At 72.7% G+C, this 113,782-nt stretch carries 97 protein-coding genes, 1 tRNA gene and 6 pseudogenes (1 of these 104 cut by a window edge); 37 read left to right on the forward strand and 67 right to left on the reverse strand.

Annotated features, from left to right (window positions below; translation table 11 throughout):
* The first annotated feature begins 93 nt into the window (after positions 1-93).
* From mhpA to QSK45_RS34040, 4 genes are all read left to right on the forward strand, one after another.
* Entirely contained in the window at positions 94-1,800 is a 1,707-nt protein-coding gene (mhpA, locus tag QSK45_RS34025) for a bifunctional 3-(3-hydroxy-phenyl)propionate/3-hydroxycinnamic acid hydroxylase MhpA (RefSeq protein ID WP_285562776.1), read from the forward strand.
* Complete coding sequence (locus tag QSK45_RS34030; protein ID WP_285562777.1) at positions 1,797-2,741, forward strand: 3-carboxyethylcatechol 2,3-dioxygenase; 945 nt, start codon at positions 1,797-1,799, stop codon at positions 2,739-2,741. The genes mhpA and QSK45_RS34030 overlap by 4 nt, the downstream gene beginning before the upstream one ends.
* 482 nt (positions 2,742-3,223) lie before the next feature.
* The gene (locus QSK45_RS34035; protein ID WP_285562778.1) at positions 3,224-3,883 is read left to right on the forward strand and encodes an MSMEG_1061 family FMN-dependent PPOX-type flavoprotein; all 660 of its coding nucleotides are present in this window, start codon (positions 3,224-3,226) and stop codon (positions 3,881-3,883) included.
* Positions 3,880-4,194 (forward strand): hypothetical protein, encoded by a 315-nt coding sequence (locus QSK45_RS34040; RefSeq protein WP_285562779.1) that lies wholly within the window; start codon positions 3,880-3,882, stop codon positions 4,192-4,194. The genes QSK45_RS34035 and QSK45_RS34040 overlap by 4 nt, the downstream gene beginning before the upstream one ends.
* Before the next feature lie 189 nt (positions 4,195-4,383).
* Here QSK45_RS34040 and QSK45_RS34045 read toward each other — a convergent pair whose 3' ends face one another.
* Positions 4,384-4,818, reverse strand: coding sequence for a winged helix-turn-helix transcriptional regulator (locus QSK45_RS34045; RefSeq protein ID WP_285562780.1), 435 nt, complete (start codon positions 4,816-4,818; stop codon positions 4,384-4,386).
* Between the two features lie 600 nt (positions 4,819-5,418).
* On the opposite strand from QSK45_RS34045, the gene QSK45_RS34050 reads away from it, so the two are divergent.
* Both QSK45_RS34050 and QSK45_RS34055 read left to right on the forward strand, forming a co-directional pair.
* Positions 5,419-6,030, forward strand: coding sequence for a cation efflux transmembrane domain-containing protein (locus QSK45_RS34050; protein WP_285562781.1), 612 nt, complete (start codon positions 5,419-5,421; stop codon positions 6,028-6,030).
* Between the two features lie 312 nt (positions 6,031-6,342).
* The gene (locus tag QSK45_RS34055) at positions 6,343-7,230 is read left to right on the forward strand and encodes a GNAT family N-acetyltransferase (RefSeq protein WP_285562782.1); all 888 of its coding nucleotides are present in this window, start codon (positions 6,343-6,345) and stop codon (positions 7,228-7,230) included.
* A 544-nt stretch (positions 7,231-7,774) separates the two neighbouring features.
* Here the strand turns inward: QSK45_RS34055 and QSK45_RS34060 are convergent.
* The 18 genes from QSK45_RS34060 to QSK45_RS34145 all read right to left on the reverse strand — a co-directional run bounded on the left by QSK45_RS34060 (position 7,775) and on the right by QSK45_RS34145 (position 29,459).
* The gene (locus tag QSK45_RS34060; protein WP_285562783.1) at positions 7,775-9,163 is read right to left on the reverse strand and encodes a dihydroorotase; all 1,389 of its coding nucleotides are present in this window, start codon (positions 9,161-9,163) and stop codon (positions 7,775-7,777) included.
* The gene (locus QSK45_RS34065) at positions 9,154-10,290 is read right to left on the reverse strand and encodes an acyl-CoA dehydrogenase family protein (RefSeq protein WP_285562784.1); all 1,137 of its coding nucleotides are present in this window, start codon (positions 10,288-10,290) and stop codon (positions 9,154-9,156) included. The genes QSK45_RS34060 and QSK45_RS34065 overlap by 10 nt, the downstream gene beginning before the upstream one ends.
* Positions 10,269-11,318: a PrpF domain-containing protein gene (locus QSK45_RS34070; protein ID WP_285562785.1), complete on the reverse strand. Its 1,050-nt coding sequence runs from the start codon at positions 11,316-11,318 to the stop codon at positions 10,269-10,271. Before QSK45_RS34070 ends, QSK45_RS34065 begins: the two co-directional genes overlap by 22 nt.
* Positions 11,315-13,201, reverse strand: coding sequence for an asparagine synthase (glutamine-hydrolyzing) (asnB, locus tag QSK45_RS34075; RefSeq protein WP_285562786.1), 1,887 nt, complete (start codon positions 13,199-13,201; stop codon positions 11,315-11,317). Before asnB ends, QSK45_RS34070 begins: the two co-directional genes overlap by 4 nt.
* Positions 13,202-13,208: 7 nt before the next feature.
* A complete protein-coding gene (locus tag QSK45_RS34080; protein ID WP_285562787.1) occupies positions 13,209-14,024 on the reverse strand; it encodes a cupin domain-containing protein in 816 nt (271 codons plus the stop codon).
* The gene (locus tag QSK45_RS34085) at positions 14,017-14,202 is read right to left on the reverse strand and encodes a tautomerase family protein (protein WP_285562788.1); all 186 of its coding nucleotides are present in this window, start codon (positions 14,200-14,202) and stop codon (positions 14,017-14,019) included. The genes QSK45_RS34080 and QSK45_RS34085 overlap by 8 nt, the downstream gene beginning before the upstream one ends.
* An 87-nt stretch (positions 14,203-14,289) precedes the next feature.
* A complete protein-coding gene (locus tag QSK45_RS34090; RefSeq protein ID WP_285562789.1) occupies positions 14,290-15,087 on the reverse strand; it encodes a cupin domain-containing protein in 798 nt (265 codons plus the stop codon).
* A gap of 91 nt (positions 15,088-15,178) precedes the next feature.
* Positions 15,179-16,378, reverse strand: a complete 1,200-nt coding sequence (locus QSK45_RS34095) for a hypothetical protein (protein WP_285562790.1) — start codon at positions 16,376-16,378, stop codon at positions 15,179-15,181.
* Positions 16,379-16,434: 56 nt separating this feature from the next.
* Positions 16,435-17,685 (reverse strand): MFS transporter, encoded by a 1,251-nt coding sequence (locus tag QSK45_RS34100; RefSeq protein ID WP_285562791.1) that lies wholly within the window; start codon positions 17,683-17,685, stop codon positions 16,435-16,437.
* Positions 17,682-18,980 (reverse strand): ATP-grasp domain-containing protein, encoded by a 1,299-nt coding sequence (locus QSK45_RS34105; RefSeq protein WP_285562792.1) that lies wholly within the window; start codon positions 18,978-18,980, stop codon positions 17,682-17,684. Before QSK45_RS34105 ends, QSK45_RS34100 begins: the two co-directional genes overlap by 4 nt.
* Complete coding sequence (locus QSK45_RS34110; protein ID WP_285562793.1) at positions 18,980-19,198, reverse strand: hypothetical protein; 219 nt, start codon at positions 19,196-19,198, stop codon at positions 18,980-18,982. The genes QSK45_RS34105 and QSK45_RS34110 overlap by 1 nt, the downstream gene beginning before the upstream one ends.
* A 13-nt stretch (positions 19,199-19,211) precedes the next feature.
* Complete coding sequence (locus QSK45_RS34115) at positions 19,212-20,456, reverse strand: MFS transporter (protein ID WP_285562794.1); 1,245 nt, start codon at positions 20,454-20,456, stop codon at positions 19,212-19,214.
* Positions 20,456-21,364 carry a phytanoyl-CoA dioxygenase family protein gene (locus QSK45_RS34120; protein WP_285562795.1) on the reverse strand — a complete coding sequence of 303 codons (909 nt, stop codon included), beginning with the start codon at positions 21,362-21,364 and terminating at the stop codon, positions 20,456-20,458. Before QSK45_RS34120 ends, QSK45_RS34115 begins: the two co-directional genes overlap by 1 nt.
* A 1,100-nt stretch (positions 21,365-22,464) precedes the next feature.
* On the reverse strand, positions 22,465-23,178 hold the full coding sequence (locus tag QSK45_RS34125; protein ID WP_285562796.1) for a dienelactone hydrolase family protein: 714 nt from the start codon (positions 23,176-23,178) through the stop codon (positions 22,465-22,467).
* Between the two features lie 91 nt (positions 23,179-23,269).
* On the reverse strand, positions 23,270-24,703 hold the full coding sequence (locus tag QSK45_RS34130) for an MmgE/PrpD family protein (RefSeq protein ID WP_490993659.1): 1,434 nt from the start codon (positions 24,701-24,703) through the stop codon (positions 23,270-23,272).
* A 1,093-nt stretch (positions 24,704-25,796) separates the two neighbouring features.
* A complete protein-coding gene (locus QSK45_RS34135; RefSeq protein ID WP_285562797.1) occupies positions 25,797-27,080 on the reverse strand; it encodes a citrate/2-methylcitrate synthase in 1,284 nt (427 codons plus the stop codon).
* A 44-nt stretch (positions 27,081-27,124) separates the two neighbouring features.
* Positions 27,125-27,838 (reverse strand): L-threonylcarbamoyladenylate synthase, encoded by a 714-nt coding sequence (locus tag QSK45_RS34140; protein WP_285562798.1) that lies wholly within the window; start codon positions 27,836-27,838, stop codon positions 27,125-27,127.
* Positions 27,839-28,220: 382 nt separating this feature from the next.
* Entirely contained in the window at positions 28,221-29,459 is a 1,239-nt protein-coding gene (locus QSK45_RS34145; protein WP_285562799.1) for a citrate/2-methylcitrate synthase, read from the reverse strand.
* Between the two features lie 677 nt (positions 29,460-30,136).
* Here QSK45_RS34145 and QSK45_RS34150 point away from each other — a divergent pair.
* The 3 genes from QSK45_RS34150 (at position 30,137) to QSK45_RS34160 (ending at position 35,361) form a co-directional block, all read left to right on the forward strand.
* Positions 30,137-31,018, forward strand: coding sequence for an RNA polymerase sigma factor (locus QSK45_RS34150; protein WP_285562800.1), 882 nt, complete (start codon positions 30,137-30,139; stop codon positions 31,016-31,018).
* Positions 31,019-31,254: 236 nt separating this feature from the next.
* Positions 31,255-33,693, forward strand: a complete 2,439-nt coding sequence (locus QSK45_RS34155; protein ID WP_285562801.1) for a SpoIIE family protein phosphatase — start codon at positions 31,255-31,257, stop codon at positions 33,691-33,693.
* Positions 33,694-33,891: 198 nt separating this feature from the next.
* A complete protein-coding gene (locus tag QSK45_RS34160; RefSeq protein ID WP_490993660.1) occupies positions 33,892-35,361 on the forward strand; it encodes a M1 family metallopeptidase in 1,470 nt (489 codons plus the stop codon).
* A 58-nt stretch (positions 35,362-35,419) separates the two neighbouring features.
* Here QSK45_RS34160 and QSK45_RS34165 read toward each other — a convergent pair whose 3' ends face one another.
* The gene (locus QSK45_RS34165) at positions 35,420-35,830 is read right to left on the reverse strand and encodes a (R)-mandelonitrile lyase (RefSeq protein ID WP_285562802.1); all 411 of its coding nucleotides are present in this window, start codon (positions 35,828-35,830) and stop codon (positions 35,420-35,422) included.
* Between the two features lie 81 nt (positions 35,831-35,911).
* Positions 35,912-36,928, reverse strand: a complete 1,017-nt coding sequence (locus tag QSK45_RS34170) for a zinc-dependent alcohol dehydrogenase family protein (RefSeq protein ID WP_285562803.1) — start codon at positions 36,926-36,928, stop codon at positions 35,912-35,914.
* 186 nt (positions 36,929-37,114) lie between these two features.
* Between QSK45_RS34170 and QSK45_RS34175 the strand changes: the two genes are divergently transcribed.
* Positions 37,115-38,008: a helix-turn-helix transcriptional regulator gene (locus tag QSK45_RS34175; protein WP_285562804.1), complete on the forward strand. Its 894-nt coding sequence runs from the start codon at positions 37,115-37,117 to the stop codon at positions 38,006-38,008.
* 105 nt (positions 38,009-38,113) lie between these two features.
* Here QSK45_RS34175 and QSK45_RS34180 read toward each other — a convergent pair whose 3' ends face one another.
* Positions 38,114-38,380 (reverse strand): hypothetical protein, encoded by a 267-nt coding sequence (locus QSK45_RS34180; protein ID WP_285562805.1) that lies wholly within the window; start codon positions 38,378-38,380, stop codon positions 38,114-38,116.
* An 820-nt stretch (positions 38,381-39,200) separates the two neighbouring features.
* On the opposite strand from QSK45_RS34180, the gene QSK45_RS34185 reads away from it, so the two are divergent.
* From QSK45_RS34185 to QSK45_RS34215, 6 genes and pseudogenes are all read left to right on the forward strand, one after another.
* A complete protein-coding gene (locus QSK45_RS34185) occupies positions 39,201-40,226 on the forward strand; it encodes an alpha/beta hydrolase (RefSeq protein WP_285562806.1) in 1,026 nt (341 codons plus the stop codon).
* Positions 40,227-40,649: 423 nt separating this feature from the next.
* Positions 40,650-41,147 (forward strand): hypothetical protein, encoded by a 498-nt coding sequence (locus QSK45_RS34190; protein ID WP_285562807.1) that lies wholly within the window; start codon positions 40,650-40,652, stop codon positions 41,145-41,147.
* A gap of 95 nt (positions 41,148-41,242) precedes the next feature.
* Positions 41,243-43,471: an FxSxx-COOH system tetratricopeptide repeat protein gene (gene fxsT / locus QSK45_RS34195; protein ID WP_285562808.1), complete on the forward strand. Its 2,229-nt coding sequence runs from the start codon at positions 41,243-41,245 to the stop codon at positions 43,469-43,471.
* Positions 43,472-43,568: 97 nt separating this feature from the next.
* Positions 43,569-43,686 (forward strand): annotated as a pseudogene (locus QSK45_RS34200) (TerD family protein); the annotation flags it as partial.
* Positions 43,687-44,638: 952 nt separating this feature from the next.
* Complete coding sequence (locus QSK45_RS34210) at positions 44,639-46,501, forward strand: ABC transporter ATP-binding protein (RefSeq protein WP_285562875.1); 1,863 nt, start codon at positions 44,639-44,641, stop codon at positions 46,499-46,501.
* A gap of 100 nt (positions 46,502-46,601) precedes the next feature.
* Positions 46,602-47,003 (forward strand): NUDIX domain-containing protein, encoded by a 402-nt coding sequence (locus QSK45_RS34215; protein WP_285562810.1) that lies wholly within the window; start codon positions 46,602-46,604, stop codon positions 47,001-47,003.
* A gap of 74 nt (positions 47,004-47,077) precedes the next feature.
* Here the strand turns inward: QSK45_RS34215 and QSK45_RS34220 are convergent, their stop codons facing one another.
* From QSK45_RS34220 to QSK45_RS34235, 4 genes are all read right to left on the reverse strand, one after another.
* Entirely contained in the window at positions 47,078-48,067 is a 990-nt protein-coding gene (locus QSK45_RS34220) for a hypothetical protein (protein ID WP_285562811.1), read from the reverse strand.
* Between the two features lie 127 nt (positions 48,068-48,194).
* A complete protein-coding gene (locus QSK45_RS34225; protein ID WP_285562812.1) occupies positions 48,195-49,259 on the reverse strand; it encodes a hypothetical protein in 1,065 nt (354 codons plus the stop codon).
* A 1,235-nt stretch (positions 49,260-50,494) separates the two neighbouring features.
* A complete protein-coding gene (locus QSK45_RS34230; protein ID WP_103544243.1) occupies positions 50,495-50,821 on the reverse strand; it encodes a helix-turn-helix domain-containing protein in 327 nt (108 codons plus the stop codon).
* Positions 50,818-51,846, reverse strand: coding sequence for a tyrosine-type recombinase/integrase (locus QSK45_RS34235; protein WP_285562876.1), 1,029 nt, complete (start codon positions 51,844-51,846; stop codon positions 50,818-50,820). The genes QSK45_RS34230 and QSK45_RS34235 overlap by 4 nt, the downstream gene beginning before the upstream one ends.
* 231 nt (positions 51,847-52,077) lie before the next feature.
* On the opposite strand from QSK45_RS34235, the gene QSK45_RS34240 reads away from it, so the two are divergent.
* Positions 52,078-53,226 carry an NUDIX hydrolase gene (locus QSK45_RS34240; RefSeq protein WP_285562813.1) on the forward strand — a complete coding sequence of 383 codons (1,149 nt, stop codon included), beginning with the start codon at positions 52,078-52,080 and terminating at the stop codon, positions 53,224-53,226.
* 156 nt (positions 53,227-53,382) lie between these two features.
* Here QSK45_RS34240 and QSK45_RS34245 read toward each other — a convergent pair whose 3' ends face one another.
* The gene (locus tag QSK45_RS34245) at positions 53,383-54,105 is read right to left on the reverse strand and encodes a DUF1990 family protein (RefSeq protein WP_285562814.1); all 723 of its coding nucleotides are present in this window, start codon (positions 54,103-54,105) and stop codon (positions 53,383-53,385) included.
* Positions 54,106-54,111: 6 nt separating this feature from the next.
* A complete protein-coding gene (locus QSK45_RS34250) occupies positions 54,112-54,324 on the reverse strand; it encodes a hypothetical protein (protein WP_285562815.1) in 213 nt (70 codons plus the stop codon).
* 112 nt (positions 54,325-54,436) lie between these two features.
* Here QSK45_RS34250 and QSK45_RS34255 point away from each other — a divergent pair, with 112 nt between their 5' ends.
* From QSK45_RS34255 to QSK45_RS34275, 4 genes and pseudogenes are all read left to right on the forward strand, one after another.
* Positions 54,437-55,159: a DUF1990 family protein gene (locus QSK45_RS34255; RefSeq protein WP_285562816.1), complete on the forward strand. Its 723-nt coding sequence runs from the start codon at positions 54,437-54,439 to the stop codon at positions 55,157-55,159.
* 10 nt (positions 55,160-55,169) lie between these two features.
* Positions 55,170-55,800: pseudogene (locus QSK45_RS34260) on the forward strand (SDR family NAD(P)-dependent oxidoreductase); the annotation flags it as partial.
* A 934-nt stretch (positions 55,801-56,734) separates the two neighbouring features.
* Entirely contained in the window at positions 56,735-56,899 is a 165-nt protein-coding gene (locus QSK45_RS34270; RefSeq protein ID WP_285562817.1) for a hypothetical protein, read from the forward strand.
* Positions 56,900-57,005: 106 nt separating this feature from the next.
* Positions 57,006-57,845 (forward strand): PhzF family phenazine biosynthesis protein, encoded by an 840-nt coding sequence (locus QSK45_RS34275; protein WP_285562818.1) that lies wholly within the window; start codon positions 57,006-57,008, stop codon positions 57,843-57,845.
* Positions 57,846-57,874: 29 nt separating this feature from the next.
* On the opposite strand, the pseudogene QSK45_RS34280 reads toward QSK45_RS34275, so the two are convergent.
* Positions 57,875-58,334 (reverse strand): annotated as a pseudogene (locus tag QSK45_RS34280) (RidA family protein); the annotation flags it as partial.
* Between QSK45_RS34280 and QSK45_RS34285 the strand changes: the two are divergent.
* The 3 genes from QSK45_RS34285 to QSK45_RS34295 all read left to right on the forward strand — a co-directional run bounded on the left by QSK45_RS34285 (position 58,321) and on the right by QSK45_RS34295 (position 61,670).
* Positions 58,321-58,569 carry a hypothetical protein gene (locus QSK45_RS34285; RefSeq protein WP_285562881.1) on the forward strand — a complete coding sequence of 83 codons (249 nt, stop codon included), beginning with the start codon at positions 58,321-58,323 and terminating at the stop codon, positions 58,567-58,569. The pseudogene QSK45_RS34280 and the gene QSK45_RS34285 overlap by 14 nt on opposite strands.
* A gap of 159 nt (positions 58,570-58,728) precedes the next feature.
* The gene (locus QSK45_RS34290) at positions 58,729-59,139 is read left to right on the forward strand and encodes a hypothetical protein (RefSeq protein ID WP_285562819.1); all 411 of its coding nucleotides are present in this window, start codon (positions 58,729-58,731) and stop codon (positions 59,137-59,139) included.
* Positions 59,140-60,122: 983 nt separating this feature from the next.
* Positions 60,123-61,670: an MFS transporter gene (locus QSK45_RS34295; RefSeq protein ID WP_285562820.1), complete on the forward strand. Its 1,548-nt coding sequence runs from the start codon at positions 60,123-60,125 to the stop codon at positions 61,668-61,670.
* A gap of 52 nt (positions 61,671-61,722) precedes the next feature.
* Here QSK45_RS34295 and QSK45_RS34300 read toward each other — a convergent pair whose 3' ends face one another.
* Both QSK45_RS34300 and QSK45_RS34305 read right to left on the reverse strand, forming a co-directional pair.
* Entirely contained in the window at positions 61,723-62,505 is a 783-nt protein-coding gene (locus QSK45_RS34300) for a SpoIIAA family protein (RefSeq protein WP_285562821.1), read from the reverse strand.
* Between the two features lie 88 nt (positions 62,506-62,593).
* Positions 62,594-63,004 carry a universal stress protein gene (locus tag QSK45_RS34305; RefSeq protein WP_285562822.1) on the reverse strand — a complete coding sequence of 137 codons (411 nt, stop codon included), beginning with the start codon at positions 63,002-63,004 and terminating at the stop codon, positions 62,594-62,596.
* A 266-nt stretch (positions 63,005-63,270) separates the two neighbouring features.
* Between QSK45_RS34305 and QSK45_RS34310 the strand changes: the two genes are divergently transcribed.
* From QSK45_RS34310 to QSK45_RS34320, 3 genes and pseudogenes are all read left to right on the forward strand, one after another.
* On the forward strand, positions 63,271-63,948 hold the full coding sequence (locus QSK45_RS34310) for a CBS domain-containing protein (protein ID WP_285562823.1): 678 nt from the start codon (positions 63,271-63,273) through the stop codon (positions 63,946-63,948).
* Positions 63,949-64,233: 285 nt separating this feature from the next.
* A pseudogene (locus QSK45_RS34315) lies at positions 64,234-65,589 on the forward strand (nicotinate phosphoribosyltransferase); the annotation flags it as partial.
* A 147-nt stretch (positions 65,590-65,736) separates the two neighbouring features.
* Positions 65,737-65,952 (forward strand): DUF1918 domain-containing protein, encoded by a 216-nt coding sequence (locus tag QSK45_RS34320; RefSeq protein ID WP_285562877.1) that lies wholly within the window; start codon positions 65,737-65,739, stop codon positions 65,950-65,952.
* Between the two features lie 160 nt (positions 65,953-66,112).
* On the opposite strand, the gene QSK45_RS34325 is transcribed toward QSK45_RS34320, so the two are convergent.
* From QSK45_RS34325 to QSK45_RS34355, 7 genes are all read right to left on the reverse strand, one after another.
* Positions 66,113-66,592, reverse strand: coding sequence for a hydrogenase maturation protease (locus QSK45_RS34325; protein ID WP_285562824.1), 480 nt, complete (start codon positions 66,590-66,592; stop codon positions 66,113-66,115).
* Positions 66,589-67,935, reverse strand: a complete 1,347-nt coding sequence (locus tag QSK45_RS34330) for a Ni/Fe hydrogenase subunit alpha (protein ID WP_285562825.1) — start codon at positions 67,933-67,935, stop codon at positions 66,589-66,591. The genes QSK45_RS34325 and QSK45_RS34330 overlap by 4 nt, the downstream gene beginning before the upstream one ends.
* Before the next feature lie 25 nt (positions 67,936-67,960).
* A complete protein-coding gene (locus tag QSK45_RS34335) occupies positions 67,961-68,818 on the reverse strand; it encodes an NADH-quinone oxidoreductase subunit B family protein (RefSeq protein WP_285562826.1) in 858 nt (285 codons plus the stop codon).
* 1 nt (position 68,819) lies between these two features.
* Positions 68,820-69,638 (reverse strand): FAD/NAD(P)-binding protein, encoded by an 819-nt coding sequence (locus tag QSK45_RS34340; protein ID WP_285562827.1) that lies wholly within the window; start codon positions 69,636-69,638, stop codon positions 68,820-68,822.
* On the reverse strand, positions 69,635-70,813 hold the full coding sequence (locus QSK45_RS34345; protein ID WP_285562828.1) for a 4Fe-4S dicluster domain-containing protein: 1,179 nt from the start codon (positions 70,811-70,813) through the stop codon (positions 69,635-69,637). Before QSK45_RS34345 ends, QSK45_RS34340 begins: the two co-directional genes overlap by 4 nt.
* Positions 70,814-70,932: 119 nt before the next feature.
* Positions 70,933-71,562: an MBL fold metallo-hydrolase gene (locus QSK45_RS34350; protein WP_285562829.1), complete on the reverse strand. Its 630-nt coding sequence runs from the start codon at positions 71,560-71,562 to the stop codon at positions 70,933-70,935.
* A 133-nt stretch (positions 71,563-71,695) separates the two neighbouring features.
* Positions 71,696-73,171 carry a bifunctional aminoglycoside phosphotransferase/ATP-binding protein gene (locus QSK45_RS34355; protein WP_285562830.1) on the reverse strand — a complete coding sequence of 492 codons (1,476 nt, stop codon included), beginning with the start codon at positions 73,169-73,171 and terminating at the stop codon, positions 71,696-71,698.
* A 628-nt stretch (positions 73,172-73,799) separates the two neighbouring features.
* Between QSK45_RS34355 and QSK45_RS34360 the strand changes: the two genes are divergently transcribed.
* The gene (locus tag QSK45_RS34360; protein ID WP_490993661.1) at positions 73,800-74,906 is read left to right on the forward strand and encodes a lysylphosphatidylglycerol synthase transmembrane domain-containing protein; all 1,107 of its coding nucleotides are present in this window, start codon (positions 73,800-73,802) and stop codon (positions 74,904-74,906) included.
* Positions 74,907-74,940: 34 nt separating this feature from the next.
* On the opposite strand, the pseudogene ftsH reads toward QSK45_RS34360, so the two are convergent.
* The 11 genes and pseudogenes from ftsH to QSK45_RS34420 all read right to left on the reverse strand — a co-directional run.
* A pseudogene (gene ftsH / locus QSK45_RS34365) lies at positions 74,941-76,740 on the reverse strand (ATP-dependent zinc metalloprotease FtsH); the annotation flags it as partial.
* Between the two features lie 192 nt (positions 76,741-76,932).
* Entirely contained in the window at positions 76,933-77,409 is a 477-nt protein-coding gene (locus QSK45_RS34370; protein ID WP_285562878.1) for a cyclic nucleotide-binding domain-containing protein, read from the reverse strand.
* 505 nt (positions 77,410-77,914) lie between these two features.
* Positions 77,915-78,208, reverse strand: coding sequence for a hypothetical protein (locus tag QSK45_RS34380; protein WP_285562833.1), 294 nt, complete (start codon positions 78,206-78,208; stop codon positions 77,915-77,917).
* A gap of 229 nt (positions 78,209-78,437) precedes the next feature.
* Positions 78,438-78,893, reverse strand: coding sequence for a hypothetical protein (locus QSK45_RS34385; protein WP_285562834.1), 456 nt, complete (start codon positions 78,891-78,893; stop codon positions 78,438-78,440).
* Between the two features lies 1 nt (position 78,894).
* Entirely contained in the window at positions 78,895-80,478 is a 1,584-nt protein-coding gene (locus QSK45_RS34390) for an acyl-CoA synthetase (RefSeq protein WP_285562835.1), read from the reverse strand.
* Between the two features lie 19 nt (positions 80,479-80,497).
* Positions 80,498-81,334 carry a 3-(cis-5,6-dihydroxycyclohexa-1,3-dien-1-yl)propanoate dehydrogenase gene (hcaB, locus tag QSK45_RS34395; RefSeq protein ID WP_285562836.1) on the reverse strand — a complete coding sequence of 279 codons (837 nt, stop codon included), beginning with the start codon at positions 81,332-81,334 and terminating at the stop codon, positions 80,498-80,500.
* Complete coding sequence (locus QSK45_RS34400; RefSeq protein WP_285562837.1) at positions 81,334-82,191, reverse strand: alpha/beta fold hydrolase; 858 nt, start codon at positions 82,189-82,191, stop codon at positions 81,334-81,336. Before QSK45_RS34400 ends, hcaB begins: the two co-directional genes overlap by 1 nt.
* Positions 82,192-82,236: 45 nt before the next feature.
* The gene (locus QSK45_RS34405; protein WP_285562838.1) at positions 82,237-82,809 is read right to left on the reverse strand and encodes a 3-phenylpropionate/cinnamic acid dioxygenase subunit beta; all 573 of its coding nucleotides are present in this window, start codon (positions 82,807-82,809) and stop codon (positions 82,237-82,239) included.
* A gap of 61 nt (positions 82,810-82,870) precedes the next feature.
* Positions 82,871-84,091: an NAD(P)/FAD-dependent oxidoreductase gene (locus QSK45_RS34410; protein ID WP_285562839.1), complete on the reverse strand. Its 1,221-nt coding sequence runs from the start codon at positions 84,089-84,091 to the stop codon at positions 82,871-82,873.
* A complete protein-coding gene (locus tag QSK45_RS34415) occupies positions 84,088-84,423 on the reverse strand; it encodes a non-heme iron oxygenase ferredoxin subunit (RefSeq protein WP_285562840.1) in 336 nt (111 codons plus the stop codon). The genes QSK45_RS34410 and QSK45_RS34415 overlap by 4 nt, the downstream gene beginning before the upstream one ends.
* Entirely contained in the window at positions 84,416-85,780 is a 1,365-nt protein-coding gene (locus tag QSK45_RS34420; protein WP_285562841.1) for an aromatic ring-hydroxylating dioxygenase subunit alpha, read from the reverse strand. The genes QSK45_RS34415 and QSK45_RS34420 overlap by 8 nt, the downstream gene beginning before the upstream one ends.
* A gap of 101 nt (positions 85,781-85,881) precedes the next feature.
* Between QSK45_RS34420 and QSK45_RS34425 the strand changes: the two genes are divergently transcribed.
* Together QSK45_RS34425 and QSK45_RS34430 are read left to right on the forward strand one after the other, a co-directional pair.
* A complete protein-coding gene (locus QSK45_RS34425) occupies positions 85,882-86,880 on the forward strand; it encodes a zinc-binding dehydrogenase (RefSeq protein ID WP_285562842.1) in 999 nt (332 codons plus the stop codon).
* Positions 86,877-87,824, forward strand: a complete 948-nt coding sequence (locus tag QSK45_RS34430) for a 3-carboxyethylcatechol 2,3-dioxygenase (protein ID WP_285562843.1) — start codon at positions 86,877-86,879, stop codon at positions 87,822-87,824. The genes QSK45_RS34425 and QSK45_RS34430 overlap by 4 nt, the downstream gene beginning before the upstream one ends.
* A gap of 341 nt (positions 87,825-88,165) precedes the next feature.
* Here QSK45_RS34430 and QSK45_RS34435 read toward each other — a convergent pair whose 3' ends face one another.
* Complete coding sequence (locus QSK45_RS34435; RefSeq protein WP_285562844.1) at positions 88,166-88,969, reverse strand: IclR family transcriptional regulator; 804 nt, start codon at positions 88,967-88,969, stop codon at positions 88,166-88,168.
* A gap of 99 nt (positions 88,970-89,068) precedes the next feature.
* Here QSK45_RS34435 and QSK45_RS34440 point away from each other — a divergent pair, with 99 nt between their 5' ends.
* Complete coding sequence (locus tag QSK45_RS34440) at positions 89,069-89,725, forward strand: helix-turn-helix domain-containing protein (RefSeq protein WP_285562845.1); 657 nt, start codon at positions 89,069-89,071, stop codon at positions 89,723-89,725.
* A 147-nt stretch (positions 89,726-89,872) separates the two neighbouring features.
* On the opposite strand, the gene QSK45_RS34445 is transcribed toward QSK45_RS34440, so the two are convergent.
* The 3 genes from QSK45_RS34445 to QSK45_RS34455 form a co-directional block, all read right to left on the reverse strand.
* Positions 89,873-90,604, reverse strand: a complete 732-nt coding sequence (locus QSK45_RS34445; RefSeq protein ID WP_285562846.1) for a Type 1 glutamine amidotransferase-like domain-containing protein — start codon at positions 90,602-90,604, stop codon at positions 89,873-89,875.
* 492 nt (positions 90,605-91,096) lie between these two features.
* Positions 91,097-92,395, reverse strand: coding sequence for a type III PLP-dependent enzyme domain-containing protein (locus tag QSK45_RS34450; protein ID WP_285562847.1), 1,299 nt, complete (start codon positions 92,393-92,395; stop codon positions 91,097-91,099).
* Positions 92,396-92,643: 248 nt separating this feature from the next.
* A complete protein-coding gene (locus QSK45_RS34455) occupies positions 92,644-94,290 on the reverse strand; it encodes a PucR family transcriptional regulator (RefSeq protein WP_285562848.1) in 1,647 nt (548 codons plus the stop codon).
* 329 nt (positions 94,291-94,619) lie between these two features.
* On the opposite strand from QSK45_RS34455, the gene QSK45_RS34460 reads away from it, so the two are divergent.
* Positions 94,620-95,507 carry an NAD-dependent protein deacetylase gene (locus QSK45_RS34460; protein WP_285562849.1) on the forward strand — a complete coding sequence of 296 codons (888 nt, stop codon included), beginning with the start codon at positions 94,620-94,622 and terminating at the stop codon, positions 95,505-95,507.
* Between the two features lie 458 nt (positions 95,508-95,965).
* On the opposite strand, the gene QSK45_RS34465 is transcribed toward QSK45_RS34460, so the two are convergent.
* Both QSK45_RS34465 and QSK45_RS34470 read right to left on the reverse strand, forming a co-directional pair.
* Positions 95,966-96,490 (reverse strand): GNAT family N-acetyltransferase, encoded by a 525-nt coding sequence (locus QSK45_RS34465; protein ID WP_285562850.1) that lies wholly within the window; start codon positions 96,488-96,490, stop codon positions 95,966-95,968.
* Positions 96,491-96,581: 91 nt separating this feature from the next.
* Positions 96,582-97,856: an APC family permease gene (locus QSK45_RS34470; protein ID WP_285562851.1), complete on the reverse strand. Its 1,275-nt coding sequence runs from the start codon at positions 97,854-97,856 to the stop codon at positions 96,582-96,584.
* Between the two features lie 388 nt (positions 97,857-98,244).
* On the opposite strand from QSK45_RS34470, the gene QSK45_RS34475 reads away from it, so the two are divergent.
* From QSK45_RS34475 to QSK45_RS34485, 3 genes and pseudogenes are all read left to right on the forward strand, one after another.
* A tRNA-OTHER gene (locus QSK45_RS34475) sits at positions 98,245-98,342 on the forward strand.
* Positions 98,343-98,525: 183 nt separating this feature from the next.
* Positions 98,526-99,242, forward strand: a complete 717-nt coding sequence (locus QSK45_RS34480) for a hypothetical protein (protein WP_285562852.1) — start codon at positions 98,526-98,528, stop codon at positions 99,240-99,242.
* An 89-nt stretch (positions 99,243-99,331) separates the two neighbouring features.
* Positions 99,332-100,152 (forward strand): annotated as a pseudogene (locus QSK45_RS34485) (sigma factor-like helix-turn-helix DNA-binding protein); the annotation flags it as partial.
* Positions 100,153-100,155: 3 nt separating this feature from the next.
* Here the strand turns inward: QSK45_RS34485 and QSK45_RS34490 are convergent.
* The 5 genes from QSK45_RS34490 to QSK45_RS34510 all read right to left on the reverse strand — a co-directional run bounded on the left by QSK45_RS34490 (position 100,156) and on the right by QSK45_RS34510 (position 103,885).
* Positions 100,156-100,776, reverse strand: a complete 621-nt coding sequence (locus QSK45_RS34490; protein ID WP_285562853.1) for a DinB family protein — start codon at positions 100,774-100,776, stop codon at positions 100,156-100,158.
* A gap of 169 nt (positions 100,777-100,945) precedes the next feature.
* Positions 100,946-101,074 (reverse strand): hypothetical protein, encoded by a 129-nt coding sequence (locus QSK45_RS34495; protein ID WP_285562854.1) that lies wholly within the window; start codon positions 101,072-101,074, stop codon positions 100,946-100,948.
* The gene (locus QSK45_RS34500; protein ID WP_285562855.1) at positions 101,071-101,361 is read right to left on the reverse strand and encodes a hypothetical protein; all 291 of its coding nucleotides are present in this window, start codon (positions 101,359-101,361) and stop codon (positions 101,071-101,073) included. The genes QSK45_RS34495 and QSK45_RS34500 overlap by 4 nt, the downstream gene beginning before the upstream one ends.
* Positions 101,362-101,697: 336 nt before the next feature.
* On the reverse strand, positions 101,698-103,068 hold the full coding sequence (locus QSK45_RS34505; RefSeq protein WP_285562856.1) for a Fic family protein: 1,371 nt from the start codon (positions 103,066-103,068) through the stop codon (positions 101,698-101,700).
* A 259-nt stretch (positions 103,069-103,327) separates the two neighbouring features.
* On the reverse strand, positions 103,328-103,885 hold the full coding sequence (locus tag QSK45_RS34510; RefSeq protein ID WP_285562857.1) for a DUF3291 domain-containing protein: 558 nt from the start codon (positions 103,883-103,885) through the stop codon (positions 103,328-103,330).
* A 648-nt stretch (positions 103,886-104,533) separates the two neighbouring features.
* Between QSK45_RS34510 and QSK45_RS34515 the strand changes: the two genes are divergently transcribed.
* Together QSK45_RS34515 and QSK45_RS34520 are read left to right on the forward strand one after the other, a co-directional pair.
* Positions 104,534-104,989 carry a hypothetical protein gene (locus tag QSK45_RS34515; protein WP_285562858.1) on the forward strand — a complete coding sequence of 152 codons (456 nt, stop codon included), beginning with the start codon at positions 104,534-104,536 and terminating at the stop codon, positions 104,987-104,989.
* 643 nt (positions 104,990-105,632) lie between these two features.
* Positions 105,633-106,775, forward strand: a complete 1,143-nt coding sequence (locus tag QSK45_RS34520) for a sensor histidine kinase (RefSeq protein ID WP_285562859.1) — start codon at positions 105,633-105,635, stop codon at positions 106,773-106,775.
* 71 nt (positions 106,776-106,846) lie between these two features.
* On the opposite strand, the gene QSK45_RS34525 is transcribed toward QSK45_RS34520, so the two are convergent.
* The 7 genes from QSK45_RS34525 to rfbH all read right to left on the reverse strand — a co-directional run.
* Complete coding sequence (locus QSK45_RS34525; RefSeq protein WP_285562860.1) at positions 106,847-107,038, reverse strand: hypothetical protein; 192 nt, start codon at positions 107,036-107,038, stop codon at positions 106,847-106,849.
* Complete coding sequence (locus QSK45_RS34530) at positions 107,035-108,099, reverse strand: alpha/beta hydrolase (protein ID WP_285562861.1); 1,065 nt, start codon at positions 108,097-108,099, stop codon at positions 107,035-107,037. The genes QSK45_RS34525 and QSK45_RS34530 overlap by 4 nt, the downstream gene beginning before the upstream one ends.
* Positions 108,100-108,273: 174 nt before the next feature.
* Positions 108,274-109,455 carry a macrolide family glycosyltransferase gene (locus tag QSK45_RS34535; protein ID WP_285562862.1) on the reverse strand — a complete coding sequence of 394 codons (1,182 nt, stop codon included), beginning with the start codon at positions 109,453-109,455 and terminating at the stop codon, positions 108,274-108,276.
* A gap of 16 nt (positions 109,456-109,471) precedes the next feature.
* The gene (locus QSK45_RS34540) at positions 109,472-110,458 is read right to left on the reverse strand and encodes a Gfo/Idh/MocA family protein (protein ID WP_285562863.1); all 987 of its coding nucleotides are present in this window, start codon (positions 110,456-110,458) and stop codon (positions 109,472-109,474) included.
* A complete protein-coding gene (locus QSK45_RS34545) occupies positions 110,455-111,855 on the reverse strand; it encodes an NDP-hexose 2,3-dehydratase family protein (RefSeq protein WP_285562864.1) in 1,401 nt (466 codons plus the stop codon). Before QSK45_RS34545 ends, QSK45_RS34540 begins: the two co-directional genes overlap by 4 nt.
* A 43-nt stretch (positions 111,856-111,898) precedes the next feature.
* Complete coding sequence (locus QSK45_RS34550) at positions 111,899-112,642, reverse strand: NAD-dependent epimerase/dehydratase family protein (protein ID WP_285562865.1); 744 nt, start codon at positions 112,640-112,642, stop codon at positions 111,899-111,901.
* A gap of 112 nt (positions 112,643-112,754) precedes the next feature.
* Positions 112,755-113,782, reverse strand: partial view of a lipopolysaccharide biosynthesis protein RfbH gene (gene rfbH / locus QSK45_RS34555; protein WP_285562866.1) — the 3' portion only. Its footprint extends 286 nt past the window's final position; 1,028 of the gene's 1,314 nt are visible here — the last part of the coding sequence; its start codon lies off the right edge, out of view; it ends in the stop codon at positions 112,755-112,757.

Genomic DNA, 113,782 nt, shown 5'->3' on the forward strand with positions numbered 1-113,782 from the left:
CGGCCACTGGGCGATGATCGAGCACGCCGCCGAGTTCAACCGCCTCGTCACCGGCTTCCTGTCGCACAACTGAACCGATCGGACCGTACTTCCATGACCACCTACGACACCGACGTCGTTGTCGTCGGGGCCGGCCCGGTCGGCCTCACCCTCGCCAACCTCATCGGCGTGCGCGGCCACCGCGTCACCGTACTCGAGGCCCGCCACGAGCTCATCGACTACCCGAGGGGCGTCGGACTCGACGACGAGTCCGTGCGCACCCTGTGCACCGCGGGCCTGTGGCAGCAGATCCAGCCCTACACCGTCCCCCACCACGTGGTCCGGCTGGTCAACGGCGAGGGCCGGGTGCTGGCCACCAACGACCCGGGGACGCAGGAGTTCGGCCACCCGCGCAAGCACGGCTTCATCCAGCCGCTCGTCGACCGGGAACTGGCCGCCGGACTCGGCCGGTTCCCCGGCGCCGCCCTGCGCTTCGGCCACCGCGTGGTGGGCCTGCACGACCACGGCGACCACGTCACGGTCACCGCCGAGCGGCTCGACGCCGCGGGGGAGCCCGCCGGGACGGTCACCGTCACCGCCCGCTACGCCGTCGGCTGCGAGGGCGGCAGCTCCTTCACCCGCAAGTGGATGGGTGTCGGCTTCGAGGGCCGCTCGCCCTCCACCCGCTGGGTGGTCATCGACGTCGAGAACGACCCCGTCGGCACCCCCTCGGTCTACCTCGGCGCCGACCCGCGCCGCCCGTACGTGTCCATCGGCCTGCCCCAGGGCGTGCGCCGCTGGGAGTTCATGCTCCACGACGACGAGCCCACCGAACGCGTCGACGACCCCGCGTTCGTGCACGCCCTGCTCGCCCGGCACGTCCCCGACCCGGCCGCGCTCACGGTCATCAACCAGCGCACCTTCACCCACCACGGCCGCGTGGCCGCCGACTTCCGCAAGGGCCGTGTCTTCCTCGCCGGCGACGCCGCCCACCTGATGCCGGTCTGGCTCGGCCAGGGCTGGAATTCCGGCATCCGCGACGCCACCAACCTCGCCTGGAAACTCACCGCCGTCCTCGCCGGCGACGCCGGCGACGCGCTCCTGGACACCTACACCCCGGAACGCCGCAAGCACGCCTGCGACATGATCGACGTGAACATGGCCGCCGGCACGGTCATGAAGATGGGCCGCTTCGCGGGCAGGCTGCGCGACGCGTCCGCCGCGGCACTCAACCTCGTGCCGAAGTGGAAGTCGTACTTCACCGAACTGCGCTTCAAGCCCATGCCCCGCTACGACAGCGGCGTCGTCGCCGACCAGGCCACCCTCACCCCCGGCAGGGCGCGCCCCGGGTTCAAGCACGGCCGCCTGGCACCGTTCACGGACTCGGCGGGCCGGCTGTCCCCCGTCGGGCTGCAGTTCATCCAGCCGCGCGTCAACACCGCCACCGCCACCGGCGTCCTGCTCGACGAGGTCACCGGCGCCTGGTGGACCCTCGCCACCTGGGGCACCGACCCGACCGCGTTCCTCTCCCCCGCCGACCTCGCGCTCGTGCGCCGCCACCGCGTCCGCCTGGTCTCCTTCATGCCCGAGACCCAGCGCGCCTGGGCCGAGGAGCGCTACGCCGCCTCCCCCGCGCCGGTCACCGTCGTCGGCGATCCGGACGGGGTCCTGAAGAACTGGTTCGACGTCCGCGCCTGCGGCCTGGTCATCCTGCGCCCCGACCGTTTCGTGGCCGCCGCCTCCCTCACCCAGCAGGCCTCGCGGGCCCTGGCCGCCGTCGTCCGGGCGGCGTCGCTCACCACCGAAGGAGACGGGAGATGAGCCTCGCCCTCGTCACCATGTCGCACAGCCCCCTGCTGGACTACGCGAACCCGCCCGCCGAGGTCACCGAGGCCGTCCAGGGCGCCTTCACCGCCGCCCGCGCCTTCACCGCGGACTACGACCCCACCCTGGTCGTCTCCTTCGCCCCCGACCACTACAACGGCTTCTTCCACGACCTGATGCCGCCGTTCTGCATCGGCTACCAGGCTCTCGGAGTCGGCGACTACGGCACCGCGCAGGGTCCGCTGGACGTGCCCGCGGCGCGCGCCGAGGAACTGGCCCAGTGGGTCGCCGGACACGACGTCGACGTGGCGATCTCCCGCCGCATGGAGGTCGACCACGGCGCGGTCCAGCCGCTGGAGATCCTCTTCGGCGCCATCGACGCCGTGCCCACCGTCCCCGTCTTCGTCAACGGCGTGGCCCGCCCGTTCGTGAGCATGCGCCGCATCCGCCGCCTCGGCGAGGCGATCGGCTCCTACCTCGCCGCGCTCGAGGACGAACGGGTCCTCGTCATCGGCTCCGGCGGCCTCTCCCACGACCCGCCGGTCCCGCAGTGGGCCACCGCCGACGACCGGACCCGGGCCATGCTCCTGAACGGCCGGCACCCCACGGCCGCGGCCCGCGACGCCCGGCAGCAGCGGGTCATCGACACGGCGGCCGCCTTCGCCGCGGGCACGGCCGCCATCCGGGACCTCAACCCCGCCTGGGACCGGGCCCTGATGGCGACACTCGCCTCCGGCGACCTCACCCCCGTCGACGCGATGACCCCCGAGCGGATGGCCGAGGACGCCGGCAACTCCTCCCACGAGGTCCGCACCTGGATCGCCGCGTTCGCCGCCCTCGGCGCCGCGGGACCCTACGACGTCACCTACCAGTTCTACCGGCCCGTCCGGGAGTACATCGCCGGCTTCGGCGTCATGACAGCCCGCACCAGGCCCTGAAACCGCTGCGAGGCACGGCACCGCGCGGCCGCGAAGCCCGAGGCGCTGCCTCGCCCCGGGCTTCGCGGACACCGTGTTCCCAAGCTCGTCGCCGGCCGGGGGTTCCCACGCCGTCCCGGCCGGGCGGGAGGACGCGGCGAACGACCCGAGGCGGGCGGGAGGACGCGGCAAACGCCCGAGGCGGGCGGGAGGGCATGGCGAACGGTCTGGGGCGTGCGGGAGGACGCGGCGGACGGCCTGGCTGGGCCACGGCGCCGGCCACCGTCTCGGCCACGGCGGACAGCGCGCCGGCGCCCCGGCCGGCGGCGGGCCACCGACCGCCGGGCGGATCTTCGCGGCGCACTCCCCCGCGTGCCGGTGCGGGCAGCCCGCACACGGCACGCGGGGGCGGCCGCGCGCGCCCGTCCGGGCTTCCCGTGCCGGCGTGTCCCCGCAGGCACCGGCCAGGACCGGCCGCGGACCGGCCCCGTTAGGGTCGGGGCATGACGTCACTCCTTGCCGGCAGCGCATTCGACTCGCTCCGCCTCGACGCCGTACGCGACCCGCGGGAGCTGCGCGAGGCCTACGCGCTCCCCGGCGCCGCGGCCGTGCGCAAGCAGACGAGCGAACTCACCGAGCAGACCCGGCGGTTGATCGGCTGCTCGTCACTGGTCCTCATCGCCAGCGCGGACACCGAGGGCAACTGCGACGTGTCCCCGCGCGGCGGTCCCGCCGGGTTCGTCTCCGTCCTGGACGCACGGACGGTGGCGATACCCGACGCGACCGGCAACAAGCGCCTGGACACCCTGCACAACGTCATCGCCACCGGACGGGCCGGACTGCTGTTCGTCATCCCGGGACGCGCCACGACACTGAGGGTGAACGGCCGGGCCTGTGTCTCCACCCGCCCGGGACTGCTGTCGCAGCTGACCGCCGTGGGCAGACCACCGGCCAGCGCACTGGTCCTGGGGATCGAGGAGGTCTACCCGCACTGCCCCAAATCGCTCCTGCGCAGCGGAGCCTGGGAACCGGAACGATGGCTGCCGGCGAGCGCCCAGCCCACCTCGGCCGAGGTGACACTGGCCCAGCTGCGGATGCCGGAACTGACGATCGCCGACATCGAGCAGGCGGAAGCGGACTCGCTGAGGTACCGCTACGAGTGACGGACGGCGCGCCCCGCGCGGACGACGACCGGGGCCGCCTCCTCCTGGTCCTCGCCGTGCCCCTGGCCCTCCTCACCCTCGTCGCCGCGTACTTCCGCCGGACGGCCCTGCGCATCCGCCCCTGCGGGCCATGGGACGACGACGCGTACGCGGGCATCGTCCTGTCGTGCGTCCTGGCCATCGCAGCCGCCGCCGCGGCGGCGGCCGTGTGGGCACTGCCGCCGGTGCGCCGGGTCATGCCCTGGTGGTGGACGGGACCGGCCCTGCTGCTCGCAGCGGTCGCCGCGGTGCGCTGGGCGACGGGCACGTGAACCGGCCGGCGCACGCCCGCAGGGTGCAGGGGCACGGCCGTCGGCGAGCCGGCCACAGGCGCGCGTCCCGCTCGCGTGCGGCCGGGGCGTGAGCGGCGGGTCCGGCGCGGCCGGTCTCCCGCTGCCGCGCGCCGGCCGCGCGGCGATGTCCCGGCCTCGCGGGGAGCCGCCGCTGTGCACGCCCGTTCCTCAGCCGGCGACGACGCCCCGGCCGGAGGGCGAGTGGAGCTGTTCGCGGGCCGGTTCACCGCAGTGGGCGCAGACGACGGCGGCCTGGAAGCGGTGGCCGCAGGCGTGCTGCAGGCGCATCGGCGGGTCCTCGGCGTTCAGGTGCCGGTCGCCCCAGGCCATGAGGGTGAGCAGGACGTCGTTGAGTTCCGCGCCCGCGTCGGTGAGGTGGTACTCGTAGCGCGGGGGATGCTCGCTGTAGCGCTCGCGGCGGACGATGCCCGTGGCCTCCAGCTTGCGCAGCCGGGCGGTGAGGATGTCACGCGGTGCCCCGGTGTTGCGGGCGATCCCCTCGAACCGCCGTACGCCGTGGCTGAGTTCGCGTACGACGAGGAGGCTCCAGCGCTCCCCCACGAGGTTCAGGGTGTCGGTGATGGAGCATTCCCGGGGCGGCATGGCGTCTTCTCCCCACCTTGTCCCTCGGCGCGGCCGGTGTGTTCGGCTGAGAGGATATCCGGGGGCGCTCTTCTGGGGCGGGGCGGGTGGTGCTGCCCGCGGGAAGACACGGTTCACCGCGGCACACGGGGGCCCGGCGGCGGCCCGTGTCGGCCGCTTCCCTCGACGGGCGTCCGGCTGCGGCGAGTCGTGTACTTCCGCGGGTGCGGTGACGTGACGGTCGCGGCCGCGCGGGCACGGGTGGGCAGGAGCCGGCCGGGCCCGCGCGGTCGCGGTGGTGCGCGCGTGCCGCGGCATGGGCTCGCCGGGTGCCATGCAGTCCCGCGGCCAGGCCAGGTCCTGGTCCACCGGCGGCGGCGCCATCGGGCGGATCGCCCCGGGCGGCGGGCCTCCCGTGGCACCGGCGCCGGGCCTGAAGCACCCCGCGGGTCCCTTCGCCGGGCCCGGCCGCGCCCTGTGGTTCGCCACCGCGCCTGCCCGCGGGCCGGATCACCGCGGCCGGCACGCTCGCGCTCCGGCCGGTTCCCGCTGCCCGTGCACGGCGCGCCACCGGTGTCCCGGGGCCGCATGCCGGGCGGGAGCCGCGGGGAGACTCGTCCGGTGAGCGACGTGAACGAGAACGGCCGCGCGTTCTTGCTGCGCCGGGGCCTCGTGCTGGAGTACGTGACCCTGGGCTGGAACGTGGCCGGCATCGTCGTGCTGGCCGTGGCGGCGGTCGCGGCGCGATCGGTGGCGCTGGCCGGGTTCGGGCTGGACTCCCTGATCGAGATCGGCGCGTCGATGGTGGTGGTCTGGGAGCTGTCCGGCACCGGCGGGGAGCGGCGGCGCCGTGCCCTGCGGCTGATCGGTGCCGGCTTCGCCCTGCTGGCGGTGTATCTGCTGGTGCAGTCGACGTGGGTCCTGGCCGGCGGGTGGCGTCCGCGTCCCTCGCCGCTGGGGATCGGGTGGACGGCGGTGACCGCGGTGGTGATGTTCGCCCTGGCCTTCGGCAAGGACCGCACCGGTGCCGCCCTGGACGATCCGGTGCTGACGGCGGAGGGCCGGGTCACCCTGGTCGACGGGCTGCTGGCCGCCGCGGTGCTCCTCGGTCTGGTTCTCAACGCCCTGGCCGGCCTGTGGTGGGCGGACCCGGCCGCCGGCTATGTGCTGGTGTACTACGCGGTCCGCGAGGTCAGGGAGATATACGGGGAGGGTTGTGGGGCACCCCGCTGACGGACAAGGGCGCGGGCCGGGGGCCGGGGCCGGGCAGGCGGTTTCCGTGCGCTGACGGCGTCCCGGCGCCGCCGGATGGGCCGGTGGCAGTCGTGGTCGCCCCGGCCAGTGCTCGGCCGCACGCAGGCGACACGCCGCGGCGAAGGCCCCCGCTCGGCACGGCGGCCGGGGCCCGCTGCTCTCCGGGGCGGCGGCCGCCCGCTCCCGCTCTCGCCGGCGCCTGTCCTCGCCGGGCTTCGGCGCAGCGGTGGCGGGCCGTACGGTGCGGAAAACCGCCTTCCCGCGGGGCGCAGTGGCCGGAGAGGGTGAGGCATGCGCCCGGACGAATGGCACCTCACCGAAGACGCCGACGGCTTCCTCGCCCGCACCGGCGCGTTCCTGCGCTCGCGGCCCGTGCGGCACATCGTGACGCTGGGCGTGTTCGAGGGGCTCGGGGCGTGGCGCGCGGCCCCGGACGGCCCGCGGGCCTCCCCGGTGTTCGGGTGGCTGGAGCGGGCGGGTGAGGTCGGTGCGACCTTCTACCATCTGCCCTCCCGGGGCATCGGGCTCACTCCCCTCACCCCCGCACAGGCCGACGGCCTCGCCGCCCGGCTGGCCGGCCTCGGGTACGTGTTCCCCTACGTCAGCGCGGACCAGGACACCGCGGCCGCGTTCGCGGCGGCGTGGCGGCGCCACGCGGGGGTGACGGCGGAGGCCGGTGTGCGGCTGTGCCTGTACCGGCTCGGGGAGCTCACGCCGCCGCGGCCTGCCCCGGCGGGGCGGGGGCGGGCGGTGGGCGAGGGCGACCGGGAGCGGCTGATGGAATGGTGCCGCCGGTTCGCGGCGGATGTCGGGGAGGACGTGACCATCGACGCCGGCACATGGGCGGGGACGCGGTTCGCCGGGAAGCGGTACACGTTCTGGGAGTTGCCGGACGGCACGCCGGTCTCCATGGCGGGGAGGAAACCGCTGGTCGCCGGGGTGGCCCAGGTGGATCCCGTCTACACCCCGGACCGCTTGCGCGGGCGCGGCTTCGCGGGGGCGGTGACGGCCGAGGTGAGCCGGGCGGCGCTGGCCGCGGGCGCGAGGGAGGTGGTGCTGTTCACGAACGCGGCCAATCCGACGAGCAACGCCCTCTACCAGCGCCTGGGGTTCGTGCGGGTGAGCGGCTGGGCGGTGTGGGACTTCGCGCAGGAGGCGGGGGGTCGGTCGCGTCCGTAGCCGGACGGGGGCCCGCCGGCGCGGTGCCGGGGACGGGGCGGCCTCGCTCGCCGTGGGGGGCGGCACCCGTCCGGGTGGTGTCGCGGCGGGCCTGCCCGGCGAAGACCGGTCCCCGGCAGGCCGGGGCCGTGGCAGCGCGCGCAGCCAGTGATCCGCGGGAGCGGACCGGAGGCGCTGGGCACGGGCGTCGGCCCGGGAACGACACGGCCTCGCTCGCCGTAGGCGGCGGCCGTCCGGGTGGTGTCGCGGCCGGCCTGCCCGGCGAAGACCGGTCCCCGGCCGTGGCGGCGCGCGCAGCCAATGGTCTGCGGGAGCAGGCCGGTGGCGCTGGGCGCGGACGTCGGCCCGGGGACGGGGCGGTTCGCGTTCCGGGCTGGGGCCGGCGCGGGCGTCGGGGTGTCGCGCGGCGCGCGGGCGGGCCGTGCGGGGCCGGGGTCCGGCCGGCCGCGGGTGCCCGTGCCGGGGGCTGCCCGGGGGTCGTGTCGCCGGCGGGTGGTTCGCTGTGGCGGCCGCGTCCCGGGAGTGTGCCGGGACGGGGGGCCGGTCAGGGGGTGGTGGGGTCGAGCCATTCGCCGGTGGCGGAGCCGAAGCGGCCGGCCGCGTGGTCGAAGATGATCTCGCCGCGGCGGACGGTGATCTCGGGGCGGCCGGTGAGGGTCCAGCCTTCGTAGGCGGACCAGCCGCATTTGGAGCGGATGGTGTCGGGGGTCGGGCACCAGGTGGCGTCGGTGTCGAGGACGACGAGGTCGGCGTCGTGGCCGGGTGCGATGCGGCCTTTGCGGGCGGCGAGGCCGAAGAGTTCGGCGGGGCGGGCGGCACAGGCGGTGGCGACGAGGGTGAGGAGGTCGTCCAAGGGGTGGTCGGGCAGGCGGCGGCGCAGGCCGGTGAGGAGGACGGGCAGCAGTTCCTGGACGCCGGGCAGGCCGGGGGGTGCGTCGGCCGGCGGGCGGGTCTTCTCCTCGATGGTGTGGGGGGCGTGGTCGGAGCCGATGGTGGCCAGTTCGCCGGTGGTCAGGGCGTGCCAGAGGCGGTCCTGGTCGGCCTGGGTGCGGATGGCGGGGCTGATGCGGGTGCGGGCGCCGGTGCGCCGGGTGTCGTGGTGGGTGAAGGAGAGATGGTGGGGGGTGGTTTCGAAGGTGACGGGCAGGCCGGCGTGGTGGGCGGCGGCGAGCAGGTCGCATTCCTCGGCGGAGGAGACGTGCAGGATGTGGGCGCGGGTGCCGTGGGCGCGTACGAGGTCGAGGACGCGGGCGACGGCGATGAGGGCGCCGCTGCGGGGGCGGTGCGTCTCGTAGTCGCGGTAGGTGCGGGGGGTGCCGAGGTAGTCGTCGAGGAGGCGGAAGACGGTGTTGTCCTCGGCGTGCAGGACGACGCGCAGGTCGCGGTCGGCGGCGACGGCGAAGATCCGGTCGAGGGTGGCGGGGTCGTGGATGACGTCGGGGGCGGTGTGGTGGCCGGCCATGAAGACCTTGACGGAGGTGGCGATGCGCGGGTCGAGGTCGGCGAGTTCGCCGAGGGTGTGGGGGGCGACGCCCATGTGGAAACGGTAGTCGACGAGGGAGGTGCCCTTGATGAGGTCGGCCTTGGCGTGGGCGGCCTGGGTGCTGTGCAGGGGTGGGCGGGTGTTGGGCATGTCGATGACGGTGGTCACGCCGCCGGCCGCGGCGGCTCTGCTGCCGTGGGCCCAGTCCTCCTTGTGGGTCAGGCCGGGCGTGCGGAAGTGGACGTGGGAGTCGATGAGTCCGGGCAGGACGTGGCGGCCGGCGGCCTGGATGCGGGTGGCGGCCCGGGTGGGGGTGTGGGGTGGGAGGAGGGCGGCGATGCGGCCGGCGTGGACGGCGACGGTCGCGGCGCGTACGCCGTCGGGGGTGACGAGGCGGCCGCCTTCGATGACGAGGTCGTAGGGCCGCGGGTGCGCGGTGGTCAGTTCCATGGGGTGGTCACCAGCTCTCGGCACAGGTCGTTGGTGGGGCCCATCAGGGCGACGGCGCGGGCGTCGCGGCTGATCCGGTTCACGGGGTGGCCGCGCAGGAAGGCGGCGCTGCCGATGAGGCGCTGGGCCTCCAGGCAGGCTTCTTCGGCGAGGGCGGAGGCGGCGAGTTTGCTGTGCAGGGTGAGTGTTCCGGGGTCGGGGCTGTCGCGGCGGCCGGCGCTGTCGACGATGGCGCGGGCCTGGGCGACGCGGGCGGCGAGGTCGGCGAGGCGGTGGCGTACGGCCTGGGGGGTGGGTCCGCCGTGTTTGCGGGTGTGGGCGCAGGCGAGCCGGTAGGCGGATTCGGCGATGCCGACGGCGACCGCGCCGAGGCTCGCGCCGGTCTCGCGGACGCCGCGGATGATGTCGGCGGCCTTGCCCTCGGGGCCGAGGACGGCGTCGTCGGGGACGGTGCAGGCGCGTAGTTCGACGGTGCCGGTGGCGGAGGCGCGCATGCCGACGAGGTCCATGCTCGCGTGGGCGGTGAGGCCGGGGCGGTCGGCCTCGACGAGGAAGAAGGTCTGTCCGTCGCTGCCGTAGGCGGTGTCGGTGCGGGAGGGGGGTGCGCTCTGGGCGAGGACGAGGTAGAGGTCGGCCAGTCCGGCGCCGGTGGTGAACGCCTTGGTGCCGTCCAGGCGCCAGCCGCCGGGGACGCGGACGGCCGTGGTGCGGATGGTGCGTTTGTCGGCGCCGGCGCCTTGTTCGCTCCAGGCGGAGGCGGCGAGCCAGCGGCCGTCGGCGAGGCGGGGCAGGCAGCGTTCGCGTTGTCCGGCTGTCGCCCATTCGGTGATGCGGGTGCTGACGGCCCAGTGCTGGAACAGGATGATCGCCACCGACGGGTCGGCCTCGGCGATCAGTTCGGTCAGGCGGTTGACCAGCGGGGCGCCGCCGTCGTGGCCGCCGTGTTCGCAGGGGATCGCGGTGGCCAGGATGCCGCTGGTGCGCAGGGCGTCCAGGACGGGGGCGGGCAGGCGCGCGTGGTGGTCGGCTTCGGCGGCGTGGGTTTGCAGGGTGGTGAGCAGGTCGGCGTAGCGGGCGGCGAGGCGAGGGCGTGGGGCGAGGGCGTTCAAGTCCGTGGCGGCAGGCACAGGTCGGCCTCCTTGGGTGTCTCGTGGAGGGCGGTGGGGATGGGGAGCGGGCCGGTGAGGATGCGGGCGCGTTTGCCGTGCACGCTGGTGCGGGTGAGGGCGGGGCCGGCGGGGGTGTCGGTGGTGGTCACGGTGACGGTCCGGGGGCCTCCGGGGGATTGCAGTTCGATACGGCGTGCGTGCCGGCCGGCGGGCTCGTGGTGGGGGGCGAGCCGGGCGGGGAGGGTGCCGGGGAGGGTGACGGCGACGCCCAGGCAGACGGCGCCGGTCAGGGCGAGGGTGGGGTGCCAGGCGGGTACCGACAGGGCCCGGACGGCGAGGGGGCCGGGTCCGTAGGCGCCGATGGCGGCGATCTTGGGGAAGGCGCCGGTGGGGGGATGGCCGAGGAGTTCGGCCGCCGCGGCGCGCAGGGCGCGCAGTTCTCCGAGGGCGCTCTCGCCGGCGGTGAAGAGGGCGGGGCGGTCGGGCAGGTCCAGGTCCCGGGCGTCGACGAAGACGTAGGGGTTGCCCGCGGTGACGAGGGAGGCGCGCAGCGTGCGGGGGCCGGCGGTGAGTTCGTCCACCGGGTTGCCGGTCGGCAGGAGGCTGTCGAGGAGCGGGGCGGGGGTGTGGACGAAGTGGAGGCTCATCTCGGTCTCGTGGTGCGGGCCGCGGTCGGTCTCGCAGACGACGTGGGCGTCGTTGTTGGTGACGTGCACCCGGACCGGTTCGCCCGGTGTGAGGGAGGTGAGGCCCTGGTTCCCGGCGACGAGGGTGGCGCAGGCGAGGGAGTGGCCGCAGTTGCCCTCGGTGTCGAAGCCGTCGCCGGGCAGGCACTGGACGAAGCGGAACTCCAGGTCGGCCAGCGGGTGGCGGGAGGGGGCCACGAAGGCGATCTTCATGATGTGGGTGCGGCCGGTGCGGATGAGCCAGTCCCGTGCGGCCGTGAGTGCGGCGCGCAGGGCCGGTCCGTCGTCGAGGGGGGTGCTGGTGGGCAGGACGAGGGTGGGGCAGGGGGCGCCTTCGGCTTGTGCGAGGTATCCGATCACCCGGTGGTCTCCTGGTCGGCCGGCCTGCCCGCGCCCGCCACCGCCGCCACGCCCGCGCCCGCGCCCGCGCCTGTGGTGGTGTCCGTTCCGGTGGTGGTGTCCGTGCCGGGGGTGGTGAGGAAGCGGTCGAGCCACAGCTGGTGGACCAGCAGCGCCCAGATCGCCAGTGCCGTCCGGTTGGAGGGCCGTTCGGCCTGCTCGGTGAACAGCCGCTGGACGCGGGCGGGTTCGAGTCGGCCGTCCTGGCGCAGGCGGGTGGTGGACAGGGTGTCGCGGGCGTGGGTGAACAGGGGTGTGCCGGGGCGGAGCATGGCGGTCACGGGCAGGGTGAAGGGCTGTTTGGGGCGGTCGAGGACCGCGCGGGGCAGCAGGTTGCCGGCAGCGGTGTGCAGGACGTGTTTGCCGCGCCGCGCGGTGACTTTCAGGGCGGCGGGCAGGGCGCGGGCGTACTGCTGGACGGTGGGCTGGCAGTAGGGCAGGCGTACTTCGACGGCGGCGGCCATGGACATGTGGTCGACGCGCCGCAGGTGGTAGGCGGGCATGCGGGTGCCCGTCTCGAATTCCGTGAGGGTGTGCAGGCGTTCGCCGTCGCCGGCGCGGAGGCGGCGGGCCAGGCGCTGGGTGGCGGGGCCGCGGTCGTGGACGAAGGCCCGGTAGTCGGCGCGGTACAGCTCTTCGCGCAGTGCCTGGGGGACGGCGGCCAGGGCGTCGGCGTAGCCGTCGGCCCAGGGGTGGTGCGCGGGTGCGCGCAGGGCGTGGGTGACGCGGTCGTAGCCGGCGAAGAGTTCGTCGGCGGCGTCGCCGGTGAGGGCGACGGTGAAGCCGGCGTCGCGGATCTGGCGGAAGAGGGCGAGGGAGGAGAGGGTGATCGGGTCGGCGTTGGGCTGTCCGAGGTGGCGTACGACGTCGGGCAGCAGGTCGGGGAAGGCGGCGGGGTCGATCTCGACCTCGTGGTGGTGGGCGCCGATGCGGTGGGCGACCTGGCGGGCGAAGTGCCGTTCGTCGCCGGGCCAGGGGCCGCCCTTGTAGCCGATGGTGAAGGTGTGCAGGGCGGGGTGGGCTTCGGCGGCGAGGGCGGCGATCAGGCTGGAGTCCAGGCCGCCGCTGACGACGGCGGCGACGGGGACGTCGGCGCGCAGCAGGCGGTGTACCTGGTGGCGCAGCCGGGTCAGCAGGTCGGCGGCGGCGTCGGGCAGGGGGATGTCGAGGGGGTCGGGGGTGGTGGTGCGGCGGATGAGGCGGGGGCGGGTGGTGGGGGTGGCGACGAGGGTGCTCGCCGGGGGCATGACGTGGATGTCCTCGAACATGGTCTGCTCGCCGAAGGGGGTCTTGGTGGCGAGGTACTCCTCCAGGCCCGGTTCCCACACCCGCGCGGTGACCTGGTCGAAGGCGAGCAGGGCGGGCAGTTCGGAGGCGAAGGTGACGCGTCCGGTGCGGGGGTCGTGCTGGTAGTAGAGGGGTTTCATGCCCATGTCGTCGACGGCGAGGACGAGGGTGGGCTCGTGGCGGGTGTCGACGACGGCGATGGCGTACATGCCGTCGAGGTGGTCGGTGAAGGCGGTTCCGTACTCGGCGTAGAGGGCGGGCAGGACGGAGCCGTCGCAGTGGTCGGGGATGTGGTGGCCGCGGGCGCGCAGGCGGGTGCGCAGGTCGGTGTGGTTGTAGATCTCGCCGTTGAAGACGACGGTGATGTGGGGGCCGAGCCGGTAGGGCTGGGCGCCGCCGTGGGGGTCCATGACGGCGAGGCGGTTGCTGCCGAGCGCCCAGGCGGGCCCCGTCGCGTTCGTCTGGGCGTCGGGGCCGCCGTGGTGCTGGGCCGCGGAGGCGGCGGTCAGCTCGTGCGGGTGGGTGGGGGTGTTGAACTGTCCGTGGATGCGGCACATGGGCCGGTCACCGGACTTCGCCGGACACGCGGGCCCGGTCGTAGAGGACGGGGTCGAAGGGGGTGGGTCCGCCGCAGGTGACGAACCGGTCGGCGGGGTGGGTGTCGGGCAGTCGGGTGCCGTGCGGGACGCCGGGCCGGGCGAAGAGGATGTCGCCGGCGGCCGCGTCGATCCAGCGGTCGTGGAGGTAGAGCTGGCCGCTGCCCTCGAAGGCGATGAACGCTTCTTCGCTGTCGGGGTGGACGTGGACGTTGAAGTACTCGCCGGGGCGCATCATGCCGCAGTGCAGGCACAGCTGGGGTGTGCCGGTGCCCGGCCAGAACACGAAGTTCATGGTGGCGGTGCGTTCGCTGGCCGCGCTGTGGCCGGTGCCGGAGAATCCGGTCAGCTGTGTCTCGTCGTTGTCGAGGCTGCTGAATCTGCGGGGTGCGGTGCCGTGGCGGCGGCCGGGCAGCAGGTGTGAGCGCCAGAGGTAGGCGACGAGTTCCCCGTCGTCGGACGCGGTCAGCGCGCAAGGGTCGCCGGTGGGGGCGTAGAGGGCGCCGCCCCGGGCGAGGGGGGCGTGCCGGGGGCCGGAGCGGCCGTGGCCGTGGCCGGCGAAGACGACGGCCACGTTCTCCTCCTGCGCCGTGTGGGGTGGCTGCCAGGTGGCGCCCGCGGGGATGCGGACGACGTCGAGGCGGATCGTTTCGGCGCCGAGGTGCGGTCCGACGGCCTCGGCGACCTGGCAGGGCCCGGCGGGGCGGAAGAGCAGGTCCTGGGCTTTGAGGACGGCTCCGTGGACGGGGTGCCCGGCGGTCGGCCGGGTGGCGGGGCTAGTCATGGTCGGCGAGACGGCCGCCGGTGGCCCAGTGGGAGCGTTCGACGTCACGGACGATGACGGTGACGGCCTGCACGGGGCAGTTCGCGATCCGTGCGACCGTCTGCGACACCTCCTCGACCAGTTCCTTGCGGGCGTCGTCTTGCTGGCCGGCCCACCAGTCGACGGTGACCACGGGCATGAGGGCTCTCCTTGTCGTGAACGGTCGTGAAAGGTCGCGAGCGGTCGTGAGGGGTTGTTCGTGCGGTGGGGGTTGGTGGTGCGGGGGTCAGACGACGTCGGCGGGCAGGCCGGCCGAGCGGTAGAGGGCGGGGTCGTAGGGCACGGGCCCGCCGACCGAGATGAACCGGGCGTGCTCGTCTGGGCCCTCGGGGTGGCGGGTGCCGTGCAGGACTCCGGCGCGGGCGAAGACGCCGTCGCCGGGGCTCATGTCGAACCACTGGTCGCCGAGGAAGAACTGGCCCTGGCCGTGCAGGGCGAACAGGGCGTCCTCCGCGCCGGGGTGGCCGTGGATGTTGAACGTGTGGCCGGGGGCGGCGACGCCGGTGTTCACGCACAGGTAGGCGCAGCCGTTGCCGGGCCAGTGCGGGAAGTTCATGTAGGCGCGCTGTTCGCTGCCGACGGGGGCGATCTCCCCGGTCCCGGCGAAGTCCCTGATCCCGGCGGTGGTGTCGTGCACCGTGTTGAACAGGGTGGGTGCGGTGCCGCGGGGGGCGTCGTCGGGGAGGTCGCCGCGCCAGAAGTAGACGGTCAGTTCGTCGTCGTCGGCGGTGAAGGAGAGGGGGTGCCCGGTGGGTGCGTAGGCGGTGGAGCCCTTCTCCACGGCGTGGGTGCGGGTGCCGATGCGGGCGGTGCCCTTTCCGGTGAAGACGACCGCGGTCACTTCCTGGCCGGTGTAGGCGGCGGGTTCCCAGCGGGCGCCGGCGGGGATGCGGACGACGTCGACGCGGACGAAGGCGGCGCCGGTGTGGGGGCCGACGGGGCGGCTCACCAGGACCCCGTCCACTTTGTCGAACTCCAGTTCGCTGCCGCGGATGAGGATGCCGTAGTCCTTGTAGGCGCTCATGTGCTTCTCCTTCGCAGGGGCTGGTCCGGTTGGCGGGGGATGGTCCGGTTCGTGGGGGCGGGGCGTCGGGGGCGGATGCGCCGGGGCGGGTTCAGGGGGCGACGGGTTCGGCGAGGCGGCGGGTGAGGACGTCGGCGTGGGCGTGGGGGGCGGCGGTCAGCATGCGGTCGAGGGCGGGCAGCAGTCCTTCGCCGTGGGTGGCGAGGTAGAGGGGGAAGGAGGGACGGGCGCCCGCTTCCCGCAGCTCGGCGAGGAGGGGGGCGGGTAGGGGGGCGACGGTGTCGAGGCTGACCGCGGACATCCCGAGGAACTGCGGGAAGGGCTCCTTCTCGCCGATGCGGTCGAGGAAGGGGGCGAGGACGTCGGCCATGGCGGCCTCGTAGCCGGCCATCCGTTCGGTGCCGATGGTGGCGCTGAGTCCGAGCCGGTAGGAGTGCCACAGGTTGAGGTAGTTGGGGCAGATCAGGGTGGTGCGTACGTCGTGCGGGTCGGGGGCGGGCAGCCGGGCGGCCTCGGCGCGGTCCGCTTCGCGCAGTTCCAGGTCGTCGCCGATCACGCGGAGGGTGAGCTGGTGGTCGTACATCGCCTCCCGCCACAGCGGCAGTGAGGCCGCGGTCAGGGAGTGGACGTTCATCAGGTCGAGGGGGATCTCCACGGTGGCGTCGGGGAGGTGGAGGCCGGCGCGGCGTTCCAGGGCGAGGCGGTAGAGCATGGCGAAGTAGGCGTAGTTGGTGGCGTGCTTCGCCAGGTTCAGGGCCTCGCTGTCGGCGGCGGTCATGCCGTCTTCGCGGGGGTCGATGGGGGGGACGGGCTGGGCGAGGAGGATCTGGTGTTTGAAGCGGGGCTGTTTGCTGAAGAGGGGAACGCGGACCAGGCGGCCGCGGTCGTCGCAGCGCCACCACACGTGGGGTTTCCAGCGGTTGTCGCTGAGGTTGTTGTGGGTCAGCAGGGTGCGCAGGTGGCTGGCTCCGGCGGCGTCGGTGCCGGTGCGTCCCCGGGTCATCAGGCGCAGGCAGAACCAGGGGAAGGTGAGCATCGGCGCGAACGCGTTCATCGCGACGTGGGTGGAGCTGTGCACCACCATGGGCGAGGTGACGAACCGGTGGAGGGAGGCGTCGTCCCAGCCCAGCAGCCGTCTCATCCGCTCGCGTTCGGCCGGGGGGGCGTGGTGGACGCGGTCCTCGCAGGAGCGGACGAAGTCCGCCAGGTGCTGGCGGCGCCGGCGTACCTCGCTGCCGGGCGCGCCCGCCGGGCGGAAGGCGGCCAGGGTGTCGCGGAGGGTGGGAGGCATGCGGGAACCCTTCGGGTGTGGTGGTACCGGAGCGTTCACGGGCGGGCGGGACGGTGTCAGCGGGGGGCGGGCCGGCGGGTGAAGGGGCGGGTGCGCTGGGCGTGGGCGGCCACGGCGGGAGCGGCGGCGCCGGCGGCGGCCAGGGCCAGTCCGAGGAGCAGCCAGCCGGCGCGGCCGTAGCCGAGGATGACGAAGGTCGTCACGGCGGGGGTGAGTGCCGTGCCCAGCTGGGAGGTCAGGCCGAACATGCCCTGGTACTGGCCGTGGGCGTGTTCGGGCGCGAGTTCGTAGGACAGGGCCCAGGAGCCGGCGCTGTAGAGGAGTTCGCCCGCGGTCTGGGCGGCGACTCCGGCGGTGAGCAGGGCGGCCGCGAGCCACAGGGGGCCGGTGGCGGCGGCGGCGAAGGCCGCGCAGCAGGCGGCGAGCCACAGGCCGCAGCGGCGCAGGGCCCGCGCGCCGGTGGGTACGTCGTTGACGCCGCGGCTGGCGGGGATCTGGCAGCACACCACGAGGGCGGTGTTGATGAGGAGGAACGCGGAGAAGGCGGCGGAGGGTACGTGGGTGTGGGCGGTCATCCAGATGGGCAGGGCGACGTTGAGGATGCCGGCGTTCATGATCAGTACGGCGTTGAGCAGGCCGACGCTCATGTAGCCGTGGTCGCGCAGGACGAGCCATCGCGGCGCGCCCTCGGGTGCGGGCCGCGGCGGGGTCTCGGTCAGGGGGAGCAGGAGCAGGCCGGAGGCGAGGAAGAGGGCGCCGCCTGCGGGGAGGGCCGCGGTGGCGGCGGCGGGGGTGTGGGAGGCGATGGCGAAGCCGCCGGCCAGTGCGCCCGCGGAGAACCCGGCGTTGGTGACGGCCCGCAGGTAGGCGCGGGTGCGGATGCGCTGGTCGGGGGGGACGGCGTGAGCGACGAGGGCGCCGCGGGCGGCGGTGGAGGCGGAGTCCGTGACCGCGACCGCGGCCGCCACGAGGAGGAACCCGGTCCAGGTGTGGACGGTGGCGTAGGCGGCGATGGCCAGGCCCTGCAGCAGGAGGGCGGCGACGGCGACGCGGCGGGTGCCGAGGGTGTCGGCGAGGCGTCCGGCGGGGACGCTGGCGGCCATGGCGGCCAGCGCGGCGAGGGTCAGGGCGAGTCCGACCCTTCCCGCGGGCAGGTGCTGGCGGCGGGTGAAGTACAGGACGACGACGGTGACGACCAGGCCGTTGCCGATGCTGCGGGTCAGGGTGCTCGCGGCCAGCGTGCGCGCGGCGCCGGGGGCGGGCAGCAGGGTGCGGGGGCGGCGGGCGGCCGTGGGGGGTGCGTTCACGGGGCGGCCTTCGGCGCGGGACCGGCCGGCGGGTGCGGCGCGCACACGGTGTGGGTGTGGAACCACCGGGCCAGGTCCTTCACCCGGGTCTCGGTCTGGGTTTCGGTGGTGCCGCGGACGACGGCGAGGCCGGCGCGCAGGTGGGAGGCGGCGGTGATGTCCGGCATGAGGTCGCCGGGGGCCACCTCGATGGCGGCGTGGACGACTCCCGGCCGGGCCAGCGTCTGCTCGTGGGAGGGGATGCGGTGGACGGTGCCGGGGGGTGCGGGCAGGTTCATCCCGGCGAAGACGGTGCCGGGGGCGTGGGCGGGTTCCTCGGTGAGGGCGGAGGGGCGGCCGAGGACGGTGCGGGCCCATTCCTCGCGCAGGTCGACGCCGAAGGCGAGGCGGACGACGTCGTCGGTGCGGCCGCCGCCGACCCGGGCGGCGCACTCGCCGAAGACCAGGCGCTCGCCGTCCTGGAACATCTCCAGGTGGAAGGGCCCGTCGGAGTATGCGAGGGCTTCGAGCGCGGCGGAGGTCAGGGCGCGGGCCGCCGTGTAGAGGGCGGTGTGGCGGGCGGGGGGCAGCACGATGTGGGCGACCACTCCCCCGTCGTGGATCTCGATGAGGTTCTGCACGTAGCGGGAGACGGACAGCACGAGGAGCCGTCCGTCGCGGACGATGCCGTCGACCTGGAACTCGGTGCCGGGGATGTACTCCTCCAGCAGCCAGGGTCCGGGTCCGTCCGCGCGCAGGGCGGTGACGGCGGCGTGGAGGCTTTCCGGGCCGGTGATCAGGAAGGTGTTCCTGGCTCCGCCGCCGTCGAGGGGTTTGAGGACCGTGCGCGGCGCGGCGGGGGGTACCTCGATGGTCTCGGGGTGCTCGGTGACAGTGCAGTCGGCGACGGGCAGGCCGGCCCTGCGTACGAGGGTCTTCTGCAGGGCCTTGTCGCGCATCGCGAGGATCCGCGGCGCGCGCGGTTCCCCGCCCGTGCCACCGCGGTAGGCGGGGATGCGGGGGGTGGCCCGGCGCAGGTCGTCGAGGATCTGGGCCGGGACGATGCAGTACTCCAGGACGCTGCAGACGGCGGTGAAGGCCCGCAGTGGCAGGCCGTCGCGGGCCAGGGCGGCCAGCACGTGCTGCGCGCTGGTCGGGTCGGGCACCACGACGGTTCGTGAGACGGTGTCGCTGCCGCGGGCGGCGGCGGCGTCGCGGGGCGCCACCGCGCAGGTGACGTCGGCGCCCGCGCGGGCCAGGGCGGCGACGGCTCTGGGCATCCAGCCGACGTGGAGGACCGGTGGGCGGCCGGTCATCAGTCGATGCCCCGCACGATGTGCGCGTCGTCCGGGTCGTCGGGGTATCCGGCGAGGTGGAGGGGGCGGGGAGCGATCCACAGTCCGCGTGCGCGTACCTCGCCGAGTCCGGAGGGCGCCGCCGTGGTGGTGGTGTCCGGATGGTGGGGGGCGGGGTGTGGCCGGCCGCCGGGCGGCTCGGTGCCGGGGGCCGGTGCGGTCTCGTCCAGGGTGGTCATCGCTCGTTCCTCCTCAGTTGAGTGCCTGTGCCTGTGCCGGGCTGGGGGTGCGGGTGGTGGGCCGGGCGGCGAGGATCACGGCGCCGGCGACGGCGACGACGGCGGCCGAGCCCCACATGACGGCGGGTGCGTGGCCCGCGCCCAGGCCGAGACCGCCCAGGACGAGGACCAGGGTGTTGGCGCTTCCGGTGAGTTGCTCCATGCGGACGGTGACCCGGCCCCGGGTGGGGCCGTCCAGGGCGGACAGGCCGTCCTGGGTGAGCGGGCGGGCGGCTCCCGCGCCCAGGCCCAGCAGGGCGATGGCGAGGATGACGGGCACCAGCCGGGACGTCGTGGCGAGCAGGACGAGGGAGGCGGCGACGCAGGCGAGGGTGGCGGCCAGCAGGAGTGCGGCCGAGGTGGTGCGCAGCAGGCGGGCCGTCCAGCGGGCGACGAGCAGGGCCGCGACGTTGAACACGGCGAGCAGGACGCCGAACAGGGCGAGGGAGACCTTGGTGCGTACGAACAGCAGGTAGGGGATGAAGCCGACGAAGGCGGCCAGGGCGACGCCGCGCAGGCACACGTAGTAGGCGATCCACAGTCCCGCTCCGCCGGTCCAGCTGCCCTTCGGCGCGGCGGCGCCGGTGGCGGGTTTGGATGCGGTCGCGAGGCGGACGGGGCCGATGCCGGTGGCGGCGGTGGCGGCGGCCGCGCAGGCGAGCGCGGACAGGAGGAACACGGTGAGCCGGGTGTGCTGGAAGATCACGGCGCCGGCGATGCCGGAGACCATGACCACGGCGAAGATCCAGCTCTGGGTGCGGGCCTGGATCTTCGAGGCGCGTTCGCGGTCCGGTTCCAGGACGCCGACCAGGGGGGACTCGACGCTCGCGGTCAGTGCGTAGCCGAAGCCGCTGAGGATCTGTCCGGCGACCAGGCCCGGGGTGCCGCCGGCGACGGTGCCGATCAGCAGCAGGCCCGCGGCTTTGGCGATCTCTCCGGCGACCAGGAGGGTGCGGGGGCCGAAGGCGGCGGAGAAGCGGCCGACGAACGCTCCGGAGACCATCACGGTGAACCCGTACAGCGCGAGCAGGGTCTGGGCGAGGGCGATGCCGAGGTGGTGCAGGTAGAGGAAGGCGAACAGGACGGGCAGGTGGAAGTAGGCGCGGGAGATCAGCCGGTAGACGAACAGGGCGCGCAGGGCGCCGGGCCGGGACGTGTCGCCGGCCCCGCCCGGGGCGTGGTCGGCCCCGGGCGGGGTGGCGGGGGTGGGGGTGCTCATCACTCCATGGCCCCGGAGGAGGCGAAGTAGTTCTTGTCGGCGCCGCTTTGGGTGGTGAACACCGAGGAGGAGTCCTTCGCGCCGGGCAGCGGCAGGTGGACCGGGACGGGGGCGAGGCGGACCTGGCGGTCCTGACCGCGGACGAGGAGGTCCTGGTAGGCCTCCCAGTCGCCGCCCGCGCACAGGTGGCGGTCGCCGGGGGCGCCGCAGCCCACCAGCGGCCAGGCGTCGGCGGCCGCGTAGTTCTGGAAGATGATGCGGCGTGAGCCGGTGGACCGGTTGGGGCCGCTGGCGTGGACGGCGCGGACGTGGTGCAGGGTGATCGACCCGGCCGGCGCCGTCAGCTGGACGGCGTTGTCGAGCATGTCCTTGATCTGGGTGTGGTCCAGGGCGCCGGCGAAACGACCGCCCTGGTTGTGGGAGTAGACCTCGCCCAGGTGGGATCCGGGGACGACGAGCAGCGGGCCGTTCTCCTCGGTCATGTCGTCCAGGAGGACGCCGACGGCGACGAGGGAGTCGTTGGTGTGCGGGTAGAAGCCCCAGTCCTGGTGCCACTGGATGGCGTCCCCGGTGCCGGAGGGCAGCTTCAGGTTGATCTTGCTGCCGTACAGGCGCAGGTCGTCGCCGAGGAGGTCGGCGACGATGTCGAGGATGCGGGGGTGGCGGACGGTGGCGTCGTAGACCGGGTGGTGGCGGTGGGGCGACTTGACGCGCCGCACGTAGGGGCTGCCGTTGTGTTCGCCGATGTCGAGGATGCGGCGGTCGGCGTCCGCGTCGCCGGCCTGGGCGGCGAAGCTGTCGGTGACGTCGCGCAGTTCCTGGAGTTCGGAGGCGCTGAGGACGTTCTCCACCACGAGGTAGCCCTTGGCGGCGTAGTGGTCGAGCTGGCTTGCGTCGAGCGTGTGCATGTCTCACCTCTGTGTCAGGAAAAGAGATGCGGGCCGGGAGCGGGTGCTCCGGCCGTGCGGGTGGGCCGGGCCCTTGGGCGGGCCCGGTCCGTGAACGTGATCGGGGCGGTGCGGGTCTGTGCGGGACGTGCGGTGCGGGTCCGGTGCGGGCCGGGCCGTCGGATGCGGGCAGGGCGGGGCGGTGCTGGTGGGGGCCGCGGCCCGCCGCCAAGGGGTTGGGGCGGGGCGGCCCGGGGTGACCCGCCGCCACTGGGGGCGGGCCGGGACGGGGACCGGGAACGGGCCCGCCCACCGGGGTGGATCAGGCCCGGCCGGGGTCCCCGGCCACCGGGACGGGGCCGGGCCGGACCGAGGTCCCGCCCGCCGGACGGGGCGAGGGCGGCTCCAGGCCGGCCTGCCCGCCCGCCGGGGGGTGGGCCGGGGCCGGGTCTGCCTGCCCGCCCGGGGTCGGCTTGTCACCCGGAAACGGTCCGTCCCCGTGGCGGTCGGGCTGGGCCGGACCGGGCCCCTCCGCTGAGGGCGGGTCAGAACCGGGCCGGGGCGCTCCCGTTACCGGGCCGTGGCCGGCCGGTTCGGGACCGGCCCCCGAGAGTGGGTCGGAACCGGACCGGGACCAGCCCACCCGGAGGAGGGTTGGACCGATTCGGGACCAGCCCACCCGAGGGAGGACCGGATCAGCCCGGGGACCAGCCCACCCGGAGGAGGGTTGGGCCGGTTCGGATCAGCCCGCCAAGGTGGTGGGCCGGTCCGGGGCCGGTCTGCTGCCCGGGGGTGGATCGGGCGGGCCGTTCTGGGAACGGCCTGTCCGGGGGCGGGTTGCTGTCCCGGGGCTGTCCCTCTCCCCCGGTCCGGGAGGGTTCCGGGCCGCTGTCGAAGGCCGCCCCGCCCGCCCGGGGTGGCCGGGCCGGCGCGGGACCGTCCCGTCCCGCCCTCTTGGGGGTGACCGGGCTGGTCCGGGCCGGACCCGTCCATCGGGTCGGGCCGGAACCGGTCCGAGACCGTTCCCTCACCCGGGCGGGCCGGGCCGGCGCGGTCCGTGCTCGGGCCGGCCGGTCCGCCGGGTGCGGGTGGGTGGGTCCCGGGTGCGGGCCCTGGCGGGGTCAGGCGGTCGCGGGGACGGTCAGCTGTTCGGTGAGGAAGGTCAGGGTGCGCTTCCAGGCGAGCTGGGCCTGGGTCTCGTCGTAGGTGCCGAGGAGGTTCTCGTCGTTGTGGAAGGCGTGGCCGGCCGGGTAGAACTGCAGCTCGACGGGGGCGCCGGACTGGCCGCGGATCTGCCGGGCGAGGTCCTGGGCGCGCTCCGGCGGGGCGTAGGTGTCCTTCTCCCCGAAGTGGCCGAGGACGGCGGCCTTCATGCCGGAGAAGTCGGGGTCCTCGCCGGCGAAGACGCCGTAGAAGGGGACCGCCGCGGCGATCTTCTCCCCGGCGGCCGCGGCGAGCGCGAGGACGAAACCGCCGCCCATGCAGAACCCGACGGTGCCCAGGGCGTCGCCCTTGACGGCCTCGTGTTCGAGGAGCCAGTCCACGGCGCCGACGAGGTCCTCGACGCCCTGTTCGAGGGGGAGGTCGCTCATCATCTTCCCGGCCTCGTCGGAGTCGTGGGTGGTACGGCCGCCGAACAGGTCGGGCGCCAGGGCGACGAAGCCCGCCTTGGCCAGCCGGTCGGCCACATCGGCGATGTGGTCGGTCAGCCCCCACCACTCCTGGATGAGGATCACGCCAGGTCCACGGCCGGACTCGGGGAGCGCGAGGTAGGCGTGGATCTCTTTGCCGTTGCGGACGAAGTGCGTGTTCTGCCGTGCCTGGGGGGCGCTCATCTTCTGTGGTTCTCCTTGGGGGCGGTTTCGGTGGCCTGGGCGGCTTTCGGGGCGTGTGGGACAGGGGGGTCCCCGCCGGGGCGGGGACGGGTCAGCGGCTGGGCTCGAGGGCGCGCTGCACGAGCAGCGCGGTCAGCCGTCGTACGGAGTCGAGGGCGGGCAGGTCGCGGACCATCTCGTGGACGAGGCCGGCCTGTTCGCCGTCCAGGGCGCCGGAGGTGATACGGGAGAACTTGTTCCAGACCTCGTCACCGGTCATGGGGTTCTGCGGGGTTCCGGTGGCGTAGCGCACGCGGCGCTGCCAGGTGTCGCCGGTGGTGGTGGTGATGGTGACGGTGCCGCCCCAGTTCTCCGGGTACTCGGCCTCGGCGACGGGGTCGGTCACGACCCTGACGCGGTCGGCGAAGGCGTGGAAGCGGGGGTCGGCGAGCTGTTCGTCGCTGTAGCTGTCCAGGCCGGGCAGTTCGCCGTAGGCGGCCATGCCGAGGGTGAACTGGACGCTGAACTGGCCGCCGAGGGGGTCGACCGGGTGCACGATGGTGCCGACGTGGACGGCGCCGTGCGCGGAGAGCCCCACGGTGACCTCCGCGATGTCCTCGGGTGCGAGGCCCTTTTGCCGCATGAGGAACTGGAAGGCCTCGAGCGGGGCGTGGATGAAGTAGCAGCAGTTGTAGGCCTTCAGGCCCACCTTCTCGATGATGTACCGCGTCCCGAGGCCGTCGGTGAGGCGTTCCACGCTGCCCTTGTCGGCGAACACGTTCACGAATCCCTTCGCGCCGTCCAGGACGGTCAGGGGTCCGGTCATGCCGCGCCGGGCCAGGGCGACCGCGCGGATCCCGGCGGTGGTGGGGATCGCGGTGTGGATGCGCTTGACCGATCCGCCGGACTGCGTGTACTCGATCAGCCCGCCGGAGAAACTGCCCGCGATCGCCAGCGACTGCGCCAGTTCCTCGGGGGACTGGCCGTGCAGCAGGCCCGCGGCGATCGCGGCGCCGAACGGGCCCGCGGCCGGCGGGGTGTGATGGCCACGGCGCAGGCAGTCCGGCGAGACGGCGTGCGCGGCGCGCAGCATGACCTCCAGGCCCGCCGCGGTGGCCCGCAGCAGCTGCTCGCCGGTGGCGTTGACCTCCTCGGCCACCGCCAGGGCGACCGGGATGATGACAGCGCCCGCGTGGGTCTGCACCATCTGGCAGGTGTCGTCGAAATCCTGCCCGTGCCCGAACGTCGCGTTGGCGAACGCCGCGTGCTCGGGATGCGTACGCAGGCCGTGGAACAGTACCGTCGACGATCCCGTGGCGCGGAACTCGCGCACGTAATCGTAGGAGGCCTGGCTCCACGGAAGACGCGCGCACGCCAGCTGAAGACCCAGCTGATCGATGATCAGCTTCGTGACGTACTCCTGGACGGATGCCGGAATACCGTCATGGTAGATGCGGTGCGCGAACTCTGCGAGCGTTTCCGCCGCAGCGGCGCGGGATACATTCCCTGAGGGTTCTTTCCGCTGCTCCGGAATGAACACTGTCACCCTTTTTCCCTCCCCCTGGGGGATCGACTACACCCTGATCCCGTAAAGCCCGCAAGCTCATGAGATCTCGAAGGCGCTCGACTGAGATATTCGCCGCAGAGAAAGAATCGGGTCAAGGTTGATCACCGAATCACTGTCAGAGGAAGTTGATGCATACACGGATGCACGTGTGTGCCGTGCCGGAACGAGGACCGTGCGGTGGAAACATCATGGAACGCCACGGAAAAAGACTTGAAACAAAGCCGGGAGACGAGAGGAGGACACGGGTACGGGGGTACGGGCGGGAAACACGGGGGGAAACGGAGGCGGAAGGGAAACGGAATGCTGCGAACCGGAATGAACAGGCCGGGCCGGGACGGAAACAGCGCGGGCCGGGAGCGGCCGGCGCCGGACGGCACGGGAACGGGACACAGCGGACGAGGAATAAGGCGGTACCGCACAGGCCGGCCGACGTGAACCAGGACCGGACACGCCGGGGATGCCCACGCCGGGGATGGGCGGCGCGGGCGCGAGCAGAGATGCGGTCGGCGGGACCTGGAGTGCCCAGGCGGCCCGGTTGCTCGGCAGCCCGGGTTGCTCCGGCTGGCTCGCTTGGGTGCTTGGGTGCTTGGGTGGCTCGGGTGGCTGGGGGCGGGCCGTGTCGGGGCCGGGCCGCGGCGGGAGAGCGGCATGACCCGGAACGGCGCGCAGAGGACGGGAGATGAGGCCGTACCGCACGGGCCGCGGCGGCCCGGCCGGGCGAGGCGGGCCGGGTGGCACGGCCCGGGACCCGGCGCGGGCCGGGACGGGCTGGTGCGGGCCGGGGTACGGACTCGGCCCGGGTGGTGCGGGCCCGGGACCCGGCGTGAGGCGGGACGGGGCGGCGCGGGCCGGGGTGGTACGGGCTCGGCTCGTGCACCTGGCGCGGTCCTGCGGTGCCGGCCGGGACGAGGCGGCCCCGGCCGGGGGTACCTCCGCGCAGGGGCCGGGCGGCGAGGCCCGGGGCCGGGTGGCGGGGCGGGTGGGAGAGCGGGGCTGCGCGCGCTTCTGTGAGGGAGAGGCACGCGCAGCCGTACAGGGGCCCCTCCGGGTCGGCCGGAGGAGCGGGATGGGGTCAGAACTGCAGGTCGCGGGTCTCGGGCCCGGTGTACAGCTGGGCGGGCCGGCCGATGCGGCGTTCGGGCGCGGTGACCGCTTCCGTCCAGTGGGCGATCCAGCCGGGGACGCGGCCGACGGCGAACAGCGCGGTGAACATCTCGACGGGGAAGCCCATGGCCCGGTAGATGAGCCCTGAGTAGAAGTCGACGTTCGGGTAGAGCTTGCGTTCGAGGAAGAACTCGTCGCGCCGGGCGATCTCCTCGAGTTCCAGGGCCATGTCGAGCAGCGGGTCGTGGGCGGCCTTCCCGCACACCTCGCGGGCCACCTCGCGGATCACACGGGCACGGGCGTCGAAGGTGCGGTACACGCGGTGACCGAAGCCCATGAGGCGGAAGGGATCGTTGCGGTCCTTGGCCCGGGCGATGTACTTGCCCAGGTCACCGCCGTCGTCCCGGATGGCCTGGAGCATCTCGATCACGGCCTGGTTCGCCCCGCCGTGCAGGGGCCCCCACAGCGCGGACAGGGCCGCGCTGACGGAGGAGAAGAACCCGGCGTTGCTGGAGGAGACCAGGCGCAGGGTGGCGGTGGAGCAGTTCTGCTCGTGGTCGGCGTGCAGGACCAGCAGCGTTTCCAGGGCGCGCACCATGGCCGGATCGGTGGCGACCGGGCTGTCACCGAAGCACATGTGGAGGAAGTTCTCCACATACCCCGCCGACGGGTCGTAGGCGCGGCGGGGCCGGTCCTCGAAACGGGCGAAGGCGTGGGCGGCCAGGACCGGCATCGTCGCCAGCAGGTCGAAACCGGCCTGCCGCGCCGAGGACGCGCCGTCGCCGGCGAGGGCGGTCATCACCGAGGTCGCCGCGGCGAGCATCGCCATCGGGTGCGTACCCGCGGGCATCGCGTCGAACAGCGGGCCCCAGGCCGGGCTGCGGGGCAGCCGGCTCGCGGCGATCTCACCGGTCCACTGCTCCTCCTGGGCGCCGGTGGGCAGCTCGCCCGTGGCCAGGAGATGGGCCGTCTGCAGGAACGTGCACTTCTCGGCGACCTGCTGGGCGGGATAACCGCGGTAGAGGAGGATACCCGCGTCACCGTCGATGTAGGTGATCGCGGAACGGCATATCGCGGTATCGGCCAGGCCCGGGTCGTAGACCAGGTGACCGCCGCGCGCCAGGTCCGCCGCCGCGACGGCAGGCCGGCCCATCACCGGCGTCGTCACCGGCAGTTCGGCTTGTACGACGCTCGGGCCTGCGGCCATCCGCGGCTCGGGTACCACGGGCGTCTCGTGCGCTGTCCTGCTCATCCAGGTCGTCCCCTACTAGTTCGTGTGTCCGTCGGCTGTCCCGCTCACAGAGCCACGCTCAAACGTTTCGCCAGCGCAGCCTTGTACGCATCGGTGTCGAGCACCAGGTCCGGGATGACGGGCAGCAGCAGCGACGGCGGATAGGCGCCGTCCCGCACCAGATAAGGCCGCTCGAACGTGAAGTCCACGATGGTGTTCGAGGGATTGACACCCTCGGCCTCGACGTCGACGCACTCGTCGTCGCGGTCGTTCACCAGGACCGCGTCGACCGCGCCCCCGACATCATCGATCGCTTTCTGCCGCGTGACGACGAAGTTGCCCTGCCCCGACAGGTTCGCCGAGGTCAAAGCGACCGGCCGACCGAACACCTCCAACAACCGGTTCAACGCACACGAACGCTGGTACATCACCGCGACCGTGTTCGCGCCCATCGTCATCCGCGGCGAGAACGGGTAGGTGAGATCGAAGATGAACGAGATCTCCGCCGGCCAGATCCGCTGCAGCTCGGCCATCGCGAATCCCTCGGGGAAACTCACGTACTTTTCCGTGTCCTCGATCCTCGGGACCGCGAGGGTGAGGGGACCGAACTTCGTGCGTTTCTTCGCCTCGAAGACACGCGCGATGGCCTTCTCGTTCTCCGCGTCACAGATCAGTACGTAATTCGTCCGGCTCGGAACGACGACGACACCACCATCGCCCAGAATCCCCGCCACCTCGGCCAGAGAAGACTCGGATTCCTCAAGGATCAGGCCCGCCATGACACCTCCCATCAAAAAACCATCCATCACCACCACGAACCACCGGGAAACAAACCCCCTGGCCCGTGTCGACCACAAACCAGTCTCCGCACCACCCCACCCCCGGTCAATCGTGATTAGCAAATCAATCCACACCCGCACAAACCCCGAAACCCCCACGGCCACGGCCACGGCCCCGACCACGAAGCAAAGACACCCACACCAAGCAAAGAACACGGACGGGAAGCAAACACACGGCAAGCGAAAGAAAACCACCCACCGAAAACTCCATCACACCACCACACCAGCAGGGACGCAGAAAGGGCGGGCCGATGGAGCCGTTCGGTGGATAGCGGGGTGGCCGGGGGCGCCGCCGGCGGGTGGCGGCGCCCCGGTGAGCACCTCAGCCGTTGTTACCGCGCAGCACCGGCCCGGTGTACACGAACTGCATACGGAAGTTGGTGTTCTGGGTCAGCTGCTCCAGCAGATGAGCCACCCACCCCGATATACGCGCTATGGAGAACAACGCCTCCCCCGCCCCCGGGCTCATCCCCGCGACGAAGCACAGCGCACTCACCGCGAAATCGAGGTTCACCGGGACCAGCCCGGCCTCACGGATGTCCGCGAGCGCCTCGCGCAGCGCGGCCATCCGCAGCGCACCGTCCGAGGGGAGATCGGCGTCGGGGGGCCACTCCGCCGACATCCGCTCCAGCAGGATCGCCGCCCGCGGATCCCGCTGACGGAACGCCAGGTGCCCGATCCCCGGCACCGGCCGGTCCGAAGCCACCAGCTTCGCCACCCGCGCACAGCCCGGATTGTCGTAATAGCAGCGCAGCAACTCCTCCACCTGGTACGCCGCCGCCCCCGGCGCCGTACCCCGCATCGCGCACAGCCCGGCCAGCACGGCGGCCTTCATGTCCCCGCCCACCGACGCCACGATCCGGCTGCACACCGTCGGCGCCGCCAGCCCGTTCTCCGCCGCCAGGTTCAACGCCACGTCCACCAGGGAAACCAGAGCGGGCGGCATCACCGTCCGCTTCCCCGCCGGCAGCAGACCACGCGCCAACGCGCCCGCCACGCCCCCCGAATCCACCGGAAGCAGACCCGTCGCGCAGTAGACCGCGAAGGCGATGATCCGCTGCGCCTCCCCCGTGCACTCCTCCTCGATCACACTGCGGTGCCCCGTCCCCGACAACGCCGCGAGCCCGCACACGATCCGGTCCAGCGGCAGCACGGAACGCCCCCGCCCCGCATCCGCGACCTCCCGCCACGCCTCGGGGAACACCCACGGACGCGGCACCGCACGCAGCGCCTCCACGCTCGCCCCCCACAACAGGTGCGACACGTTCTCGAACCCCATCCCCCCGCACAAGAGCAGCACGTCGTACCCCCGGTAGAACAACCGGTCGTTGCGGATCAACGCGATACCCGACTCCAGAACCGTCCGCGTCCCCTCCCGCTCCCGTGTCTTACGCCCCCGCGCCGCAAGACGCTCGATGTCATCCCGCCGGAACCTGCTCCCCCGCGCCCCGTCACTCGCCCTGCGCAACAACCCCCTGCTCGTGTACGCGTAGATCGTCTCCCGCTTCACCCCCAACCGCCTCGCCGCCTGCTCCGTCGTCAGCCACATCCCGTCGTCCATCGCCGACTCCCCGACACTCACGACGCAGTCCCCCTCAGAACCAAAGTGAATGAGCCCTCACGTCCAAGTCGCACAACCCACCCGGAACGTTGACACGAAGGTGTAAGTTTTCGGCCGGATCCATCACCCACGCAACACCCCACCACCACACACCCGCGCCACGACGGCAGCCACCCGCATACCGGCCACAGACCACACCCACAGGTGGGCCCCACAGCCCACCACACAACACAACATCAAGAACACCCCCCGTCGGCAAAAACCAACAACCGGGGCCGCCGACCAGGCACAACGATCGCCCGCCGCGCGCCACCCACACAATCCGGAAACCAAACCACCACACACCGACCCGAACACATCCGGCCTCGGCCCACCGCCACCCTCCCACCACCCAACACCACATCAAGAACACACCGACCGAACCTCCGGAACGAGGGAATCCAGACACTCGCACCAACCTGACCGCGCAACGGATTGACAGCAAGAGGCCGACGACGTCGCACCAACCACCCACCACACCCCAACGCCCCACCCACACACCCCACACCGAAAGACAGGAACCCGGTAGGCCCGGGGCTCAACGACCACGGAGCCGGAAACGGGGAGAGAGAGGAACGGAGTTGGGGATCAGACCGGGGGTATGACGCGGCCATGCAACAGGGGGATGTCAACACCGCATGACCAGCACCGAACACACAGCGCCCGCAGGCACCGCGCACGAACCACCGGCACCCGCGGACTACGGGGACCACGCGGACTACGGGGACCACGCGGGCAACGGGACCAGCAACGTCGGCACGCACGAGCGACGGCCGTACACAGCACCCGCCGCCCCGATGGCACGACACCAGGACGAACCGGCAGCGGCGCACCCGGACCACAGCAGCACCGGCAGCGCCGGCAGCACCGAGAGCACCGGGGTGCGCCCCCACCACACGCCCACAATCCCGTCGGCGCAGCAGGAAAAGGGACCGCTCTCACGCGCGGGCGACACGGACGCCGACGGCGCCGGTGAACGAAAGCCGGACACGACCGAACGCGACCGGGACCAGGACGAGGCGGACCGGGAGAGAACACTCACCCGGCTCTTCAAAACCCACTACGACCCCCTCCTCCGCCTCGCCTCCCACCTGGGCGCCGACGACCCCGAAAACATCGTCGCCGAGGCCTACTACCAGCTCTACGAGCGCTGGCAACACCTCCGCCACAAGCAGGCCGCCCCCGCCTACCTCCGCACCACCATCCACAACCTCACCCGCACGCACCACCGCCACCGTCACCGTTACGCGACGCAGCACCCCACACAGGTCACCGCCATGCCGACCGAAACCGTCTTATCCGCCGAAACCACCGCTCTCCAGCGCCACGACCACCACATCCTCCACCAGGCCCTCCGGCAACTCCCCGCCCGCCAGAAGCAGGCCCTCATCCTCCGCCACTGGCACGGCCTCAAACAGACCGAGATAGCCGCACTCCTCGACGTCACCGTCGGCACCGTCAAAACCCACACCCACCGCGCCCTCGCCACCCTCACGCACACCCTCGCAGCCCATCGATGACCAACGGAACCACCGACAGGACGGCATCCCTCGACCACTCCGAGACGCTCGCGATGAACGTGGGGACCTCGTCGTCACGCTCCGGAGCGGTAACCGCACCAAGGGTGCCCGCCACCGCGGTCCGCCGCCGGCCGCGCTTCGGGATGGTCAGCCGCGCGGGCGGCTCGACCATCTGCCACCCTGAAGGTGAGTGACGAGCGGGCGTCGCCGACCTCCTACGGGACGGGAGGGTTGCCATGACGACTGCGGGCACGGGGCCGGGCGGTGACGTACCGGTGACACCGCGGGCCCGGGTACTCGTGGACGCCGACGAGACGATCACCGAGTGGAGCCCGGAGGCCGAGAGGCTCCTCGGCCACCGGCCCGAGGAGATGGTGGGCCGCCCGCTGTCGTCGCTCCTCCTGCGGCCCGGACCGTCCGAGGGGGCGGCCCTCCCGCACGCTCCGCCAGTCTGTGGCGGCTGCCGGGTACGCCTGCGCGACCGGTCCGGGCTGCCCGTGGAGGCCGAATGGTGGATGTGCCCCGTCCTCGCCGCCGAAGGCCCGGTGACATGGGCCGTCTTCCTCGCCCGCACAGACGGCGCGGACCCCTGCGACTTCGACCGGGCGGTCCTCGGCGCGCTGCTGACCGAGTCACCGATCGGACTGCACGTCCTCGACACCGACCTCCGCATGGTGCGGTTCAACACCGCCTCGCCCGGCATGCGCGGCGTTCCCACCGAGGGCGTCGTCGGGAAACCGGCCCGCGAGGTCGCGCCGACCGTGGCGACCGACGCCGCCGAGCACCTGATGCGGACCGTCCTGAGCACAGGCGAGCCGGTCATCGACTTCATCCAGCCGGGGCACCCGCCCGCCGACCCGCACGGCGAACACATGTACTCCCTGTCGGCCTTCCGACTGTGCAACCCCGCGGGAGAACCCATCGGGGTGGCCACCCTGGCCCTGGACATCACCGAGCGCTACCGATACCGGGCCCGTCTCGAACTCCTCAACGACGCCAGCATGCGCATCGGCACGACCCTCGACCTCGCACGTACCGCGGAGGAACTGGCCGAGACCGCGGTGGGCCGCGTGGCCGACGCCATCAGCGTGGACGTGCTCGACTCCGTCCACCAGGGCGAGGCCCCCGCCCCCGGTCCGGTCTCCTCCGAGGTCACCTTCCGGCGCACCGCGTTCCGCGCGACCAGGGCCGCCGGACTCCAGCCCGCCTACACCATCGGCGAGAAGGCCTCGTACGGCTTCCCCACACCGCTCACCCAGTGCCTGGCCGATCTGCGGCCCCGGCTGATCCGGAAGGTCGAGGGCGGCGAATGGCTGAAGCACGATCCGCACCGCGCCGACCGCATACGCGCCGCCCGGGTGCACTCGATGATGGTCGTACCGCTGGCCGCCCGCGGGGTCGTGCTCGGCGTGGCGAGCTTCTACCGCTCAGTGACCTCCGCGCCCTTCGACGACGACGATCTGACCATCGCCGGGGAACTCGCCGCGCACACCGCCCTGGGCCTGGACAACGCCCGCCGCTACAAGCGCGAGCGCACCGCCGCCCTCGTCCTCCAGAACAGCCTGCTGCCGGGCCGCCTCCCTGCCCAGAACGCCGTCGAGGTGGCGTTCAGCTATCTGCCGGGGCACGCCGGCGGCCTGTGGTACGACGTCATCCCGCTGTCCGGCGCACGGACCGCACTGGTGGTCGGCGACGTGGCGGGGCACGGCATGCGCGCCGTGGCCACCATGGGCCGGCTGCGTGCCGCGACCCACAGCCTGGCAGCCCTGGACCTGGCCCCCGACGAGGTGCTGGCGCACCTGGGCGACCTGGTGCTCGAACTCGCCGAGGAGAACCGCCCGGCCGCCGCCAACGATCCTCTGGACGTCCAGCCCAGCACGGCCACCTGTGCGTACGCGGTCTACGATCCGGTGAGCCGGCACCTGGTCGTGGCCCGCGCCGGGCATCCCGCGCCGCTGCTGGCCCTCCCGGACGGGCATGTGGTGCCGGCCGACGCGCCGTGCGGACCGCCACTGGGCGGCGACGGCCTGTCCTTCGAGACATGGGAGACGGATCTGCCGGAGGGCAGCCTGATCGCCCTCTACACCGAGGGACTCGTCCGCGGCTCGCCGCCGGAGGGCACGGGTGTCGCGCGCCTGCGCCGCGTCCTGGGCCAGCAGCACGCGTGCCTGCGGGAGGCGTGCGACGCGGTGGTCTACGCGCAGATGTCCGGACGGACCGACGAGAACGTCGTACTCGTCCTCGCCCGGACCCGCGTCCTGCACGAGGACCAGGTGGCCTCCTGGACCTTCCCCGGCGATCCGGCGATCGTGGCCACCGCCCGCACCCTGGCCGAGCGGCAGCTCGCCAGCTGGGGGCTGTCCGAGCTCGTCTTCACGACGGAGATGATCGTCAGCGAGTTGGTCACCAACGCCATCCGGTACGCGCCGGGCACCATCCAGGTACGACTGATCCGGGACCACGCGCTGATCTGCGAGGTCACCGACGGCAACAGCGCGGCGCCGCACGTGCGCCACCCGCGGACCACCGACGAGGGCGGTCGCGGGCTGCTGCTGGTGGCCCGGCTCACCAACCGCTGGGGGACCCGTCGCACCTGCCACGGCAAGACCATCTGGGCCGAGCAGACGCTGCCCGTGCCCGCGGCCGACACCCCGTCCGCCGTTGCGGACAGCTGATCACCGGCCCGCCCTCCGCTCCCCGTCGCCCGGACACAGCGCGAGCCCGAACTCCCGTCACAGAGTTCTGCCGGATCAGACGGCCCGGTCCGGGCTGCGCTCGCATCAATCACGGATCTTTTTACCGATCTTGAGGCAACCATGGGACGCTGCAGGGTTTCTGACGTCTCGCGTGCCCCGATCGATGGGAGACAAGGGATGAGACCTCGTACAGCGACGGACCACCGGCCCTGGCCGGCAGCGTCGGGCACTCGGTCCGGCTGGGCGTCGGCAGCGGCGCTGTTCCTGGTCATGACGACGGCCTGCGCCGGTCCCGCGACGGGGGACGGTGCCGCCGCGGCCGCGAGGCCCGGCGCGGCCGGAGCGGGCGACCGGCTGTTCCCGACGCTCGGCAATGGCGGCTACGACGTGACGCATTACGGGCTGGCGCTGGACTACGTGCCGGAGACCAACCACCTGAAGGGCAGGGCCGTCATCACGGCGCGGGCCACCCAGGACCTGAGCCGCTTCGACCTCGACCTGTCGGGCCTGCGGGTACGCGCCGCCACGGTGCGAGGAGCGAAGGCCCGAGTCGCGCGCTCGGGCGACGAGTTGGTCGTGACACCGGCGAGGCCCGTGAGGAACCACGAGGTCTTCGAGACGACCGTCACCTATGACGGCACCCCACGGACGATCGAGGGCGCCGACGGAGGTCTCGAAGGCTGGATCGAGACCGATGACGGCTCGACCGCCCTGGGCGAGCCGACCGGCTCCATGACCTGGTTCCCGGGCAACCATCACCCGTCGGACAAGGCCACGTACGACATCCGGGTCACCGTGCCCAAGGACGCGGAAGGCGACTTCTACGACGTGGTGAGCAACGGCGAGCTGATCGCGGAGGAGGACGAGGGCGAGACGGTGACACGGCACTGGCGTGCAAAGGAGCCCATGGCCAGCTATCTCGCCCACGTCTCCGTCGGCTACTTCGAGATCCACAAGGGCTGGACACCCGACCACCTGCCCGTCTACGTCGCCGTCGACCCCGAGGAGTCCGAGGACGCCGGCGCTGTCGCGAAACTGGTGCCCGAGATCATCGGCTGGGCGGACGAGCGCTTCGGCCCCTACCCCTTCTCCTCGACCGGTGCCGTCGTCGACCATCTGCCCGGACTCGACTACGCGTTGGAAACGCAGACCAAGCCCTACTTCGCCGAGGCCCCGGACGAGGCGCTGCTCGTGCACGAGCTGGCGCACCAGTGGTTCGGCGACTCCGTGACCCCCCGCACGTGGAAGGACATGTGGCTCAGCGAGGGGATGGCCACCTACGCGGAGTGGCTCTGGGAGGAGGATCAGGGCGGTCGGAGCACCGACGAGATCTTCGAGGACTTCTACGACGGGACGGACGCCGGGGCCGGGGGCATCTGGGCCTTCCCGCCCGCCGATCCGCCCAGCGGGGGACGGGTGTCCGACCCGCCCGTCTACGGACGCGGCGCCATGGTCGTGCACAAGGTGCGCGAGGCCGTGGGCGACGAAGCCTTCTTCGACATCCTCCGTACGTGGACGCGGCAGCACCGGCACGGCAACGCCGACACCCGGCAGTTCGTCGCCCTGTGCGAGAGCAGGTCCGGGAAGGACCTGACCGGACTCTTCGACACCTGGCTCTTCGACAAGAAGAAGCCGACGCGGATGTGAGGAGAAGGTCCGATGGGAGAACGGGGGTGGCGGCGACGTCAGCACCCGCGTCCCGGCGTCAGCCGGTGGCCGGGGCGGCGGTGTACTCCTCGTCGGTGACGGGGGTCAGCCAGTGCACGACATCGTGCTCGGCGTCGGCTTCGTTGATGGCCAGGTGGACCATCAGCCGGTCAGGGGCCGCGCCGTGCCAGTGCTCCTCGTCGGCCTCGAAGAGCACGCGGTCGCCGGGCCGGATGACCTCGACGGGTCCGCCCCGGCGCTGGCACAGGCCGATCCCCTCGGTGACGAAGACGGTCTGGCCCAGCGGGTGGCGGTGCCAGTGGGTGCGCGCGCCGGGCATGAAGTGCACGAGGTTGGCGCTGACCCGGGAGGGTTCGGGCGCGGCGGCGACGGCGTCGATGTAGACATCGCCTGTGAACCAGTCGGCCGGGCCCTTGACGGTGTCGATCGAGCTTCGGGTGATCTGCATGTCGTTCCACTCCGGAAGGCGTTGTGTACGGCGAGAGGTGTGGACGCGGGCGGCAACGGGGTGCCCGCTCGGCGGAGGACGTCAGGGCTTGAGCAGTGTCTTGATCGCGCGGCGTTCGTCCATGGCCTTGTAGCCCTCGGCCACCTGGTCCAGGGGCAGGGTGAGGTCGAAGACCCTGCCGGGCTCGATGCCGCCGGTCAGGACGCGGTCGATGAGGCCGGGCAGGTACCGGCGCACGGGGGCGGGGCCGCCGCGCAGGGCGACGTGGGAGAAGAAGAGTTCCTGGCCGTCGACGGCGACGCCGTGGGGGACACCGACGAAGCCGACGTTTCCGCCGGGCCGGGCCGAACGCAGGGCCTGCTGCATGGCCTGGGCGGTGCCGACACACTCCAGGACGCTGTCCGCGCCGATGCCGCCGGTCATCTCCTTGATCCGTGCGACGCCTTCCTCGCCACGCTCGGTGACGAGGTCGGTGGCGCCGAACTCGCGGGCGAGCTTCTGGCGGGACTCGTGGCGCGACATGGCGATGATCCGTTCCGCGCCCATCTCCCTGGCTGCGATCACGGCGCACAGACCGACCGCTCCGTCGCCGACGACCACGGCGGTGGAGCCGGGCTTCACCTCGGCGGCGTCCGCGGCCCACCAGCCCGTTCCCATGACGTCGGAGACGGCCAGCAGCCCCGGCCAGAATTCCTCGCCCGGGATCTCCTCGGTGGCGACCAGGGTGCCCTGGGCGTTGGGGATGCGGACGTACTCGGCCTGGCAGGTGCTCATGAACTCGCGGTTCAGGCAGCTGGACTGGAAGCCGTTGCGGCAGTTCGCGCAGGTGTTGTCCGAGGTCGCGAACGAGCCGACGACGAACTGGCCCGGCTTGACCGCGGTGACCTCGGACCCGACTTCTTCGACGAAGCCGACGTACTCGTGCCCCATGGGGTGGGCCCGCTCGGTCGGCTCCGCGCCGCGATACGGCCACAGGTCCGAGCCGCACACGCAGGTCACGGCCGTCCGGATGACCGCGTCGGTCGGCTTGAGGATCTTCGCGTCGTCCACGGTCTCGAAACGCACATCGCCGGGGGCGTGGATCACTGCTCCGCGCATGAGGGAAGGTTCCTTACGTACAGGGTCGGGCCACCGGGGCCCGTGTGCGGACGGTTCGGGCACGCCCGGGAAGCCGAGCTGCCACGACTTCCAGGGAACCGCGCTTTCGCGTGCGCAGCGAGTCACCGAGGAGGGGTGTACTGGCAGTACATCGCTCGGGCGGCGCTCGGGCCGTACGGTCGAGGCATGGACAACCGTGATGAGGTCCGCGAGTTCCTTACCTCGCGGCGCGCCAAGATCAGTCCTGGTCAGGCCGGACTGCCGGCAGGTTCCCGCCGCCGCGTGCCCGGCCTGCGGCGCAGCGAGGTCGCGGCCCTGGCCGACATGAGCGTCGAGTACTACGCCAAACTCGAACGCGGCAATCTCGCCGGTGTGTCCCCGGCCGTCCTGGAGGCTGTCGCCCGTGTCCTCCAGCTGGATGACGCCGAGCGTGCCCACCTGCTGAATCTCGCCCGAGCGGCCGACGGTTCCGACGCCCTCACGCGCCCCGGACGCGGACGCGTCAGGGCCCAGTGGAAGGCCCGCCGCAGCCTGCAGTGGATCCTGGACGCCGTCACCGCCGGACCTGCGTTCGTGCGCGACGGACGGATGGACGTCCTCGCCACGAACCAGCTGGCTCGCGCCTTCTACCGGGACGTCTACGCGACCCCCGGCAACCAGGGGAATCTCGCGCGGTTCCAGTTCCTCGACCCCGCCTCGCGGCGCTTCTACCCCGACTGGGACCTGTTCGCCGACATGGCCGTCGCGATCCTGCGCACCGAGGCCGGCCGCGACCCGTACGACAAGGGCCTGCACGACCTCGTCGGTGAGCTGTCCACCCGGAGCGAGGAGTTCCGCACCCGGTGGGGCGCGCACGACGTACGCCACCACGGCACCGGCACCAAGCGCTTCCACCACGAGATCGTCGGAGAGGTCACGCTTGCCTTCGAGGGCCTGGAACTGGCCGCCGAGCCCGGCCTGACCCTGACCGTCTACGCCGCCGAGCCCGGCTCGGCGTCCGAAGAGGGTCTGCGCCTGCTGGCCTCCTGGGCCGCCACCCACCAGTCACCGGCCCCCGCGCACCAGCGCACGACGAGCTGACGCCTTCCTGTCTCCGCGTATCGTGTCGACTGTCCGGTCCTCCCCGCCGCCGGGCGAGTCCGCGAGTGTGCGCGGCACGGGCACGGCAGCAGGGAAGCCGTGCCGTCAGCCCTCGGGCCCACCGGGCTGTCGCGGTCGCGGCGTCCAGTTCTCCGGAACGAGTGGTGCCGGCATCAGGTACGCGGCGAAGGCGATCTGACCCAGGATCTGGAACACCAGCGGCTCGGGCCAGTTCACCCCCACGAGAGGCCACGCGAGAAACCCCATCGGGAAGGCCAGCGCCGCCCGGAACTTGGTGACGTCCATCCGCGTGTGTGCGAGGCCCGCGAGGAGGGCGAGGAGCAGCGTCGGCACGCCGATGAAAGCCGGCATGGCAGCGTGAGCCGGAAGACGGAACTGGTTCGGTACCGGGCCCACACCTCGTTCGCGGGCCGCCGGGTCGTTCGCTCTGACGCGGGCGGGCTGTCAGGGTCAGGCCCGCGGAGTCGACGGGGTCCGTCGGCCGCTCCGTGAGCTGACCGTCGCCGGCGCTCGCGCGGCCCTGACCGCCGCCCGCGCCCGCCGCACGCGGTCCTGGCCGACCGCGATATGGCCCGATCGCGGGAGCGCCCCACCGGCCCCGTCCACCTCGGCCGCGGCGAGCACGGCCACCGGTACGGGCCACACCACCACCCGGTGCCGGGCCACCCACACCGCGGCAGCCGCCACTCCCCCGCCCCGTGCCCCGGCGTGGGCGACACCGGGCGCCGTCCGGCCCCCGTACACGTGAGGGAGGAAGCGAGGGCCGCCCGCCCCTCGGCCCGTGGTGCACTCCCCGACCATTCACGCGCATCCCATTGTGTGGGTCGCCCACATGCCGCGGCACCTGCCCCTCCACCTAGCGTGTGCGCACCCGGTGCCGGTACGAGCACCGGACCAACACTGTCGAGCACATGAGCGAGAAAGGCCGGGACATGGCTGGCACACGGAGTCCGGGGCGGCGGCGACCGCGCGACGCCCGGCCCGGTGGTGCGGGTCGTCGCGGCGGCGCTGGTGGGGCCGCCCGCGGTCGCCGCCACGCCGTACCTCGTCCTTGGGTCGGGCCACGGAGCCGGGACCGTCGCCAACGGCCGGGAATCCGTCGAGCGCCGTCTCGACACGACCAGCGGGTTGTCCACCCCCGAAGCACCCGAGGACGAAGGACCAGAAGGACATGACCACGCTCCGCACCCACCGCGCCGCCACCGGCAGACTGACCCAGCAGATCACCGAGGTCCGGGACACCGGCGAACCGGTCGTCTTCGTCCACGGCAACGTCTCCTCCTCCGTGTTCTGGCACACCACGATGACCGCGCTGCCGGCCCGCTACCGCCCCGTCGCCGTCGACCTGCGCGGGTTCGGCGGCACCGATCCGCTGCCCGTCGACGCCACACGCGGCCTGCGGGACTACGCCGACGACCTCGCCGCGCTGCTCGAAGCCCTCGGCATCGACCGGGCCCATCTCGTCGGCTGGTCCATGGGCGGCGGCGTGGTCACGCAGTACCTGCGCGACCGTCCGGCCGCGGTGCGCTCCCTGATCCTGGTCAACCCCGTCTCCCCGTACGGCTTCGGCGGCACCCACGGCGTGGACGGAAAGCTCAACTCGGCGGACGGGGCCGGGTCGGGCGGCGGCACGGCCAACCCCGAGTTCGTCCGGCGGCTCGCCGACGGCGACCGCGGCTCCGGCTCCCCGGCCTCTCCGCGCTCCGTCCTCACGACCTGTTACGTCAAGCCGCCGTTCCACGCCGAGCACGAGGACGCCTACGTCGAGTCCATGATCACCACACGGCTCGGCGACGACCACTACCCCGGCGACAGCACGACGTCCGACGCCTGGCCCGGCATCGCACCCGGCACGCGCGGGGTCCTCAACTGCATGGCCCCGACCCACTTCCGCCTCGACGATCTGCATCTGATCGACCCCAAGCCGCCGGTGCTGTGGATCCGCGGCGAGGACGACGTCATCATCTCGGACACCTCGATGTTCGACCTGGCCCACCTCGGCTCGATCGGCGCGGTGCCGGGCTGGGACGGGACCCCGGCGCAGCCGATGCTGGCTCAGACGCGTCACGTCCTCGACCGCTACGCGGAGGCCGGCGGCACGGTCCGAGAGGTCGCCGTGGCCGACGCCGGGCACGCGGTCCACCTCGAACGCCCCGAGGAGTTCGGCAAGGCGCTGCTGACGGCCCTGTCGGCATGACGGTGTGCCGTACCAGGCACAGGGAGGTCCGCGGCCGGACCTCCCGACAGGGTGAGGGGTGTCCGCCTGCCCGGCCGGATCGGGCAGGTGCCGAGACGCACGACGACCGGCAAGGGGTCGTCCGGGTGACGTTCCGTCTCCATCAGGTACTCGGCCGACGACGGCCGCACGCGCACGCCCGGCGGCCGGAGGATGCCCGTTCGAGGGCCTCGCTCGGCTCGGCGTCGCGAGGCTCGTCCCATGCGGCGCCCTCGTGCCTCGATCCCGCCACGCGGCAGCCGAGTCGGTGAGGGAGGCCGCCGCGGCACCTGGCCAGGGGAACCGAGTGGATCGAGTCACCGTCGGAACGCTTGCCGGCATCCGGCTCGGAGTGCTCCGGCACTCCTCCCTCACGGGGCCGCAGGCATGTGCCGCGGTGCCAGAATGGAGGCACGGGAAGCAACGGCGGGGCGGGCGCGGCTGTCGGCGCGGCGCCGGGTGATCGCCGCGGGCGAGGGGATGGGCATGTCGGCTGAGTTGGTGGCCCAGGCGGTGACGGTGATCAGCGCGGCGACCACGGCGTACGGGACCCGGGTGCTGACGCAGAGCGAGGAGCTTGCCGCGCAGGGGACGGTGCGGCTGGGGCAGCGGCTGGTGGCGTGGCTGGTACGGCGGGGGCGGCACGCCGCCGTCGAGTCGGCGGTGCGGGATCTGGCGGAGGCGGCATCCGAGGAGCGGGAGGACGCGCAGGCGGCACTGCGACTCCAGCTCGGACGGGCGCTGCGGGAGGACCCCGAGTTGCGGGCCGAACTGGCATCGCTGCTGGCGAGCGGACCTCAGGTGCACGGCGCCGGTGCTGTCGTGGTGACCGGCGGAAACGAGGGGATCGTCTCCACGGGCGCCAACGCGGTCAACGTCCAGCGTCGCGACCGAGCGCGATGACCGGCAGCCCGGATATCGGCGTCAACAGCGGTATCGCTTCCACAGGTCCGAACGCGCTCAACCTGCAGGTCCGTGCGCCGGTGCCGAGGACTCCGGTGCGCGAGGTGCCCCCGACGGCGGGACCGGTGGGCGTGCCGTGGCGGTCCCGGCTGTTCGTCGGACGTGAGTCCGAACTGACCCGGCTGGACGAGTTGTTCGAGGACCGGGCGGCCGGGGCGGTGCACGTCTTCCACGGTCTTGGAGGCATAGGCAAGTCGACGCTGGCCGCGCGGTACGCCGTCACCCGAGCCGGACGATTCACCCAGGTCCTGTGGCTGAACGCAACGAGCGCCACCGCCCTCGGGTCAGGGCTGACAGCCTTCGCCACCGCGCTGGAACCGGGATTGAGCTCCGAGCTTCCGGCCGAGGATCTGCGGGACCGCGCGGTCGGGTGGCTGCGCGAGCACGAGGGCTGGCTACTGGTCCTGGACAACGTCAACCACATCGACGACGTACGCGGCCTGCTGGCCGGGGCGGCAAAAGGGTGCGTGATCGTCACCAGCCGTCTCACGACCGGCTGGCACCATGTCGGCGAGGCGGACCGCCTCGGCCCGCCGGAGCCGGACGAGGCGCGGGAACTGCTGCTGGGCGTCCTCGGCACCGGGGACGGCGACGTTCCCGCCGACGCCGGGGAGCTGTGCGTACGGCTGGGACGGCTACCGCTCGCCATCGAACAGGCCGGCGCCTACATCGCCGAGAGCGGGATCGGCATCCGCGACTACCTCGAACTGCTCGATCAAGCACCGGCCGACACGTTCAAGGACAGCGCGGAAGGAACGGACTCCGAGCGCACCATCGCCCGGGTATGGCGAGTGACCCTCGACCGCCTTGCTCAGCGGCCGTGGGCGGCGCGGATCCTGCGCGTACTGGCCTGGTACTCGCCCGAGGGCATTCCACGCCGCCTCCTGGACGGTGTCGGCCCGCCGCGCGACGTACGAGAGGGCGTCCGGGCGCTCGCCGGGTACAGCATGCTGGTGGCGGCGCCGGACGTCCTGACGATCCATCCGCTGGTCCAGTTCGTCGCCCGCACGCCGGACCCGGACGACGCTTACCGCACACCCGAGGCCGTCGAGGGCGCCCGCCTCATGGCGATCGACCAGCTCGCTGCGGCGGCGCCCGCGACGCCCGACCCCGACAACTGGCTCGCTTGGCGCGCGGTCCTCCCGCACATCGACGCCATGGCAACGTACGTGCCGGTGGAGGCGGACACGGCGTCGCTGGCGCGCCTCCTCGGCAGCGCCGTGACCTTCCTCGAACGGCAAGGCTCGTACGAAGCCGCTGCCGAACTCGGTTTCCGCGCCGTCGAGAGTGCGGCGACAGTCTTCGGGCGGGCACACGGACAGACCCTCTACGCGTTGGTCAACCTGGCAAACGCACTTCAGAGCGGCGGGAAGGCGGCCTCGGCGGTCGAAATCCTGGAGGAGAACCTCCCGCTCTTCATGAGCGACCCGGACACGCCTCTGGACCCTCTCGCCTTCAAGTGGCTCTGCAGCGCGCGCAACAGCCTGGCCCACGCCTACCACGATGCCGGCGACCCTCACCGGGCGATCACGATCTACGAGGAGACCGTCGCCGACATGGAACGCGAGGGAGCGGCCGGCTCCAGGGAACTCGCGCTGGTCCGCGGCAACCTGGGACACACCTGGCAGGACGTGGGGGAACCCGAGAAGGCGATCGGTCTCATCGGGACCGCACTCGAGGAACTGAGGCGTACCGACGATGTCGCCGAGTACGAGGTCCTGGACATGCGCGCGATGCTCGTGGACGCGTACAACGCCGCCGGTCACTATCGCCGGGCGATCGCCGACTTCCACGCTGTGCTTCCCGACCTGGAGCGGGTTTTCGGGCCGGATCACCCCAAGACACTGATGGCCGTCGGCAACGCCGCGAACGCGTACCAGGGCGCGGGGAACCTGGTCCGCTCCGCGTCCTTGAACCGACGTGCCGTCAAGGGCTTCGAACGATCACTCGGCCCCGACCATCCGACCGCGCTTCAGAGCCGCCGGAACCTCGCCGGCGTCTACGAGACCGCCGGCAACCACGGCCGGGCGCTCCCCCTCTTCGCGGCACTCCTCGCGGACCGCGAGCGGCTGCACGGCCGGGACGCCGTCGCGACCATCCTCGCCCGCCGGGAACTCGCCGCCGCTCACTACCACGCGCGCGACAGGCAGCTCGCCCTTTCCCTCATGACGACCGCCGCCGGTGAAGCCAGGCGCGTCCTGGGCAAGAACCACCCGGTCGCCCGTTCCATCCGGGGCGAGCTCGACCGCATGCTGCGGCTCTAGGTGCGCCGCGCCACCGGCGCCCGGGGGCCGAGGGCATACGCGACCGCTCCGGCCGCCCGCGGACTCGGGCGCTGCGACCCGAGCGCATGCCTCGGCGTCCATGGTCTTCGGCGAGCTGCACCGCAACGGCGGCGGGTGGAAGTTCCGCACCCTCGGGCAGGGCTACGCCTCGGGCCTCGAGTGGCCTCGGGCAGGACTTCGGCGGCGCCGCCTGAGCCGACCGCACTCCTGGGTGGAGCGGCCGGTCGGCGGTGGGCGAGGGCGCGCTCGGGGGCGGTGGGCGACCGCCGCGGTGCGGGAGCCGACACCGGTGCCCGCCCGGTGACACCCACTGCCCCGGCGGCGGCCTACGGTCTGGGCAGCGGAAGCCCCGGTCGCGGAGCGGCTTCGGGCTGTCGCATCGGCAGGGGGCTTGTCGAGAGAGCGGGCAACGCCATTGCACCCATCACGTGTTCGAGTTCACGCAGTATGCTCCCCGCCGCGTCACGTACTCGCGCAGGGACATCGCCACGCTCCGCGACAAGCTGGTGGTAGATCGGAGCGTCCTGAAACATGTTGTCCCTTCCCAGTGGTGATCATGACTAGTACGGGCGCCGAGTCTAAAGGCTCTCCGGTGACGATCCGCGTGGATGATCGAACCTGACTTGTCTTCAACACTGTTGCGGACAGGCCGCCGTAGCGGCTCGTACGAGGGCCCGTGCGACCACCATCGGCGTTTCGGCCACGTCGGTGCTCAGCGGCCGACCCGCGCGGGCAAGGGTCGGTGTATCCGGCACGAACGCGTATTCGCCTGCCGTCGGGACTTCCCGCACGTCCGAAAGACGTGTGTTCGACACGGGGGCACTTGTCGTTGATCCCGGTGCCCCATCCGTCGTTCCCGGAGGCCACCGTGTTCCGCCTGCTCGCTCCTCGGACCGTCCTTCCGCCCGCTCCCGCCGCTCCCGCCCCGCCCGCGGACACGCCGCCGCGGGCCCGGCTCGCTGCCGGCTCCGTCGGTACGGCATCGCCGGATGCGAGGTGGGCGGCATGAGCAGGGCCACCGGTGAATCACCCGACAGTGTCGGCGTCCCCGAACCGCGCACCGCCCCACCGGCTCCCTCGGCCGGAACCCTCGGCCGTCCGGGAGCGGAGCAGGACGCCGCGCCGAAGTCCGGCGGCGAGCCGCAGATGCGGTACGTCGACCTGACCGGCAGCCGCGAGGCGGCCGGCCGCTCGATCCGGCTGCGCGACATGGCGCGGCGGCTGCCGCGGTTGGTGCGCCGCTCGTTGGCCCTGGCCTGGCAGGTCGACCGGCCGGCGACCATCGGCCTCCTCGTGTGCCAGGCCGCCGGCGGTGTCATGCAGGCTCTCGGCCTGGTCGCCATCAGCGGCACCCTGACCGCGCTGCTCACCAGCGCGGACGTCTACGACCGGCTCCTTCGGGCCTGGCCGTCCGTGGCCCTGCTCGCCGGTGCCGCCGGCATGCGCGCCCTGCTGGGCATCACCGTCGGCTGGCTGTCCTCCCGGCTGGGTCCGCTGATGTCGCGCGAGGCCGAGCAGCAGCTGCTGCTCGGCTGTGCCGAGGTCGAGCTGTGCGCCTACGACGACCCCGAGTTCAACCGCGCGCGTGAGGCGGCCGACCGCGGGGCGCAGGTCACCGGGGACCTGATCGACGAGGGGCAGGACCTGATCGCCTCGGCGGCCTCGTTCGTCGCGGGCGCGCTCGTGCTGACCGGGGTGAACTGGCTGCTGCTGCCGCTCCTGATCGCGGCGAGCCTGCCGCAGGCCCTGGCCCAGGTCGGTGCCGCGCGGGTGCGGTACCTGGCGAACCTGCGCAGCAACGGCGACCTGCGCATGCTGTCGGTGCTGCGCTGGCACATCTACAACAGGGACGCCGCTGACCAGATCCGCGCCGGCACCATGGCCCCCTTCCTGTCCGGCCGGTACCGGGAGACGGTCGCCCGGATCAACCGGGAGGACCGGGCCGCGGCCGACAAGGGCGCCCGGATGTCCCTCGTCGGCGCGCTGTGCGGTGGTCTGGGGTCGGCCGTCGTGTGGACGGCGGTCGTTCTGCTGCTGGCGGACGGGCGCATCACCGTCGGCCACGCGGGGACGGCCGTCTTCGCCCTGCAGATGGTGGGCCAGTCGGTCCGCGGCCTGGTGGCCATCGGCGCGCGAGCCGTGCGCACGGGCCTGTACATGGACGACTGGAGCGACTTCCTGGAGCGGGCCGGCGGTTTCCGTATGCGCCGGGGCTCGCGCCGCCCCGAGCCGCCGAGGACGATCGAGATCAAGTCGGTCACGCACCGCTACGCGGGCAAGGACCGCGACGCCCTGTCCGACGTCTCGCTGACCCTGCGCCGCGGGGAGGTCACCGCTCTGGTCGGTTTCAACGGGTCGGGGAAGTCGACACTGTCCAAGCTGATCAGCGGTCTGAACCTGCCCACGGCCGGGGAAGTGCTGTGGGACGGGAAGCCTGTGGGTGAGGCCGACCCGCAGGCCCTGTGGCAGCAGGTGGCCCTGGTGCCCCAGGACTACGCGCACTGGCCGCTGACCGTGCGCGAGAACGTGAACCTGGGGCAGCCCACGGCGCGTGGCGACGCCGCGGTGCGGGACGCGTGCGAGGCCGCGGGCGCCGACGAGGTCGTCGACCAACTCGCCGCCGGCCTTGACACCCTGCTCGCACGCGAGTGGCTCAACGGCGAGGAACTCAGCGGCGGCCAGTGGCAGCGCATCGCGCTGGCCAGGGCGTTCTTCCGCGAGGCCGGGCTGCTGGTCCTCGACGAACCGACCGCGAACCTCGATCCGCGCGCCGAGTACCGCATCTTCCAGCGCCTGCGGGACCTCGCCCGGGACCGCGTGGTGCTGCTGGTCACGCACCGCATCACCAATGTGGCCGTGGCCGACCGGATCGTGGTCCTCGACGACGGCAGGATCGTCCAGGAGGGCACCTACCATGAGTTGTCCCAACAGGAGGGAATGTTCCGGCAGTTGCTTTCCTATCAGGTCACCTGCGAACCCGCCGGCGAGCAGCCCGGGACACCCGCGTGAACCGCGCCGGCTCCGTTCTCGCCCATACCGCCGCCACGGCCGCGCCCGTGGCCCCGCCCAGCTCGCCCCACCCCACTCCACGCTCCGCCGAGGTGATGACGTGCCGCCCACCCGCTCCCACATCCGTACGACGACCGAGGCGTACCTGGACCGGCATCCGGACGAGCGGGACGCCCTGGCCGGGCTGCTGGCCCTCCTCGACGGCCCCGACGAGCCGACGAGCCGCGCGACGCTGCCGAGCCACATCACGTGCAGCGCGGCCGTCATCGACCGTGACCGACGCGTACTGCACGTCGGCCACAGGGCATCGGAAAAGCTCCTCGCTCCGGGCGGTCACGTCGAGGAGGACCGGACCCTCCTGGCCGCCGCGCTGCGCGAAGTGTGCGAGGAAACCGGCCTCCGTCCGGAGGACCTGTGCCTGACGACGCAGTTCCTCGGGATGCCGGACTGGGGAAGAGTCGGTGTTCCAACCCTGCAGTATTCGAGGGGCGAGGCGACGTGATCGACTCTGTAGTCCTGTCCGGCTTCCGCAGGCGAGTGAGGGAGGCCGTCGGGAAGGGGCGCCGATGCATGGAGCTAGGCCAAGACATCGATGCGTCCAGCACACGCTTTCAGGATGGCATGCAGGTTCTTACGCGTCGAGGCAGCGTCCGTGGGACCGGCGGCTTCGATCTCAGCCAGCACCTCCCTCTCCAACTCGTCCACCTCACCCTTGGTAAGGAGCGGCAGCCCGAACAGGCGGTAGCCGCTGTCTACGGTGGTACAGAGGTCGAGCTTGAGAGTGTGCCAGCTCTGGTGAGCCGCCATCTGCTTATCAGCGTGCTTTGCGCCCGTCGCTTGACGGCTGCGTCGCCAGCGCCGCCAATCCGTCAGTCCGCTCGCCGGCTTGTCCCGCCTTTTCGCATCATCAAGCTCGTCCATTGCCCAAAGCAGAGCCTGCACGTCAATACAAGTCTGCGTGCAGAGCTTCCGTGCCCGCGCAAAAGTCTTATGCGTGACCACAACCATGGTGACCATGAGAGTCAAGACGGTAGAAATAAGCGGCGCCGGATAGGTAGCGATAAAGCGTGCACCAAGGAACGCCCCGACTGCGCCAATACCAGCCGCGTTGGCGACGGTGCGAAAGAACGTGGCTCGCCCAATACGACTAGGGAGCCGCACAAAGGTGTAGTCCTTCGGCTCAGCCCACCGCACGATCAATGGAAGCATGAGGTAGATCAGGCCCAGCGATGTTGCGGCAGTGCGGTAGTTGCCCGCATGGGCCGCTCCGACGACAGCCTTGAAAGCAACATGGGCAGGTCCCGCCAGGAATAGGACCAGAAAGAAGACCACCCAGACATATCTCTCATACCCCGAACGAAGTGGGTCCTCATCCACAAACCGCTTCCAGGCTGGCATACCGCTGACTGTGATAACCCAGCCAGCGAGAAATAGAACCCAACCGAGAAGCTGATTTGGGCCGCCATAAAGAGAGTTCCCATACACGATCATCGAGAAGCCCACAGGAACTAGAGCGAGTTTCCAGCGGGCAAGCGCACGACCGACACTCCATTGTAAAGATGCCATAGACCAGATCATGCAGGCACACGCTGAACGCTGGGCGCGATTTGAGGAAGACCTGAGAGTGCAACGCCACACTCGCACACGCACTCGGAATAGTCCGTTTGGCTGGAGAAGGGACCAGATGCCTGCACTAATCGTGGAGCGCGAGGTAGTCGGTCCAGTTCTGTTGGGCGAACTTGGCCCACTGGAAGGTCGTGGCGGCCGAGAGGCCGAAGAGGTCGCTGACCACGATCGGCGGCAGCTCGGCGATGGCGGTGATCATTGCCGTGTTGCGTGCCGCACGGGTGGGGAGATCGTGGTTCCGCAGCCGTTTGATGAGGTGGCCGGCGCTCAGGGGGCGACCTGCGTGTCGACCAGGGAGAAGGTAGTCGGGTCCGGAGGACGCGCGGGGCTTGAGCATCGAGCTGGCCTGCGGGCTGGCTATGTGGGCCTTGATGAGCCGGGCCAGCGTCGGAGGCAGCAGCACAGGGTGGCGATCGATGGTGAGGAAGGCGCCGGCGTCGTTCAGTTGGAACTGGGAGGTGGTGATCTCTTTGATGCGCGAGATGGGGAGTGCGTAGAGGCGGATCAGGGCTCCCACGATGCGGAGTTCTCGGGGCAGAGCCTCGTCTGTGAGGCATCTCCGCAGCTGTTGCTCGTGCTCGTCGTCCGTCTGGAAGTTCGCAGGGAATCCCTTGCGGGCGAGTTGTGTATCGAGCGGTCGGGTCAGCTTTCGCTTCGTGAGCCATCGTACGAAGGAGTGGACGGCTTGCCGTCGGGTGGGGTTCTGCGTGAGCCACAGATCCAGGTCCTCTTGGTGCAGGTCCGGGAGGGTGAGCTGGTGCTGGTCGAGCCAGTTCAGCAAGAGGATTGCGGCTCGGATGTTGCCACGGTCGGCCTTCGCGGCGCCGGGAGTGTAGCGTCCGCGCTCCGCTCGGCGGCGTGCGTCCTTGATGACGTGCCATTCCGCGAAGGGGCTGACGATCCGGGACTGGTGTGGGGGCAGGGCTTCGAGGGTGGCTCTCGCCCAGAGCTCGAGCCGGGCGAAGGTCTCGTGGCGTTCGGGGAGGGCTCCGGTCATGACGAGGTGGTGCCGGACGTTGCGGGTGACCGTGCTCTGAGGCAGCCGGTCGAGGAGCCCATGACTGATCTCGGTGTGCTCCGTGGTGAGTTCGTCGAGGAGTCCGGCCGCGGCGCTGGTCCGCAACCAGTTCATGACCGACCAGGGCTTCTCCGCCTGGGCGAGCGCGTCGGCAAGGGGCTGGAACGGTGGGGCGATCGTGCCATCGGGGCCGGCGAGGAGTTGGGTGACTCGGTCGGTGATGGCACAACGGGTGCATCGGCCGTTGGCGTAGACGTCTCCGGGGTAGTCACATTGTCTGCAGGTCGTGTGCAGGTCAGGGCGTCCGCTGCAGGGGCCGCAGAGGTCCCCGTCCTCCGAGGTGCGTCCCGCGGCTATGCGGGTGTTGCCGCATTCGACGTAGGTTCGGGGGTTGCGTCGGCGGTGGTGGTAACAGGTGCTACAGAGGGCGCCGACCGGGTAGGTCGCGGTCACAGGCTTGGATTTGCCGCAGTCAGCGCAGGTCCTTGGCGTCCGTGGCTGGCAGCTGTGGCAGAGGAAGGTGCCGCCTCTGCGAACAGCGCCTCGGCGTTGATGGCCGCACGCCTCACAGGTCGCGATGTGGTGGCGCGAGCACGGCTCGCAGATGTCGGGGCTCGTGTCCGTTGCGCGGATCTTGATGGTGGTGGTCTGTCCGCAGATGCCGCATGGGCGCGTCGGCCGTTCGTAGCAGCGGGGGCAGATCGGGCCGGCATCTGTGATGGTGCTGGCGCGGGCGACGGTGCCGCAGTGGATGCAGGAGCGTTTGGGGCGGGGGCTGCAGGAGGAACAGAGGTTCGTGCCGTCCGGGCGCCGGCTGATGGGGCGAAGTCGCTGGCAGCGGTCGCACCGACGGTGGTTGACGGGGTCCTTCTGGAAGCAGGAGCGGCAGACCGGGCCGTCTGCCGTACGGCTGTGGATGCGCGTTTGGCGTTCGCATCGGGTGCACTGCTGAAGGCGGTCACGTTCGACGCACCAGTTGCAGAGACGCCCGACGGGCGAGTTGCGAGGCAACGGGTCGTCGGTGCGTCCGCAGCGTGCGCAGGCGAGCCTGGTGACGGCGAAGCCTGCCGCGGCCAGTTCCAGGAGGAGCCTGGGAAGAACTGCCGGGCTGTGAGATATCGGTGCGGTGAGCGCGTCGGGGCGTTCGGCCAGGTGGGCGGCCAGAGCTCGGGCGGGCCGAGGCTCCCAGGCGTTGGCTGCTTCCAGGATGCGCTGAGCGTCGCTGGAGGTGAGTTGTGATCCGGCAACGGCCTGGACGTGGCGTACCAAGTCAGCTCTGTAGCTTGCAAGTTCGGATCGGCTGCGGCGCACCCGCGTGTTGGCCCGGCTGGGCCGGCTCACTGGCGCGCTCACGTGCCCGGGCGGCGGACGACCGTCCGGCGCGGTTGCGTGGGCGGGGCGACGTCGGAGTCACCGCCAGCGGTCTTGCGGACCTGAACGTTGACGACTTCGGGCTTGATGAGGTCGTTGGGTGTGCAGTCGAGGATGTCGCAGAGGGCTACCAGGGTGTCCATGCTCATGCGCTGCGGGGCCTGGGTGACCAGGCGGTAGACCTGCTCGCGCGAGAGCTGGATGCCGCGTTCGGCGAGCAGGGGAACCAGGTCGGTGGTTTGGAACATGCCGCGTTCGGCCATCAGCTGACGCAGGTGCCAGTGGTATCCCATCTTCTTGATCACGCGGTCACGTCCCAGACGTCGCCCAGCCGATTCTTCAACGCGGCCTCCAGCAGGTTGTTGCGGTACTCGTTCGACACTCCCATATAGATCGCCGTCGTGGATGCGTGAGAGTGCCCGACCTGCTCTTGGACGAATCGTGCCGGATATCCGAACTCGGTGAGATGGGTGATGTAGCTGTGGCGAAGGCAGTGCAGGTCCAGATCGGGATCCAACCCGGCCGCCTCTCGTGCGGCAGTGAAGGCGGAGTTGATCGACCGAGGCGACAGGCGCCCCGCGCGCTCGGTGACCCACAGCGCCGGGTGGCGTCCCGAGACCAGGTGCGGGCGTATCTCGGCCTGCCAGTGCTTGAGGACCTCGACCACCCAGTCCATCTCCGGGACGGTCAGGACCATGCGCCGCTTCGGCGGAGCGCCCTTCGACGACTTGCCGAAGCGCACCATCATGGAACCGAAGTTCCCGAAGTCCGGCGCATGTCTGTTGCGCCGCAGGTCCACAAGGTCCAGACGCGACGCTTCGGTTCGCCGTATGCCGAAGGCGTAGACGGTCTTGATGACGGCCGCGTCCCGCATCGCTGTCAGGGCGCCCTTGCGTCCCTGTCCGCGGATCTTGGACGGCAGGGCGTCAGCGGCGTCGAACAGGGCCTGGACCTCGTCGTAGGTCAGCGGCCGGCGCCGAGGGTCTCCCTCGTACTCGACCGTGTGCATCACCGAGTTGCCTTCGTGGAAGACCTCTTGAGGCACCTCGCCGAAACGCTCTTCGCAGACCTTGAGCCAGTCGTAGCGGCTGTCCCTCAGGTACTCGACGAAGAGGCTGATGATGACTTCGTAGCCGCGGGCGGTCGACATCTGGATCGGCGTCTGGCCACTTCGCAAGTCTGCGATGAATGCCTCGCCCTCCGCTGGCGTCCATTGCCACGGGTAGAGCCGGGTGAACTCCTCGAACCGCTCGATCAGCCGCCGCCGCGGGTCGATCGTCGAGCTCTTCAGGAAGCGAGCCGACTGCTGCCTCGCCCACCCATCGAGCATGGCCTTGAACACCGCGGCCGCCGCGTCCAGATGGACCACGTTCCGGGCGAGGACAAGGGAGGCCGAACCCGGCGCTGTCGCACTCACGCAGCTGTTGTATCAGGTGCAACATTGTTGAATCAATGCGCGGCGCCCCAGGTCAAGGTCACGCCGACTCAACCGCCCCCGTTCCATCGACGCGCTGGAGCAGCCAAAATGGCGTCCTCATCACCGGACGGAATGTTGCATCCGATGCAACTCATCCCGTTTGTCGACATCGACGTCCACGACATCGACGCCGATCCGGCCATGGGCGAACCCGCGCACCGGCACGTGGACTTCCGCTTCGCCTTCTACCTCACGGCCGCCCGGCCCCCACGGCTCACGCCGCGGGACGAGGAGGTGTCCCGCACGACCTGGCTCGCCCTCACCGACGTCAGGTCACCGACACTGCGCGCCAAGCTCCTGGACGCCGAACGCCACGGCCTCGACGGGCGGCCCGAGCCGGTCAACGCCTCCGCCCTGATCCACGACGGGAACGGTCGCTATCTGCTCCATCTGCGAGATCACCGGGACGGCATCCGGGAGCCGTGGTCCCTCTCCCTGCTGGGCGGCGGCCGCGAGCCCGGCGACGCCTGCCCGGAGGCGACCCTGCGCCGCGAACTCGCCGAGGAGGCGCCCGGCCTGGAGCCCACCGGCCTGACACCGTACGCGGTGGAAGCGGCGACCGGCGTCGACGGCCTCGCCGTTCCGGTCCAGGTCTACACCGGTCTCTGGAACGGACACCCGGACTCCGTGGACCTGCGAGAAGGTGTCCTCCTGCAGTGGTTCACCGTCGACATGCTCGACCGGGTGCGCCTGAGCCCCGGCCTGGGCGACCTGATCCGCCGGCACGCGGCCGAGCAGGCGCTCGGCGGCCCGCCGGACCGGGGCCGTCGACCACGCCACGACGCACCCGCGGGGACCGAACTCCACGTCGTCGGGGTCCATCTCCACCTCCAGGACGAGCACGGCCGGATCCTCCTCGGTCTGCGCCATCCCGATTCGGCGTACGCGGGCAAGAGGTGGCACTTCCTGGCCGGGCACTGCGAACGGGAGGCCGCGGTCGGCTGTCTGGTGAGGGAGGCCGAGGAAGAGGCCGGGCTCCGCGTCGACCCGGCAGGCGTCGAACTCGTGCACGTGGTCCACCTCCTCGACCCGTCCCAGGCACGCCCGCGGGTCCAGCTCGTCTTCCGTGCCCGGTCCTGGACCGGCACCCCCGAGGTCCTGGAGCCCGACCGGTGCGTGGAGTGGCGGTGGTGGCCGCCCACGGACCTCCCCCAGGAGCTGGTCCCCTACGCGCGCACCGCGATCGAGGGCATCCTCGCGGACCGCGTCTACTCCGAGCTGGGATGGTCCTGACCCCGGACGCCGGCTGCCCGCGGTCACCGGCCGGTGACCGCGGGACCTCGACCAAGCCGCCGGGCGCCGGGTGCCGGGCGCCGACGAGACGAGGTGCCCGGCACCCGTGCGCAGGTGCCGCCGCTCACAGGGTGCCGGCGGCCTCCGCTCCGTCCCTCAGCCGGGCGAAAGCCGGTGGACGGCCAGTGTGTCCAGGCGATGGGTGCCCGCGTCCGAAGGGGCGTACACCAAGCCGCCGACTCTCCTCGCCGGACGGAGCGGGACAGGGTGGCCGCGCAGCGCTGTCTCGACGAACCGCCGCATGCGTTCGCCGCACCGTCGATAGAACCGCAGCTGGGTCCGGCGGCCGAACAGCCGCCATCCGAGCGAGACGAGCGGGTCCAGCGTGGGCGCGCCCTGGGAATGACATGTCACCAGGAACTCGACCGCGCCCGTACGGCCGTTCTTCACCACCTCGTAGGTGACCTTGCCGCGCTCCAGATGGCCGTCGAGGGTCTCGTAGGCCCATCCCCAGACGCGGTCCGTGCCGTCACGCGTCTCGTCGACCACTTCCGTGACGCGTACGCCGCAGTAGAAGCGCAGGCCGTGGAACCGGGCTTCGAGCAGCATGTCACGGCCGAGGAGAGGTGCCGCCGGGTCGTACAGCGCCCGGACGATCTCCGGTGGCGAGAACTCGTAGTCACGGACCAGGCGGCAGGCGTGCGTCCAGGGCCCCCCTGGGGTGGGAGGGCCCGGGGGCTCGGCGGGCAGCGGGGTGTGGTGGACGTCGATGTTCCACGCGGGGCGGCGTACCTCGTCGGCCGAGTAGTTGACGGACGCGTCCGCGAGCCCTTGCCACGCCCGAACCGCGTCGAGCCGTCCGAAGAGCCGGTCACCCAAAGGTCATCACTCCGGCTGCCGTAGCGACTCGCCGATCAGCCACAGCATCGGCGGCCACAGACCGACGAAGAGCGCACGCCGCTCGGCGTTCCCCCGCTGCTCCTGGTCGACGGTCTTCGCGCGGACCCACAGCGTCACGCACAGACCGATCGCGCCGAGCGAGGCGATGTGCAGATGAGCGCTGCGCATGCCCGCGCGGTGCAGGAGCCGGACCACCATGTGCGCCTCCGGGTTCGTCCGCTGGTGTCACATCACTGTGTCATCAGCCGTATACCAGGGTATACACCTATTCATTCACATTTGTTCCGATCCGACGCATCAAGGGGGTCCGATGCCCCGACAGCGCTGGCAGCGGGGGGTGACCGTGCTGGCGCGGTGGCTTCTGGGCACGGTGCTGGTCACCTGGCGCTACCTCTGGGAGACGACGCCGCTGTACCGCGCCGGCGAGTGCGAGGGCGACGAGCGGGACCGACCGCCACCCCTTCCTCGCGAGGCGGTCGACGACATGGTGCAGCTCGCCGAGGACGGATGCGGTCCCCTGTTCCACCGGGTCTTCCGGGTGCGCATCGCCGGGGCCGACGTCGACGGCGCCCGGCTCGTCGAGCATCTCTGCCGTCATTTCGAGCACTTCGTCCCGTCGGAGGTGGTCGGGATCCGCGCGGGTGAGCTCCGCGCCCACGGTCTGGACATCGCCGACGAACTGGTGGTGGAGATGCCGGGCCCCTGGAACGGTCCGGTGAGGGTCGTCCGCCGCGACCGCGAGTCGCTGCACCTGGTGACCCTGCGCGGTCACATGGAGGCGGGACAGGTGCGGTTCCGCGCGCGCGAGGACGGCGACCTGCTCGTGTTCGAGATCGAGTTGTGGGCACGCGCCGCCACCCGCCTGGTGCACGTGCTCTACTCGCACCTGCGCGTGGCGAAGGAGATCCAGCTCAACATGTGGGTCCGGTTCTGCCTGTCCGCCGTCGCGCTCTCCGGCGGCCGGCTGGTGGACGGGGTGCACATCCGGACCCGCCGGCTCCAGCCCTCTCACACGGCACCGCGGGAGGGGTGAGGGACGCCCCATGCCGAGCAGCCCCCTCCAGGGCCGGACCATCCTCGTCACCGGAGCCGCGCGGGCTGGGCGCGGCGCCGGCGCGCGAACCGGCCCGGCGCGGGGCACGCCTGGCGCTCCTGGGCCATGACGCGGCCGGGCTGGGCGCCGTGCCGCGTCCCTGCCGACCGCGGGCCTGGTGATCGAAGTCGACGTCACGGACCACGCCGCCTTGGACGAGGCGGCGGCCGAGGTACGCGGTCGGCTCGGCCGGCCGTCGGTGGTCGTGGCGAACGCGGGGATCGCGCAGGGGGGTCGGTTCGCGACGTCCGATCCCGTCTCATGGCGCCGTGTCGTCGATGTCAATCCGACGGGCAGCGCCCACACGGCGCGGGCCTTCCTTCCCGACCTGGTCAGCACCGCCGGCTACTTCCTCCAGGTCGCCTCGCCGGCCTGGCTCGGCGCCACCCCCATGATGAGTGCCTACCGCGCCTCCAAAGCGGGGGTGGAGGCGTTCGCCCGCGCGTCGCGGGCGGAGGGTCGCGCATCAAGGCGTCACCGTGGGCGTCGCCTACCCCGCCTGGACGGACACCGACATGATCCGGGACGCCGAACGGTTCGCCGCTCCTCTTCGACGGCCTGGAGGAGATCGCCCGTCGCCACCCGACGCGGACCTCGCGGTACTGCACCTGGGAGGCACCACCCTGCCCGGCGGCTTCGTGGTCACCATGGACGGTGGCACCGAACTCGCCCGCCGCCTCGACCACCCGCACGTGCTGCCCGTGCACCACGACGACTACACCGTCTTCCACTCCCCGCTCGACGACTTCCTGACCGAGGCGCGCGCACTCGGCCTCCAGGAACGGCTGGTCCCCTGCCGGCGCGGGCAGCACGCGCGGGTGACGGCCCGCGAAGAGCGGCCCACGGTGCGCTGACGTCGAGGCCGACGGCGGACGCGGTGCGGGGGCACCCGGCAGCCGCCGCCGGTGCCTCCGCACCCGGGGGTCCGGCACACGTCCCGAAGGGGGCGGACAGCCGGGCCGCAGGGTCGGAAGCGCCGTCGGCGGGAGACCCGGCTCCCGGCGTCCTGGCGCTGTACGACCCCCGACCCCGGGCGGCCCGGCGGGACCGGTCTCGTCCCCGCCGCCCCGCGCGGCTCCGCGACCGGGGTGACGCCGGACAACGCCGAAAGCCGACGGCGTGCCGTCGGGGGTCCCCCGTCGTCGGTGAGCGGCAGCAGGGCCGTGGCGAGCCCAGCGGGACGGTGCCGGCCTGCCGCGGTCGGCTCAGGGCCGGACCGGCACCGTGCGGGCCGTCTCGACGGCGACCGCCTGGTCCCCGCCCGCCGGGGCCGCGCCCGCCCGGTCCCCGACAGCGGGCCCGGCGCCCCCTTCGCCGATCGCGCGAACCGCGCCCACCACGCCGTGGGGGCGGCCGCGCTCGGGACACGGCCCGCGTCTCCGACGAACCGTCACATCAACGAGGGCGGACCGCATCCCCCCTTCGGGCGGCGAGACGCTGCTGCGGCGGCACCGGTGGCAACCGGAGGACGAGCGGTACCGGCCGCCGGCGTCCTACGGGTACGACGAGGCGGTCGTGCGCGGTGCCGAATCCCTGGAGATCACCCCGCGCGTCGGTGAGGCGCTGCTGATCGACCCACGCTACTTCCACGCCGTACGCCGCAGCGGGGGCGCCCGCCGCGTGGCGCTGGGGTTCGCGGTGGGACTCGCCTCGTCCGGGCAACTGGTCACCTGGGCCTGAGGGCGTCCGCCTGCCCGCGGTCGGCGCCCGGAACGACGTCGACCGCGCTGCCGCCCGGTGCTTCGGGGCTTTGACCCACCGCTGGCGGAGCGACTATTTTCGGCTGATGGACATCCTGTGCTACGTGGCCTTCAGCAGCGACCCCCGGGGCGGTAACCCGGCAGGCGTGGTGCTGGACTCCGCCGGTATCGACGAGGCGACGATGGCCGCCACCGCGGCCGAAGTCGGGTACTCGGAGACGGCGTTCGCCGTCCCGCGCCCGGACGGGTCGCTCGACATCCGGTACTTCAGCCCCCAGACCGAGGTCCCGTTCTGCGGCCACGCCACCATCGCGACGGCGGTCGCACACGCCTCCCGGCACGGCGTCGGCCGCCTGCTGCTGCACACCAAGGTGGGCAGCGTTCCCGTGACCACATCGACCGCCCCCGACGGTTCCGTCACGGCCACCCTGGTCAGCGTCGAGCCCCGCACCGCGGACCTCACCGACGCCGACCTCGTCGAACTCCTCGCCGCCCTCCGCTGGTCCGCGGCCGACCTCGACCCGGCTCTGCCGCCCCAGGTCGCCTACGCCGGCGCCTGGCACCCGGTCATCGCCGCCGCCGACCGGGCGCGCCTGGCCGACCTCGACTACGACATGCCGGCACTCAACGCCCTCATGGCGCGCCGGGGTTGGACGACGATCGCCCTCGTGCACCGCGAGTCGGACACCGTCTTCCACGCCCGCAACCCCTTCCCGCCGGGCGGCGTCGTCGAGGACCCGGCCACCGGTGCGGCGGCCGCGGCCCTCGGCGGATACCTCCGCGCCAACGGGCTCGTCGCGCCGCCCACGGTACTGACCGTCCACCAGGGCGTGGACATGGGCCGCCCGAGCCTCCTGACGGTGGGTATCCCGGCGGCCCCGTCCAGCGGCATCGAGGTGACGGGCACGGCGGTTCCCCTCTCCTGAACGGGCCCCGGCCACCGGGCGTCGTCCTCGGACACCTGGAGGAGGATCTCGATCTCCACCGGCGAGTCGAGCGGCGGGATGTTCATGCCGACGGCGCTGCGCGCGTGCCGACCCGACCGGCCGAACACCTCGACGAGCAGGTCACCCGCCCCGTCCACCACCTCGGCCTGCCGGACGAACCCGGGGGCCGAGGACACGTACCCCACGACCGTCACCACCTGGACCACCCTCCAGAGGGGGTACCACCGAGTCGGCGGCCGCCAGCGCCGCCAGCACGCACTGCCTGCTCAGTTCCCGGGCCCGCTGCGGCGAGATCTCCGCCCCGACCCTCCCGGTCGCGGTCATCCGCCCGTCGGTCAAGGGGATCTGCCCGGAGACGAAGACGTACGCGCCGCTGCGTACGGCCGGCACGTACGCCCCCTTGGGCGCGCCCACCTCCGGCAGTCGCAACCCGAGCCCGGCCAGCCTTCGGCGGATGACGGCGCTCACAAGTCCCTCCCGCTGCCTGGACGAAGAGCATGGGTCGTTCGAGGTCGCGGCGCGCGCTGCCCTGGCCGCCGTGCCGCCGTCGACGCCGGTGGTGGCGGTGGTGGCGCCGTCGTCGGGCAACCACGCCCTGTTCATCGGCCAGGCGACCGATCTCGTCGGGACCGGCAGCTCGGCCTCCCCTCGCCGGAGCGAGTCGGGGCCGACCCACCCCATGCGGCGCGGGCCACCGAGATGAAACGATTCACCATGATCTGAGCGAACATGGCCGAAAAAGAGAGGCTTGCCCGGAACCATCCGTCTGCTCCTTACGTCACGGGTAGAGAGAAATGCCGCGCCGACGGACTCGCAGGACTCTTCGGGGGTCATCCGTCGGCCGACGGAAGGGGTTCAGGTGATGTCACGCAAGCGTCTCGCCCTCGCCGCCGCCGGACTTGCTCTGGCGGCCGGGCTCGTCGCGCCCTCGGTCGCGATCGCGGCCCCGGCCGCCGCCCAGGTCCACGCCACCGCCAACAAGTGCAGCGGCTGGAAGGAGATCCACATCAAGGGCGGCGCCGCCAAGTACATGGAGTGCACGAAGAAGGTCAACGGCACGTCGTACGCCTCCGGGGCCTTCTACCTGTGGGACACCAAGCACGACGGCAAGGCCGTGCAGGCGTACGCGGAGACCGACTACAACCACTGGTACGGCGACGACGTGACCTGGGAGCACTTCTACGGCTGGGGTGACGACAAGCACGGCAGCCCGAAGATCACCACCGGCTGGCACCGGGGCAACGACTTCGGCCTGGTGATCGAGCTGAAGTGACGACCGCGTCGTCCTGACGACCGGGACCGCCCGGCGCGCGCCGGATCACGCGCCGGGCGGTCCCGCCCCGTCGGTACGGTCGCCGAACCGCCGTCCGGACTTCCGCGCGCGTCTCCCGGGCCACGAGGGGAGCTGGGGCTCGTCGGCCCGTTCCCCGGACTCACACCCGCCAAAGGCGAGTTGGGCCGCGCGGCACGGGGACGCAGGACGTCGGCCGAAGCTCACGGCGCGTCGGTCCGGGCTCCGGGCTGGTGCCGCCGGGCCGGTCAAGGCGGCTTTCAGGGCACCGCTTTCGCGTAGGTGGTGATGGTGAGGCCGGAGTCGAAGGTCCGCGTGCCGGCCACGGCGAAGTCCGTCGGGGCGAAGGGACCGTCGACCGGTCGGCGATCCCCAGCAGCTCCCGTGCGGGGATGGGCATGGTCTCGGGGAAGTCCGCCAGGATCGCGGCGGCTTCCTCGCCGCCGAACGGGAAGAAGTCGTACTGACCGTCGGGACCGGCGATGCGGCCGTCGAGGGTGGCGGCGACGTAGCAGGTCAGCTTGCGCAAGGGCTGCTCCTCGTCGGGAGAGGGATCCGCGGACGGTCAGGCGGCGCCGCCGGAGCGGCGGTCCGGCCGCGTGGCCCCCAGGTCCGGTGGGCAATTCCGCGGTACCGCCGGGGACTTGCCGCAAGTCCAAGTCCCCTGGCGCGCTGTACCTTGACCGTGGAAAGGCCGGTCGCGCCCCTTTCGGCTCCGGTCCGCTGATGACGGGCGGGCACGCGCCGGCGCTCCGTCGGAACCCTCCGTACCGAACCGCCTGCCCGCCTTCCGGGCCGCTGGAGCCTCCCGCAGGGCGGGGCGGCGGCGATCCCGCGCGGCGCGCGGAAGCTCCGCTGAGCCGAGTGTCTGCCTTCCTCGCGCGTCCGTACGGGGAAACACGGCGCCACGCGCCGGCCGGGTTACCGTCGAACGGCACGGGACGCGGGCGTACGGAGGTGTGGTGATGTCGGCAGCAGGGTCGCGCTCCGCCTCGGTACCCCTGCCGGTCGTCCTCGCCCTCGCCCTCGCCTTCACGGTCACGGTCGTCGACCCGCTGGTGCTCAACCTGAACATGCCGCAGGTGAGCCGGGCGCTCCATGTGCCGCCCCAGGCGATCGGGCTGCTGGGCGGAGCGGCGACGCTGGTGATGGCCGCCTCCGTCCTCGCCGCGGGCAGGCTCGGCGACACGGTCGGGCTCAAACGGCTGCTGCGGCTGGGACTGGTCGTCGTGACGGTCGTCGACCTGCTGTCCGCCCTGTCCCCCGGTTACGGCTTCCTGATGGCGATGCGTTTCCTGGCCGGGCTGGGGATGACGGCGCTGCTGGGAGTGCCGCTGGCCCTGCTGAAGGTGTCCGTGCCGGCGCAGAGACGACCGGTGGCCATCGGCCTCCTGATGGCCGTGGACGTGGTCCTGTGCGGGCTGCTCCCCGCCTTCGCGGGATGGGCGGTGACGGCGGTCGGCTGGCGGTTCCTGTTCCTGATCGCCCCCCTGCTGTGCCTGGTCTCGCTCTGGTTGACGACCCGGTACGTCCCGGAGTCCCCCGTCCGCCGGGGCGGTCGCGTCGACGTGCCCGGTGTCACGCTGGTCGGGGTGACCCTGCTGGCCCTCGTCGTCGGGCTCGCGGCGGCGCAGAACGGTGTCTCCCGGCCCGAGACCTGGGTGCCGCTGATGATCAGTGCGGTCGCCGCCGCGCTGTTCGTGCGCCACGCGCGCCGGGCTCCGGAACCCGCCGTGGATCTGGCGCTGTTCCGCAGCGCGCCCTTCGGGGTGGCCCTGGCCGCGACCCTGACGCTGAACTTCCTGATCGCGGGGCTCGGCATCGTCCTCGGGCAGTTCGGCAGCGTCGTGCTGTCGATGTCCCCCGAGGCCATCGGCCTGCTGTACCTGCCCGGGACACTGCTGATCGCCGGTGCCGTGATCCTGGCCGGCCACCTGGTCGGGAAGTACTCCCCGAGGCCGGTCATGGTCACCGGCCTGCTCGTGATGGCGGCGAGCGGTTTGCTGACGGCGGGCACCGCCAGCCCCACCATGGCGGTGTGGCTGCTGGTGCTCGCCACATGGCTGTGCAACCTCGGCTCGGTCGTCGCCTCCGCATCGGTGTCCGAGACGGTGCTCTCCCAGGCACCCGCCGGGCAGTCCGGCACGGTGGCCTCCGTCCAGATGGCCTTCGCGGTGAGCGGCGCCGCGTTCGGCCCCACCGTGTACCTCCTGCTTCTCAACCAGTTCTTCCAGCGGGAGTGGATGGCGGACGCGAGGACGCGCGGACTGACGGTGACCCGGGCCGCGCGGGCCGTGGACGCCGTGCGCAGCGGCATGGCCCAGAGCCCGGGAGGCACCGTCTACGACCCGAACCTGCTCCGGCAGGCTTCGGGACTGGACCTCGGGCTCGACTTCGCCGGCGGGCTGCGGCTCACGATGCTGACGGTGAGCGTCCTGCCGCTCGTCGTGGCGGTGGCGGCCCTCCTGCTGATGCCCCGCCGCAGAAGGCGTCGGGCGCACCGCACCGCGTGAGCCGCGGAGGACTTCCGCGGTCGCCGCCATGCGTCGAGGACTCGGTTCCCCGTCAGGACGCGGACGGACCCGGTCCGCTGTCGCTCCGGGTCGGCGGCGGGCCCGCGGCCCAGGCGACGGCTTCGTCGAGTTCGGCGTACGGGAACTGCCGTACCTCGGCACGGACGAAGTGGTTCGCGAAGTGCGGCACGAGTCCGGCGAGCTTCGCGTCGGCCGCCAGCGCGACCTTCCTCACCTTTCGGTGGTGGTCGCGGACGAAACGTACGTGCCCGAGCAGGCCCGCGATGTTCTCCCATCCGGGGAAGTCACGGGCGTGCACCACCACGCCGGCCAGTGCGTCGTGGGTTTCGAGCCAGTTGTCGACGGTCTGCGCCAGCGCGTCGAAGTCCTGGGCGCGCAGGGGCTGTTCGACGTCGACCACCAGAACCTCGGACTCGGGAAGGAGGCGGTGGGACACACCGGGCCCTTCGGGGAGCGAGGCCAGCCAGTCCAGTGCCTCCGCGCGATCGTCCACGTCGAAGACGCGCACGGGGCAGGGGATCAGGAAACTCGCGAGCCGGGTCCACTCCCGGATCCAGCGGATGTCGGTGACGACGGCACATCCCTCGAACAGGCGCATCGCGCCGAGCCCGACCTTGAGATCCTCCCAGCCGGCCGCAGGGGTGAACGACCGGAACTCGGGACCGCACTCCCACAGGAGCCTGATGCGGCGCCCCTCCCTGCGCGCGTCCTCGACGAGCGGCTCGATCACCGCCTTGTAGTCGTCCCTCGACACCGTGCCGATCGCCTTGACCACGTCGACGTTCGAGGGTGCGTCCTGGGCTCTTTCCAGCATTCGGTCCGCCTCTCTGCGCCGGCGCCCGTCGCTGCCGGCTGGATCGACACTGCGGATCTCTTCCAGGTGGTGGGCCGCTGACCTGGGCTCAGGTGCGGCTTCGCGGGCAGGCCGCGTGACCGACCACCCGCGAGGCGACCGATCCGAGGAACGGACGCCCGAAGCCGCCCATGCCCTGCGCGCCGAGCACGATCGTATGGGCGTGCTCCGCCTCGGCCGGCGACACCGCCGCCGGGGCGCCGGCCGGGAGGGCGGATGTCACTTCCAGGTCCGGATGGGTCTCCCGCACGATGGCGGTGGCCTCGGTCGTGACACTCTCGTCCCAGTCGCTCGCCTCCCAGGCGTGCCCCTCTCCGGTCGTCGCGTGCGAGTGGAGTGGGGGCAGGACGTGAACAATGCGCAAGGGGCACCGGCGCGGCTTCACCTCGTGGGCGGCCCGCACCAGGGCTCGCAGACTTCGCCCGGAGCCGTCGACTCCGACCGTGATCGGATCGGTCATCGCCTTCTCCCGTTATGCCGGTGCCGTCGTTCGCCGCTCGATGTCGTGGCTCCTACCAGTTCACGCCTGATCGTGACGACTTGCCCACCCGGCGGCACGGCGGGCGAGGCCGGCGACGCGGGTGGCCGGCCGCGGCGCGGAGGAGGCACGTGCGCGCCGGCCCGGGGCGGGGCGGACTCCCGGCGGAATTGCGGTGCGCCGGGTGGCGGGGATGCTGGAGGCGACACGGCGGAACCGGCTCCGCCGGCTCGGGCGAGGAACGGGACATGTCCGACACCGCGCACATCGTGAGCGATGTGATGACCACGCCCGCGGTGGCCGTCGGGCGCGGCACCCGCTTCAAGGAGATCGTGCGCGGCATGGAGCAGCGGCACATGAGCACCCTGCCTGTGGTGGGGGACGACGGGCAGGTCGTCGGTGTGGTCTCCGAGGCCGACCTGCTGCCCAAAGAGGCATTCAGCGGCCGTCGGCTCACCCGCTTCGAGCGGATCGCGCGTCGGTCCGATCTGGCTCGGGCGGAGGCGCTGACGGCGGAGGAGCTGATGACCACGCCGGTCGTCACGGTCCGACCGGACGACACCCTCGCCCAGGCGGCCCGTCTCATGTCCGTGAAGCACGTCAAATGGCTTCCCGTGGTCGACGACGAACACCGACTGCGGGGCGTCGTGAGCCGCGGCGACCTGCTGAAGGTCTTCCTGCGATCGGACGAGGCCATCGAGGAGGAGGTCCGCCGCACCGTGGTTTCCTACCTGTTCCCCGATCTCGCCCACGCCGTCCAGGTGTCCGTGCGCGACGGAATCGTCACGCTCCGCGGACCCGTGCACGACACGTCGCTCATCTGGGTCGCCGAGCGCCTCAGTCGCGCCGTGGAGGGCGTGGTGGGCGTCGAGGCCCGGCTCACCGGCACGGCCGCCGCGCCGGGCGGGCCCGCGACCACGCGGTGACCCGCGGGGGTCTCGTGGTGGTTTCCCTGAAGGGAGGCGGACCGGAGCGCCTCGTGCGTCCCCCTGCCGGTACCCGGGCCGCCCGGTCACGGCATCGCGCACGCCCGGACGCCGTACCGTGCCGCGCTGGGTACCGCCGCGGACCTCGCCGCCCACCGGGGAGCCGCCGACCTGTCGGCCGTCGAGCCGGACGCCGGGCGCGGCAGCAAAACCGTTTTGCACCTTTCCCCCCGAGCGGTCACGGTCGGACTGAGACCAGGAGCACGACATCCGGCGGCGATCACCATGTCCGACGTCACGACCACCGACCTGTACGAAGTGACCATGGCCATGTCCTACCTCCGGGAGGACATGCGGGCCCCGGCCACCTTCAGCCTCTTCGTCCGTGAGCTCCCGCCCGGCCGGGGCTTCCTGGTCGCCGCGGGTCTGGAGTCGGCGCTGGACTTCCTCGCCCACTACCGCGTGGAGCGCGAGGACGTCGAAACATTCGCGGAGGCCCTGCACCGCCCCGTCCGGGATCTCGAACCGCTCCTCGGCCTCGCCTTCGAGGGCGAGGTCCGCGCGGTCCCGGAAGGGCACGTGGTGTTCGGCGGTGAGCCGCTGCTGGAGGTGACCGCCCCGCTGCCGCAGGCGCAGCTCGTGGAGACCTACCTGCTGAACCAGCTCTGCCACCAGACGGCCGTGGCGTCGAAGGCGGCACGATGCGTCCTGGCCGCCGCCGGCAGACCGGTCATCGACTTCTCGCTGCGCCGCACACACGGGCCGGGGGCAGGGATGCAGGCCGCCCGGCTGGGCGCCATGGTGGGCTTCGCCGGGACCAGCAACGTCGCCGCCGCCGCCTCCCTGGGCATTCCTGCCTCGGGCACCATGGCCCACTCCTACGTCGAGGCCTTCCCGAGCGAGGAGGAGGCGTTCCGCGCCTTCGCGCGCTGTCACCCCGGACCGGTCACCCTGCTCGTCGACACCTACGACACGGAGGAGGGCGTGCGCGTCGCCTCCCGCGTCCTGAACGATCTCCGGCACGGCCCCGGCTGCGCGATCCGCCTGGACAGCGGCGACCTCGACGCGCTCTCGCGCCGGGCACGCGCCCTTCTCGACGGCGCCGGGCTGGCCGACGTGCGGATCGTGGCCAGCGGCGGACTGGACGAGTACGGCGTGGACCGGCTGGTACACGCGGGTGCCCCGATCGATGTGTACGCGGTGGGAACGCGGGTGGGCGTGGCGGCGGACGCCCCCTATCTGGACGCCGCGTACAAGCTCGTCGAATACGACGGCCGTCCGGTGATGAAGCTGTCCTCGGCCAAGGTCACGGCCCCGGGTCGCAAGCAGGTCTTCCGCCGCGCCGGACGGCCCGACGTGGTCGCCCTCGCGGTGGAGGAGCCACCGGGTCCCGCCCAGCCGCTGCTGCGCACGGTCATGCGGCACGGGCGCCGGACCTGCGCGCCGGGCCACTGGCAGGACGCGCGTGAGCGATTCCGTGACGACATCGCCCGTCAGCCCGATTCGGCGCGCCGGATCCGGGACCCCGAGCCGGTCCGACCGGTCTCGTCCCCGGCCCTCGCGGAGCTGACCGCCTCGGTGCGAGCCGACATCGAAGCCCGTCTGCGGCCCGCGCACCGCGCCGCGCCCCCGGACAGGCCGGTGCACCGGTCGTCCGCGCCGCCGGTGCGTGCCCGGCGACCCGCTCCGCGCGGCGGGGGGCCGGCAGCCATGGCACGGTCGGCGGCTCGCGCGTCGGCGAAGCGGAACGAACGGGCCGTGGTGGGACCCGACGCGATCGGCGGTTCGATGCGCGCCCGCGTCGGCGACGAGATCGTCGTACGGGGAACCACGGCCGGGGTCGTCGCCCGGGACGGTGAGATCGTCGGTCTCCGTCGTCCGGACGGCAGCCCGCCCTACGACGTGCGCTGGCTCGACAACGGACGGGTGACCCTGTACTTCCCCGGCTCCGACGCGTTCATCAGGCATCTGGTGACCGGAGACGACGACGTGACGGCCCGGTGAGCGCCGGCGGATCGTGGCGGCCGTCCCGGCCCGACCCCTCGGACCGCACCGGCGTGGGCCGCCGTCGGGGCCGCATCCGCCGGCTGCCGCGCGCAGACCGCGCGGCGCCGGGCCGTCGCGGCCATGACGGCTCTCGGGCCGCGCCGGGATGCTCCGTCCCCTACCCTCCGTCGTCCCGCTCGTGTGCCTGTCGTACCGAAGCGGCGATCCGGTCGATCAGCTCGGGCAGGGCCGAGCGCACCGCTTCGCTCATGCGGGCGCCGAGTTCCATGTCAGCCACCTCCACGGCGTGCACCACGAGCCTCGGCGGCAGCCGGTCCAGGGCTTCCGCCAGCGCGAGGCACTCCCCCAGACCGAACGCGTGCGTACTCGCCGCACCCTTCGCTCGCGAGGCCGCCTCCGCCGCCGTGAGGGTGTGCACCCTCCCTGGCCGGGCCGGCCTCGCCCGCAGGGCTTCCGCCACGACCACCGTGTCCGCGCCGCGCCACAGTTCGAGCACGCGCGCGGGCTCTCCGTCGCTGACCGCGAGAACGGTTCCGTCGGGGACACGGCCGCGCAGGGCCTCCACCGCCGCCGGACCGACTCCGTCGTCACCGCGCAGGGGATTGCCCACGCCGATCACCACGACCCGTCCGCTCATGCGCGTTCCACGGTCAGGTCGAGGAAGTGGGCGGCACAGGAGATGCAGGGGTCGTGGTTGCGGATGGCCCGTTCGCACAGCCGGGTGAGCTCCTCGTCGTCGGCTGCGGGCCCGGCCCTGTCCAGGCGTGCCTGCACGGCCCTGCGCACATCGTCCTCGATGGCCGTCTGGTTCTGCGCCGTGGGCGGGACGATGCGGGCCTCGGTGACGGTGCCGTCCGCGGTGAGCGCGTAGCGGTGGTACAGCAGGCCCCGGGGTGCCTCGGTGGCTCCGAAACCGACGCCCCGGCGCGGCGGGACCTCGACGGCCGGCCGCGGAGGGCGTTCGTATCCGCCGATGATCCGCAGGCTCTCCTCGACGGCCTGCACCACCTCGACGGCCCGTACGACGATGCTGCGGAAGGGGTTGTCGCAGCGCGCGCCGGTGGCCGGGTCGCCGAGGCCGGCGTCCCGCGCCGCCTCGGCGGCCAGGGGGTGCAGCCACCGACCGCTGATCGCGTAGCGGGCCAGCGGGCCGGTGAGGTGGCGGCGGCCGTCGAGCAGGGCCGTCAGGGCGGTGGAGTGGGGCACCTGCCCTTCCCGCACGTGCCGTTCGAAGTCGGACGGCGGGAACTCGCGGAGCGCCGGGCCGTCGCCGTCGGCCGCCATGACCGCCGGTGTCCCCGAGTCGATGGCGTAGCGGCCGGGGTCGCGCAGGGCGAAGAGGTCGTGGTCGCACACCGCGTCGGGGAAATCGAACGCCGCCACCCAGCGGACGGTCTCCAGCGCGTCGTCCCGGGCCTGCCGCAGCCGTTCCGCCAGCGGACGCAGTTCGTCCGGTGCCGGGGTCCGGTAGAAACCGCCGATGCGGACGTTGACCGGATGGATGGGACGGCCGCCGAGCTGTTCGAGGATCGCGTTCCCGGTCTGTTTGAGTCTCAGGCCGCGCTCGACCGCGGCTCGTCGGCCACGGGCCAGCTCCACGACGTCGGCACAGCCGAGGAAGTCCGGGGCGTGCAGCAGGTAGACGTGGAGGGTGTGGCTCTCGATCCACTCGCCGCAGTACAGCAGGCGGCGCAGGTCCGCGAGGGGGCCGTCCACCACGGCACCGCAGGCGTCCTCGATCGCCCGGCAGGCGCTCATCTGGTAGGCGACCGGGCAGATGCCGCAGATGCGAGCGGTGATGTCGGGAGGCTCCGCGTGGCCCCGGCCGGCCAGGAAGGCCTCGAAGAAGCGCGGCGGCTCGTAGATGCGCAGCCGCGTCTGCGTGACCCGGTCCCCCTCGACGCGCAGGTGGAGGGCGGCCTCGCCTTCCACCCTGGCCAGCGCGTCCAGTCGCAGGACGCGGGTTGCGCGACGGTTCATGCGGGCCTCTCCGGGCGGGTGTCCGTCAGGATCCTTCAGCCGGAGGATCTCGGCGTTCCTCGGCCGCTAGCTCGGGTACGGGTGCATACTCCGGTGACGCGGCGTTGAAGGTGCGGAAGACACGCTGGATGTCCCGCTCGCTCATCCCGTCGCGGCGCAACTGCGCGACCATCGAGCGCAGGTCGGGCTTGTCGGACGGTCCGAAGCAGCCGTAGCAGCCGCGTCCGTAGGCGGGGCAGAGGGCACCGCAGCCCGCGTGCGTGACCGGGCCCAGGCAGGGGGTGCCGTGGGCGACGGTGACGCAGGTCGTGCCGCGTCTCTTGCACTCGAAGCAGACGCTGTGGCCGGGAATCCGGGGTTTGCGTCCGGCCAGGTGGGCGGTGACGACTTCGAGGAGCTGGCCGCGGTCGATGGGGCAGCCGCGCAGTTCGAAGTCGACCGGCACATGGGCCGAGATCGGTGTCGAGGTCGCCAGTGTGGAGATGTACTCCGGCCGCGCGTAGACCGCGGCGAGGAAGTCGTCGACGTCGGCGAAGTTGCGCAGTGCCTGGATGCCGCCCGCGGTGGCGCACGCGCCGATGGTCACCAGGTACCGGGAGACGCGGCGGACGTGCCGGATCCGCTCGGCGTCCTCGGCGGTGGTGATCGACCCCTCGACCAGGGAGAGGTCGTACGGTCCCCGGCCCTCCAGCCGTGCGCGTCCCCCGTCGGCGCCCTCGGCCGGGGTCATCTCCAGGAAGTGGTCGATCCGTACGCGTTCGGTGAGGCCGAGGAGTTCGTCCTCGCAGTCCAGGAGCGTCAGCTGGCAGCCGTCGCAGGAGGCGAACTTCCACACGGCGAGCGTCGGCCGCGGGTCGGTGGCCGGTACGGGCTGGAGGGTCATGTCACAACTCCCTCACGAGGAGCAGGTGCGCGACGCGGTCGTAGCCCACCACCGGTCCGTCACGGCACAGCAGCAGCGGGCCGAGCTGGCAGTGGCCGCAGTGGCCGGTGGCACAGCGCATGTTGCGCTCCAGGGACACCTGGACATGGTGCGGGGCCAGCCCTCGTGCCACGAGATCGCGTGCGGTGTGACGCATCATCACCTCGGGTCCGCACACCAGCGCGCGGGTCCGTCCGGGACGCAGGTCGAGGTGGTCCAGGAGGGTGGTGACCACGCCCACCGCGCCCCGCCAGCCCGGTCCCGGCCGGTCGACGGTCACCTCCGCCCGCGCCGCGTCCCGCCAGCTCCCGATCTCGTCCCGGTAGAGCAGATCGGCGGGGGTGCGAGCGCCTGCCAGGACCGCGAGCCGGCCGTACGCGTCCCGCCGGTCCAGGACCGCGTGGACGACGGGACGCAGCGGAGCCAGCCCGATGCCGCCGGCGATCACCAGGACGTCGTGGCCGGCCGCCGCACCCAGGTCCCAGCCGGTGCCGTACGGCCCGCTGAGCCCGACGGTGTCGCCGGGGCGCAGCCGGTACAGCGCGGTCGAGACCGCACCCACGGCGCGCACGGTGTGCACGAGTCCTCCGTGGCCGCCGCGCAGGGAACTGACCGAGACGGGCACGTCGCCCACCCCGAACGCGTAGATCATCGCGAACTGACCCGGCGAGAAGGGGGCGAGCCCCTCTCCGGCCGGTACCAGCTCGATCGACCGGGTGTCGCCGGTCTCGGCCCGGCTGTCCACGACGCGGTACGGCAGCGGGGGCACCACGGTGCTCACGACGGCTCCGGGTCCGGCCGCTCGGGCCGCGTCCAGTCGTGCAGGGCGGCCGCTTCCTCGGTGATGTCGATACCGACGGGGCACCACACGATGCAGCGTCCGCATCCCACGCAGCCGGACGACCCGAACTGGTCGTACCAGGTGCCGAGTTTGTGGGTCATCCACTGCCGGTAGCGGCTGCGCGCGGAGGCGCGGACCGGCCCGCCGTGGAGGTTGGAGAAGTCCAGGTCGAAACAGGAGTCCCACAGGCGCCAGCGCTCCGCGTGGTCGCCGGTGAGGTCGGTGACGTCCTCGGTGGTGGTGCAGAAGCAGGTGGGGCAGACCATGGTGCAGTTGCCGCAGGTCAGGCACCGCCCGGCGACGTCGTCCCAGCGGGGCGCGTCGAGCGTTCCGGCCATCAGCTCCCGCAGGTCGGCCTCGGGCATCGACCGTCCCATGCGGTCCGCGGCGGCCGTGACACCGGCGCGGGCCGTCTCCCGGGTCTCCGCGTCGGCCGGACGAGTGGGCAGTTCGGCGAGGATCTCCGCGCCTTCCCGGCTCCCGCTGCGCACCCAGAAACGGTGGCCGCGCGCATCGGCCACTTCGGTCATCACCAGGTCGTGGCCGGGACCGGCCGCGGGTCCGGTGCCCATCGAGGCACAGAAGCAGGTGGCACCGGGCTCGGTGCACTCGACCACGATCAGCAGGGCTCCGGAGCGGCGCCCTTCGTAGCCGGGATCGCGGTACGCCCCGCCGGTCAGCACCCGGTCCTGGACCGCGATGGCCCGCAGATCGCAGGGGCGCACCCCCAGGAAGGCGTATCGGGGCGGCGTGCCCCGGTCGGCCGTGAGGACCAGCTCGCCCTCCACCCGGTCGGCGCTCCACTCCCGGACCCGCGACGGATGCAGGAACGACTTCCACGACTGGGGGCCCGCCGCATGGGCGAAGGCCGCGCCGTCCGAGCGCTCCCGCAGCCGGTACCGCCCCGCCTCCAGCTCGACACCCCATCCGTAGGGCAGCTCGTCGGCCGAGGTCAGTTCCGCGAGTACGATCGCGCCGTCCCGCGCCGTGGGTCCCACCACGGTGAAACCGCGCCGGATCAGTACGTCCACGAGCGCCGCCAGTCCGTCCTTGCCCATGACGAGTCCGTCGGGTCCGGGCGGCCGGGCGGCGTTCACATCGGCGTCGGCAGTCATGACCGGCCTCCTTCAGCGCAGCACCGCCGTCCCCCCAAGCCCACGATCGCAGCATTTCGGGTGCCCCGTCGCGCCGAGGAGCCGCGGGCACGCGCGCGGGGCGCATCGGTCCTGGGCGATCAGCGCGCCCGGCCGTGCGGTGGGAGGACATACGTGTGGCCCTCCCGCCCCCACTCCCCGTACTCCGGCGTCCGGCCGGCGTCCATGGCCCGCAGGCAGGGGCGGCCGATGTGTGCGTAGACCAGCCGTTCGATCCGGTGTCCGGCCGCCTCCGCGTCGACCTCCCGCACGGGGGCGTGCCCGCCCGCTCCCCCGCGGAAGCGGATGGGGCGGTCCCAGCACGAGGCTTCCGCGAACATCAGGTCCGCGCCCTGCGCCCAGGCCGGGAAGCTCCGGAACTCCGGGGCCCACACCACCACCCCCGACGCTGCCTCGATGCGGTAGCCGCACGTGGGACGGGAGGTGTGCGCGACCGGCAGCGCCCTGATGCGCAGACCTCCCACGTCCGCGTCCGTCATCCGCGGCACCAGCCCGCGCTCGGCGGCGAGCCGCCGCAGGGCGGAGCGCAGCTCGGCCCGCTCGTCGGTGACGAGCCAGGCGTCCAGGCGGCCCTCCGGCGGCTCCGCACCGGGGCCGCCGTCGAAGGCGACCCGATGGACACCACAGGCGACCAGCAGCCCGGCCGGTGCGAAGCGTGGCGACGCCATGGCGCCCACGCCGAGCAGCGTGAGCCGGAGGCGGGGCACCATGGCGGTTCACCTCCTGGGAGTCCTCGGCGGGCGTCTCGAACGAGGGCGGCCGTGGACCGGGTCCGTCCGGCACGGACCGGTACCTTCGCCCGCGCCGCCCGTGGGCGAACCGCGCCCACCGCGTTCGCCGGGATCAGTCCGGCTCCGTGCGGGGGCGGCGGAAGACCGGGGCCTGACCGGTCCCCCACGGGCGTACGGCGGCCAGCGCCTGGGCGACGGCGGAGTCCAGCGCACCGCTGGTGTCGACCGGGACGGCTTCGGGCCACGGCGACTCCCTGCCGGCCATGGCGGCGGCGATCTCGGGGCCGGCGTCGGACGCGCCGGGGGCGCGTGTGCTCAGGCGGGCCGCCGAGACGTCGCCCGGCACATGGCAGTGGAGCGCGACGAGGTCGGCGGCGGCGCGGTCGGCCATCCGGATCGCGGCCTCCCGCTGTGCGCCGTCGGACCAGGTGGCGTCGAGGACGACCGATTCACCGGAGGCGAGCAGGGCGGCCGCGCGGTCGAGCAGGGCGGCGTACGTCCTGGCCGTCCACTCGGGCGTGTACAGCCCCTCGCCGTAGCCGGCCGCCGCGGACTGCTCCGCCGGGATCCCCGCCAGCTCCTTGCGGACGCGGTCGCTGCTGAGCAGGGTGACCCCCAGCCGGTCGGCCAGGGCTCCGGAGAGTGTCGACTTCCCGCTGCCCGGAAGTCCCCCGACGAGGGTGAGGCCGACCGCCGAGGTACGCAGGTGGCGCAGGGTCATGGAGACGAGCCGCCGCGCCGCCGGCTCGGCGTCGGGGGCGCCCTGGCGGGACCGGATCACCGCGACCTTGGCGCGGACGAAGGCGCGGTAGGCGACGTAGTGGTGCCAGAGCGAAGGGGGCGCGGGGTCCCCCGAGTACTCGCCGTACCGGGCGAGGAAGTACGCCGCGGCGTCCGGGGCGCCGAGGCGTTCGAGGTCCATGGCGAGGAAGGCGGCGTCGTCCAGGCCGTCGACGTAGCGGAGACGGTCGTCGAACTCCAGACAGTCCAGCACCCGGGGGCCGTCGTCGAGGCAGAAGACGTCCTCGGCGAGGAGGTCGCCGTGGCCGTCGACCACCCGCCCCTGCTGGACACGGGCCTCGAACAGCCGCTCGCGACCGGCGAGATAGCGGCGCACCAGCCGCTCGACCCGCGTCAGGTCGTCGGCCATGACGTCGTCCACGGCCAGGGCGCGGACCTGTGCGAAACTCGCCTCCCACCGTGCCGACAGCGCGTCCCGCGTGCCTTGTTCGTCCACGTCACGGCCGCGGGGCGCGGCCGCGTGCCAGGCGGCCAGGTGCCGGGCGACGGTCCGCAGGACGTCGTCCACGGGGGCTCCCGAGCGGACGAGGCGGGAAAGGCGGCGCTCCTCCGGCATGCGGCGCATCACCACGAGCGGTTCGGGCGTTTCCGCCTCCGGGCTGCGGAATTCGCCCAGGCCCACGTAGACATCGGGCGCGAAGCGGCGGTTGAGGGTGATCTCCCGCTCGCACGCGGCCCGGCGCGCCGCGACCGTGGTGTAGTCCAGGAAGCCGAGAGCGACCGGCTTCTTCGCCTTGTAGGCCCGCTCGCCGACGAAGAAGAGCGTCGCGGTGTGGGTCTCGCACACGCCTGCGCCCGGCGGCGGCTCAGCGTCGTGCCCGACAGCGGATGTGCCGGGCCGGGGCTCGCGGAGGCCGGGATCGGTCATGAGGATCGACGCCCGTGGGGGACGGCGGCCCGCGCCACCGGACCGGGGCGGGACGCGGCGCCCGTACGGCGCCGGTGGCTCCCTCGCGGGCCCGTCGCGCGCACCACGTCGGCGCGCGCGAGAGGTCCGCGCCCTTCGGCCCCGTCCGCGGCCGCGCGTGCGGCGGTCACGCTTCCGGGCGAACCGTCGAGGCCCGTGATGACAGTGGGTGGCAAGGCGCGGCCTCCGTCTCGTCAGGAACGCGGGAGGGCGGGACGAGCGACGAGCCCGACGGTTCGGATGGTCCGGACGTCATCCGTGTACCGGGCGCGACGCGTTCTCCTCTCCGAGGATCCCCCGGTCCTCCGTGCGGCGCACGTGGACCTGCGCGGAGGAGGCCGGCACGGGGGCGGGGACGACCGGGAGATCCCGGCCGCGACGAAGGCGCCGAGGCGCAGTGCGGTGGCTCGCTTCCTATGCTCGGAGGGTGAGGGCTCCGGAGGAGTCCACGACCGCCGCCGGGACCGGGACCGCGGTCCTCCCCCGCTGTTCTCGAAAGCGATGACCGATGACGGAGCCGACGTCCGGGACCGGGGGCGCCGACCCGTCACCGGCGTTCCGCTCCTGGCCGGGCCGGCTGGGGTGGCTGCTCTCGGCGCTGGTCCTCGCGGCCGCGACCGTGGTCGCGCTTTCCCGGCGGCGCGAACTCGCGGAGGCGTACCACCTGATCACGCGTGTCCGCCTGCCGGGTCTCGCGGCAGCGGTGGCGCTGGAGGCGGCGTCCGTCGTGTGTTTCGCCGCTGGGCCGCGCTGGCTGCTGCGGGCGGGCGGGGTGTGGTGGAGCCTGCGCCGGATGACCTGCGCCACGATGGCCGCGAACGCGCTGGCGGGCACGCTGCCGGGCGGCGCGGCCTTCTCCGCGGCGTGGCTGTCGCAGTACGTGTCCCGGCGCGGCGCGGGCCAGGTGCTGGCGCTCGCCGTCCTGGTCGCCGCCGGCACCGCCTCCGCCCTGAGCCTGTTCCTCCTGCTGTTCCTCGGTCTGGTCACGGCCGGACCGGCCGGCCCCGCCGCCTTCGTACGCCCGGTGCTCGCCGTGCTCCTGGTGGCCCTCGCCGCGGGGCTCGTCCTCCTGGGCCTCTGCCGTTGGGCGGCCTTCCGGCGTCTGCTGCGGCGCGTCTGGACGTACGGCGGCGCGCGGTACGGGCGGGTCCGGCGGGTGGAGTCGGATCTGGGTCGTCTGGTCGGCCAGGCTCGCCGCGTGCAGCCCGGACTGCTTCCGTGGCTGTGGCCGGTCCTGTTCGCCCTCCTCAACTGGACGTTCGACGCGGCGTGCCTGGCCGCTGGGATGTGGGCTCTGGGCATCGGGGTGCCGTGGCGCGGTCTCCTTCTCTGTTACGCGCTCACACAGGTGGCGGGCAGCCTGCGCCTGACGCCCGGGAACCTGGGGATCGCCGAAGCGACCCTGTCGGCGCTGCTCGCCGTCTACGGCATGGCGCCCGGCCAGGCGATCGCCGCGACCTTCCTGTACCGCATCGTCAGCTACTGGGCGCTCCAGCCGATCGGCTGGGCGTGCTGGACGGGCCTGACCCTGGAACAGGCCCGTTCGTCGCGCAAGGGCCGGGGTCCCGGCGGAGGGCGTCGAGGACGACGGAGCCGTCGACGGTCTCGTGGGTGACCAGTTGTCCGGCCAGGCGTTCCAGGGCGGGCCGGTGGTCGCGCAGCAGCGTGATCGCGCGTTGTTCTGCCTGGCGCAGCAGCCGGGTGACCTCTTCGTCGACGATGCGCTGGGTCTGCTCCGAGTACGGTGGCCGGCCGGGCTCTTCGGTGGTCTCGCCGAGGAAGTGCGGCGAGGACGTGCCGTAGCCGATGGGGCCGAGTTCGGGTGAGAGGCCGAACTCGCGGACCATGCGGGTGGCGATCTGGGTAGCTCCGGCCAGGTCGTTGGCGGCTCCGGTCGATCCCTCGCCGAAGACCACGAGTTCGGCCGCGCGCCCGCCCAGGCGTACCGCCAGCAGGTCGGTCAGGTAGTTCTCGCTGTACAGGTGGCGCTCGGCTTCGGGGAGCTGCTCGGTGACACCGAGGGTGAGGCCCGCCGGCAGGATGGTCACCTTCGCCACGGGGTCGGCGTGCTCGCACAGTGCCGCGACCAGGGCGTGACCCGATTCGTGCACGGCGACGGAACGGCGTTCCTCGGGCAGCAGCGCGTTGGAGGACTCCCGGCGTCCGAGCAGGACACGATCGCGGGCGGCGTCCAGGTCGTGCGGTTCGATCCGGGTGCGGTCGCTCCGTACGGCGTTGATGGCGCCCTCGTTGACGAGGTTGGCGAGGTCGGCGCCGGAGAAGCCGGGCGTGGCACGGGCCACGGCGTCCAGGTCGACGTCCGGGGCCAGGTTCTTGTCCCGGGCGTGGACGGCGAGGATCGCGGCGCGTTCGGACTGGTTGGGCAGCGGCACGGTGACCTGGCGGTCGAAGCGTCCGGGGCGCAGCAGGGCCGGGTCGAGGGCGTCGGGGCGGTTGGTGGCGGCGAGGACGACGATGCCGCTGGACTGGTCGAAGCCGTCCATCTCGGACAGGAGCTGGTTGAGGGTCTGCTCGCGTTCGTCGTTTCCGCCCAGCCGTGATCCGCCGGAGCGCCGTGATCCGAGCGCGTCGATCTCGTCGATGAAGATGATCGACGGGGCGCGTTTGCGGGCCTGCTCGAACAGGTCGCGCACGCGGGAGGCGCCGACACCGACGAACATCTCCACGAACGCGGAGCCGGTCACCGACAGGAACGGCACGTCCGCCTCGCCGGCGACGGCGCGGGCGAAGAGGGTCTTGCCGGTGCCGGGCGGCCCCACCATGATCACGCCACGGGGTCCCTTGGCCCCCGCGGCGCTGTACCGGGCGGGATTGCGCAGGAAGTCGACGACCTCGCTGATCTCCTGCTTGACCCCGTCGTACCCCGCGATGTCGTCGAAGCCGGTGGTGGGCCGTTCCGCCTCGATGATCTTCGCGCGCGAGCGTCCGATGGCGCTCAAGCCGCCCGTCATCGATCCCGCGGCCCGGCGCCCCATCCACACGAAGAAGCCGATGAGCAGCAGGAACGGCAGGAACGTGAGCAGCACGGACAGCCAGACCGAGCCGCCGCCGCTGCTCTGGCCGGCCTTGATCTGCACGTGGTGGGAGGTCAGCTGCTGCTGGAGCTGGGCCCCGGTGCCCAGCGCGGTGGGGATCTGGGTGGTGAACTTCGTGCCGTTCTTCAGGGTGCCGCTGATCGCGCCCTTGTCGTCGATGTCGACCATCTGCACCTGGCTGGCGCCCACCTTCGCGACGAAGTCGCTGTAGGAGAGCGAGGTCGTCTGGGGCCCGGAGCGGGCGCGCGAGAGCAGCAGGACGACGACGAGGGTCCCCAGGATCCACCAGAAGATCCACCGTCCGCCGGCCGGCTGCGGTTGCCGGGAGGGAGGCGTGGGTGGTTCGTCCGGCGGCCCCGGTTTGGCCGGCGGCGTCGGATGCCGGTGCGGCATCCGCACTCGTGTGATGACCACTCCCACGCCCTCCTGTCGGTATGGACTCCGGCTACCAGCCTCGACCCTCTCCTTCCCGGGCGGCAGGGGTCGACCTTCCCGAACCGCGGGGGTCGAACGGCCCCGGTGGGAGCCGTCCGGTGAGCACCCGGACCGTCGGACGGCCGGCCCGGCGGGGCCGGGGTACGAGGGTCATGGCCTCGGTCCCGTCCGCGGTGGTCCGTACAGGTCGAGGAGGCGTGTGCGGGTCGCGCGCAGACGGTGTCCGATCGTCCCGGCGACCAGGGTGACCAGTGCGAGGCCGAGGTCCGGGTGCGCGGCGCACAGCGCGCCGACCGCGGCGGCGTCGAACTCCCAGGCGGTCACCGGGCTCCTGGTCCCGGCTCCGAGATGCCACTGCCGCGGTGGGCACAACCAGGACCAGCCGAGGAGCGCGCCCGCGCCGATCGTCTCGACGACGGCGGGGCCGCGTCCGGGAACGTGGACGTCCAGGGCGACCGTACCCGTGCGGATGATCCAGAAGCGGTCGGCCGCCCCGCCCTCCTCGAACACCCGGGCGCCGCCGGGGTACCGGACCTCGCGCGCGAGACCCATGAGCCGCTCCCGGTGCTCCTGCGGCAGGGCGGCGAGCAGGTCCGACGAGGACGCGGCGTCCGCGCCGGCGGTCATCCCGGTGCCCGCTTCCACGTGGCCCCCTCGTGCGGCGCGCGCGGTTCCGCGGCGGGGCCGATGCCGGTGGGGCACCGGACGACGCCGCGGCGCCCGGGGATGGTCATCCTCGTTCCTCCCGAATCCGGCCTCCGGGTCCGAAGACACCGTCCGCGGCACGACCCGCAGGGCGTCTACGGGACCCGCACGCCTTTCCCTCGTCCGCGCCCCGTCCGGTGCTGCCGGGCAGGGCGGGCGAAATCCCTGCACTCGGGGTTCCGGCACGGCCCGGGTCCCCATACCGGCACCCACACGCCCAGGGTCTTGTAACGCCGGACGACCTCCGCCACGGACCGCCCGCAGGCGGGGCAGACGTGTTCTTCACCGTCCATGCCCTCAGCCTAGGGTGGACCGGGCCCGCGCGCTCACCGTGCCGCGCGGTCTTCCCGGCCGTGCACCGACCGGCGCCCCGCCGGTGACGCATGCCGCCCGGGGTGCGGCGGTACAGCGGGCGGCGGCGGCCCCGTCAGGAGCCGTCGCAAAGGGGCGCGCCGCCCGTTCGCAGTCGCGTCCGGTGCCGTCGCCGTCGTGAACGGGGGACCGGACGGGAGGGGTGTGCGGCGTCACGGTAGATCTTGTGGGTGACGGGGCGGCCCACCGGCAGGTGGAAGGCGTCCGGCGGCAGCAGCGCGTTGTGCGCGTCGGCCAACGGCTCGTCGTTCGACGGTTCCGCCACCAGGCGGTGCGCCGGCAGGAAGCTCGCGGCGAACGGGTAGAGCCGCAGCACGTACTCCTCGGTCTTCCCGGGCTCCACCGGCACCGCGCCGGTGTGCGGGTGGTACGGGTCGCCCTCGGTGGTGCGCTCCTTGTCGAGTTCCCGGTGGGACGCCTTGAGGTAGCCGGTGGGCCCTGGTCGATCTGGAGATGGACGGGGATGTCGATGTTCCGGGCCAGGTGGACCGCGGCCACCCGCGTCCCCGCGGTGATGAAGGGTCCGGGGAGTGCTCGGCGCGGGAGCGGTCCGGTCCGCGAGACACCACCGGCCGAGATCACGCTCCCGGAACCCGGTCCAGTTCGGTGTCGGTCCGAGTGGCCCAGGCCGGCTCCCACGTCAGCAGCGTGTGTTCGACCTCGTCCAGGTCGATGTCGACGACCGGCCGGAAGCCGGCCGACTCCGCGGCGGTGATGCGCCCCGGGTCGTCGGCGGGCACGGCGAAGACGAGACGCCGGCTGAGGGGGTCCGCGTCGGCGAGCGCTTCGCGGAGTTCGGTCAGCAGGTCGGTGAGGGCGCCTTCCGCGCACGTGCCGACCCGCACCTCCAGGTCGCGCAGGCCCACGGGGTACGCGTCGCGCAGCCGGCCCCAGGCACAGCGTTCCACCCGGGCCTCGACGGTCCCGCTCCCCGCGTCCGCGCACAGGTCCCGGAAACGGCGACCACGGCTCCCGGTCCGTACCCGCCAGGACGGGCCCAGCCGGACGTCGGGCAGCGGCGGTACCTGGATCACGTCAGTCCTCCTCGACCACGACGGACCGGATGGCCGGCTTGTCGAGTTTTCCGGAGCCGTTGCGCGGGACGTCCTCGACGACCTTGAGCCGGCGCGGCAGCTTGTACCGGGCCAGGTGCCGTGCGGCGTGCTCGCGCACGGCGTCGAGGGTGAGACGGGTACCCTCCGCGACCGAGACGACCGCGGCCACGGTCTCCCCCCACTGCGGGTCGGGGACACCGACGACGGCGACGTCGAGGACGCCCGGCAGGGTGGCCAGCACATGTTCGACCTCGGCCGGATACACGTTCTCCCCGCCGCTGATGATCATGTCCTTGAGCCGGTCGACGACATACAGGTAGCCGTCGTCGTCGAGGTAGCCGATGTCCCCGGAGTGGAACCACCCCTCGGCGTCGTAGGCGGCCCCGGTCGCCTCGGGGTTGTTCCAGTAGCCGGCCGCCACGTTCGGGCCGCGGACGACGATCTCGCCGCGCGTGCCGGCGTCGACGGGCTGCCCGGTGAGGGCGTCGACCACGCGGACCTGGGTGTAGGGCATGGGGATGCCCGCCGAGCCGATCTTGTCGAGGGTGCGCTCGGCCGGAAGGTGAGTGGCGAAGGGCGCGGTCTCGGTCAGGCCCCATGCCTGCTGGAGCAGCAGGCCCCGGTCGGCGTAGCCGCGGACCAGCGAGGGCGGTACCGGGGCACCGGCGACGACGACCGCGCGCAGGGAGCCGAGGTCGTTGTCGAAGAGGCCGGGCACCCGGGCGAGCGCGGCGAACATCTGGGGCACGCCGAACATGGAGTTGACCTTCAGGCGCACCAGGTCGTCGGCACACTGCTGGGGGTCGAAGGTCCTGCGTACGACCGTGGTGCCGCCCCGGGTGAGAGTGCGCAGCGCGAAGCTGTTGAGCGCGCCGATGTGGAAAAGGGGTGCGGCCACGTAGGTGACGTCGCCCCGCCGGGTGTCCAGACGCAGTTCGACGTTGACGGAGTTCCACCAGGCGTTGCCGTGGGTCAGCACGACGCCCTTGGGCACGCCCGTCGTGCCGGAGGTGAACATCAGGACGGCCGGATCATCCGCCTGCTTGGCCACGATGGTGGGGGTGGGCTCGGCCCCGGCGACGAGTGGCGACCAGGGTTCCCAGTCCGCCGCCGGCGAGGCCGGCGCCTCGGGGTCGTCGTCGACGAGCAGGAACCGGCCGAGGTCGGTGCCGGCCTTGACCCGGTCGACGCCCGCCCGGTGGTCCTCCTCACAGACGATGGCCATGGCGCCGCTGCTCTCCAGCACCCGGGCGAGTTCGGGGTCGGCGAGGCGGAAGTTCACCGGGACGAACAGCGCGCCCAGGCGGAAGGCGGCCAGCATGGTGACGAAGAAGGCGGCGCTGTTCATGCCGAGATAGGCGACGCGGTCGCCGTCGCGGACGCCGCCGTCGGCCAGGACCGTGGACAGGCGGGCGGACTTGTCGTCGAGCTGCCGGAAGGTCAGGTCGCCTCCGGGGTAGTCGATGACGACGGCGTCGCCGTGGTACCGGGCGTTGCGGGCGACGGCCGCGGCCGGGTTCAGGTCGACCGCACGGCCGGAGTTGTGCGGGTGGGGCGTGGTCACGGTGGGCTCCTCGTTGAGCTCAGAGGTGGTCGCCGCCGGCGGCGGTGGCGAAGCCACGGACTCCGATCCCGCCGTCGACGGAGATCGCGTGGCCCGTGATGGGGCCGCTCTGATCGCGCGCGGCCAGCAGGACGTACGAACCGGTGAAGTCGCGCGGGTCGGTGCTCGAGTCGTGCAGGGGAATGGGTGGGGGCGGGGCGTCCGGGGACCTCTTCGCGAACGACGCGGACAGGGAACGCCCCGAGAGGTCGAGGGCCCCCGGGCCGCGCAGGTCGGTGTTCATGCCTCCGCACGCGACGCCGTTGACGCGGACCTTGGGGGCCAGCTCGTAGGCCAGTTCGCGCATCAGGCCGAGGCAGGCGTGCTTGCTGGCGGTGTAGAGGGGACCGCCGCCGTTGACGTAGAAGGAGGCGTTGGACAGCGTCATGACGATGCTGCCGCGGGTCTTGACCAGTTCGGGCCAGGCCGCTTCGGCCGCCAGCAGGTAGCCCTTGACGTTGATGGAGAAGATCTCGTCGAAGGCGGTGTCGAGTTCCTTGGCCGTCAGGCGGGTGAGCTGGCGCTGGTAGTCCCAGACCCCCGCGTTGGCGACGAGGGTGTCGAGCTTGCCGAAGCGGTCCACGGCGGCGGCCACGGCACGGTGCAGTGCCTCGGAGTCGCGCACGTCGGCGGCGACGGTGTGGAGCCGCTCGGGGGCGTCGGCGGCCTGGGCGACCTCGTCGAGGCGCTCCTTGTCCCGGCCGACGATGGTGACGGACGCCCCCTCGGCCAGGAAACGCTCGGCGACGGCGCGTCCGATACCGGAGCCGCCTCCGGTGATCAGCGCGGAGTACCCCTCCAGCCAGCCGCGGCTCATCACGCCTCCTCGGTGAGGAATCCGGTGACGAGCCGCTCGAACTCGTGCCGGCGTTCCAGTTGCACCCAGTGGCCGCAACGGCCGAAGACGTGCAGTTGGACGTCCTTGACCTGCTTCAGCATCAGCTGGGCGCCGTCGAGCGTGATGGTGCGGTCGTCGCGGCCCCACAGCAGCAGAGTGGGTGCCTTGATCTTGTGCAGGTCGCGCCAGAGGGGGTCCATCCCGCCGCGCTTGGCGAAGGCGGCGTTGGAGAGGTGGTAGAAGGCGATGTGGCTCTCGTCGAGGGAGGCCTCGTAGCGGGCCTTGACGACATCGGCACCGAACTGCTTGTGGTCGAAGACCATGGTGCGGATGAAGGCGCCCATCTTCTTCTCGCTGGGGCCCGTGCCGTTGTAGTAGCGGAACATCTCCTTCTGCCCTTCCGTCGGCGTCGGGCCGAAGGGCAGCCAGCCGCCGCCGGGGGCCATCAGCACCAGGCGGGTGACGCGCTCGGGGCGCTGCTGTGCCATGGCGATGGCGGCGGCGCCGCCGAGGCTGTTGCCGAGCAGGTGGAAGGTGTCGACGCCGAGGGAGTCCAACGCCGAGAAGAGGGCGTCGACGGTGATCTCGGTGATGGACCGCTCGTCGAGGTCCTTCTCGGTGGGGCGATAACTGTCGCCGAAGCCGGGCTGGTCCGGGAGCAGGACACGGAAGTGCCGCGCCAGCTCCGGCAGGTTCTGGTGGTAGTTGCTGACGCCGGAGGCGCCGGGGCCGCCGCCGTGCAGCATGACGAGCACCGGGCCGTGCCCGGTCTCCGCGACGGCGATCTCGCCGAGCGAGGTGGCCACGCGGTGGTGCTTGAGTTGGAGGTCGGTCACAGAAGTTCCCATCGGCAGTGGAGCGGCGGGCTGGAGGGGAGTGGGCTAGAAGAAGGTGGAGATGTTCTTCGCCTGGAGGGTGCTCTGGTCCAGGAGGATCGTGCGGCGGGCCACGCGCAGTCCGTCCGGTGTACGACGCAGGATGTCGGTGCGGCCGCCGGCGAAGACGTTCTCCTCGCGCTCCAGGCGGTTGCGGTAGACAAGGAAGGCCGAGCGCACCAGGAGGTCGTCCTCGGTGAAGTCGGCGTTCTCCTCCGGGTCGATGTGCCGGACCAGCACGTTGGTCACCAGGTGCCGCGTGCGCGACGGCGGGTCCTCGGCCCAGGCCATGCCGGAGTCGAAGCGGCGGATGCGCCAGGCCAGGCTCTCCCGCGTCTCGTCGTAGAAGGCCGCCTCGCCGCGTGCCGCGACGGAGAGAGCCTGCTGCCGGCGCAGTCGGTTGGTGCGTGTCGGCATCCAGTAGTCGAGGTCGTCGGCGAGCAGGTCGAGCCAGTCGGTGTAACGGCCGGCGTCGAGGAGGTCGGCCTCCTCGTAGTAGAACTGCTCGACCTCGAAGTGGGTGTCGCGGTCGGCCCGCGCGCCCGCGCGGGACCTGGTGGGTTCGGTGCTGGTGCTCACGGGGTCGTTCGATCCCTTCTGCGCATGCGGTCGGTACGGACTTGTCGTTCCTGATGGCACGTCAGTTCCGCAGGAGGGCACGCAGGTTGACGGACGGGTCGGACAGCTGGTCGGGGTCTGCCGGGACGCGGCGGTCGATCATCCGGCGGGCCGCGCGGACCGCCCCGGAGTCGTCGACCGCGGCTGCCGCCACGACGTACCCGTCGTCCAGGCCGAACACGGTGAAGGACGGGTCGTCGAACGAGCCCCTGACCACGGTGCGCGTCGCGGACGCCATGTGCCCCACGCCCTCGATGTGGTGTCCGTGCCGGTCGGTCCAGAACCACGGCGCCGCGGCGGCGGGCCCCGGCGTGCCGAGGAGAGCGGCGGCCGCTCGGGCGCCGTCCGTCTGCGCGGCCTCCCAGTGCTCGGCGCGGGGCGGCAGCGTGCCGTCGGCGAGCCGGGTCCGCGCCGAGTCCCCCACCGCGAGGACGGCCGGGTTGGAGGTCACCTGACCGCTGTCGACGACGACGCCCCGGTCGACTTCCAGGCCGGCCTGCTCGGCGAGGGTGGTGTGCGGCACCATGCCGACCCCCAGCAGGACCGCGTCGAAGGTGCGTGCCGGTTCCCCGCCGGCCAGGTGTGCCTCGATCCCCGCCTCACCGCGGTCGGTGAACGACTCCACGACCGTCTGCAGCGTCCTGACGCCGTGCCGGACGTGCAGGCCGTGCACCCAGTGGGCGAGGTCGTGCCCGAGGGCGGCGGCGAGCGGCACGGCCACGGGGTCGACGAGCGTGACCTCGCAGCCCAGGCGTACGGCGGTGGAAGCGCTCTCGGCGCCGATGAGGCCGGCGCCGACGATCAGGATCCGGGCACCGGGCACCAGCGCGGCGCGCAGCCGGGCGGCGTCCTCGGCCGTGCGCAACACGTGCACGCGCGGGCTGTCGGCGCCCTCGATGGGCGGCCGGGCGGCGGCGGCTCCGGTGGCCAGCACGACGCGGTCGGCGCTGAGCACGCGGCCGTCCGACAGCTCCAGCCCGCCCTCCGCCGCTCGCAGCGCGACGACGGTGGTGCGGTTGATCAGACGGATCCGCTGGTCGTCGTACCAGGACGGCTGCTGGAGCGCGATCTGCTCCAGGGTCCTCCCGCCCGCCAGGAAGTCCTTCGACAGCGGGGGCCGGTCGTAGGGGAACTCCCCGGGGTCGACGAGGGTGACGTCACCGTCGAAGCCCCGCGACCGCAGGGCGGCGGCGGTGCCCACACCGGCGACGCCACCGCCCACTATCACGACGCTGGTGCTCACGGGGCCTCCCCCGGGAACAGGTAGACCTCGCCGTCACGGACCTCGACACGGTGCGGACAGGCGTTCCTCGTCGCCGGAAGCCCCTGCACCTCCCCGCTCCTGAGGCAGAACTTGCTGGAGTGCAGCGGGCACTCCACGAAGCCTTCCTCCACCCAGCCCTGAGCCAGCGAGGCCGTCTCGTGGGTGCAGGTGTCGTTCAGCGCGTAGACCGTGTCGTCCGTGTCGCGCAGCAGGGCGATGTCGTCCTCGGTGCCGGTGATCGCCTTGTCGATCGCGATGCCCTCGCCCTGCGGGATGTCGTCCAGGGACGCGACGCGGATACCGTCACTCATTTGTGCTCCTCATGGCGGGCTCGTGCCAGGCCGGGGTGTTCATCAGTTCTCGCCAGCGTCCGTAGAAGGCCCGGCCCGCGGCATCGCTGTACAGCTCGCTGGTCGTGCCCGGGTAGCGGCCGTCCTCGCGTTCGGAGCCGAGGCCCATCTGGTAGTTCAGCGCGACGCCGTTGGTGATGAAGCCGTGCGAGATGGCCTGCACCTCGCTCCAGTTCTCACCGTCGTCCTGCTCGAAGATGCCGCTGGGTCCGAAGGTGCGCAGGTTGTACAGGCGCTGCGCCTCCCGTACCTCGGGGGGCATCGACTTGTCGACGATCGTCCAGGCCCACACCTCCATCCGGTCGGGTCCCTTGGGGTGCCACACGCGGATCGAGCCGTTGACCGGCAGGTAGGAGAAATTGGGGAAGACGGTGGCGTGTCCGTTGGTCAGCGGTCCCTCGACGCGGGCCTCGCCGAGGCGGGCGCGCAGCGCGTCGTAGTCCATCCACTCGTGCACGGTCCGGGCGTCGAAGCGGTTCTTCGGGTGGACCGGGAAGCCGGCACCGTTCCCGTTGCCGTCCGAGTACTGGCGGCCGGTGCGGTGCACGACCTCGTCCTTCGGCTTCTTGCCGGAGGGCGCGAGCACCATCAGAGCCGAGGCATGGCTCATGTTCACGTGGTACCAGTCCGTGGCGAACTGTTCGGCCGCCAGCTTCCAGTTGCCTTCCAGCACCCATTTGTGGACGCCGCCCACCACGACCGTGCCCTGCTCGTCGTGATCGAGCATCGCGTCCATGTACCAGGCCATGTCCCCGAGCGATTCCCGCAGGGGGACGGGCTGGGGGTTCCAGGTGCCGAAGATCAGCCCGTGGTAGCTCTCCACGTGCGGCACCTCCACCAGCCCCCACTGGTCGGCGGAGAAGTCCTCGGTGTAGCCGTCCTTGTTCGGCACGCTCGCCAAGGAGCCGTCGAGGTTGAAGGACCAGCCGTGATAGGTGCAGGTGAAGTTGCGGGTGGTGCCGGACTCCGCGCGGCACACGCGCGCACCGCGGTGGCGGCAGGAGTTCAGGTAGGCGCGGATGCGCCGGTCCCGGTCGAGAGTGACGATGACCGGGTCCTCGCCCATGTACGTCGTGAAGAAGTCGCCCGGCTTGTGGAACTGGTCGGTGTGCGCGAGGAACAGCCAGCTCGGCGCGAAGACACGGCGCAGTTCCTGTCGGTAGAGCTGCTGGTCGGTGAAGATCACGCGGTCGAGCAGTCCGCCCTCGGTGTCCACGAGCCCGGAGACGTCGATGTTCCGCGCCAGGTCTGCCGGGCGCCGCAGGGTCCCGCGCGGGGCCGGTGTGGCCGCGCCCTGGGGTTCGATCGTCGAGGTCATGCGGCAAGGCAACATCAGCGGCGCGACGGGCGGCCATGCGTCGTTCCACTCTGCGGGACACGCGCTGTCGGCGGGACACGGCGGCGGGAGAGCGTGCTCGCATGCTTGCTGCAACCGCCGTCTCCCAGAGCGCGAAGGACCCGCTCGCCGGGCTCGTCCTGGGTGACGTTCCCGAGCCCGAGTCCCGGCCCGGCTGGTCGACCGTACGTGTCGTCTCGTCGTCGCTGAACATGCACGACCTGTGGACGCTGCGCGGCGTCGGCCACCCGCCGGAGCGACTGCCCATCGTCCTCGGCTGCGACGCCGCGGGCATCGACGAGAACGGCGACGAGGTCCTCGTCCACCCGGTGATAGCCGACTCGGACGCGGGTCTGGGCGACGAGACGCTCGATCCGGGCCGTGCCCTGCTGTCCGAGCAGCACGACGGCGCCTTCGCCGAATACCTCTCCGTCCCCACGCGGAACCTGATCCCCAAGCCGGCCTGGCTGTCCTTCGACGAGGCGGCGTGCCTGCCCGTCGCCTGGGGCACGGCCTACCGCATGCTGTTCACCCAGGCGCGCGTCACCGCCGGTGACCGGGTGCTGGTGCAGGGTGCCGGCGGCGGTGTCGCCTCGGCGGCGATCAAGCTGGCGGTGGCCGCGGGCGCCGTCGTGTACGCCACCAGCCGCAGCGAGGAGAAGCGCGAGCAGGCGCGTTCCTGGGGTGTCCGGGCGGCGGTGCCGACCGGCGAGCGGCTGCCGGAGCGGGTGGACGTGGTGATCGAGACCGTGGGGGAGGCCACCTGGTCGCACTCGCTCAAGGCGCTGCGGCCCGGGGGCACCGTCGTGATCGCCGGAGCGACCAGCGGCATGAACCCGCCCGCCGATCTGGGCCGCATCTTCTACCTGCAGCAGCGCGTCCTCGGCTCGACCGGGTGCACCCGCGGTGAGCTGGTGTCCCTGCTCAAGCTCATGGACGCCACCGGAGTGCGCCCGGTGATCGACCGCACGCTGCCGCTGAGCGAGATCCACCAGGGCTTCCAACTCATGATCGACGGGCGCCTGACCGGCAAGCTCGTCGTCCACCCGTCCGGTTCCGACCAGTCAGGAGCATCGCGATGACCGCCGCCGCCGTCGGCCTGTCCCACTCCCCTCTCATCGGCAAGAACGATCCCGCGCCCGAGGTCCTGGCGGACGTCGAGCGGGCTGTCGAGTCGGCGCGTGCCTTCGTCCGCGACTTCGACCCCGAGTTGGTCGTCGTGTACGCCCCCGACCACTACAACGGCTTCTTCTACAAGGAGATGCCGCCGTTCTGCCTGGCGACGGACGCCTACGCGGTCGGCGACTTCGGTTCCACCGCCGGCCCCGTCTCGGTGGACACGGACGCCGCCCGCGCCCTCGCGCGCGGCGTCCTCGACCGCGGGATCGACCTGACGGTCTCGGCCCGCATGACCGTGGACCACGGTTTCGTCCAGCCGCTGGAGGTCCTGTTCGGTGGCATCGACAGGGTTCCCGTCGTGCCCGTGTTCGTCAACGGGGTGGCGACGCCCCTCGGGCCGGTCAGCCGCGTCCGGGCGCTGGGCACCGCGCTCGGCGAGGCCGCGGCCGCGCTGGACCGGCGGGTGCTCTTCCTCGGTTCCGGCGGCCTTTCCCACGACCCGCCGGTGCCGGTGCTGGAGGGCGCTCCGCCGCGCGTCGCCGACGCCCTCATCGAGGGGCACCCGCCCACCCCGGAGCAGCGGGCGAAGGGCGAGCAGCGCGTCATCCAGGCGGGGCGCGACTACGCGGCCGGATCGACCACGATGATCCCCATCAACCCGGCCTGGGACAACCTCGTCCTCGACACGCTCGAGGGCGGCCGGCTCGGCGACGTCGACGGCTGGAGCGTGGAGTGGATGGGCAGCGAGGGCGGCGGCTCCGCGCACGAGGTGCGGACCTGGATCGCGGCCTTCGCGTCCCTTGCTGCCACCGGCTCCTACCGGATGACCTCGCGTTTCTACGCCCCGATCCCCGAGTGGATCGCCGGGTTCGCGGTGGCGACCGCGGAGCCGGAGACCGCCCGCTGACGGGTCCCGCCTCCGCCCGTGCCGCGCGGCACCGGAGCGCGGCGCGGGCCGCGGACGGCGCGGTGGCCGGCGCCGCGAGACCGGCCTCGTCCTCCCCGCCGTGCGGGAGCGGCTCGGCTCGGGCGCACGGGACTCCGGTGTGGCGGACCCCTCCGGGCGCGCCACCGTGGCGACGTCACGGCTGACGCGGCCGCGGGGCGGGCGAGGCGCTCGGCGATGGCGGGTGCGCCCTGGGCGAGGCGTGGCGGTCCCCCGGTTGCGTCGTCCGCGCAGTCGCCCGGACTGCGCCGAGCGTCCGTGACGGCGCCGGGTGTGCGGACGGGCCGGCAACCGAGGTGGCCTCAGAAAGCCACGGTTCCCCGCCGCGGCCGTGCACAGGCCAGCGTCCACGCGCGGGACGCCTCCGCCGCGATACGGCGCACGTCGGGGCTCAGGCGCCGGGTGTCGATCCGGGCCCGCGTACCGGAGACCGACAGGGCGGCCACCGCGCGTCCCCCCGGCCCCAGCACGGGCGCGGCGACGCAGTTCAGGCCGACACGGCTCTCCTCGTCGTCGTAGGCGACGCCGTCGTGCCGGATCCGGCTCAGTTCGGCCGCCAGCGCGCTGCGGCCGGTGATCGTCCGGTCCGTGAAGCGCTGCAGCGGCACATCGGCGAGCCGGCTCGCCACGTCGGGCTGGTAGGCGAGAAGCACCTTGCCCACCGCCGTCGCATGGGCGGGACGCCGCCCGCCGATGCGCGAGGGCACAGGTGTCGCGTGGTGCCCGTAGAGCTTCGCGAGGTAGACCACGTCGGTCCCGTGCAGCACGGCGAGGTGCACGGTCCGGCGGGTGGCCTCGAAGAGGTCGCTGAGAAAGGGCAGGAGCGTGTCCCGGACGTTCTCCGACCCCGGGGCGTACACCGACCGGCCCAGGTGGTGCAGGCGCTCGCCCAGCCGATAGCCGGTGCCGACGCGTTCGACGACTCCGTTACGCTCCAGAACGCCGAGGACGCGGTGTGCGGTCGACTTGCTCAGTTGCGCGCGCCGGGCGAGTTCGCTGACCCCCACTCCGCTGCTCGCCCGGTCGCCGAAAGCGACCAGGAGGCTGATGGCCTTGTCGACGGCTGCGCGGTCGTCCCGGACCGCGCTCGCGGCGGCAGTGGTCATGATCGGTCGTTCACCTCGGCTTCGAGGATGCTGCGTCTACGTGAGCAGGCGGTTCGGAAAACTGGAGTAGACGGTTCGGAAACGTCTACGCAACACAGGATGCGAAGAGGGCGCCTGTTCGTCAATAATGACGAAGTGTCTATTAAAAGTGACGGCCTCGCGCACGAGAACCAGCTCGTGGCCCGCAACGTCCGGCGGTTCCGGCTGGAGAGAGCGATGTCGCTGGGGGATCTGGCCCGCCGCTCGGGCCTGTCCAAGCAGACGCTCTCGAAGATCGAGCAGGGCTCGGGGAACCCGACCATCGAGACGCTCGCCCAGCTCGGGTCGGCTCTGGACATGCCCGCCCGCCGGCTGCTGACCGAGTGGGGCACGCCGGTCTACGTCCTGCGCCGGGGCGAGGGCGAGTGGGCGCAGGGCCAGCACTGGTCCGAGCGCCTCCTCGACGAGACCTACGGGTCGGGCTACGTGCGCACTCTCGTGATGCGCATGGAGCGCGGCCGCACCGAGCCGAAGACGGTGGAGCCCCACGCCCAGGGCACGCTCCACCACGTCTACGTCATCACCGGAAGGCTGCGCATCGGCCCCCTCGACGAGCCCGTGGACCTGTCCGCCGGGGATTTCGTCCGGTTCCCCGGCGACGTTCCCCACCAGGTGGTCTGCCTCAGCGAGGCGGTGACGGCGCACATGGTCACCACGTTCCCGCAGACACGCCGCGTGAGCCCCACCGTGACCCGTGGCGTCGCCGGGGAGAGCTGAGTCCTCCCGGACCGCCGTGAGCGCGGCACCCGGACGGCGCACCAGGCGCCCGACCCGCGCGGGGGACACGCGCTTGCCGCGCGGTCCGGCCCGATCACGGTGGGGCGCGGGTACGTCCCGGCGATGCGGTAGACGTGGCCGGCGGCGCTACACCCCGAACTCCTCCCCGGCGCCGTACGCCCGCACGACCACGCCCCCGTCGCCCTTCTCGTCCGGCCGCACGACGTGCACGCGCCCGGCCCCGGTCACCCGGGCCTCCCCGCCGGCCACCGCGAGAAGGGTGTTCTCGTCCACCGCGACCCCGTACGGCACGTCCCCACGGCCGACCGCGGCGACCAGGCGGGGCAGCGTCCCCCACTGGGCCGCGTGCACGTCCACGGCGAACGGCACCAGCCCCAGCCCGGCCCGTACCTCGACCTCCGCCAGGTCCTCCCCGGTCTCCTCCGGGCACACCGGGACTCCGTCCACCAGCCAGCCACCGACCACGGCCCGGCGCGCCGCGACGGCAGCGCCCGCGGAGAAACCGGCGTACGGGATCCCCCGCGCGGCCAACGCCCGTGGCAGCCCCTCCAGGCAACCCGCGAGCGCCTCCTGGTACGCGGGCGTGAGCCCACCGCACACCAGCAGGCCGTCGATGCCGGCCAGCGCGGACTCGGGCTCGAACCGCCCACCGAGCGGAATCAGCAGCGGCACCGGCACACACGCCGGTCCGGACGTCTTCCGCAGCGCCTGCGCGTACCGCTCGAACTGCGCGCCTCCGTCGCCCTCGTCGACGATCAGGCACCCGACGCGCCGCTCCCCGGCCACCGCGCGCACGAACGGCTCGTAGACCTCGGCGAGATCCCAGCCCCCACCGATCAAGAACACCCGACTGGCCATGCCCTCCCCTTCACACTTCGGCTTCGAGGGGCGAATCTACGGGGCGGCGCGGGAGCTGTCGCGCGAGTTACCCCGCCGGGGGCCGGCCCGGCGCTCCTCGCAGATGCCCCGGACCCGTGGTCCGGGGCATCTCGCCGTCAGCGGGTCTGTGCCCATACCGCCAGCAGCCCCACGACGGCCGTCCCCGCCCCGTAGCACGCGCCCCGGAGGAACTGGTCGGCCGCGATGCTCCGGTGTCGCGAGATCCACCGCACGGCCTCACGAGCCGTGCGGCCCCAGCACGTCCCCGTGGCGGACAGCCGGCGTCCGAGGAGCACCCGTCGTCCGGGGGACGCGGCGTTCTCGGTGGGGCACCCTGAACGGGCGCGCCGTACTTTCATGGCGGTTGCACCTGCCTTCCTCGACGGTGTGTTCTTCTCCCTGCCGCCGGGCAGCCCGGCGGCAGGGCCCGCGGGCTCGGGCGGCACCGGCCCGCACCGCGGTGACGCGGACTCAGGCGAGGGCCGGCGCAGGGTGGCCGGCCTGTGCGGGGCGGAACAGCCGGAAGGTGACCCGGCCGTCGGCGTCGACGCGGGCGCCGTGCACGGCGGGTTCGGGCAGGCTGTTGTAGTGGAAGGGCGTGGAGAAGTAGTAGGCGCCGGTGTCCGGTACGACGACGAGGTCGCCGACGTCGAGCAGGGGCAGCGCACGGTCGCGTGCCAGCAGGTCGCCGGCGAAGCAGCACGGGCCCGCGACGTCCTGCGGCACGGCCCGGCCGCGCTTGGCCCGGCCACGGGGATCGTGGGCCTCGATCCGCAGCGGCCACGCGTCGGGGGCGAACACCGTGCGCGTGGCGACCTGTGCGCCGGCGTGGGTGATCGCGATGGGACGTCCTGCGACGGTCTTGGTGTACTCGACGTACGCCGCGGTGAACCCGTTCTTGGCCAGCACGGAGCGGCCGAACTCGGTGACGATCTCGTACTCGCCCGAGAACAGGGCCGGCGCGTGCTCACGCAGGTGGTCCACGTAGGTGTCGAAGCCGGGCGTCGTCTCGTCGCTGTCGAAATTCACCGGGAGCCCTCCCCCGATGTCGATTCCGGTGACCTGTCGTCGGCCGAGGTGGGCGTTGATCTCCTCGGCGAACTCCACCGCCTTGGAGATGCCCTCCGCCATGAGGGCCAGCGGGCAGCCCTGCGAGCCGACGTGCGTGTGCACCCAGGTGAGCCAGGGACGGTCCCGGTACGCCTGGAGCAGTCGCCGCCGGTTGCCCTCGTCGTCGAGGGGGATGCCGAACTTCGAGGTCGCGGTGGCCGTGCTCATGGCGCTGATCGAGCCGGCGCCCACCTGGGGGTTGACGCGCACGCCGAGCCGCGAGCCGGTACGGCTGCCCGCCAGGATCTCGTCGAGCCGCGCGAGTTCCTGGAAGCTGTCCGCGTTCACCGCGACGCCCAGGCTCAGTGCCCGCGCCAGTTCGGCGCGGGTCTTGGCCGGGGAGTCGAACACGATCCGCGCGGGCTCGAAGCCCGCCTCCAACGCCTGGGCGAGTTCGCCGGCGCTGGCGACCTCGCAGCCCATGCCGCCGAGCCGCAGCTCCTCGAGGACGGGGACCAGGCAGTTCGCCTTCGCCGCGAACGCGTGCAGGACCCGCACGGAGTCGGGGAACGCGCTCCGCAGGGAGGTGACGGTCTCGTCGAGGCCGTCGAGGTCGACGAAGCAGGCCAGTACGGCCGTCCCGGGCTCCAGCAGCCCCTGCCGTACGGCCGCCCGCAGAATCCGCTCCCGCCGGCCGGTCCTGTCGAAACCACTCGTCATGCGCCCTCCCGAGCCGAGTTCCCAGCGCCCACGGTTGCCGTGGGACCGTTCACCAGACTCCCGTCGGAGCGGTGCGGGCGTCTTCGTCGGGACTCCCGGTGTTCCGGCGCGCGGTTCTCACCGCCGGGCACCACCGCGGACGCGGCACGGCCGCCTTCGTGCCCGAGCACGAAGAAGCCGCCCCTTCTTCGTGGCGGCGCCCGAGCGCGCGGACGCTTCCCGGTCGTCGCGCTCCCGCGCCCGGGTGCTCAGCTCTCCCGGTCGTCGTGGTCCAGCAGGCGCAGTTGCAGCTGGGCGAGGAGGCGGGCGTCCGGACTGCGCAGATCGAGCCCGGACACCTCGGTGAGCCGGCCGATCCGGTGCCGCAGGCTGTTCGCGTGCACGCCCAACGCCCGTGCGGTGTCCGGTACGTGACCGAAGTGGTCGAGGTACGCCCGCAGGGTCCGCACCAGGGTGCCCCCGCCGTGGCCCGCGTCGAACGCCACCAGGCGTGCCACCGGCGTATCCGGTGCCAGGGCACACCCCTTGAGCCTGTCCAGCATCTCGTTCAGCGCGATCGTCTCGGCCACCTCGCTCGCGAAGGCGACGGTGCGCCGCTCGCCCGCCGAGCGCAGGGCTCTCAGCGCCAGGTCCGCCGACCTGCGGGACTCGGGCAGGCCCGCCAGGCCGTCGACCACGGTGCCCAGTCCGATCCTCGCCTCGGGCCCGAACACGTCGGCCACCTGCCGCGCCAGTGACGCCCCCAGACGTGCGACCTGCTCGACGGCCGCCCGCCCGTCCTGGTGCAGCGCGCTCACCAGGACCAGGGCCCCCTGGTCGACCGGCACCACCACGGGCGTCAGGTCGTACACGCCGCAGCGCACCGTCAGCAGCGCGCACAGCCTTCCGGTCTCCTCCCCCTTGCAGGAGGCCCCGGGGCGTACGGCCAGGACGGCGCAGTGTCCGTGCACCGGGATCCCGGTGCGCTCGGCGAGTACACCGGCGGACCCCCGTCCGTCGAGCAGCGCGCGGGCCGCGTCCTCGACCAGCCGGGCCTGCGCGCGGTGCGAGCGGTGATGGAGGAGGTGCGCGGCGGCCACCCGCGCCGCCGAGCGCAGCGCGTCGGCGGCGTGCGGCGGGAGGTCTCCCCCCGCGGCCGCCACCCAGATGGAGCCCAGGACCTCTCCGCCCGCCCGGACGGCCACCACCAGGCGTTCGGGATTCTCCCCGTGCGCCGGCCGGTGGATGACGTCCCCCGAACCCCACAGCGCCCGGAAGAACCCGGCCTCCCGCATGGCCGCCACGCGCCACTCGGGGACCCGGCGGCCGAGGATCGTCAGTCGGCGCAGCTCGTCCACGTCCTCCTTGGTGGACGAGTACGCCAGGACCCGGGACTCCACGTCCTCGATCGTCACCGCGCCCCCGACCAGGACCGCCACCGCGTCGGCCAGCCCGTTCATGTCACCGGGCGCCAGGGCCGCGAGGGCCGGGTCGGCGGGGACCCCGGACAGGACCAGACCGGCCCGCAGCGCGCCGACCAACTCGGTCCAGCCGCACCACGCCGTCCGGAAGAGCACCGCGGTGCCGGCGTCCTCGGCCGCCGCCCGCAGCGCGTCCGGGGGCCGCCCCGACCTCCCCGGCCCGAAGACCACCGCGGCCGCTCCCGAACCGGCGGCCTCGCGCACGGCCTCGACGGCGGCGGCCGACTGCGGGTCGACGCCCACGGCCAGCAACACCTGCCCCCGCGGCGGCCCCGGCTCCAGGGGGTCCAGCACCGCGACCCCCTCGACCGTGACGCCCAGACCGCGCGGAGCCACACAGGGTTCCAGCGCGCCCGCCCCCATGACCGACAGCAGTCTTTCCAGCGTCGGGCCCGCCGCCGCGGCGCCCTCGCGCCCGGCCGTTCCGTCCGGCACCACCCGGCCCCCTCCCCCGGCGCGTCGCGCCACGGCGAGTGTAGGAGGAGCCACGGGACCGACGCGAGGCGTGTGGGCGAGGGCGACCGGATGACGACGCGGAACGCGGGGAGTCGGCCGGCCCCGGGGCCCGTCCGGTCGCCGGCCGCCGGCGTCGTCGGGCAGGAGGCGGGAAGCGCCTGGATGCCGGCGGCCCCCATGAGGCCCGGGGGCTCGGGCGCGGGACCGCGGCTTCCCGATCGACGTGCCGGGCCCCGTGCGGATCGGCCGTCGGCCTGGCCCACCCGCTTCGGTACGCGATGCGCCCGAAAGCGCCCTAAGCTGCGGCCATGCGCATGCGTCCGATCGTCGGCCCCGTACCCGACACCGGTATACGCCCCGCCGGCGGGATGGACGAGATCGCCGGGCAGCTGGCCGCCGGCAAGGTCGCGGTCCTGACCGGGGCCGGGATCTCCACGGAGTCCGGCATCCCCGACTACCGAGGCGCGAGCGGGCGGCACCGGCGGCACTCCCCCATGACGTACCAGGACTTCGTCGCGGACGAGGAGAACCGGCGCCGCTACTGGGCCCGCGGCTACGTCGGGCGCCGCGCCGTCGCCGAGGCCCGGCCCAACGCCGGGCACCACGCCGTACAGGCGCTGCGCGTCGGCGGGTACGTGGACGCCGTGATCACCCAGAACGTGGACGGGCTGCACCAGGCCGCCGGGACGACGGACGCCGTCGCCCTGCACGGCAGCCTGGACCGCGTCGTCTGCCTCGGGTGCGGGACGATCGGTCCCCGCGACGAACTCGATGCCAGGCTGCTCGCCGCCAACGGCGAGTTCCTGGCCGCGCAGGGCGCCGCCGCGCTCCGGGTGAACCCCGACGGCGACGTCGAACTGCCCGACGACGTCGTCCGCGCGTTCCGCGTCGTGCCGTGCGACCGGTGCGGCGGGGTGCTCAAGCCCTACGTCGTGTTCTTCGGCGAGAACGTGCCCAAACCCCGTACCCAGCACTGCTTCGACCTGATCGACGCGGCCGACTCACTGCTCGTGCTCGGCTCGTCGCTGGCCGTCCTGTCGGGACTGCGGTTCGTGCGGCGCGCCGCGAAGGACGGCAAGCCCGTCTCCCTCATCAACCTCGGCCCGACGCGCGGCGACGACCTCGCGCACGCGCACGTGGCGCTGCCGCTCGGCCGGGCACTCACCGAACTGACCGAGCGCCTCGGCCTTGCCTGAACCGGACCCGTGCGCGGTGTCCGCCGGCCGGATGCCCGGTGGGTCGGCGGACACGGCCGGGGAGGAGGCCGCGGGGCGCTCGATGCCGTACCGGTCCGCGGGGGCGGTCGGCGATCGAGCGACCTGGCGCAGGGAGGCGACGAGCCGCTCCGTCTCCTCGTGGCCGGTCTCGGTCGCCTGGCCGCCCCCGCCCTGTTCCTCCCACCCGCGCCGCAAGATCGCCTCGGTCCGCGCCCCGGTCCGCCCGCACCATGGCGTGGTCCTGGTACCGGGCCGCGGAGACGGTCTGTTCGGCCCACCGCCGGGCGCGGGACCGCTGCTGCGCGGCCTCCACGGTCGGCACCCCGGTGGGACCGCCGTCGCCGACGTCGTTCGCCCGGATCCAGCCGCGGCGGCGCTGCGCGTCCGCCCGCGGCCGGTCGTCCTCCTCCATGATCCGGCCGTCCGGCCCGGGTACGTCAGGCGTGTTCGCGAGACGCGTTCGGCAGCGGCAGGTCCCCGCTGTAGCGGACTTCGGGGACCTGAACGCCGTTGACCGACCAGTCCGCGGTCGCGCCGTCCGGTGCGAAACCGCTCCGCTCGTAGAAGCGGCGCGCCCGTGCGTTGTCGGCGATCACCCACAACACGAGCCTGCCGAACGACCGTTCGTGGGCGGCGGCGAGGATGTGCCGCATCAGTGCTCTGCCGATTCCGGTGCCGAGGCGGTCAGGGGCCGCGTAGAGGGCGAGGAGTTCGCCGTCCTGGGGTTCGCGGTCGTCCTCCCGGGAAGGACCGAGCGCCGCCCAGCCGACGACGGCGCCGTCTTCTTCGGCGACGAGATGCACCGCTGTGCCCGTGCCTCGTCCGAACATGTCACGTCGTACGCGGGCGTCTTCCGTCACCGTGAGCGCGTCCAGATAGTCCTGCGGGACCATGCCCGTGTAGGCGGCTTTCCAGCCGTTCACCCGCACCGTGGAAACACCGTGGATGTCTCCTTCACGCATGGGGCGCACCCGTATCATGCGCTGATCGTAGCCGGACGAGGGGGAGTTGCCCGCTCGACGGCATGGCCGCGCGCGGTCGGTGCCGAACGTGTCACGGGTTGCGGGCGGCCACGACGCGCCGGATTCCGTGGACGGCCGCGCCGAAGGCCAGCACCCCCGCCCCCGTGACGATCGAGGAGGGCGGGAGGGCGAAGGCCAGTGCCAGGCAGCCCGTCAGTCCGAGGGCGGGGACCAGTCGGCCGGGTCGGCCCTCGGCGGGGGTGAGGGTCCAGGCGGAGGCGTTGGCGATGGCGTAGTAGGCGAGCACGCCGAAGGAGGAGAAGCCGATCGCGCCGCGCACGTCCACCGTCGCGGCCAGGACCGCGACCACGGCGCCCACCAGCAGTTCGGCCCGGTGCGGCACCTTGAAGCGCGGGTGGACGGCGGCCAGGACGTGCGGCAGGTGCCGGTCGCGTGCCATGGCCAGGGTGGTGCGGGAGACACCGAGGATCAGCGCGAGGAGTGAGCCGAGCGCGGCCACGGCGGCTCCGGCGCGTACGACCGGGGCCAGCCAGGCGGCGCCCGCCGCCCGGACCGCGTCCGACAGCGGCGCCGCCGCCCGTGCCAGTCCCGCGGGGCCGAGGACGGTCAGGACCGCGACGGAGACGGCGGCGTAGACGACCAGGGTGATGCCGAGAGCGAGCGGGATGGCCCGGGGGATGGTGCGGGCGGGGTCGCGCACCTCCTCGCCGAGCGTGGCGATGCGGGCGTAGCCGGCGAACGCGAAGAACAGGAGGCCCGCGGCCTGGAGTACACCGCCGGCGGCGGCGTCCGAGCCGATGTCCAGCCGGGCCGCCGCCGCGGCGCCGGAGGTCAGGGTGGCCACCACCACGGCGGCGAGAACCGCCAGGACCACCGCCACGACGGCGCGGGTCAGCAGCGCGGACTTCTGCACCCCGGCGTAGTTCACGGCGGTCAGCGCCACTACGGCGGCCACCGCCACGGCGTGGGCCTGGCCCGGCCACACGTACGAACCGACGGTGAGCGCCATGGCCGCGCAGGAGGCGGTCTTGCCGACCACGAAGGACCACCCGGCGAGGTAGCCCCAGAAGTCGCCGAGGCGTTCACGGCCGTAGACGTACGTGCCGCCCGAGGCCGGGTAGCGGGCGGCGAGCCGGGCGGAGGACGTGGCGTTGCAGTACGCGACCACGGCGGCGAGCGCCAGACCGATCAGCAGCCCGGAGCCGGCGGACCGCGCGGCGGGGGCGAGGGCGGCGAAGATCCCGGCGCCGATCATCGATCCGAGGCCGATCACCACGGCGTCGAAGACCCCGAGCCCGCGGTGCAGTTCGCCCGGTGTGCCGACGGCGGTCGATGACTTGTCCATGGCCTGCTTCCTCGGTGGCGCATCCGCCGTTGTCACGTGCTCCGACACCGGGAGACGATACGTGAACCGGTCCGATGGCGGACGGCGGCCAGGGGGGCGGAAGCGTGCCCGAAGGCCCCCGGCGCTTGGCTTGAACTCGGCGGTGCGGACCCCCACGAGGTTCCACGCCGGACAGACCGCCTCTCCTGGCCACAGCAGCCGCTCGCCGACCCGGAGTTCGACGCCTTCACCGCCGGAGGGCGGCACCGGCGGCACCGGCGTCCGCGCGGTGGACCTGCCGCCCGGCGCAGCGGCCCCCCGTCAGACGCGTATCAGACCCGCGTCAGCGGTCCCTGCCAGTCTTGTACACGTGAACGGCACCCGGGCAGCGACCGGGAGCCGGGAGCGAGGAGAGGTGCCCGGAGTGGTTGATCGGGGACCGGCGAGCATGCCTCGGGGTCGGATCCGCAAGGGTCCACGCAGGTTCGAATCCTGCCCTCTCCGCCAGACCGGCCGGGGAACGGACACTCCCCCGGCAATCCCGTCGACGGCCGCCCCGCCGCGACCAACCCGGTGGGCGCGGGGATTTCGGGGAGTTCGGGAGCACCCGGATGAGGCCGGACCCCTGCCGTCGGCACGACAGGCGGAGGAGACCGCGAGCCCGCCGGCGGCGGGTGGCAGGCTTGGTGCGTGCTGATCGAGGGATACGACGACGAGCCCCTGGTCGCCGGCGAACCGCTGGTGACCCGTCCGGGCTTCTGGGCGAACCATCTGTGGGGCCCGTGCTGCCGTGACGCGGGTGCCGAACCGGAGTGGTTCGGCGGTGACGGAGCCGACGTCGACGCCATGTCCGAGGTGCTCATGGACCCCGAGCGGTGGCCGGTGTTCCGGTTGCCGATCGAGGGCGGGTACGAGGCCGTGGTGATCTATCGCAACCTCGTCGGAGACCACGGAGTCGATTACCTCCTCGTCCACCCGGACCGGCGCACCCCCCAGCACATCGCGAGCTGGTACGGGGAGTTGGAGGGTGACAGCCTGACGTGGGGCGAACTCGTCCGCATCGCCGACGGTGCGGGTTCCGTGGCCGAGGGCGTGCTGGACCCCGCCGCCCGTCTCCTGCTGCTGCTTCCCCTGCTGGCCGGGTACCCCCTGCCCGGCGAGGCACCGGCGAAGCTCCGGTCCGCTCTGATCGCGGCAGGAGTCCCCCGGGACATCGCCCCGGTCACGGCTGGGCACCTGCTGGAACACGCGGCGGGGAGCGCGTGGCACGACCCCGCGTGGGGTTCGCCGCTCAGCGGCGGCTCAGGCGGTCCCGGTTCCACGGGAGGCGTCGTGCCGGCGCGCCTGGGTACCGGCCCCCGGGAGACGGTCCGTTCGTCCGTGGCCTTCCCCAGGGGGCAGGGGTGACCCGCGGGCCATGACGGCCGTCCGCGACGCGCCCCGGACCAGGCGGAGTTGCCCGACCACGGGCCCCCGGCCAGCGGCGTGGTGTCGAGGTAGCGGAGACGTACGCCCGCTGGTACACCATGTCCCGGCCGCAGCAGGACGCGATCGAGTCGCCCGGCGCCTGGCTGACGGCCGTCGCCACCCGTGTCTGCCTGGACCTGCTCGGTTCGGCGCGGGGCCGGCGCGAGCGCCATGTGGGCGAACGGGTCCCGGAGCCGCTGCCCGAGCGGACCGCGTGGGTCGGCGCGCCGGCGGGGACCGCCGCGGACCCGGCCGACCGGGTCACCCTGGACGAGTCGGTCGGCATGGCCTTCCTCGTCGCGCTCGAATCGATGACCCCGGCCCAGCGCGTCGCGCTCATCCCGCACGACGTCTTGCGCTGCTCCTTCGCGGAGATCTCCGAGATCACCGGCCGTACCGCGCCGGCGTGCCGCCGGCCGGCCTCCTCGGCCCGCCGGGTCCGCGCCCTGCGGCAGGCCGGGGCCCCGGCAGCCCGGCAGGCCGTCCTCGTGCGGACTTCAGGCGGGCGTGGGAGGCCCGGGACATCGACGCGCTGGTCGGACTCCTCGACCCCGACGCCACGTTCACCGCGGACGGCGGCGGTCTGGCCAGGGCCGCGCTCCACCTGATCGAGAGCGGCCCGCGGATCGCCCGCTACCTGGCCACCCTCGCCGGGAGGACACCGGCCAGCCTGGACACCCTGGAACGGACGGTCGACGGACGGCCCGGTCTGATGGCGCGGTGGGAAGGGGCCACCGTCGCGGTGTACGCGTTCGATGTCGTGGACGACCGGATCAGGTCCGTCCGGGCCGTCCGCGATCCCGACAAGCTGCGCCCGTGGCGGGGCAGCGGTGGGCCGGAGGCGGTCTGAACGTCACAGGTACGTGTCCCGGGTACGGGGCGACGCCTCTCGGCCGGCGGCCTGCGCCGCGTGCTCCAGCCGGCGGCGATGGTCCTCCCACCACGCCGGGTCGCCCGACGCCATGCTGTCCTGGCCCCGGCGTTCCCCGACGTCGCCGTCGATGAGTTCCCGGACGATGTCGGCGTGTCCGGCGTGCCGGTGCGTCTCGGCGATCATGCGCACGACGGCGTGGTGCAAGGTGACCTCGTTCCTGCCGCTCGGCCACCACGGCACCTTGCCGGTCGCGTCGAGGGCCAGCGCGTCGATCGTCGCGTCCGCGTGTGCCCACGCGCGGTGGTAGAGGTCCACGACGAACGCGCGTGACTCGTCGGCGGTGGCCCACATGTCCGCGTTCGGCTCGGCGCCGTCCTCCAGCCAGGGCAGCGGCTCGCCGGACGGCCGTCCGAAGACGTCGCCGAGATAGGCGAGTTCCATGCTGGCCACGTGTTTCACCAGGCCGAGGAGATTGGTGCCGGTCGGTGTGAGCGGGCGGCGGATGTCGTACTCGGAGAGTCCTTCGAGCTTCCACAGCAGGGCGTCGCGGGCGGTTTGCAGGTAGCGATGGAGGTCGGTCCTGGCAGCTGATGCGGTCATGGGGTCACTCTGCCGTTCCGCTCGTCCGCCCCGACGTTATCCGGCCGAACGCGGCCCGCCCCGAGGGTCGTCGGCACCCCGAGGGTGAGCGGGGGCGGACCGCGGGATCACGCTCGACGGAGCGGGCGGCGGACGGTGGCTCCGGCGGCGCGGGCCAGTACGTCTGCGGTCAGCGCTCCCGCCTCGACGGCGTGGGGGCGGTGCCGGGCACACAGCGCTGACGCTCGGGGGCGAACTCGGTCATGATGACGCCCGCGTGGTCGGTCGCGGCCTCGCCGGTGGTCCCACCGGCGCTCATCGATGGTCCTCGGGATGACCCCGCATCCGCGTGTTGATCCTGTCGCGGGTTCCGGTGAGCAGGGTCTGGTGCTTCTCGAGGTTCTCGAAGGAGCTGTCGCCGCCCGGTCGGCTCCGCAGTTCCGCGATCCAGGCGAGGGGTTCCTCGAAGTGGGCGGGGCCCTGGGGGTCCGCCTTCATCGACGCGTCGAGGCTGGTGAGTTCGGCAAGGACCCGTCGCGGGAAGTACGCGCAGTTCCCCGGGGTCGTGCATCCGTCGTTGTACGTGGCCTGAAGCCGGGCGAACACGTCGCGGACCTTTTCGGAACGTCCGGTGTCGGTCCTCCCGTGCCCGGGGCGGGCGGCGCCGCCGCCGTGGCGGGCGGTGCGGTCGTGCCGGCGCCGCGGGCGGGCGACGGGCCGGCGGCCGATGACGCGTCCGGACCGCCGGAGCAGGAAAGGAGCAGGGAGGTCAGGGCCACGACGAGCGTGGAGGTGCCGAGGGCGCGCCGTGCGCGTGCGTCGATCATGCCGCCTACGACGCTCCGGCGGGCGCTCTGGTCGTGCTGTCGGGCCGGCGCGCTCCGCGACGCCGTCGGTGACGCCATGGGACACCGCGGGGCCTGTGCGCCCCGAAGGCGCCCGTCACGAGTGGGCGGAGGCCGATGCGCGGCGGGTCGTCCTGAGGTGGGTGTCGATGTAGCGGGTGAGGGTCATCGCGTCCCTGGGCTCGTCGGCACGGAAGGTGATGCGGCGCAGCAGGCTGACGTCGTCGAGGGCGATGCCTTCGCGGGCGAGGACGAAGAGGAGGGCGAGGAAGGCGGAGCGGGCGTTGCCGTCGTCGAAGGGGTGGAAGAAGCAGATGTCGAGGTAGACGCGGGCGCCCCGGGCGGTGACAGGGAGGGGCCGGTCGGGATCCTGGGCGCTCTCGGCCAGGCATGCCTCGAAGCGCGCGCGGGTGTCCGGGCCGATGCCGTAGCGTTCCCGGCCTTGTTTGGCGAAGGCCGGCAGGGTGCGGAACGGCGGCAGCCGGGGGGTGTCCAGGACGTGTCGCTGCCAGCTTCGGAGCAGCTCGAAGTCGAGTGCGGCGCCGCGTGCCGCGTCGGCACGCAGGAGTTCGAGGGCGGCGAGGAGGCCGCGTTCACGGGCCGGGTCCAGGGCGCCGTCGAAGCCTCGGATGTACTGCGCCGCCCCGTCGCGCCGCGGCGTCACCGGCCCGCTCCCGCCGCCCGGGGCGTCCTGCCACGGCACGGTCCGGCGGACCGCGAGCCAGCGTTCGAGGTGGTCGGGGACGGGGCCGGCGGCGGGCCGCGCGCCGTCGTCGGGCCGCAGCGACAGGGCGAGGCGCTCCGCGACGTCCTCCACCAGTCGCGGGTCGGGGCCGGTCCAGCTCGCGAACCGGCCGCCGATCGCCTCGTCGACCAGTTCCCCGGCGAGGTCCGGCGCCACGCCCCAGCGGCAGAGGTACCAGGCGAGCACCTGCCGGCAGTGCCCGTACCAGCCGCTGCCGCAGCCGGTGCGGTCGGTCACCTGCAGGATCAGGTTGCGGGCCGCGCGCTCCCACAGGATGCGCTGGTCCTCGATGTCGGCCAGGTCCAGTGGGTACGGCTCGAACCACCCGGCGAGGCTCTCCAGCCAACCACGCCACTCGCACAGCGCCGCGACGACTCGGTCGAGGGTCTCCTCCGGCGTGGTGATGGACGTCCGCGGGGAGCACCAGTTCCCGACCGGCCCTCCGTTGTAGTCGCCTTCGTCGTGTGCCCAGCGCCAGCCCACGGTCCAGCGGCCGTAGTGTTCGACGAGGGCCTGCGCCATGGCGCAGGCCCAGGGCTCGCCCTCGTCCCAGCCCCAGGCGTGGATCGACGGGTCGCCGTGCGGGGCGTCCGGGCGGACGGGCACTCTCCGGGCGGGCCCGAGCGAGCGCACCACCTGCGGCGCCGACGCGGTGTCGAAGGGGTGGCGGGCGGGATCCACGTCGGCCCAGTCCAGGGAACGGGGGGACAGGTCGACGGTCACCGCGCAAGCCTGCACGTCCGTCCCGGCGTCTGACAAGCGGGTTGTCCCGCCCTCTTCGCCCTCGGCGGCCGGTGGTGGCGGACGCGGTGGGCGCCCGCGCGACCGCGTGGATCGGGTGGCCGTCCGTCCGTGGCTCCCGGAGGCGTACGCGACGGCGGCGAAGGCCACGGGTATCGGGTCCGCGCGGTGCCGCGGCCGGGCCCGTACGAGAAGTCCGTCCCCGGAGCCCACCGACCCCACCGCGGACGCCGTGCTCGACTCACTGAGCCTGGTCGCCCTTCGGCCCGATGCCCTTGGTCCTGGTCGGAGTTGCGTCCGGGGCGAACGAGTGGTGGAAGGTGAAGGCGTGCGGCGCGGGGCCGTGGTCGTGGAGGTGCTCCAGCCTGGAAGCCCCCTCCCGCCAGGTGGGTATCACGTCGTCGGAGACCCACCAGAACACGTGACCCGGGTGTCCTGTCCTCTCGAACCAGTCGTAGCGCCTGTTCAGCGCCTCACGGTGCACACCGGTGTAGACGGCGTCGAAGGCGGGGCGCAGGTCGGTCCAGAGCGAGAGGGTCGCGGCCAGGGCGGTGGTTTCCACCGCACGGCCCTTGCCGTACCAGGTCGGTACGGCGAACTCTCCCCATGCGCCCCAGTCCGCCTCGAAGTGTGAGCCCCGGTCAGCGTCCGCGGCTTCGGCGTGCGCGAGGTATCCGGGGTGCCGGCTGATCTTCCGGTAGACGGCCCCACCGAGGTCGTAGAACTCGCGCGTGAGAGGTGCGGGATCGGCGAGGGGTGCCTTCAGGACGCCGAACGTGTACAGAGCAAGACGGGGCATTCTTCTCTCCCTGGTCGGGGGTGCCTGGTGTGGACCCGGCTCGGCGGCTTGCGCAGGGGGCGAGGATTCGCGGAACGTGACCCACGCGTCCCGTCGCGGGCGGCTCAGCCTGAAGGAACCGCCGCGCGATCGTGGGCAACCGCCGAGGACCAGGCGAACATAGCCGCCTCGACGGGCCGTGTCGAAGTTGCGTTTTCCCTGTCCAAGTGGCCTCTCGTACAGGTGCCTTCGGGGCCTGGGGCGGTGGCACCGCCTGCCGTCGTGGAAGTCCCCGTCGGCCCGGCGATACACGTCTCCTCCTCGGGGCCGGGGAGGCGCTGGAGGCGCTGGAGGCGAACTCTCCCGGTTGCCGTTCCCGGCGTACCGCCGTACCGCCCGGAGGCGGAGAGCGGGGCCGGGTGGTTCCCGGGCGGGACTTCCTCCCGCGTGACGACGGCACGGGGGTCTCGGCACGTGGCCGTACGGCGGCATGACCTCGATCGCGGTGCGCGATCCGGTTCCCGGCCACCGGCCCGGCGCCCGACCGTCCCCTGCCGCGCGGAGGCGTGTTCTGGATCTCGTCGGTGTCCGTCATACTCCGAGGGGCTTCACACCTGCCGGGGGGTACGAGGTGCTCGTCCTTCCCGGGGTGGCGGACGAAGGAGGAACGTGCAGCACCACATAGGCCGGACGACGCTCATCGCGGCGGTCCTGGTGATCTCCGCGGCGCTCGGCGGCTGCGACGACGAGCCCCGGAAGGTGTCGGGGCTGCTGGACAGCACGCGGCACGTCCGGGCGCTGACCAGACTCGCGACCCGCGCGCACATGGTCGAGCGCTGTCATCCCGGGTCCAAGCGGGTACGGCACACATCCGGCCGCGGCGGCAACAAGCGCACCTGGTACACCGACGAGCCGACCACCGTGTGCACGAAGGTCCGGCAGGGCACGGAGACCTATCGCCGCGTCATCCGCCCGGAGCGCTGGTGCGTCGAGCTGGACGACGTCGACGGCAAGGACTCCAGGGACGACGTCTGGTTCCGCGTCGACGCGAACACCTACCTGGACGCCCGGATACTGAAGGCCGGACACCGGATGACGTTCAAGCCGGAGCGCGACGGCTGCTGAAGCCGGAAGAGGGCCGGTCCGGCCCCGCCGCGCGGACGGACGCGGCCGTCACCGGTGCGCCGCTTTGGCCGGCGGCCCGGCCGCCTGGGGCGGCACCGGGAGGACCCGGTCCAGCCGGTATCCCGGTGGGGGCACACGGACGGCCCGGTTCGCCCGCGGTATCCGGACCGGACGCCGGCGGGGCGGGGCCGGGTCCGTCCGTCACTTCACCCGCCAGGTCGCACGCGAGCGGGAGACCGGATCGCCAGGAGTGCCACCTGCCGCCCTCGTGACACGTCCGCGGTACGTCGGCCCGCTCGCCCGACAGGGCATCAGCCGCATCAACGGCGACTGCTCGGGCATCATCTGCGCATGAGCTCGCACACACGAGCCCATGACGCGGAACGCCTGTCCACCACGGCCCCGCAGACGATCGGCCCATGCGGTGGAACAGCCGTGCCCGACCCCCGTCCGGGGGCTGGTAGGGCTGTGCAACGTCGATCTCACGAACAGCCGATCACCGCTCATCCCCCACAAGCTCTTCATAGAATTCAGTCAATGACGCACAGAGTTGCGAGAGGCCGTCACCATGATGGGCAGTCACGACCGTTCCGACAGCGTGGACGGGTCGAATGGCGACAGACGCGAGGCGATACCCCCGTCCGTGTCCGGCAACCCTCTTCCCGCCTCCAAGCTGGCGCGCACCATCCTCCTCACCGCTTTGCTGGGCTCCGCGCTCCTGACCACCACGGACATCCTCAGCGCCGGCGCCTCCTCCTCCGCCGAAACCACCTGTCTGCTGCTCCTTCCGCTGATTCTCGCCCTCCAGGTCCTGCACTCCGCCCCGGACAGCAGCCAGGCGCCCCTGGGCCGCAAGTGCGTGACCCTGGCCGCCCAGGTGCTCCTGACCTATCTGCCGCTCCTGCTGTTCCGGCCGTTCTGGACGACGACGGCCGCCTATCTCGCGGGCTCGCTGCTGCTGCTCCTGCCGCCCCGGGCGGCCTGGCCCCTCTTCGGCCTCGTGGGGCTCAGCATGGTGATCCCGACGGCCCTCGACGGCGGACCGCTCGTCGAGAGCATCCGTCTTGCCCAGGTCTCCCTCCTCATCGGCTTCCTCCTCTACGGACTGGCCCGGCTGGCCGAGCTGGTCACGCACCTGCACGCCGTCCGCGGTGAACTGGTCCGGCGGGCGGTCACCGCGGAGCGGCTGCGCTTCGCCCGGGACCTCCACGACCTCCTCGGCCACAGCCTCTCCGCGATCACGCTGAAGAGCGAGCTGATCCACGAGCTGATCCCGGCCCAGCCCACACGCGCGGTGAAGGAGGTCGACGAGGTCCTGTCCATCGCCGAACGGTCCCTCGCCGACGTCCGCAGGGTCGCGAGCGGCTTCCGCGACCTGTCACTGCGTCAGGAGGTCAAAGCGGCACGGTCCATGCTCGACGCCGCGGGCATCGCCGTACAGGCGAAGGTGGACCTGGGTCCGCTCGCCCCGGTCGTGGACACGGCGCTCGCCACCACGCTGCGGGAGGCCGTCACTAATCTGCTGCGGCACAGCAACGCCTCCCGCTGCCGCATCGAGGCCCTGGAACTGGACGGTGTGATCCGCCTGCTGGTCGAGAACGACGGCGTCGACGCCGTCCACCACGATCCCTCGCCCTACGGCGGCCACGGCCTGGGCAATCTGCGCGCGCGGATGACCGCGGTGGGCGGACGGCTGGAGTCGGGCCCCTGGACGGAGGGGACGTTCCGGCTGCTGGCCGAAGTGCCCGCGCAGCGGCCCTCGTCCACCACGCGGGCCGGCGGCTGACCGGTCACGACCGGTGTGTGTGGGCGGCGGCCCCGAGAGGTCTTCGCCGCCCACGGCGCGGCCGGTCGCGGTCAGCGGGGCCCGGCGACGGCGCCGTCCCCGTGGGTGGTGCCGCCGAGCCCGGACAGGAACCGCAGCGCGGTGGCGGGTGTGAGGTGGACGGCCGTCACCTCGTTCTCGGTGAGACCGAGGGAACTCAGGGTCTGCCACGGCCGCACGCCGGTGCCGTGCGTCGTGTCCTCGTCGCTCCGGGACTCGGTCACGAGGTTCTCCTGCCGCGCGGGGTGCGGGACGCCGGCCGGTCGCCGCCGCGCGCCAGGCGCAGCCGCAGGAGCTGGAGGACGAGCCAGCGCCGCATCGCGCCGAGATGGGCGGGCGAACCGTGCACGTCGTCGAACGTCTTGAACCGCACGTCCTGGAGCGTGCTGCGCAGCAGTGCCTGGTCCCCGGCCGGGATGATCTCGTCACGGCTGCTGGCGACGTACCGGACGGGTATCCGCACCTGCCGCAGCTGGTCCGGCGTGAGCGCGAACTGCCGCAGCAGGCGCCGCAGCGCGCTGAGGTCCTCGCTGCCGGTGAGGCGGCGCAGGGTGTCGGCGGTGATGCCGGGGACCCGGGGCCACCACGTCTCGTCCCGGAAGAAGTCGCCGACGGGCGCGCCCACGGTGAGGACGCGGCGGATGCGGGAGTCCTCGGCCGCCGCGCGCACGGCGAGATGGCCGCTGAAGCTCAGCGCGAGCATCGAGGTGTCGGACACCAGGGCGCGGTCGGCGAGTTCGTCGAGCAGGAAGCCGAGGATGCGCCAGGAACCGGGGCCGTAGGTGAAGGTGTTCTCGCCGACGCCCGGCAGTTCGGTGACGACGGCGGCGTAGCCGAGTCTGCGCAGCAGGGGCAGCAGCGGCGCCCACTGCTCCTTCACGCTGACGATGCCGCCCATGACGATCAGCAACGGGCGGGACCTGTCGAGCCCGGCGGCCCAGCAGGCGAGGGTGCCGTCGCGGTGCTCGAACTCCAGGCGCTCGATGCCGTCCTGGCCGCGGCGCCACCGGTCGAAGGTGTCGACGCACAGGCGCTGGGCGCGGACGCGGTCGGCGTCGCCGTGGTACGGGAACCGGGCGAGCGCGAAGTGCCGGCACGCGTCGAGGAGGTCGCCGCGGTCGGCGGCGGCCCGGCCCTCGGCGGTCCACACCGCGGCCCACGACCGCCCGTCCGCCGCGGTGTCGTTGGTGATCCTGGTCAGGACGCGCGTGACGTGCCGGGGCTTCATGCCCTGGCCCCGGGCGTGCAGGCGGGCGAATTCCTTGAGTTCTTCCAGATGGTCCATCGGTCTCCTAGCGAGGGGACCACCGGCTCGGGCCGGTGGTGCCGTCGGGGCGGCGGGGGCGCCTTGGAAGAACCTGGAGACCCTGCCCGCCGGGTCCCGCCGGAGCGGCTCTGCACGCCCAGTGTCGAGGCGTGCGCTTGCGTGCTGCTTGTACGCGGGCGGGAGGCGCGGCGGTCAGTCCAGGGCGGTCAGGTACGCCTCGACGGCGTCGGCCGCGACGGCCGGGCCGTCGACGGACCGCATGCGCTCCCGCACGGCCCGCACCCGTTCGGCCACCGACGGGTCGCCGGCCACCTGGTCCACCGTCGCGCGCAGGCTCTCCACGGTGACGTCCTCCTTGGCCAGCAGGCGGCCGAGGCCCAGCTCCTCCACGCGCAGGGCGTTCGCCCGCTGCTCGTTCGACTGCGGTACGAGGATCATGGGCACGCCGTTGTCCAGCGACTCCATGGTGCTGTTCATGCCGCCGTGGCTGATGAACAGCCGCGCGTGGCGCAGCACGTCGAGCTGGGGCGCGTACCGCCGTACGTCGACGTTCGCGGGCAGCGGTCCGAGGGCGGCCGGGTCGGTGTGGTCGCCGACGGTGATGAGGACGTCCCACTCGGAGTCGCCGAACGCCTCGATGGCCATGGTGAAGAACTCCGGCCAGCCCCTGGCCGAGGTGCCGAGGGAGACGAGCAGGACGGGCCGGTCCGGCGAGGTCGGCCGCCAGGTGCCCTGGTAGGGGCGTTCGGCGATGCAGGGGCCGGTGAAGACGAACCGCTCGTCGAAGGTCTCCCCGGCGTACTGGAATTCGCGGGGGAGGAAGACGAGGGCGAGTCTCTCGATGTGGGTGAGGAAGCCCATCGGGTCGGCCGGGAGCCCGAAGCGGGGCAGCACCGCCGCGAGTCCCCGCACCGCCTCCACGATCCGCGGGTCGTCGAGTTCGGCCACCGGGAACTTCTCCCGGATGGAGAAGTGTTCGTTCGCGCCGAACACGGGATACGTCCGGATCAGCGGGATGCCGTGCGCGGCGGCGAAGAAGCGCGCTCCCCAGGCCATGAAGTCGTGGACGATCACGTCCGGCCTGTTCTCCTCGTAGAACGGTGCGACCTGGGCCACCAGGGACGTGGCCTCGTCCAGGCTCCGCAGTCCCTCGCCCGCGGACTCCTCGGGGGTCAGGGGTGCGCGGTAGAAGTCGCCGAAGACCGAGTCGTACCTGACCGGTTCGGCCCCGGCGGCCTTGACGATGGGGGCGAAGTGCTCGGTCACGGTGCAGGTGACGCGATGGCCCCGCCGGACCAGCTCCTCGACGACGCCGATCGTGGGATTGACGTGGCCTACAGCCGGAAAGTTGAAGAAAGCGATGTGGCGTCGCACGTGGGTCTCCTGCCGCTCATCCATTGCCGTCGGGTTCGCCGAGTGCGGCGAACCGGTGTATTTCGTCGAGGAGTCGGGCCTGGCGCAGGGTGTCGCCGGTGTCCGGGAGGGTTCCGGAGCGCACGGCGGCGGCGAAGGCCGCGACGGTGGCCGCCACCTGGTCGTGCGGTGCGAGCCGGAACTCCTCGCTCTTGCCGTCACGGTGGAGGACGATCACGGGGACGTGGTCGGCGGGCGGGGTGAAGGCCCGCTCGACGGTGATGCTTCCCTCGCTGCCCCACAGTTCGTAGGCCGAACGGTAGGCGTGCTCCATGCCGAAGGTGATCTGGGCGGTGGCGGTGCCGGGCGTGCTCAGCAGCGCGGCGCCGGAGGTCTCGACCCGTCGTCCCACGCCCCGGGTGAGACGGGCGCCGCTGACGCGCAGGCCGGGACCGAGGAAGTGCAGTGCGGCCCGCAGGGGGTAGATCCCCACGTCCGCGAGGGCGCCGCCGCCGAGGTCCGGGTCGTACCGGATGTCGCCGTCCGGGAGCGGGGGGATGGTGAACGCGGCGTGGAACGCGCGCACTTCGCCGATAGCGCCGTCGGCGACGAGGCGTTGTACGGCCCGGTGCCGGCGGTGGTGGACGAACATCACGTTCTCCATGAGCACCAGGCCGCGCCCGGCGGCGAGGCGGAGCAGGTCCGCGGTGCGGCGGTGGTCGGTGGTCAGGGGCTTCTCGGCGAGGACGGGGCGGCCGGTGCGCAGTGCCGCCTCGGTCCACTGCGCGTGCAGGGCCGCCGGCAGCGGCACGTAGACGGCCTCGACGTCGTCCTGTTCGAGGAGCGCGTCGTACCCGTGGACGGGCCGGCAGCCGAAGCGTTCGGCGACGTCCCGGGCCTTGGCCGCGTCCCGGCTGGCCACTGCCGCGATCTCGATGCCGGGGTCCGCCGCGAAGGCGGGCAGCATACGGCGCACCGCGATGTCCGCGCAGCCGAGCACCCCGATCCTCAGGCGGCCGGTCATCGCGCCCGCACCGCGGTCGCGTTGAGGCAGGCGAGCAGGGTGCGGGCCTGGACGTTGAGGTAGTGGCCGTGCCGTACCAGGGAGGTGAGCTGGCCGGGGGTGACCCAGGCATAGCCGGGCGGCGGGTCCTGCGGGGCGTCGGCCTCGTCCGCCTCGACGAGGAGGCAGCGGCTGACGGCGTTGAGGAAGCGGCCGCCCTCCTCGGAGTGCACGGCCTCGTAGCGGACGCGGTCCGGGGTCGCGCGTACCACCGTGTCCAGGAACAACGGGCGTTCACCCGCGGGCAGATGGGCGTAGTTGTCCGGGGTGTACTGGACGGTGGGCCCGAGTTCGACGGTGTCGAGGAAGCCGGCCTCGACGCGGGCGTGCACCAGGACGTGCGGGACGCCGCCGAACTCCCGGACGAGGAAGGCGGTGACGCCGGGGCCGACCGGCTCGAACAGGGGCTGGGTCCAGCCGGTCACCTCACGGTTCCCCGCCCGCACGGACACGGCGACGACGTCGAAGTAGCGGCCCGTCTCGTGCTCGATCGTGCTCTCGCGGCGCTTCCAGCCCGGGAGGTTGTCCAGCGGGACGCGTTCGGCCCGCACGCTGTGCCGGGTGCGCTCGCCCGTGATCCAGGAGAGCAGCTCGGTGTCGGAGAGCAGCGCGCCGTCCCAGGCGTCGCCGAAGGGAAGGCAGGACAGCACCGTGCGCGAGTCCATGTTGACCACGTTGTCCAGGTGCAGCAGCCGGGCGATCTGTCCCAGGGTGAGCCAGCAGAAGTCGTCGAGGAGGGGGACGTCGCCCACCGCCTCGACCACCATGTTGCGGTTGGACTTGTGGTGGAACCAGGAGCCGTGCTCGGACTGGAGCACGTCCGCGACGATCCGGCCGCGGCGCGGCCCGACGAAGTACTCGATGTACTTGACGTCCGCGCCCTTGTGGGCCTTGGTGTAGTTGCTCCGGGTCGCCTGGACGGTGGGCGACAGCTGGAGCAGGTTGGGGTTGCCCGGTTCCATCTTCGCCTGCATCAGGAAGTGCGGCACGCCGCCGAACTCCTTGACGAGGATGCCCAGGATGCCCACCTCGGGCTGTCTGATGATGGGCTGGTACCAGTCGGCGTGCGGGCCGTCGCCGTGCGGCTCGCCCTCCTCCGTGACGTGCAGGCCCTCGACGGTGAAGAAGCGTCCGCTGCGGTGCACCAGGTTCCCGGTGGTCTCCTGGAACGACCAGCCGTCCAGCTCGGCGAACGGAATCCGTTCCACCTCGAAGGTGTGGGCCCGGCCGCGTTCGGCCAGCCAGCCGGCGAAGTCGGCGGTGCGCAGGTGCGCGCCCTCGGTGGTGGCCGCCGAGAGCGCGATGCGGTCCGGCAGGCTCGTGTCCGCCCGTGTCCGGAGCGTGGGGGTCGACGGCATCGGAGAGACTCCCTGCCTTTCTGGTGAGGACGGTGCGGCCGGGTCAGGCATGGCCGGCCGCGATGAAGTCGTTGAGGACCCGGCGGTAGTAGTCGGGTCCGAAGCCCAGGTCCGCCACTTCCGGGACCAGGGCGCGCAACTTCTGGGTGGAGATGGCGTACGCGACGCCGGTGTCCACGTACTCCTTGCGTGGCGTGAGCCGCAGCGCGCGGGCGAGGTGGTCGGCGATGTCCTCCACCGAGGTGGCGAAGCCGGAGGCCACGTTGACCGTGTCGGCCCGCAGTCCCGCGCCGAGCAGCCGGTCGGTGATCGTCAGCATGTCCGCGACGCCGATCAGGTCGCGGGCCGCGCCCCGGTGCAGGGACACCACTCCCGAACGGACCTGCCGCACCAGCGTCGGGACCAGCTGGTGGGGCCGTCCGTGCGGACCCACCAGGTGGGCGAGCCGGAGGATGAGGTGGTCGGTCCCGGAGTCGCGTAACTGCTGTTCGAGCGCGAGCTTGTGCGCGCCGTAGGGGGTGGCGGGGCGCACCGGGTCGTCCTCCGTGCCCGGCCCCTCGGCGAGGCCGTACATGCCGGTGGCGGCGGTCGAGAAGAACAGCAGCAGCTTCCCGGCCGCGGCGCACCGTTTCCCGACGTCGCGCAGCAGTGCGGCCTCTCGCGCGTAGTCCGCCTCGGTCGCGCCGCTGGTCCTGGACTCCCCGGCCGCGAGGGCCACGGTGTCCGGATGCCGGCCGGCCAGCGGACGCAGACTCCGTGCCAGGAATCCGGTCCCCACTATCTCCATCGTCGTAACCGATCTCCTGGGCGGAGGCGGCCCGGTGGCTCGGAGCCTGTCGGCGGGCCCCGTTCCCGGCGGGAGTCCGGGTCCCGGTCCCGGGAGGGGTGCCGACGGGCTCTCAGCCGTGCCGGGCCACGAACTCCTTGATCGTGGCGGTCATGTAGTCGAGCATCTCGTCGGTGAGCCCCGGGTAGACGCCGATCCAGAAGGTGTGCTCGGTGATGACGTCGCTGTTGGTGAGGTCGCCGACGACCCGGTGGGGCCGGCCGATGTAGGCGGGCTGCCGGGTGAGGTTGCCGGCGAACAGCCGCCGGGTACCGATCTTGTGCTCCTCCAGGTGTGCGACCAGCTCGGCACGGGTGAAACGGGCCTCGGGGTCGACGGTGATGACGAAGCCGAACCAGCTCGGGTCGGACTTCGGGGTGGGCTCGGGAAGCAGCAGGCCCGGTACGCCGTCCAGTCCCTCGCGCAGCCGGCGCCAGTTACGCCGCCGCGCCTCGATGAAGCCGTCCAGCTTGTCGAGTTGGGCGAGCCCGAGGGCGGCCTGGATGTCGGTCGCCTTCAGGTTGTAACCGACGTGGGAGAAGATGTACTTGTGGTCGTACCCGGCCGGCAGGTCGCCCATCTGGTACTCGAAGCGTTTGAAGCAGGTGTTGTTCTTGCCGGGTTCGCACCAGCAGTCCCGGCCCCAGTCGCGCAGCGACTCCACGATGCGGGCGAGGCCCAGGTCGGAGGTGAGCAGGCAGCCGCCCTCGCCCATGGTGAGGTGGTGCGCGGGATAGAAGCTCACCGTGGTCATGTGGCCGAACGTGCCGGTGATCCGCCCGTCGTAGGTCGAGCCGACCGCGTCGCAGTTGTCCTCGATGAGGTAGAGGTCGTGCTCCTCGGCGAGTTGGGCGACCTCGGCCACCTCGAAGGGGTTGCCGAGCGCGTGCGCGATCATGATGGCCCGCGTCTTGGGACCGATCGCCCGTGCCACCCGCTCGGCCGTGGTGTTGTACGTGGCCAGCTCCACGTCCACGAAGACCGGGACGAGTCCGTTCTGCAGGATCGGGTTGACGGTGGTGGGGAAGCCCGCGGCGACGGTGATCACCTCGTCGCCCGGCTTCAGCGCCCGGTCACCGAGTTCGGGCTGGGTGAGGGCGG

Source organism: Streptomyces hygroscopicus subsp. hygroscopicus (assembly GCF_030269125.1).
In the GTDB taxonomy this organism is placed as follows: domain Bacteria; phylum Actinomycetota; class Actinomycetes; order Streptomycetales; family Streptomycetaceae; genus Streptomyces; species Streptomyces hygroscopicus_C.

What these genes read in the sequence shown, in the direction of transcription:
- mhpA (WP_285562776.1), top strand. Translation starts at nt 94, where the DNA reads ATGACCACCTACGACACCGACGTCGTTGTCGTCGGGGCCGGCCCGGTC.
- QSK45_RS34030 (WP_285562777.1), top strand. Translation starts at nt 1,797, where the DNA reads ATGAGCCTCGCCCTCGTCACCATGTCGCACAGCCCCCTGCTGGACTAC.
- QSK45_RS34035 (WP_285562778.1), top strand. Translation starts at nt 3,224, where the DNA reads ATGACGTCACTCCTTGCCGGCAGCGCATTCGACTCGCTCCGCCTCGAC.
- QSK45_RS34045 (WP_285562780.1), bottom strand. Translation starts at nt 4,818, where the DNA reads ATGCCGCCCCGGGAATGCTCCATCACCGACACCCTGAACCTCGTGGGG.
- QSK45_RS34055 (WP_285562782.1), top strand. Translation starts at nt 6,343, where the DNA reads ATGCGCCCGGACGAATGGCACCTCACCGAAGACGCCGACGGCTTCCTC.
- QSK45_RS34060 (WP_285562783.1), bottom strand. Translation starts at nt 9,163, where the DNA reads ATGGAACTGACCACCGCGCACCCGCGGCCCTACGACCTCGTCATCGAA.
- asnB (WP_285562786.1), bottom strand. Translation starts at nt 13,201, where the DNA reads ATGTGCCGCATCCACGGACAGTTCAACACCCCCACCCACCCGCACGAG.
- QSK45_RS34080 (WP_285562787.1), bottom strand. Translation starts at nt 14,024, where the DNA reads ATGACTAGCCCCGCCACCCGGCCGACCGCCGGGCACCCCGTCCACGGA.
- QSK45_RS34085 (WP_285562788.1), bottom strand. Translation starts at nt 14,202, where the DNA reads ATGCCCGTGGTCACCGTCGACTGGTGGGCCGGCCAGCAAGACGACGCC.
- QSK45_RS34090 (WP_285562789.1), bottom strand. Translation starts at nt 15,087, where the DNA reads ATGAGCGCCTACAAGGACTACGGCATCCTCATCCGCGGCAGCGAACTG.
- QSK45_RS34095 (WP_285562790.1), bottom strand. Translation starts at nt 16,378, where the DNA reads ATGCCTCCCACCCTCCGCGACACCCTGGCCGCCTTCCGCCCGGCGGGC.
- QSK45_RS34105 (WP_285562792.1), bottom strand. Translation starts at nt 18,980, where the DNA reads ATGACCGGCCGCCCACCGGTCCTCCACGTCGGCTGGATGCCCAGAGCC.
- QSK45_RS34110 (WP_285562793.1), bottom strand. Translation starts at nt 19,198, where the DNA reads ATGACCACCCTGGACGAGACCGCACCGGCCCCCGGCACCGAGCCGCCC.
- QSK45_RS34115 (WP_285562794.1), bottom strand. Translation starts at nt 20,456, where the DNA reads ATGAGCACCCCCACCCCCGCCACCCCGCCCGGGGCCGACCACGCCCCG.
- QSK45_RS34120 (WP_285562795.1), bottom strand. Translation starts at nt 21,364, where the DNA reads ATGCACACGCTCGACGCAAGCCAGCTCGACCACTACGCCGCCAAGGGC.
- QSK45_RS34125 (WP_285562796.1), bottom strand. Translation starts at nt 23,178, where the DNA reads ATGAGCGCCCCCCAGGCACGGCAGAACACGCACTTCGTCCGCAACGGC.
- QSK45_RS34135 (WP_285562797.1), bottom strand. Translation starts at nt 27,080, where the DNA reads ATGAGCAGGACAGCGCACGAGACGCCCGTGGTACCCGAGCCGCGGATG.
- QSK45_RS34140 (WP_285562798.1), bottom strand. Translation starts at nt 27,838, where the DNA reads ATGGCGGGCCTGATCCTTGAGGAATCCGAGTCTTCTCTGGCCGAGGTG.
- QSK45_RS34145 (WP_285562799.1), bottom strand. Translation starts at nt 29,459, where the DNA reads ATGGACGACGGGATGTGGCTGACGACGGAGCAGGCGGCGAGGCGGTTG.
- QSK45_RS34150 (WP_285562800.1), top strand. Translation starts at nt 30,137, where the DNA reads ATGACCAGCACCGAACACACAGCGCCCGCAGGCACCGCGCACGAACCA.
- QSK45_RS34155 (WP_285562801.1), top strand. Translation starts at nt 31,255, where the DNA reads ATGACGACTGCGGGCACGGGGCCGGGCGGTGACGTACCGGTGACACCG.
- QSK45_RS34160 (WP_490993660.1), top strand. Translation starts at nt 33,892, where the DNA reads ATGAGACCTCGTACAGCGACGGACCACCGGCCCTGGCCGGCAGCGTCG.
- QSK45_RS34165 (WP_285562802.1), bottom strand. Translation starts at nt 35,830, where the DNA reads ATGCAGATCACCCGAAGCTCGATCGACACCGTCAAGGGCCCGGCCGAC.
- QSK45_RS34170 (WP_285562803.1), bottom strand. Translation starts at nt 36,928, where the DNA reads ATGCGCGGAGCAGTGATCCACGCCCCCGGCGATGTGCGTTTCGAGACC.
- QSK45_RS34175 (WP_285562804.1), top strand. Translation starts at nt 37,115, where the DNA reads ATGGACAACCGTGATGAGGTCCGCGAGTTCCTTACCTCGCGGCGCGCC.
- QSK45_RS34180 (WP_285562805.1), bottom strand. Translation starts at nt 38,380, where the DNA reads ATGCCGGCTTTCATCGGCGTGCCGACGCTGCTCCTCGCCCTCCTCGCG.
- QSK45_RS34185 (WP_285562806.1), top strand. Translation starts at nt 39,201, where the DNA reads ATGACCACGCTCCGCACCCACCGCGCCGCCACCGGCAGACTGACCCAG.
- QSK45_RS34190 (WP_285562807.1), top strand. Translation starts at nt 40,650, where the DNA reads ATGGAGGCACGGGAAGCAACGGCGGGGCGGGCGCGGCTGTCGGCGCGG.
- QSK45_RS34210 (WP_285562875.1), top strand. Translation starts at nt 44,639, where the DNA reads ATGCGGTACGTCGACCTGACCGGCAGCCGCGAGGCGGCCGGCCGCTCG.
- QSK45_RS34220 (WP_285562811.1), bottom strand. Translation starts at nt 48,067, where the DNA reads ATGGCATCTTTACAATGGAGTGTCGGTCGTGCGCTTGCCCGCTGGAAA.
- QSK45_RS34225 (WP_285562812.1), bottom strand. Translation starts at nt 49,259, where the DNA reads ATGAACTGGTTGCGGACCAGCGCCGCGGCCGGACTCCTCGACGAACTC.
- QSK45_RS34235 (WP_285562876.1), bottom strand. Translation starts at nt 51,846, where the DNA reads ATGCTCGATGGGTGGGCGAGGCAGCAGTCGGCTCGCTTCCTGAAGAGC.
- QSK45_RS34240 (WP_285562813.1), top strand. Translation starts at nt 52,078, where the DNA reads ATGCAACTCATCCCGTTTGTCGACATCGACGTCCACGACATCGACGCC.
- QSK45_RS34250 (WP_285562815.1), bottom strand. Translation starts at nt 54,324, where the DNA reads ATGGTGGTCCGGCTCCTGCACCGCGCGGGCATGCGCAGCGCTCATCTG.
- QSK45_RS34255 (WP_285562816.1), top strand. Translation starts at nt 54,437, where the DNA reads ATGCCCCGACAGCGCTGGCAGCGGGGGGTGACCGTGCTGGCGCGGTGG.
- QSK45_RS34275 (WP_285562818.1), top strand. Translation starts at nt 57,006, where the DNA reads ATGGACATCCTGTGCTACGTGGCCTTCAGCAGCGACCCCCGGGGCGGT.
- QSK45_RS34285 (WP_285562881.1), top strand. Translation starts at nt 58,321, where the DNA reads ATGACGGCGCTCACAAGTCCCTCCCGCTGCCTGGACGAAGAGCATGGG.
- QSK45_RS34290 (WP_285562819.1), top strand. Translation starts at nt 58,729, where the DNA reads ATGTCACGCAAGCGTCTCGCCCTCGCCGCCGCCGGACTTGCTCTGGCG.
- QSK45_RS34295 (WP_285562820.1), top strand. Translation starts at nt 60,123, where the DNA reads ATGTCGGCAGCAGGGTCGCGCTCCGCCTCGGTACCCCTGCCGGTCGTC.
- QSK45_RS34300 (WP_285562821.1), bottom strand. Translation starts at nt 62,505, where the DNA reads ATGCTGGAAAGAGCCCAGGACGCACCCTCGAACGTCGACGTGGTCAAG.
- QSK45_RS34305 (WP_285562822.1), bottom strand. Translation starts at nt 63,004, where the DNA reads ATGACCGATCCGATCACGGTCGGAGTCGACGGCTCCGGGCGAAGTCTG.
- QSK45_RS34310 (WP_285562823.1), top strand. Translation starts at nt 63,271, where the DNA reads ATGTCCGACACCGCGCACATCGTGAGCGATGTGATGACCACGCCCGCG.
- QSK45_RS34320 (WP_285562877.1), top strand. Translation starts at nt 65,737, where the DNA reads ATGCGCGCCCGCGTCGGCGACGAGATCGTCGTACGGGGAACCACGGCC.
- QSK45_RS34325 (WP_285562824.1), bottom strand. Translation starts at nt 66,592, where the DNA reads ATGAGCGGACGGGTCGTGGTGATCGGCGTGGGCAATCCCCTGCGCGGT.
- QSK45_RS34330 (WP_285562825.1), bottom strand. Translation starts at nt 67,935, where the DNA reads ATGAACCGTCGCGCAACCCGCGTCCTGCGACTGGACGCGCTGGCCAGG.
- QSK45_RS34335 (WP_285562826.1), bottom strand. Translation starts at nt 68,818, where the DNA reads ATGACCCTCCAGCCCGTACCGGCCACCGACCCGCGGCCGACGCTCGCC.
- QSK45_RS34345 (WP_285562828.1), bottom strand. Translation starts at nt 70,813, where the DNA reads ATGACTGCCGACGCCGATGTGAACGCCGCCCGGCCGCCCGGACCCGAC.
- QSK45_RS34350 (WP_285562829.1), bottom strand. Translation starts at nt 71,562, where the DNA reads ATGGTGCCCCGCCTCCGGCTCACGCTGCTCGGCGTGGGCGCCATGGCG.
- QSK45_RS34360 (WP_490993661.1), top strand. Translation starts at nt 73,800, where the DNA reads ATGACGGAGCCGACGTCCGGGACCGGGGGCGCCGACCCGTCACCGGCG.
- QSK45_RS34370 (WP_285562878.1), bottom strand. Translation starts at nt 77,409, where the DNA reads ATGACCGCCGGCGCGGACGCCGCGTCCTCGTCGGACCTGCTCGCCGCC.
- hcaB (WP_285562836.1), bottom strand. Translation starts at nt 81,334, where the DNA reads ATGAGCCGCGGCTGGCTGGAGGGGTACTCCGCGCTGATCACCGGAGGC.
- QSK45_RS34415 (WP_285562840.1), bottom strand. Translation starts at nt 84,423, where the DNA reads ATGAGTGACGGTATCCGCGTCGCGTCCCTGGACGACATCCCGCAGGGC.
- QSK45_RS34420 (WP_285562841.1), bottom strand. Translation starts at nt 85,780, where the DNA reads ATGACCTCGACGATCGAACCCCAGGGCGCGGCCACACCGGCCCCGCGC.
- QSK45_RS34425 (WP_285562842.1), top strand. Translation starts at nt 85,882, where the DNA reads ATGCTTGCTGCAACCGCCGTCTCCCAGAGCGCGAAGGACCCGCTCGCC.
- QSK45_RS34430 (WP_285562843.1), top strand. Translation starts at nt 86,877, where the DNA reads ATGACCGCCGCCGCCGTCGGCCTGTCCCACTCCCCTCTCATCGGCAAG.
- QSK45_RS34435 (WP_285562844.1), bottom strand. Translation starts at nt 88,969, where the DNA reads ATGACCACTGCCGCCGCGAGCGCGGTCCGGGACGACCGCGCAGCCGTC.
- QSK45_RS34440 (WP_285562845.1), top strand. Translation starts at nt 89,069, where the DNA reads ATGCGAAGAGGGCGCCTGTTCGTCAATAATGACGAAGTGTCTATTAAA.
- QSK45_RS34445 (WP_285562846.1), bottom strand. Translation starts at nt 90,604, where the DNA reads ATGGCCAGTCGGGTGTTCTTGATCGGTGGGGGCTGGGATCTCGCCGAG.
- QSK45_RS34450 (WP_285562847.1), bottom strand. Translation starts at nt 92,395, where the DNA reads ATGACGAGTGGTTTCGACAGGACCGGCCGGCGGGAGCGGATTCTGCGG.
- QSK45_RS34460 (WP_285562849.1), top strand. Translation starts at nt 94,620, where the DNA reads ATGCGCATGCGTCCGATCGTCGGCCCCGTACCCGACACCGGTATACGC.
- QSK45_RS34465 (WP_285562850.1), bottom strand. Translation starts at nt 96,490, where the DNA reads ATGCGTGAAGGAGACATCCACGGTGTTTCCACGGTGCGGGTGAACGGC.
- QSK45_RS34470 (WP_285562851.1), bottom strand. Translation starts at nt 97,856, where the DNA reads ATGGACAAGTCATCGACCGCCGTCGGCACACCGGGCGAACTGCACCGC.
- QSK45_RS34490 (WP_285562853.1), bottom strand. Translation starts at nt 100,776, where the DNA reads ATGACCGCATCAGCTGCCAGGACCGACCTCCATCGCTACCTGCAAACC.
- QSK45_RS34495 (WP_285562854.1), bottom strand. Translation starts at nt 101,074, where the DNA reads ATGAGCGCCGGTGGGACCACCGGCGAGGCCGCGACCGACCACGCGGGC.
- QSK45_RS34510 (WP_285562857.1), bottom strand. Translation starts at nt 103,885, where the DNA reads ATGCCCCGTCTTGCTCTGTACACGTTCGGCGTCCTGAAGGCACCCCTC.
- QSK45_RS34530 (WP_285562861.1), bottom strand. Translation starts at nt 108,099, where the DNA reads ATGGACCATCTGGAAGAACTCAAGGAATTCGCCCGCCTGCACGCCCGG.
- QSK45_RS34540 (WP_285562863.1), bottom strand. Translation starts at nt 110,458, where the DNA reads ATGACCGGCCGCCTGAGGATCGGGGTGCTCGGCTGCGCGGACATCGCG.
- QSK45_RS34545 (WP_285562864.1), bottom strand. Translation starts at nt 111,855, where the DNA reads ATGCCGTCGACCCCCACGCTCCGGACACGGGCGGACACGAGCCTGCCG.
- QSK45_RS34550 (WP_285562865.1), bottom strand. Translation starts at nt 112,642, where the DNA reads ATGGAGATAGTGGGGACCGGATTCCTGGCACGGAGTCTGCGTCCGCTG.